Raw genomic sequence first — 112246 nt, forward strand, 5'->3', positions numbered from 1 at the left:
AGCGCGGTGCGATGCGGGAACAGGTTGAAGCGCTGGAACACCATCGAGACCTGGGTGCGGATCGCCACGATCGAGGGCGAGTTGCGATCGACCCGCGCACCCTCGACGCTGATCTCGCCACGGTCATAGCTCTCGAGCCCGTTAATGCAGCGCAGGATGGTCGACTTGCCGGAGCCGGAGGGGCCGATGATGCAGACCACCTCGCTTTTCGCGACCGACGCCGAGATGCCCTTCAGCACCTCGACCTTGCCAAAGCTCTTGTGAACGTCTTTCAGCTCGATCATTTGCGGTTCGCCTTGGTCTCGAAGTGCCGAACCAAGAGGATGAGCGGAATGCTCATGGTCAGATACATCAGCGCAACAAGCGTGAATACGCTGGTGTTCTTGAAGGTGGAGGAGGCGATCAATTTACCCTGCAGCGCGAGCTCGGCGACCGTAATCGTCGAGGCCTGCGACGAATCCTTCAGCATCATGATCATGATGTTGCCGTAGGGCGGCAGCACGATCCTGACTGCCTGCGGCAGCACCACACGGCGCATGGTGAGCCACCAGCCCATCCCGATGGTCTGCGCCGCCTCGATCTGTCCCTTGTCGATCGCCTCGATGCCGGCGCGGAAGTTTTCGGCCTGGTAGGCCGAATAGGCAATGCCGAGCCCGAGGATCGCCGCCTGCAGCGCCGTCAGCGCGATACCGAAATCGGGCATCACAAAATAGAGGTAGAACAGCAGCACGATGATCGGGATGCCGCGGATCACGTTGATGAGCGAGGCGCTGAGGCCCACGAAGAAGCCGATGCCCGACACCCGCATCAGTGCCCACACCAGCCCGAGCACGGTCGACAGCGCCAGCGAGCCGACGGTGACGACGACTGTCAGCCAAACACCCTGCAGCAGGATCGGCACGAACTCGGCGGCGTCACTGACAAATTTCTGCATCGGCTCAAACGCGCGACTTCATAGGGATAGTTGACGAGCTCTTGGGTGAAAGGCTGCGAATGTATCCACGCCCGTCATTGCGAGGAGCGCCAGCGACGAAGCAATCCATCGCTCCGCGTGTGCGGGCCGATGGATTGCTTCGCGGAGCCTGTCATCGGGCGGCGCTGCGCGCCGACCCGTTGGCTCGCAATGACGTGGAGAATACGGTGAAGCACAATTTCAAATCCCGGGCACACGCTCTCAGGACGCGTTGGCCTTCTGGCCCCATTTCTCGAGGATCTTTGCAATGGTGCCGCTGGCCTTGAGCTTGGCAAGCGAGGCATTGATCTTCGCGAGCAGCGCGGTGTCGCTCTTGCGGACGCCGATCGCGACAGTGCCGACGGTGGCGGGCTTGTAGCCATCGACCAGGCGCACGTCGGCGAAATTGCCCTGCTGCAGGTTGTAGGCAAGGATCGGATAGTCGGCGAAGCCGGCCTTGAGGCGGCCTGCATTCACGTCGCGCAGGATGTCGGGAATGCTGTCGTAGACCTTCACCTCGCTGAACAGCCCGGTCTTCTTCAGCGCGTCGACAAAGGCGGTGCCGACCTGGGCGCCGACCACCGTGCCCTTCAAATCCTCCTGCGAGGTGTAGGCCTTGGTGTCGGTCTTCGGCACCACGAGGCCCTCGCCATAGGTGTAGACGGGATCGGAGAAGTCGATCACCTCCTTGCGCGCGGCGGTCGCGAACATCGCGGCGGCGATGATGTCGATCTTGTTCGAGGTCAGCGAGGGGATCAGCGCCGAGAACTGCATCGGCTCGATCTGAACGGAAAAGCCGGCGTCCTTGCCGATCTCGGTGGCGAGATCGACCATGATGCCCTGGATCGAGCTGGTCTTGGTGTCGAGGAAGGTGAAGGGGATTCCGGTCGGTGTCGAGCCGACCTTCAGGACTTGCTGCGCCTGCGACGGCGCGCTCAAGGCAATGGCAAGCGCCGCGATCGCGGCCTGGACGAGACGCTGAAAGGACATCGCAACACCTCCCGAAGCTGACACTGGCGCCGCGTCGCCCGATGGTTTCGAGCTTGTTGTTGCGGGCGACGCCGTTCCGGCCTATTTTCACCGATATGAAATTGTGGTCACGAAACCGCGGCCAATGCAAGCAGTTTTCATGCACATGAAGGAAGCGGCCTGACGTGAGCGGCGGCAAGCGAATGCGCAAGGGAGCGGCAGGCAAGCCTGCGACGGCGCACCGCGCGGCAAGGAAGCCGGCCGAGCCGCCGGTCGACCTCGCGGTCGGACGCCGCATCCGCGATCTGCGCCGCGCCAAGCAGATGTCGCTGGAGACGATCGCCGCCCGCACCAGGCTGTCGATCGGCTTCATCAGCCAGATCGAGCGCGGCCTTTCGTCGCCCTCGCTGCGGGTGCTGGCGACGCTCGCCGATGTGCTCGGCGTCGGCATCGCCGGGCTGTTCGGTGCCGCACCGAATGACGACGCTGCCTCAAACGGCGTGGTCACCCGCGAGGCGCAGCGCGCCGAGCTGAAGCTGTGGCGCACCGGAGTCTCGAAGCAATTGCTGAGCCCGGCCGGCAGCGAAAGCCGGCTCAATCTGTTCCTGGTGCATCTCGCGCCCGGCGGCAGCACGGGCGACGAGCTCTACACCCATGACGGCGAGGAAGCCGGCCTTGTGCTCGAAGGCGAGATGACGCTGACCGTGGACGCCGAGACCTGGACGCTGAAGCAGGGCGACAGCTTCCGCTTCGCCAGCCGCCGGCCGCACCGCTTCTCCAATCCGGCCGACGATGCGAAGGCCGTGGTGCTGTGGGTGAATTGCGTGACGGCGGCGGGCTGAGTCGCGTCTATCCATCGTCGTCCCGGCGAAGCAGGCCGTGCAAAAACCACGGTCTGATGTTGGATTTGGGAGGCAGAGACGGATTCGGGGGCAGGATGGCACACATCGTTGGCCAATCGCGCTATCAGGCGACGTTGTATCCCGAGACGTTGGACGAGGTGATCGCGGCAGACAGCGCGGTGCGCGTCATTGACGGTTTTGTGGACAGCCTGGACCTTGCCGGGCTGGGTTTCTCGAACGTTGAGGCGGAGGCGACGGGGCGGCCGCCTTACGATCCGCGCGATCTGTTGAAGCTTTATGTCTACGGGTATCTGAACCAGATGCGTTCGAGCCGGCGGCTTGAGCGTGAGGCTCGGCGCAATGTCGAAGTGTTCTGGCTGATCAACCGGGTGAGGCCGGTGTTCAAGACCATTGCGGACTTCCGCAAGGACTATCCTGAGGCGATTGCCGGGGTCTGCCGGGCCTTTATAAAGTTCTGCCGCGAGCAATCGGTGTTTGGAGGCGAAGTCCTGGCGATCGACGGGAGCAAGATTGCTGCGGCGGCGAGCCGCAAGCAGGTGATCACCAAGGCGAAGCTTGCGGAGCGGGATGCGGCGATCGAGCGCAAGATCGCCGACTACCTGACGGCGATGGATGAGGCCGACGCCGAGGAGACGCCGCTTGAGCCGACCAAGACCGACGTGGCTGCAGCCCTTGCCGCGTTGAGGGCTCAGCGGGCTGAATTGCAGCAGCAGGCCGAACAGCTGGTTCAGGAAGGGCTCAAGCAGAAGGTGCTGGGTGAGCCTGAGGCCAAGCTCATGCGCACGCCGCGCGGCCATCAGGTTGCCTACAATGCACAGATCGCGGTCGATGCCCAGCATGACATGATCGTTGCGTTCGATCTGACCAACGAGGGCAACGATCTGCAGCAACTCCACCCGATGGCCCGGCAGGGCAAGGCGGCCGTCGGCGCCGATCAGGTGAGCGTCGTTGCCGATACCGGCTATGCCAACGGCGCGCACGGCAAGCAATGTGAGCAGGACGGGATCACCGCGATCGTACCGCATGGCGAGCGGGTCAATCCGAAGGGCAAGCAATACTTCAGCCGCGATCAGTTCAGCTACGCCCGAGAGAGCGACAGCTGGGGTTGCCCTGCCGGTGAGGTCCTCCAACTCTTCAAGACCTCCCACACCAAACAGAAGAAGGAATATCGGACGCAAGCCTGCCCGGCCTGTCCGCTGAAATCGCAATGCACCGAGGCGGCGCAGCGGATCATCGTGCGCGGCTTCCATGACGATGACCGCGAGGCCATGCATCAGCGGGCGATCGCCGATCCAAGCTGGATGAGGCTCCGCCGCGAAGTCGCCGAGCATCCGTTCGCGACCATCAAATGGTTGATGGGAACCCCGCGCTTCCTCGTCCGCGGATTGCGCAAAGCCAAAGCCGAACTGGCGCTCAGCATCATCGCCTACAACCTCAAGAGACTGATTGCCATCAAGAGCGTACCCGCTCTGCTCAAGGCGCTCCGGCCCTGTCCAGCTTGAGGGTGCCCTCCTCGTTCTCAGCTCCAGGCACCGCGCCGACATTTTTGCACGGCCTGGAAGGCCGGGACGACGATGATGATTAACCCTTCGTCGTGTCGAACGACATCAACCCAACCCCATCACCACATCCTCGATCTTGATCGGGAAGCGGCGGACGCGGATGCCGGTGGCGTGCCAGACGGCATTGGCGACGGCACCGGCGCTGCCGGTGATGCCGATCTCGCCGACGCCCTTGATGCCGAGCGCATTCACATGCGGATCGTGCTCGTCGACGGTGATCACATCCATCGGCGGCACGTCGGCATTCACAGGCACGTGGTACTCGGCAAGGTTCGCATTCAGGATACGGCCCGATCTGCGGTCGATCACCGCCTCCTCATGCAGCGCGAAGGAGAGGCCCCAGATCATGCCGCCGTAAAGCTGGCTTTGGACCAGGCGCGGATTGATGATGCGGCCGGCGGCAAAGGCACCCACCAGCCGAGTCGCGCGGATCTGACCGAGCTCCGGATCGACCTTCACCTCGGCGAACACGGCGCCATGCGCGTGCATCGCGTATTGCGATTGCGCCGCCGGATTTGCCGCGCCGGTGCCGCTTGCATCGATCTCGGCGAGCCCGGCGCGGGCGAGGATGTCGGCATAGCTGTCGCTGCGCGTATCGTCGTCGCGCCGATGCAACCGCCCGGCCCGCGCAACCACGCCGGCATTGCCGGCGCCGAACAGCCGCGACCGCTCGTCCCTAGTCGCGAGGTCGGCGAGCTTTGCAATCACGGCCGCGCCGGCATTGTGGATCGCGGCACCGACGGTTGCGGTGTGCGCCGAGCCGCCGGCGATGCCGGCGTCCGGCAGATCCGACGTGCCCGAGCGGAACTCGATCTGCTCGAGATCGAGGCCGAGCGCATCAGCCGAGATCTGGGTCAGCGCGGTCCAGGCGCCCTGCCCCATGTCATGCGCGCCGCTCTCCATCACACCGCGCCCGTCGGCGCGGATCACGGCGCGGGCATTGCCCTGGAACATCAGCGCCGGGAAGGTCGCCGTGCCCATGCCCCAGCCGACCAGGAAGCCGTTCTCATCGCGCATCTCGCGCGGCTGCAGCGGACGGCGTGCCCAACCAAAGCGTTCGGCACCGCGGGCGTAGCACTGCCGCAGCGCCTTGGAGGAGAACGGCTTGCCGGTGGTCGGTTCGACCTCCGCGTAATTCTTCAGCCGGAAGTCCAGCGGATCGATGCCGCAGGCGAACGCCGCCTCGTCGATCGCGCTCTCCAGCGCGATCGAGCCGGTCGCCTCCCCCGGCGCGCGCATAAACAGCGGCGTGCCGGTATCGACGCGCACCGCCTCATGCGCGGTCCGGATCACAGGACTTGCGTAGAGCGTGTGCGAGGCATCGGCAGCGGGCTCGTAGAAATCGTCGAAGCTCGAGGTGGTAATGCGCGCGTGATGATCGATCGCGGTCAGCACGCCATCATCGTCAGCGCCGATGCGCAGCCGTTGCCGGGTCGCCGAACGATGCCCGACCGGGCCATACATCTGGCTGCGGCGCAGCGCGAGCTTGACCGGACGCCCCACCAGCTTTGCGGCCATGATGCCGAGCACCTGCGGTCCCGACACCAGGCCCTTGGAGCCGAAGCCGCCGCCGAGGAACGGGCTGTTGATATGGATATTGGCCGGCGGAATGCCGAACAATCCGCCGATCCGCAGCTGCGCCATCGCCATGCCCTGGCTCGGCGTGTCGATGAAGAGCTTGTCGCCGTCCCACACCGCGACGATCGCGTGCGGCTCCATCGCGTTGTGATACTGCGCCGGCGTCTCATAGGTCGCGTCCGTCAGCTTCGACGCCGCGGCAAAACCCGCATCGATATCGCCGTGCTGGACTTCGGCGGGATTGCCGATGCCGACCACCGGCGGCACGTAGGGCTCGCCGGCGTCGAGGCCGACGCGCGCGATCTCGACCTGGTAGCGCGGCGAGAGCAGCGCCGAGCCTTCGGTCGCGGCCTCCAGCGTCTCGGCGATCACCACCGCGATCGCCTGGTTGGCGTAGCGCACCTCGTTGGTCTGCAACAGCTCCATGCGGAAGGTGAACGGATTGCCCTTGGCGTCGGGATCTTCCGCAAGTTCGGGCTTGTGCGCCGGTGTCATCACGTCGACGACGCCGGGATGGCGCTTGGCGGCGGCGACATCGAGCGACTTGACGCGACCGCGCGCGATGCAGCTCGTCGCGATCACGGCATAGAGCATGCCGGGCGGATGATTGTCCGCGGCATAGCGCGCCTTGCCGGTCACCTTCAAAACGCCATCGGTGCGGGTCAGCGGCTGGCCGATGTTCGAGCCATGCCTGAGATGGGCGGGATCGCGGGTGAGATTGAGTTCGGGCGTCATGCATTACGCTCCTGCAACGGATGAGAAGGGAGAGGCGGGCAGCGCGGGAATGCGCGCCGGCGTGCCTGCGGCGGCAAGGGCAAGCGCGCGCACGACGATGCGCTGCGCAAGCTCGATCTTGAAGGCGTTGTCGCCGGATGGCCTTGCATCGGCGAGCGCGGTGCGCGCCGCCTCGCGATAGAGGGCTGCATCGGGCGCGCGACCCGCAAGCACCTGCTCGGCCTCGCGCGTCCGCCACGGCTTGGCCGCGACGCCACCAAGCGCAAGCCGCGCCTCGCGGATTGTGCCATCCGCGATCCGCAAGGCTGCCGCGGCGGACACCACGGCGAAGGCATAGGACGTGCGCTCGCGCACCTTGATGTAGCGCGCATGCGCGGCGAAATCCTTCGCCTCGGCCGGCAGGCGCAGCGCGACGATCAGATCGCCCGGCTCGAGCGCCGTCTCGCGCTCCGGCGTGTCGCCGGGCAACCGATGCAGCGCCTCGAGCGGCAGCTCGCGCCGGCCGCCCGCGCCCTCGATCTCGACGACGGCGTCGAGCGCAACCAGCGGCACGCAGAAATCGGAGGGATGGGTTGCGATGCAGCCCTCGCTCCAGCCGAGCACCGCGTGCAGCCGGTTCTCACCGCGTCGCGCATCGCAGCCGGCGCCCTGCCAGCGCCGGTTGCAGGCGCTGGCGGCGTCGTAGAAATAGGCGCAGCGCGTCCGCTGCATCAGATTGCCGCCGACGGTCGCGGCGTTGCGAAGCTGCGCCGACGCACCCGACAGCAGCGCCTCGGCGACCGCCGGATAGAAGCGCGCGAATTCCGCGTCATGCGCGAGATCGGCATTGCGCACCAGCGCGCCGATGCGCAAAGAGCCGTCGGCAAGATGCTCGATGCGGTCGAGCCCGGGCAGGCGCGTGACGTCGACCAGCCGGCTCGGCCGGCTGACGCCGCCCTTCATCAGGTCGAGCAGATTAGTACCCGACGCGAGATAGGTCGCTCCCTTCTCGGATGCCGCCGCGATCGCTTCAGTGACGCTGGCCGGCCTGACATAATCGAAGTTCATCATGCGGAGCGCCTCCGGTTGCCAGCATTGATCTCGGCCGTCGCCTCCAGCACGGCCTCGGTGATCCCGGCATAGGCGCCGCAGCGGCAGAGATTGCCGCTCATGCATTCGCGCACGCGCTCCGGATCGTCACCGGCCTGGCCTTCCTGGATCAGGCCGATGCCGCTCATGATCTGGCCCGGCGTGCAGAAGCCGCACTGGAAACCGTCATGCGCGATGAAGGCGGCCTGCACCGGGTGCAGCTGGTCGCCGTGCGCGACGCCCTCGATGGTTGTGATCTCGGCGCCGTCGTGGCTGACGGCGAGCGCGAGGCAGGAGTTGATGCGGCGTCCGTCGACCAGGATGGTGCACGCGCCGCACTGGCCGCGGTCGCATCCCTTCTTGGTTCCGGTGAGGTCGAGGCGCTCACGCAAGAGGTCGAGCAGGGTGACGCGGGGGTCGTCGAGCGTAATGTCCCGGCGGACCCCATTGATGGTGAGACTGAGAGGGAGATTCATGCAGGGCTCCGATCCGTGTATGGTCGGTTTGAATCGAGGCAACGCGATCCCGCCGCCGCCGACCGATGGTCGGCGCGCCTTGTCGGGCCGGATGCTGGTCGCCATATACGGAGGCATCCTCCGTTTACAAGGGAGGGTGAAAAGAAAAAAGGAATGGCCGGTCGTTCAACAGAAATTGTTCGCAAGCCCCGCGCGGATGCCGTGCGCAATCGCGAGCGCGTGCTGGAGGCGGCAAAAGCGGTGTTCTCGGCCGGCGGCAGCGAGGCGAGCCTGGAGGCCGTGGCGCGGCATGCCGGCGTCGGCATCGGCACGCTCTACCGCCACTTTCCGACCCGCGAGGCGCTGTATGAAGCCGTCTATCGCCGCGAGGTCGAGCAGCTCGGCGATCTCGCCGAGCAACTGGAGAATGCGCCCGATCCGGTCGAGGCGCTGCGGCGCTGGCTGCGCGCCAATGTCGAATTCGTCGCAACCAAGAAGGGCATGGTGGCGGCGCTGGCGCTGGTCGCGCACGGCTCGACCGAACTGCACGCTTATTCCTTCGACCGCCTGACCAAGGCGATCGGCACCCTGCTCGCGCGCGCGGTCGCGGCCGGCGAGATCCGCGCCGACATCAGCGCCGAGGACGTGCTGCGCGCTCTGATCGGCATGTGCTACATGCACGACCAGCCCGGCTGGCAGACCACCGCACTGCGGCTGCTGGATGTGTTCGTCGATGGTCTGCGCCTGCGGCCGGCGGGCAGGACGGAGCCGACCGCAAGATCCAAGCCGACTGGAAGGAGCCCAAGCCGGAAGCAAACGCGTTAGAGCATATACGCGCAAGAGACGTCGCGCCGATCAGGATGCGCGTGATGTTCACGATATCCCTGGCGACGCAAGAGCGGACATCGCGAGGTCCGAGCCGCCGGACATCGATCCGGCAAGCCGCAGATCTCACAGCTTGGTCCAGGCTTCGGCGATCGGATCGAAGACGGCCGGGTTCTTCCTTACAGTCACCGACCACACCGGCATCGTGAAGGTCGGATCAAGGGCGAGGACTTTGGACGCGGTCGCCCTTGCGTCCTTCATGCGGCCGAGCCTGACAAGCGCGACCGTCAACAGAATGAGCGGAACGCTGAACGACGGATTCGCCTCCACGGCGAGGCTGGCAGCCCACTGGGCCTTCTCAAATCTGTTCAGATGCAATTCCGCGACCGCGACCGCCATGTGAGCGATCAGTGTATCGAACGGACTCAATTCGAGAGCACGTTGCGCCCGCGCGATCGCGACCTCGGTCCGCCCCATCCAGGCCTGCGCAAAGGCACTGTTGCCGAGGGCGACGACGTTCGAGTTGCTGATCGACAGGGCGCGGTCGAAGACGTCGAAGGCCGCCTGAGCATCGGAATCCAGGAACCAGATCACCAGCCCGGCGGTCCCGAGCGCGGTCGCATCGTCGCTCCGCGTGGCGGCACGGGCATGGCGGATCGCAAACTCGCGGTCGGACTCGTGCAATCCCTGGCGGCTGAACCTGATTTGGAAGCAGCGCGACAGATGGGCATGCGCCGCCGAATAGTCGGGCTCAAGCTCCAGCGCCTGCTGCAGCAAGGGAATGGCCTCGCCCGCCCCGACCGGCATCGTGGTGCGCATCGAGGAGAGCGCTCTGAGAACCAGATCATAGGCGCCGAGGTTGTTGGGGCGCGCGCGCCTCACCCGGTTCACCTCGGCCTTGCGAAGGTTCGGCTCGATCGCGCCGATCAGGCTCATTGCAATCGAGTCCTGAACCTCGAACAGATCATCGAACCGGCGGTCGTAGCGCTCGGCCCACAGCGATCGGCCCGATTCCGCTTCCACCAGCCGGGCTGTGATCCTGATCCGATGATCCGCCTTGCGAACGCTCCCCTGCACCAGATAGCGGCATCCAAGGTCGCGGCCGACCTTGGCGAGGTCCGGAGCCTCGGCACCGTAGGTGAAGCTGGAATTGCTCGCGATCACTGAAATGCCGCCGATGCGCGAGAGCCCGGTAATGATGTCCTCGACAATCCCATCGGCAAAGTAGTCCTGGGCCGGATCTCCGCTCAGGTTTGCGAAACGAAGAACGGCGACCGATGTGCCCGGGTGGTTTCCACCCTGATCGACAGAGCCCGGCGATGTTGTGGATGTGTCCATGCCGACGAGTCGATATCCACGACCAGGCACCGTGACCACGTGGCTCTGCCCCTCGCCCGCTGCCTCGAGCGCCTTGCGCAGCGAGGAGACATGAACCTGGATTGCATTCTCTTCCACGATCCGGCCGGCCCAGACCCGCGCCATCAGCCGATCCTTGTCGACGACCTCGCCGTGCGCGAGGGCCAGTTCGCACAGGATGTCGAACGCGCGGCTGTTAAGCTTGACGGGGGCTCCGGAGCACGTGAGCGCACGGTTCATCACATCAAGCTGAAAGCGCCCAAATCTCACGGGAGTGTCAGTCACCGTCTCGCCTCACGCGCATTAACGTTCAGAACTCTTCAGGTTCTGAAACAAGGACCTTAGGCGCGCGCGGAGCTAGGTGTCCAGCATCGCAAGCCGGCTGACCGCCGCCCCTGAGGTAACGCGATGCGCACAACTCCTGCACTCACAGCCCTCTCCGCCATCGCCTTGATAGCCGGACTGTCGGCAGCGGCGCGCGCCCAGACCCACGCCGGCACCTGGCCCGCGCAGGCCGTCAGGATCATCACTCCGTTTCCGCCGGGCAGCGGTGGCGACATCACGGCCCGCCCCTTTGCTGATCGCCTCGCGAAGCTGTGGGGCAAGCCTGTGATCGTCGAGAACCGCCCTGGCGCCGATGGGATCATCGCGGTGACATCGGTCCTCAACTCGACCAACGGGCACACGATCCTTTACACGAATGGTGGACCGCTCACGAGCAACCAGATCTCACACGCCGGCAAACTGCCCTATGAGCCGATGAATGATCTATTGCCGATCTCCGGCGGCGCCGAGGTCTATGTCGGGATCGGAGTGCCGGCCTCGCTGCCGGTTGGAACCGTCGCCGACTTTCTCGCGCTCGCGAAATTGCGGCCCGGTCAATTCAACTGGGGCGGCACGCCCGGGAGCCTGGACTATCTGATACCGGGGTTCTTCAAGAACGTGGGCGTCGATTTGACGCATGTTCCGTATCGGGACGTCACTTCGGCCATGCAGGACCTGTCGCAGGCGCGACTCCAGCTCTACGCCGCGGCAGTCGCAACCCAGTTGCCGATGGCGCAGGCCGGCAAGGTCAAGATCATCGCGGTCACGAACAGGGATCGCGCACCCGGTCTGCCCGACGTGCCAACGGCCGACGAGGCGGGATTTCCCGACCTCCGCTATGAGGCATTCCTCGGATTTTTCGGACCACGCGGAATGTCGGCGGACGCTATCGAACGCATCAGCTCCGACCTTCGCGTGATCGCGACCGACCGGGATCTGGCGGCAAAGTTCAACGCCATCGGCATGAAGATGCGGATCACGACGCCCGCAGAGCTGAAGCAGATGGTGGTGAACGAGCGCGCAGCGCTGGCGAAGCTCGCGCCAGCAGCAGGCGCGCCGCCCGCGGAATAAGCGGTTGGCAGGAGACATCACATGAAGAAAGACAGCACGTTCGCGGAGCGGCTCTTCGAGATCGGAAGCAGCTATCGGCGCGCGAGAGTCCTGCTGAGCGCGGTGGAGCTGGATCTGTTCTCGACGCTGGCGGTCGCGCCGCTCGATGCGGCAGGCCTTGCAAGCCGGCTCGGCATCGCGCCGCGCGGCGCGCGAGACTTCTTCGACACGCTTGTGGCGCTTCACCTTCTGACGCGCGATGCAGAGGGCCGCTACCACAACGCGCCCGACTGCGATCGATATCTGGACCGGGCGAAATCAACCTATCTTGGCGGGAGCTTCGAACAATACAGCCGCCGGGAATATGACATGTGGGGCGCGCTCACCGAGGCGTTGAAGACCGGAAAGCCGAAGGCGGAGATCCACGGCCAGGATCATTTCAAATCGCTCTATGACGACGCCGCGGGGTCTGAGACTTTCGTCAATGCAATGACGGCTGGCAGCTTGGTGGCGGCTCAGGCCATCGCCGAGCGCTTCCCCTGGCGGGATTACACCACGCTCTGCGACATCGGCACGTCACAGGGTTGTCTGCCGGCGCAAGTGGCGCGAGCCCATCCGCATCTCAGCGCAATTGGCTTCGACCTTCCACCGCTACGACAGGCTTTCGAGAGCTACGTTCGCGACGCCGGCCTCGACAAGCGATTGCGTTTCGTGGCCGGCGACTTCTTCAGGGATCGCCTGCCGGCAGCCGATGTGATCGTGTTCGGCCGCATCCTGCACAATTGGGATTTGGCCACCAAGACAATGTTGCTCCAGAAGGCCTACGATGCTCTGCCGCCCGGCGGCGCTGCCCTCGTCTATGACCTGCTGATCGACGATGATCGGTTCGCCGAAGTGAGCGCACTCCTCTCATCCCTGAACATGCTGCTATGGACCGCGACAGGCTTCGGCTATAGCGGCGCGGATTGTGTCGGCTGGATGCGCAAGTTGGGCTTCGTCCGCATCCGCGTCGAAAAACTACCAGGTGGACACTCAATGATTGTCGGCCATCGGGCGTGAGCGCAGCAACGAAGCATCCCATCGCTTGCCCCACGGCCGTCCTCTGGAAGCCCCAATGGCCTGTGAAAAACAAGGCTGAACAGCGTCCTGCACGGCACGAGGAACCTACGGCCGGCTCTCCTGTTCAGCCCGATAACGAAGACCGAGGAGGACCACCAGTATGAAGATACTTCAAATGCAGCATGAACTCACCGCCGAACTCGAAAGGCGATCGGGCGTCAAGGGACTGAAGCTGATCCGCCTCAAGGGCTACGACCCGAGCTGGGACCTTGGAGGCACGCGCGAGACCGCGCTGGACGAGGCGAAGGAAAAGCAGCTGCGCGAGGAAGTCACCCGGATGCAGCAGGAGTTCGACATCGCCTAGCGCGCACACCGTGATTGGCGCGCGCCGAACGCACGGCCTCAGCCGAAGCGGTGATCGTAGCGGGTGATCGACAGCTCCTTGGTGTCGATCTCGGGCGTCTTGCCCGAGAGCATATCCGCCAGCACCCTCCCCGAGCCGCAGGCCATGGTCCAGCCGAGCGTGCCGTGACCGGTGTTGAGATGCAGATTGGCGTAGCGCGTCGCGCCGATCACCGGCGGGCCGTCCGGCGTCATCGGGCGCAGGCCGCACCAGAACGTCGCCCTGGAAAGATCGCCGCCGCGCGGAAACAGATCGGTCAGCGAATGATCCAGCGTCGCGCGCCGCGCGGCGTAGAGCTTGGTCGAATAGCCCGAGATCTCGGCGGTGCCGCCGACGCGGATACGATCGCCGAGCCGCGTGATCGCGACCTTGTAGCTCTCGTCCATCACGGTCGATTCCGGTGCGCCGGCCGCATCCCTGATCGGCACGGTGATCGAATAGCCCTTCACCGGATGGACCGGCAGCGAGATGCCGAGCGGCCGCACCAGATGCGGCGAATAGCTGCCGAGCGCGAGGATATAAGCATCGGCCTGCATCACACCGGCACTGGTCGCTACTCCCGTGATGCGGGTCGCATCCGCGTTCAGCCCGTCGATGCCGACATTGAAATTGAAGCGCACACCGAGCTTACCGGCCTCCAGCGCCAACGTCTGCGTGAACATGTGGCAATCGCCGGTCTCGTCGTGCGGCAATCGTAGCCCGCCTGCGAACTTCTTCTTCACCTGCGCCAGCGCCGGCTCCACGGCGATGCAGCCGTCGCGGTCGAGCACCTCGAAAGGCACGCCGTATTGCTTGAGCACGGCGATGTCCTCGCCGGTGCCATCGAGCTGCGCCTGGTAGCGGAACAGCTGCAGCGTGCCGCGCGCACGCTCGTCGTAGCGGATGCCGATCTCGTCGCGCAGGCCGCGCAGGCAATCGCGGCTGTACTCCGCGATCGGAATCATCCGGCTCTTGTTCACGGCGTAACGCGCGCTGGTGCAGTTGCGCAGCATCTTGAGCAGCCACAGCCACATCACCGGATCGAGCTTCGGGCGGATCACCAGCGGACCATGCTTCATCAACAGCCACTTCACCGCCTTCACGGGCACGCCGGGGCCGGCCCAGGGCGAGGAATAGCCGGGCGACACCTCGCCGGCATTGGCGAACGAAGTTTCGAGCGCGGGCTTGGGCTGACGGTCGATCACCGTCACCTCGTGGCCGGCGCGGGCGAGATAATAGGCCGAGGTGACGCCGATCACGCCACTGCCGAGAACAAGGACCTTCACTGTTCCTCACATCCTGCAGCGGAAATGCATTCGCCGCTGCGAAACCCGTCTGCTTCGCAACGGCGACAGCATTTTGTAGGGCTAGCGACTATCGAGCCAAAGCTCGTTCCGATCGAGTCGGAACGAGCTCTGGATTCTTTTTGCCACGTTTTCCTTAAGCGAACCGGTGTCCACTTCGCTGGAAAACGCTTTGCAATGATCAGGCCACGCGCTTGATGGCATCCCCGAGGATCGAGACCATGTCGTCGATGTGCTTCTTCTCGACGATCAAAGGCGGCGACATCGCCATGGAATCGCCGCCCAGGCGCAGATAGAGGCCGTTGTTGAAGCAATCGACCATGATGTCGTAGCCGCGCGCACCGGGGGCATCCTTGCGCGGCGCGACTTCGACCGCGCCCATCAGGCCGACATTGCGGACGTCGATGACGTTCGGCAGACCCTTCAGCGAATGCAGGGCATCGCGCCAGTAATCGGCGAGCGATGCGCCACGGGTCAGCAGGCCCTCGTCCTTGTAGATGTCGAGCGTGGCAAGGCCGGCGGCGCAGGCCACCGGATGCGCCGAATAGGTGTAGCCGTGGAACAGCTCGATCGTGCCCTCCGGGCCGGTCATCAGCCCGTCATAGATCTTGCGGTCGGCGAACACAGCGCCGCAGGGCACGGCACCGTTGGTGATGCCCTTCGCGGTCGTCATCAGGTCGGGCGTGACACCGAAGAAGTTGGCGGCGAACGGCGTGCCGAGACGGCCGAAGCCGGTGATGACCTCGTCGAAGATCAGGAGGATGCCATGCTTGGTGCAGAGTTCGCGCAGCCGCTGCAGATAACCCTTCGGCGGTGGCAGCACTGCGGTCGAGCCGGGCACCGGCTCGACGATCACGGCGGCGATGGTGTCGGCGCCATGCAGCGCCACCATCCGCTCGACGTCGTCGGCGAGCTCGGCGCCGTGATCCGGCAGATCCTTGGCGAAGGCGTTGCGGGCGAGATCGTGGGTGTGGCGGATGTGGTCCACACCCGGGAGATGGGTCGCGAAGGCGCGGCGGTTGGCGACCATGCCGCCGACCGACATGCCGCCGAAGCCGACGCCGTGATAGCCGCGCTCGCGGCCGATCAAGCGGGTGCGGGTCGGCTGGCCGGTGGCGCGGTGATAGGCCAGCGCGATCTTCAGCGCGGTATCGACCGATTCAGAGCCCGAATTGGTGAAGAAGATGCGGTCCAGCCCCTTCGGCGCGATCTCGGCGAGCCGCTCGGCGAAATCGAACGCCAGCGGATGGCCCATGTTGAAAGAGGGCGCAAAATCCAGCGTGCTGAGCTGCCGCTCGACGGCGGACGCGATCTGGGGGCGGCCATGGCCCGCATTGACGCACCAGAGGCCAGCCGAGCCGTCGATCACCTGCCGCCCGTCGACGGAGGTGTAATACATGCCCTTGGCGGAGGAGAACAGCCGCGGCGTTTTCTTGAACTGCCGGTTGGCCGTGAACGGCATCCAGAACGAATCGGTCTTGATGGTGTTCGGAATCTGATGAACGGTCACGGCGGCGCTCCATTGCTGACTGCCTAATAGTCGGACCACGCTTCGCACTACTCAACAAGTCCTTTTCTGTCGCACCGCAAGCCATTGATCTCATTGAGGCGGTCTGCGAAGATTTGTTCGATCCGCAACACCTGCAACAGGACCTTGCCATGAGCGTCGATATCGGCGGACGGCTGCGATTCATCCGCGCGCGCCACAAGCTGTCGCAGCGGGAACTCGCCAAGCGGTCCGGCGTGACCAATTCGACGATCTCGCTGATCGAATCCAACCAGATGAATCCCTCGGTCGGTGCGCTGAAGCGCATCCTCGACGGCATCCCGATGGGGCTTGCGGAGTTCTTCGCGATCGAGCCGGAGCGCCCGCGCAAGGCATTCTACCGCGCCGAGGAGCTGACCGAGATCGGCAAGAACCCGATCTCCTATCGCCAGGTCGGCGACAATCTGTTCGGTCGCGCGTTGCAGATCCTGAAAGAGCGCTACGAGCCCGGCAGCGACACCGGCCGGGTGCCGCTGTCCCATGAGGGCGAGGAAGGCGGTATCGTGGTGAGCGGACGGCTCGAGGTCACTGTCGACGACGAGCGGCGGGTGCTGAACGCCGGCGACGCCTATTATTTCGAGAGCCGTCGCCCGCATCGCTTCCGCTGCATCGGCGCCAAGCCCTGCGAGGTGATCTCGGCCTGCACGCCGCCCTCGTTTTGAACCCGGCGCGCGCAATTCTTGTTTCGACGCGTTTTCTTCACGCGAACCGGTGTCCATCACGGATCAAGTCCGGGACAGGCTTCGCTTGAAAACGCTCTCTATGCCAGCGCCAGCCGCTGCCGTGCGCGCATCAGCAACAGCAGCATGATGGTGACGTTGAGCAGGTTCCAGGCCAGGCCATTGGCGAAGGCCGCGGCGTAGGAGCCGGTGGCGTCGAAGATCACGCCCGAGATCCAGCCGCCGAGGGACATGCCGAACACCGAGGCGAAGATCACGATGCCGATGCGGGTCGCCGCCTCCGCCGCCGGCATCGCCTCGCGCACGATGATCGCATAGCTCGGCACGATGCCGCCCTGGAACAGACCGAACATCGCCGAGATAATGTAGAGCGAGGTCAGGCTGTCGAAGAACAGATAGAACAGCAGCGCCGACCCTTGCGCGATCGAGCCGATCAGGAGCGTGCGGATGCCGCCGATCTTGTCGGCGAGGAAGCCGGAGCCGATCCGGCTGATGATGCCGAAGCCGAGCATCAGGGACAGCATCTCGGCGCCGCGCGCCACGCCGTAGCCGAGATCGCCGCAATAGGCGACGATGTGGACTTGCGGCATCGACATCGCCACGCAGCAGGAGATCGAGGCCACCGACAGGATCGCGGTCAAGGCACTGGTGGAGAGCTTCAAGTCGACCCGCGGCGGCGGCGCGCTGACATGGCTGCGCCTGACAGCCGCCCCCATCAACAGGCGCAGCACGACGAGCGCGACCGCCATGGCGATCGCGGTGAAGACGCCGATCGCGATATGGGTGGTGCGCCAGCCGAACGTCTGGATTCCGAAATTCACGGCCGGCGGCCACAGCGTGCCGCCGATATAGTTGCCGCTCGCGGCGATCGCGACCGCGAGCCCGCGATAGCGGTCGAACCAGTGCGAGGCCTCGGCCATCAGCGGACCGAAGGTCGCCGCCGAGGACAGGCCGATGGCGAAATGGAGCAGGATGAACGCCCAGACCGACGGCGCATAGCCCGCACCGATATAGCCGAGTCCGAGGATGCCGATCCCGACGCCGATCGCGGCGACAATGCCATAGCGGTCGCTGATCTTGCCGGTCACCACCTGGCCGAGGCCGAAGCCCAGCATCACCATGGTGAAGGCGAGCGATGCGGTCCCGCGCGTTGCCGCGAAGTCGGACTGCACCACCGGCAGCGCCACAACGACCGACCACATGCCGACGCTGCCGAGCGAGCCGATGACCACAGCGACGGCAAGCCTCAGCCACGCCCGGCGGGAGTCGGGAATGAACTGGTCGGTTTCGAGGGAATATTGAGAATAAGTTTCCACGGCAGGCGCAACTTCGTCGGCAATCGCCTCCGGGTCAAGCCACGATGCCGAGAGGTTAGGCATGCAAGACCGAGGGAGCGTTGCCGCCTGACAGCCCCCCGATGCGACAGCTTACTTGGCGAATTACTTGGCGAAATCCGGGTCCTGCGACTGGAAGGCACCGCACTTCGCCCGCTTGCCGAACCGCTGGTCGAAGTCGACGGTGCCGCCACCGACCGGAATGCGGGTCGGCGGCAGTCCGCGCGTATATTGATCGACCGTCACGGTTGTCTTGTCAGCGCTCAGGGTGACGCGCACCGGCTCGAGCGGCTTGCCCTTGTTCGCCTCCGTCAGATCGAGTGCGTAGTAGCCGATCACGGATTGTCCGCCTCTCATGTGACGATCGACCGATAGCGGCAGATAGACCTCCATCCTGACACCCTCGCCCTCGCAAGCCAGCATGCGGATCATCGCGGCTTCGAAGCCCGGCGGTTTTGCGGCAGCGGCCGGCGCGAGGCAAAGGGTGATGGCCGCGACGAAGCTGATGCTCGCGAGGCCCGGCCTGCCGGCCACGGCAACAGTGCGGTGCATTTGACTTGGCATTGAGCAACCCTGCCTCATGGACGATGATCTCGCACTTCGTCGGGCGCAGGGATCAGCAGGTTCAATCCCTGCCGCGGCGCGCCGGCCCGTTCGGGAATATCGCTCGCCGGATGGTGATCGTGCTGGCCAGGAAGCCTGCTACAATGTGTGCCCGTTCATACAGGCGGTTCGCCATCCCCGTTACGATGGCGGCGCGTGCTCGGAAGACCGGTTGCACGCCCGTAGCCAACAAAGCGCGAAGGAGTTGCCTGCGTGCCGGCACCATGCCGGACGCCTCGCAAGACAAGGATCAAAGCCTGCATCGCCGGAGGGTCATCATGCATTTGTCGTCAGCGGAATGGCTGCCCGTCTCAACCGCGCCATCAGACCGGGAGCTCGAAGTCTGCGTCCTCGACTATGATGGAATTGTCCACGCGCTTGTATTCCCATGTCACAGGGAAGGTGCCGAATGGATCGACGATGCCAACAGGAAGCACCTCGGCATCCAGCCCACGCATTGGCGCAACTGGATGCATTCAGCGAACTAGGCGACAGGCCCGAGCATCCTGAAACGCCGCCGCGTTCCGCGCCGCTTGTGCGGCGCACGACGCGCCCGGAGGACGCATTTCGGACCAACGCACAGCGCGAGCGGCCCGAAGCCACTTGTCCCGGTCCTCTCGCGCCGGCCTGCAAGATTGGCTAGACTTGCGGCGTGGGTTCAGGGTGAGCCGGAGGCTCGTCATGAAATCGCACGTGATCCCTTTTGAAAATCGCTGGACGAACGGCAAGCATGCCTGGGAGTGGCATTGCGAGCTCGAGCGGCTGGGCATCCCAACCGTCAGGACGATGTACCGCGAGCACGAAACGCATCACCTCGAAGAGCCGGCAGTGGTGTTCGACATCCCCGCCGGCTTTGTGCGCGACTGGCTCGCCTTCCACGACCGGCGCACCGCGCGCCAGCAGTTGCTCTGGCGCGCGAGCGTCATCCTGCTGGGCCTCATTGTCGCATCGGGCGTCGTGCTTAGCGCCCTCAGGTAGCCGCCCGGCCGTACCGGCAGCCGAGGTGACCGCGCGGCCCCGCCGCTCACGGGTACAGCAGGCCTGCGTACCCGCCCCCTCCGACCGACAAACGACCCAGTCGAATGCCGAATTAACCCTTTGCTAACCATACACCGGGCAAAAATTGCCGAGTGAAGTCGAGTGTCGTCGATCGCGTATGACGGGCGGAGATCCCCGTGGACGCAAGTGCGGTGCCTCACTTTCGAAACGGCGGCCCTGCGGCCGTCGCGCAGACGCTTGGCGGCCGCAGCCGCCAATCGCGGGGGAGAGCGGCTACCATGGTCGACGTCACGGCGGGTCAGGGCACGGCGGGCAAAGGCGGCGGCTTCCCGAGCCTCAGTGAGATCAGCGATATCCTAAAGCGCGGCGATCTCGCGCTGGCGCTCGGCGTCCTCACCATCCTGGTGGTGCTGATCCTGCCACTGCCCTCGCTCGTGCTCGACCTCTTCCTGGCGGTCTCGATCACGGTCTCGATCCTGATCCTGATGACCTCGCTGTTCATCCAGGCGGCGCTGGAATTTTCGTCGTTCCCGACCATCCTCTTGATCTCGACCATGCTGCGGCTGTCGCTGAACATGGCCTCGACCCGGCTGATCCTGAGCCACGGCCATGAGGGCACCGCGGCCGCCGGCCATGTCATCGAGGCGTTCGGCAACTTCGTCATGGGCGGCAACTTCGTGATCGGGATCATCGTGTTCGCGATCCTGGTGATCGTGAACTTCGTGGTCATCACCAAGGGTTCGGGCCGCATCGCCGAGGTCGCGGCGCGCTTCCAATTGGACTCGATGCCCGGCAAGCAGATGGCGATCGACGCCGACCTCTCCGCCGGTCTGATTGACGAGAAGGCCGCCAAGGAGCGCCGCAAGGCGCTGGAGGACGAGAGCGGCTTCTTCGGCGCGATGGACGGTGCCTCGAAATTCGTTCGCGGCGATGCCATCGCGGGCCTCCTGATCGTCGGCATCAACATCGTCGGCGGCATCATCATCGGCGTCGCGCAGCAGGGCCTCTCGTTCAGCGAAGCCGCCCGCACCTACACGGTGCTGACCGTCGGCGACGGTCTCGTCACCCAGGTGCCCGCCCTGATCGTCTCGACCGCGGCGGGCCTGCTCGTCTCCAAGGCCGGCATCACCGGCGCCGCCGACAAGGCGCTGATGGGGCAGCTCTCCGGCTATCCGCAGGCGCTCGGCATGTCCGCCGGCGTCATGCTGGTGCTGTCATTCTTGCCCGGCATTCCGATGATCCCCTTCATGGCGCTGGGCTCCGGCGCCGCGGCGCTGGCCTGGACCGCGCGCAAGCAGAAGCGAGCGGTGAAGGCCGCGGAAGCCGCCGCAGCAGCCCCGGCTGCCTCCGCGGCAGCCGCCGCTGCCGCCGCGGAGGAGCCGATCTCCGCCGCGCTGAAGATCGACGACCTCAAGATCGAGCTCGGCTACGCGCTGCTGCCCCTTGTCAACGGCCCCGACGGCACCGACCGCCTCACCGAGCAGATCAAGGCGCTGCGCCGCTCGCTCGCGATCGAGATGGGTTTCGTGATGCCGGCGGTGCGCATCCTCGACAATGTGCAGCTCGAGGCCAACAGCTACGCCATCAAGATCAAGGAAGTGGACGCCGGCACCGGCAAGATCTGGCCGAACCAGTTCATGGTCATGGACCCCGCCGGCAACCAGGTCCAGCTGCCCGGCATCCACACCCTGGAGCCGACCTTCGGCCTGCCGGCCACCTGGGTCGATGCCGGCCTGAAGGAAGAGGCTGCGCTGAAGGGCTACACCGTGGTCGACGCCGCCACCGTGATGTCGACGCACCTGACCGAATTGCTCAAGACCAACATGGCGGACTTGCTGTCCTATGGCGAGGTGCAGAAGCTGCTCAAGGACCTGCCGAAGGAACAGGGCGAGCTGATCAAGGACATCGTGCCGAGCCAGGTCACGGTGTCGGGCATCCAGCGTGTGCTGCAGCTCCTGCTCGCCGAGCGCATCTCGATCCGCGACCTCTCGACCATCCTCGAGGGCATCGCCGATGCGCTGGCGTTCTCGCGCAATCCGGCCACCATGGTCGAGCACGTCCGCGCCCGGCTGGCGCGGCAGATCTGCGCCCAGAACACCTCGCCGAACGGCTATTTGCCGCTGATCGCGCTGTCGGCACGATGGGAGCAGGCCTTCGCCGAGTCGATCGTCGGTCAGGGCGACGACCGCAGCCTGGCGATGCAACCGTCCAAGCTCTCCGAGTTCATGACTGCCGTGCGCAACGCTTTCGAGCAGGCAGCGCGCGAAGGCGAGGCGCCGGTGCTGGTGACGTCGGCTGCGATCCGGCCGTTCGTACGCTCGCTGGTCGAGCGGTTCCGCTCGCAAACCACCGTGCTGTCGCAAGCCGAGATCCATCCGCGGGCACGCTTGAAGACGGTCGGCAGCGTCTAAACGCGAGGCAAATCAGTTGCTTTAGCGCAGTGCTTTTGCGTCACAGGCAACTGATTTGTGCGGAACCGGCCGGAACGGCCCTATCTCGGCCGCCACAATGCGGCAGCGATCCAAGCCACTGACGTTACTATCTTTTAATTCGTAATCGCCTTTCGACCGCCATTTTTGATCGCGCGCGATCACGTCTTATCACCGCCTTGTGATCGCCTCTAGGGAACGGAATCGACAAATCCTACGTTAGCGGGGGCGAGACATTGAACCCAGCAGAGAACGTAACCGACATATCTACAAGACCAGGAAGGCGGCAGGAGACTTCCATGAACCACTCGATCTACAGCGCAGATCGCATGACGCATCTGAAGATCGTCGTGGTTGCCCTGATCGCGGGTATCCTGGTGGCCGGTTTCGGAATCTCGGCGCGCAACTGGTCGGACGAGGGCTACGCGCAGACGGCGCGTGTCATAAAGGCCGACAAGCCGGTTGCAGTCACAAGCTCGAGCAACTCGCTCGTCCGCTAACAGGAGAGTTTCACGGAATTCACGTAGCTCTTTACAGCCCCCCAAAGTCGCTACGTGGATATTAAGACCCCCAACTACCCCCAAGTTGACTGTTGAAAACGCCCGCTCCCCACGGGCGTTTTCTTTTTTGTGCGCCCGGTGGCCGCAACGATTCTAGCTCTCGCGCAGAGCGGCTTACCGCGGCGCCGAACCCGACGCAGGCGGCACCGTCTCGATCAGCTTGCCGGCGAACACCGGCGCCGAGGTCGGCTGGCCGCTCGGCGATCCGCCCTCCTGCTCCACGGTCACGGCATAGGTGGCGTCGTTGATGACATCGGAGTCGTAGGACGACAGCATGGGACGCTCGGTGAAGTCCTCTGCGCCGATCACACCGAGGGAACGCGGCTGCGGCAGCTTGTCGGAGATCAGCCAGAGCTCGAAGCTCTTGCCTTGCTCCGCCGTGGCACTGACCTTGCGGACCGTGAAGTTCTTGGTCGCGCCGTCGATGGTCAGGATGAAGGCCGGACCGCCGCCCTGGCCCTGCAGCAGTGCGACATATTGCGCGGATGGTGTGAGCACCGGCGCCGGCGTCTTCACCTCGACGGTTCGGATGCGCGGCTTCGGACGCAGGCCGTCCGGCAGGGTATCGGGCTGGAAGATCTGCAGCCCGACCATCACGAGCAGGGCCGCCGCGATCGCGCTCGCAATCGACGCGATGCCGCGCCAGCGCTTCACGCGGCCCGCGAGGTCGACGACATTGCTCTCGTCGGCGACCAGCGCCGGCCGGATCTCGGCCGGCTCGGCCTGCGGCTCCGCTGTCGGCTCCGGTGGCCGCGGCTCGGGCAGCACGAGCGGCGCCTGTGCTTCGCCGGAATGACCGATCGCCGCCTTGATGTTCTCCCAGACGATCGGCCGCGGCTCGACCAGGCCGACCATCTGGTTCAGCGGTCCGAGCCTGAACTCCCATGCCTGCACGACCGCGGCGAACTCCGTGTCGACGGCCATCATGGTCTCGACCTGCGTGCGCTCCTCCGCATCGAGCGTGCCGAGCGCATATTCCGCGGCGAGCACGATATGGTCTTCGCTATAGGCCATCACTCTCGCTCGCCATCACCTCTCCCCATCGGGGAGAGATCGAATTGCGAAGCAATTCGGGTGAGGGGCATCGGGTCCCACGAGAGAGCACCCCCCCTCACCCGGATGGCATCTGGCGATGCCATCCGACCTCTCCCACAGGGGGAGAGGTGGACCGGCGATGCGGCAAGGGCTGAGGCTGATCTCGTCATGGCTAAAGTCCAAGACACTCCCTGATTTCCAGCATGCTCCGGCGCAGCCAGGTCTTCACCGTGTTCACCGGCGTCTCGAATTTCGCGGCCAGCTGCTCGCGGCTCCAACCGTTGTAATAGGCGAGCAGCACGAGCTTCTGACGATCCGGCTCCAGACGACCGACGCACTCCAGCAGCCGCTTCAACTCCTCCGCCATCTCCCGTCGCGCCAGCGGATCGGGCGATTCCGCGGCCACTTCCATCGCCGCCGGTTCTTCCTCGAGCGAGACCTCGCCGCGCTTGCGCACGACATCGATGGCGCGGTTGCGCGCGATCGACGCCATCCAAGTGATCGGGGAAGAGAGGGCTGGATTGAACTGTCCGGCGCTGTTCCAGATCTTGACGTAGGCCTCCTGGATGACCTCCTCGGCAAGGTCTTGCCGCCGCAAGATACGGAGCACGACGCCGAAGAGTTTCGCGCGCGTAGCGGCGTAGAGTCGCTCAAAAGCGGCCTCATCCCCCTTGGCGACGGCGGCGATCAGCCAGACCAGCTCAGCCGGCGTCAGCATTCAGCGTCCCCCAAAGCCCGCTTTCCCCATCGCGTCGTCGCCAACCGCTCGATGCCAACTGCCGTGTTGCCAATGGTCTTGCCGCCAATTGTCTTTGCCGCCATCTCCTGAACGGTCGTAGCATATTTTCTTGCCACCCGATCCACCGATCGGCCGGCTTGTGGAAGTTCAAACAAAAACCCGGGCCAAAGGCCCGGGTTTTCTCATCGTATTCCGGGTTGGACGAGATGCGTCAGGCGATGACGCCGAGACGGGCGCGCATCAGGCCGATCGAGTCCATATCGGCCTGCTCGCGGGCGGTCTCTTCAGCGCGCTCGCGCGCCTGGTCGCGCTCGTCGAGTAGCTCGACCTTCTTGAGCTCCTCAAATGCGTCCGACAGCAGCGCCTTGGCGTCCTCGAGCTGGCCGCGCAATTCTTCAGCCGAGCGGGTCAGGTTTTCCCGGCGCTGGATCGCCGCCTTGGCGTAGGTCGGATAGGCGAAATGGGAGGGATCGTTGATCCCGGCGCGCTCCTGCTCGACCTGGATCTCGCGCTCAAGCTCGACCGACATGCGCTGGAAGTCGGCGATCATGCCTTCGATCTGGGTGACCCGGCGGCGCTTTTCGTCGACCTGAAACTTCTTCAGCCGGATCAGCGTTTCACGTGACTTCATCGACTCTTACTCCCCAGAAGTCCCGATTTTGGACGCGGGACAGAGCCGGCTTCCCGCTGGGCCCCGCCGGCATCGCTAATGGTGTGCCGCGGATGATGGCCTGACAAAGTTAGCGTTCCGTTTCCAAACCCGACAGGATTTGGGCGAGTTGCCGGTAGCCATCGCCGAGACTGGTCGCCTCGTCCTTGGCCTGGCGCAGGAACGCCTCCAGCGGTTCGTGCAGCCGGATCGCCTCGTCGACCTCAGCACTGGAACCCGGCCGGTAGGCGCCGAGCCGGATCAGCTCTTCCATGTCGGCATAGATCGCCATCACCTGCCGCGCCTTGGTGATGAAGGGCAGGAAGGCCGGGTCGGCGGAGCGCGGCATGGTGCGCGACACCGACTTGAGGATGTTGACAGCCGGATAGCGGCCGCGCTCGGCGATCGCGCGCTGCATCACGATGTGGCCGTCGAGGATGCCGCGCACCGCGTCCGCAATCGGCTCGTTGTGATCGTCGCCGTCGACCAGCACCGTGAAGATCGCGGTGATGGTGCCGGCCCCGGTGCCCGGCCCTGCCCGCTCCAAGAGCTTCGGCAGTTCGGTGAACACGGTCGGCGTGTAGCCCTTGGCGGTCGGCGGCTCGCCCGCCGAGAGGCCGATCTCGCGCTGCGCCATGGCGAAGCGCGTGACCGAGTCCATCAGACACAGCACGTCCTTGTCCTCGTCGCGGAAATACTCCGCGATCGCGAGCGTGAGATACGCCGCCTGGCGCCGCATCAGCGCCGGTTCGTCCGATGTCGCGACCACCACGACCGAGCGCGCCAGGCCCTCCTCGCCGAGGTCCTCCTGCAGGAATTCCTGCACCTCGCGGCCGCGCTCGCCGATCAGGCCGATGACGGAGATGTCGGCATCGACATTGCGCGCCAGCATCGACAACAGCACCGACTTGCCGACGCCGGAGCCCGCGAAGATGCCGAGCCGCTGGCCGCGGCAGCAGGTCAGGAATGTATTGAGGCCGCGCACGCCGAGATCGAGCGGGGCACCGACCCGCTTGCGCGAATGCGCCGGCGGCGGCGGATTGCGGTAGGGCATCGGCGATGCACCCTGCGACAGCGGGCCCTTGCCGTCGATCGCCTCGCCCATCGCGTTGATGACGCGGCCGAGCCAGGCCGGCGACGGCCGCACCTGGCTTGCGGCATTGGCGATGACGGCACGGCAGCCGCGCCGTACGCCGTCGAGGCCGCCGAACGGCATCACGACCGCGTTGCTGCCGGAGAAGCCGATGACTTCGGCGGGGATGACGCGGCCGGCGCCGACGTCGATCACGATGCGGGCGCCGACCGACATCGCGTGGATCGGGCCTGCGATCTCGACCATGAGGCCGCGCACCCCGACGACGCGGCCATAAATATTGACGCCGTCGATGTCGCCGATCTGCTCCGCGAGCGCCTTCATTGCGAAAACCTTAAGTTTCCGCGCTTTTGGTTTTGCCGCTTAACTTCGTGTTTACCCGCATCGTTAATCATTGCGTCACTGTCTTTGGTGACTGAGGTCGCTTGCCCGACAGAAGAAGGGCGAGTCGCGAGAGTCGGTTAGCGCCGTCTCTTAATCTGGAACTTGAACGAGAACGGGTAGGAAAAGCTTCTTCTACGCAATATCTTAGGGCGATTCGACTGAAATTGCACGGTTAGAGCTTGCGCGGAGGAATCAGTTTTTGTTAACCATAGCTCGTCAGGATCCGAATCAGTTGTTCAAAGGCGTTCTGTGAGTGCCGCAAGTGCGGCCGACCTGACGCCCGGAGCGGCGACTAAAGGGGACTGGCATGCGCGTTTTGCTGATTGAAGATGACAGCGCCGTCGCGCAGTCGATCGAATTGATGCTCAAGTCCGAGAGTTTCAACGTCTACACGACGGACCTCGGTGAAGAAGGCGTCGATCTCGGCAAACTTTACGACTACGACATCATCCTTCTCGACCTCAACCTGCCCGACATGTCCGGCTACGACGTGCTCAAGCAGCTCCGGGTGTCGAAGATCAAAACCCCAATTCTGATCCTCTCGGGCCTCGCCGGCATCGAGGACAAGGTTAAGGGTCTCGGCGTCGGCGCCGACGACTACATGACCAAGCCCTTCCACAAGGACGAACTGGTCGCCCGCATCCACGCGATCGTGCGCCGCTCCAAGGGCCACGCCCAGTCCGTCATCCAGACCGGCGATCTCGTGGTCAATCTCGACACCAAGACGGTCGAGGTCGGCGGGCAGCGCGTGCACCTGACCGGCAAGGAATACCAGATGCTGGAGCTGCTCTCGCTCCGCAAAGGCACCACGCTCACCAAGGAAATGTTCCTCAACCACCTCTACGGCGGCATGGACGAGCCGGAGCTGAAGATCATCGACGTCTTCATCTGCAAGCTGCGCAAGAAGCTCGCTAACGCCTCCGAGGGCCGCAACTTCATCGAAACCGTGTGGGGCCGCGGCTACGTGCTGCGCGAGCCGCACGAGGCCGACGAGCGCATCCCCGCCTGATCTTCGCAAGGGTGTCAGTAGCGAACCATCCGGTTCGCTCCTCCCGACTGGACCCCGCCGCAATCGGCGGGGTTTTTGTTTGGGATTGAACCCGGCTCCCGTATGCGCCGACGAACGGAACGTGCAATTCTGCGCTGCGCGATTCCTGCCGAATTTCCGGGCGCCACGACATGATCCTGCAATCCCTCGCCGGCCTGCCGGCGTTCCTGGTCTATTTCTGCACGGCGCTGATTGCCGTGGTCGCCTATCTGTTCGTCTACACCCGCGTCACGCCGCACGACGAATTCCAGCTGATCCGCGACAATGATCCCGCGGCCGCGATCGCGCTCGGCTTGAGCCTGCTCGGCTTTGTACTGCCGGTGGTCAGCGCGATCGCACATTCCGCCAATGTGGTGGACTGCCTGATCTGGAGCATCATCGCACTGATCGTGCAGATCATCGTCTATTACATCGTGAAGATCCCGGTGCCGAACCTGTCGGGGCGGATCGCCTCCGGCGAACTGGCGCCGGCGATCTGGCTCGGGCTGTCCTCGCTGGCGGCAGGCGCGCTCAATGCAGCCTGCATGATCTACTGACCATGGCGGCCAAACCCAATCCGGAATTCGGCAAGCGCCGGCCGGCAAGGCCGCCGCGGCCGGGGCCGCCGGTGAAGCGCTCCAACCACGTGGCGCTGCTGGTGATGGGCACGCTCGCGGTCGGTGGCGGAGCCTATGCGTTGATGCCGCGCGAGAACTGCCAGCTTCCCCAGCCAGCGCCACCCGGCATGGCCGCGCCGGCGATCCCGCAGCCGGGCGCCGACTGCCCGCCGCGCAACTCGTCGTCATCGTCCGGCGGCCATGGCGGCGGCGGAAGCTCGTCGCGCAGCAGCTTCTTCAGCAGCGATTCCTCGTCGGGCCGCTCGTCGTCATCGACCTCCAGCTCGAGCTCGGTGAGCCGCGGCGGCTTCGGCTCGTTCGCCCACGCGTTCGGCTTCGGCGGCGGCTGAGGCACTTTTGTCTGACGCGTTTTCTTCACACGAACCGGACACCACCTCGCTCGAAAACGCTATGGCCCATGCGACGCATTGAATGCCCCGAACGCGACGACTGGCGCGCGACCGCGGAGGCCGCCGGGTTCGATTTTCATACCATCGACGGCGAGCGTTATTGGGATGAGCGCGCCTATTACGCATTCACGTTGGACGAGATCGAGCGCGGCATCGAGGAGCCGACCGGCGAGATCGATACGATGTGCCTCGAACTGGTCGGCCGTACGATCGACGATGAGAGCTATCTGCGCCGGCTGAAAATCCCGGAAGCGTTTTGGGGGCTGATCTCCGAGAGCTGGCACCGCGACGACGCCAGCCTCTACGGCCGTGTTGACCTCAAATATGACGGCAACGGCCCGGCCAAGCTGCTCGAATACAATGCCGACACCCCGACCTCGATCTTCGAGGCCGCGGTGTTTCAATGGACCTGGCTAGAGCAGGCGATCGAGCGCAACATCATCCCGAAGCGCGCCGACCAGTTCAATTCGATCCATGAACGGCTGATCGAGGCCTGGAAGAAGCTCGGCGGCGGGCGTCCGCTGCATCTCGCCGGCATGACCGGAAACGCCGAAGACGCGGGCACGCTCGCCTATCTCGAGGACGCCGCGGCGCAGGCCGGGCTGACCACCACACTGCTCGACATCGAGGCGATCGGGCTGCGCGACGACGGCCAATTCGTCGACCTCGACGACCGTCCGATCGAGCTCGCGTTCAAGCTCTATCCCTGGGAGTGGATGTTCCACGACACGTTCGGCAAGAATCTCGCCACCGCGCCGACACGCTGGATCGAGCCGCCATGGAAGGCGATCCTGTCGAACAAGGGCATCCTGCCGCTGCTGTGGGAGATGTTTCCAAACCACCCCAATCTGCTGCCGGCCTATTTCGAGGACGACCCGCAGGCAGCTCAGCTCGGCAGCTCCTTCGTGCGCAAGCCGATCTATTCGCGCGAGGGCGCCAATGTCGCCCTGATCAGCGCGGGCACGACGCTGGTTGCGCAGGAAGGCCCCTACGGCGCCGAGGGCTACATCCGCCAGGCGCTTGCGCCGCTGCCGGATTTCTCCGGGCAGTATCCGGTGCTCGGCAGCTGGCTGGTCGATCACACGCCGTGCGGGCTTTCGATCCGCGAGGACGAGAACCCGATCACCGGCAACACCTCGCGCTTCCTGCCGCACGCGATTTTGTAGATGAGGATTCTGAAGCAAGCGCCGCTCTATCCCCGTCATCCCCGCGCAACGGCGTCGCCGCTGTCGCTGGAGGAGCGCGTAGCGCCTCTCGAAGGATGCTCGGCCCGGCCGGCGGCCGTCGATCCTTCGAGACGCGCGCAAGAGCGCGCTCCTCAGGATCACGCGGAGGCAGCAATGCGATCTTCCGAATTCGGAAGACCTGCTAGCGCGAGGCGGATGCCACCGCTTTCAGCACATGCGCTGCGCCGGCACGCGCGACGGTGTTCGGCTGATAGAGCCCACGCCGATCCGGATAGGGCCTGAAGAGATTGGTGATGCCGACCACGGATTCGGCGGCGCCCAGCGCCAGCACGCCGTCGGGTTCGAGCATCCGCGACAGCTTGGCGAAGATCGACGCCTTGGTGTCCTGGTCGAAATAGATCAGCACGTTGCGGCAGAAGATCACGTCGAAGGTGCCGAGATGGGAGACGTCCTGCAGCAGATTGAGCTGGCGGTGCTGGACCATGCCGCGGATGTCGGCATTGAGCTGCCAGAGTTCGCCGTGCTGGGTGAAGTACTTCACCAAGAGATGGATCGGCAGGCCGCGCTGCACCTCGAACTGGCTGAACAGGCCGGCCTTGGCTTTTTCCAGCACCGCCTGCGACAAATCGGTGGCGACAATGTCGATGCGCCAACCGGCGAACAGCGCGCTTGCCTCCTTCAGGCACATTGCGATCGAATAGGGCTCCTGCCCGGTCGACGAGGCCGCGCACCAGATGCGAAGCGAGCGGCGCGCGGCGCGCGCCTGGGCGAGCGCAGGCAGCACCACTTCCTTCAGATTGTCGAACGGGATCTTGTCGCGGAAGAAGAAGGTCTCGTTGGTGGTCATCGCTTCGACCACCTCTGAGGTCAGCGCCTCGGCGCTGCCCTTCATCCTCTGTACAAGCTCGGTGATCCCAGCGAGATTCCACCGGCGCGCCAGCGGCATCAGGCGGCTCTCGACCAGATATTGCTTGTCGGCCGAAAGGTCGAGCCCGGAGCGCTCCTTCAACAGCTTACGCAGATACTCATAGTCCAGCGGCGTCACGAACGGTCTCCCGAAAACACACGAACAAGTTTCGGTGCGATCTGATTGAGCGGCAGCACGGCGGCGCAGATGCCGGCATTGGCCGCCGCGCCCGGCATGCCCCACACCACGCTGGTCTCCTCGTCCTGGGCGATCACGCTGCCGCCGGCCGCGACGATCTCCTTGCCGCCGCGCATGCCGTCGGAGCCCATGCCGGTCAGGATCACCGACATGATGCTGCCCTGCCAGACCTCGATCGCGGAGGTGAACATCGGATCGACCGCGGGCTTGCAGAAATTGACCGGCGGCCCGTCGTCGAGCGCGATCACCGCATTGATGCCCTGGCGGGCGACGCGCATGTGACGCCCGCCCGGCGCGAGGTAGATCTGGCCCGCCTTGACGACCTCGCCGTCAACGGCCTCATGCGCCGGCCGCTTGCTGGTGCGTGCCAGGTGCTCGGCGAGAATGGTGGTGAAGGTCGGCGGCATATGCTGCGTGATCAGCACCGGGAAGCGGTCGATCACCACTCCGATCTCGGCGACCAGCGTCATCAGCGCCTGCGGGCCGCCGGTCGATGAGCCGATCAGCAGCACCTTCGGCGACAGCGGGCCAAGCGGGCGGCGGGCGAATTGCACCGGCGCAGCAGCAGGCGCAGGCACGGTGCCTGCAGCCGCCGCACGCGGCCTGTCGTGCCCCGGCGCCGGCGACGGGCTCGCCGCGGTATGAGCCGCGCTGCGGCGCGCCTTGGCGCCGAGATGGCGGATTTTCTGGATCAGGTCGTGGCGGAAGGTTTCGGCTGCGGTTGCTTCGCGCGTGCTTTCCGGCTTCGGAATGTAGTCGGAGGCGCCGAGCGACAGCGCTTTCAGGCTGATCTCCGCGTTGCGGAGGGTCAGCGTGGACGCCATGATGACGACGAGGTCGCGCTTCTTTGCCAGCAGTTGCGGCAGCGCCGAGATGCCATCGAGATCGGGCATTTCGATGTCAAGCACGGCAACGTCGGGATTGATCCGCTCGAGCTGATTGACGGCGTCGAGGCCGGTGCGCAGCGACGCCACGACTTCCATGTCGGGCTCGGCACCGATCCAGCGCGAGATCATCCCGCGGATCACGACGGAGTCGTCGACCACCATCACCCGCACCTTCTCGGTAGGGGGCGATGGCGGGGTCGCAGCACTTGTCAACGCAACACTCCTGAACTCACCAGCGACGCAACGGCACGCATGACAACGGTTGAGGCGAGGGCTTCCGCCGCCGGATCGAAAGCAACCTTAGATGAGTCCGACTTCCTGGAACTTCGCGGTGACGATGTCCTTGTCGAACGGCTTCATGATGTACTCGTTGGCGCCGGCATGCAGCGCGCGCGCAATATGCGCGACGTCGTTCTCTGTGGTGCAGAACACGACCTTGGGCTGATCGCCGCCGGGCATGCGACGCAGATTGCCAAGGAACTCGTAGCCGTCCATCACGGGCATGTTCCAGTCGAGCAGCACTGCGTCCGGCATTCCGCGTTTGCAAATCTCGAGCGCCTTCTCGCCGTCCTCGGCCTCGACAATCTGGAAATCGAGACCTTCGAGGATGCGGCGGGCGACCTTGCGAATGACGCTTGAGTCATCGACAATAAGACACGTTCTCATCTGCGACCTCTGCTTCCTCATCCCCTCAAGGATGTTTCGTTCTTCAGTTCCGTCGCCCTGGTCACGCTGCTTTCAGGCAGCCTTGGCGTCTGGCATCAATTCGAGCACGCGATCGACGTCGAGGACGACCATGAGCTGGCCGTCGAGACGGTGGACGCCGCCGGCGAGCTTGGCCATGCGGGGATCGAGGTTGACCGGGTTGTCCTCGCGGCCCGCCTCGGGCAGCCGCAGGACCTCGCCGATCTGGTCGATCAGCAGCCCGTAGGATTCGCCGCGCAGGTCGACGCCGACCGCCATCATCGCCTTGCCGTCGCCGGCCCGGGGCAGGCCGAGCCGGGCGCGCATGTCGACCACGGTGACGATGCGGCCGCGCAGGTTGAGCACGCCGGCGATCTCCGCCGACGACAGCGGCACCCGCGTCAGCCGCTCCGGCATGAACACGTCCTGCACCCGCGAGATCGGCAGCCCGAACAGCTGCCCGCCGATCACGGCGGTGATGTATTCGGCCATGATGCCTTCGCTCGCTTCGCTCTTGCTGGTCATCGCTCCTGTTTCCCTGGGTCCCGTCAGGCCGCTTTCCGGATCTCGGCGGTCTGCTCCTTCAGCGCCGCGATCAGCCCGGGACGGTCGAACTTGGCGACGTAATCGTGGAAGCCGGCCTGCCGGCCGCGCTCGATCGCCGCCGGCGACACCATCGCCGACAGCGCGATGATCGGCAGCCCGGTCAGATTGTGGTCAGAGCGGATGCTCTCGGCGAACTCGAAGCCGTTCATCTCGGGCATCTCGATGTCGGTCAGCACGACGTCGAAGGCCTGCCCCGAGCGCAGCGCGGCGAGCCCCTCCTGCGCATTTGGCGCGGTCCGCACCTTGTAGCCGGCGGCCTTCAGGACCGGCGCCAGCATGTTGCGGAAGAACGCGGAGTCGTCGACCAGCAGCACCGACTGCGCGCTGGCCGACGGCCGCATCTCCTTGCGCGAGAACCAGTCGGCAAACGCCATCGGCAGGAAGTGGCCGACGTCGATCACCTCGGTGGCCTGGCCCTTGATCACCGCCGAGCCCAAAATGCCGTCCTGCGCGCCCGCGACCTCGATGTTGAGCCGCTCCTCGACGATGTCGATGATCTCGTCGACCACGAGCCCCATCGAGCGGCCGTCGTCGGCGAACACCAGGATCGGCTGCGCGCCCTGCGTCTGCACCTGGACGCCTTTCATCTGCACCAGCGGCATCAGCTGCTCGCGGTACTGCACCATGTGGCGGCCGTTACTGAGCTCGATCTTGTCGGTGGCGATCTCCTCGAGCCGGGTGACGAGGCCGAGCGGCACCGCCTTGGGCTGGCTGGTGCCGGCGCGGAACACCAAGAGCGAGGTCAGCTGCTCGCCGCTTAAGGCATGCGAAGCGGCACTGTCGTCGGCCACGGCATGGGCCGCCGAGCCGGAGGCGCCGAGCGCTTTGGCAATGCCGTTGGGGTCGATGATCATGATCACCGCGCCATCGCCCAAAATGGTGTTGCCGGAGAACATGTCGATGTGGCGCAGCTTGGTCGACATCGGCTTGACCACGATCTCCTCGGTGTGGAACACGCCGTCGACCACGATGCCGAAGGTCTGGCTGCCGACCTGGGTCACCACGATGAAGCCGTGCTCGGCCTCGGTGGTCGCGCCGTCGTCGATGTTGAGCAGCTTCTTGAGATGGATCAGCGGCAGCAGCTTGTTGCGCAGCCGCAAGACCGCGGTGTCCTTGATGCGCTCGATGCGGTGCTCGGAGTTGGCGCGGGCCCGCACCAGCTCGACCACCGAGAGCTGCGGGATCGCGAAGCGGTCGCCGCCGGCCTCCACGATCAAAGCGGAGACGATCGCCAAAGTCAGCGGGATCTTGATGGTGACGGAGGCGCCCTCGCCGGCCACGCTCTTGATGTCGATGGTGCCGCCGATCTGGTCGATATTGGTGCGCACCACGTCCATGCCGACGCCGCGGCCGGACACCGAGGTGACCTGCGCGGCGGTGGAGAAGCCCGGCGCGAAGATGAACTTGTGGATCTGCGCTTCCGTCATCTTCTCGAGTTCGGCCTCGGTGACGAGGCCGTTCGAGAGCGCCTTGGCCTTGATCCGCTCGGTGTGGAGGCCGCGCCCATTGTCGGCGATGCAGATGATGATGTGGCCGCCCTCGTGATAGGCAGAGAGGCGAATCGTGCCCTGCTCGCCCTTGCCGGCCGCTGCCCGCTCGGCCGGGGTCTCCAGGCCGTGGTCGGCGGAGTTGCGCACCATGTGCGTCAACGGGTCCTTGATCAGGTCGAGCACCTGGCGGTCGAGCTCGGTGTCGGCGCCGTGCATCTCGAGTTCGATCTGCTTGCCGAGTTCGCCGGAGAGGTCGCGGACGATGCGCGGCAGCTTCTGCCAGGCGTTGCCGATCGGCTGCATCCGCGTCTTCATGACGCCCTCCTGCAGCTCGGCGGTGACGTTGGAGAGCCGCTGCAGCGGCACCTTGAACTCGGTGTCCTCGTTGCGGCGCGAGATCTCCAAGAGCTGGTTGCGGGTCAACACCAGCTCGGAGACCATGGTCATCAGGTGCTCGAGGGTGTCGACATTGACCCGGATCGACTGGTGGGCGATCTTGTCGCCGCCCTCGACCTCGGCCTCGGCGGCCGCGGTCCTGCGCGCCGGCTTCTTCGCGGCCTCGGCGGCTTCAACCGCAGGCGCCGCGGCGGGCCTGGCCACGGGCGCCGGCACCGCCACCTCGGTTGCGGTCTCGCGGAAGGCGCGCTCGAGCTCGTCGAGCGAGACCTCGCCCGGACGCAGCGGCCGCTCCAGCGTCTGCGCCACCAGCGTGCCCGCGGTCACCGCCGGCTGCATCGGCGGCGCCTCGACCACCGGCACCGCCGCCTCATCTGCCATCGCCGCCATGCCGCGCTCGACCATGGCTTCCAGCTGATCGATCAGGTCGCGGTCGGTGCCGGCGGGCTCGGCCTCGGTGGCCTCGAGCCCGGCCAAAATCTCCTTGATGCGGTCGATCGAGGACAGGATCAGCGTCACCGCCTCGGCGGTCACCGGCATGCCGTCGCGGAACTTGCCCATCAAGGTCTCGCCGGCATGCGCCAGCGCTTCCAGCCGCGGCAGCCCGAGGAAGCCGCAGGTCCCCTTGATCGTGTGCACCAGGCGGAAGATGTTATCCAGGATCTTGGCGTTGTTCGGATCCTGCTCGAACTGCACCAGCTGGTTGTCGACCGTGTCCAGGCTCTCGCTGCTCTCCGTCAGGAACTCGCGCAACAAATCGTCCATGAAAACCAGCCTTTAGAAACGCAGCGGCGCACGACAACGCCGCGCCTTACGGAACCGGGCCAGCTTCCCTGCAAAGCGTTTAAGTTTGGTTGAGTAATTGCAAAAGAACGGGATCAACAAAGACATAAGGCCGCGCGATCAAATCGCGCGGCCGGTGGTAACCGTTGATTAACAGTGTGGCCGTGGCCGCGTTCAGGACGCGGCGACAATCACCTTGTCGCCGTCGAGCGTGAGCGTCACCTTGAGCCGGCAGGCTTCCGCAAGGAGCCGCGTGTAATGCGGCTGCACGGCATGCGCATCGACCGTATTCGCCGCCGTTCCGTTGAGGAGGTCGACGATGTTCTGCGGCACGCGGGCATTGAGGCCGGCGGACGTGACGCGGAAGCTGATGGCCTCGCCCTCGCCGACCACCGGATCGACGGTGAGCGTGCCACCGCGCGGAATCGTCTGCTGCGCGATCACGAGCATGTTCAACAACAGCTTAACCCGGTTCTTGGGTAGCAGCAGCCGCGGCAAATTCCAGTTCAGCGTGATCTTGCCGTCCTCGATATGCCCCTTCGCCATGTTCTGGGCATCACCGAGGTCGATCTGCGCGCCGGAGGAACCGGCTGCGCCGAACGCCAGCCGGCAGAACTGCAACCGGGCCGAGGCGGTTTTGGCGCTCTTGCGGATCAGATCAAGTGCGAAGTCGCGATCCTCGGGCTTGGGATTGTCATCGAGCACCTCAAGTCCATTGACGATCGCGCCAACCGGACTGATGAGATCGTGACAGACCCGCGAGCACAACAGCGCGGCGAGTTCGAGTGCATCGGGAGCGGGACCGGGAGACGAAGTGCCAGACATAGATTGTTCCTGGAAAGCCGCACGCCGCGGGAGGAGTGCGAATCACGCATGCCTGTTGGCTTGATACACTGCGAAGACGCATGCTGCCAGCTGGCGGCGGGACTGATAAGGGGGGAGACGAACAGGATATGAGATCCGCTCATGAATGAGGCACAGCCCCCCGCCATTGGCTGCGAGACTGCCGCCACACTGCTGGAATCGCTGACCGAGCTGGTGATCCAGGCCGGCGAGGCGATTCTCGCGGTCAATCGTTCCACGATGACGGTTGCCGGCAAGGGTGACGGTTCGCCGGTGACGGAGGCGGATCTTGCCGCCGACCAGATCATCGTCGAGGGTCTGGGGCGGCTGGCCCCGCGGGTATCGCTGCTGTCGGAAGAGCGCGTTCATCTGGCGAGCCCGCCCTACAAGGACAGCTTTTTCCTGATCGATCCGCTCGACGGCACCAAGGAGTTCGTCGCCGGCCGCAACGAGTTCACGGTCAATGTGGCGCTGGTCACGCACGGCGCCCCGCTACTTGGCATCGTCGGCGCACCTGCACTGGGATTGATCTGGCGCGGCATCGTCGGCAAGGGCGCGGAACGGCTGACGCTCCGCGATGGCAAGGTTTCGCACGCGGTGCCGATCAAGACCCGTCACTGTCCGCCCCTCGGCGCGCCATGGACCGTCGCGGTCAGCCGGTCGCATGGCGATGCGCGCACCGAAGCCTTCATCGACGCGCGCGGCGGCGCCGTGCGCGCCGTGCTCGGCTCTGCAGTCAAATTCGGCCGTGTCGCCGAAGGAGAGGTTGATATCTATCCTCGCCTCTCGCCGACGTCGGAATGGGATGTCGCAGCCGGGGCTGCGGTCGTCGTCGCGGCCGGCGGCAAGGTGACCGATTCGCACGGACGACCGCTGCATTTCGGACTGGGCCGCAAGGACTTCCTGGTGCCGGAATTCATCGCCTGGGGCGACCCGGCCGCGGTGGCCTGATCTATTGCGCGAGATTCGCTTCCAACTCCGGCCAGCGCGCTTTGGCCTCCTTGAGGAAGCGCGCCGGATCGGCGGCAAAGGCGTCGCGGCTCTTTTCCCGATTGAAGAGATACAGCCTGTTCCCGGCCACCACCCAGAACCGCGGATTGCCCGCGCAGGTCACCCCGCGCACCAGGTCGGTCGGATCGTAGCCGCCGAACTGCGGGCCGTAGATTTCGGGATGCGCCACGAAGGAGGCGCGGTTGCCTTCGTTGCGAAAGCGCCAGACCGCACCACCTTCGGCAGCCTCGAATTCGGGCCGGCCTAGGGACGCGGCGGCGTCGGTGAAATAGGCGACGGGATCGAATCCCTCGATCGCGAGACCGGAATAGCGGTTCGTCACCACCCGCTCGGTAGTCGAGGCTTGGGCAGGCAAGTCGGGCCAAGTGGCCGCCAAAATGCCCGCCAACAGGCCGAAAATCGCCACTCCACGGCACCAACCATATCTTTCCTGCCGTTGTGCCGTCATAGTTGATACCGATAACATCCGAGTCGAGGGGACACTGGGCGCAACCTAGAGCCGTGCCTGTTGGCATAGGGTTAAGGGCGACGCCCGGATTTCGATAGCAGGGGTTCTTAATGACTTTCGCATCACGCCTTGCCGCGGTCGCGTTCGCCGCGCTGATGTGCTGGACCGGACAAGCGTCCGCACAGCAGCCCCCGCCACCGCAATATCCGCCGCCGCAGCGCGAACCGACCCCGTATACTTACGGGCCAGAGGAACTGGTCAACGCAGGGCACAAATTCTTCGGCAATGTTTCTCGCGGACTCGCCTCGATCATCGAGCGCGCGGTCAGCCAATGGGGGCTGCCCAACGGCTATGTGCTCGGCGAGGAAGGCTCAGGCGCCTTCGTGGCGGGGCTGCGCTACGGCGAAGGCACGCTCTACACCAAGAATGCCGGCGACCTCAGGGTCTACTGGCAGGGGCCGTCGGTCGGTTTCGACTGGGGCGGCGACGGCGCGCGCACCATGACGCTGGTCTATAATCTGCCATCCACCAGCGCGATCTATCAGCGCTTCGTCGGCATCGACGGTTCGGCCTACATTATCGGCGGCTTCGGCATGACCGCATTGACCGCCAACAACATCGTGCTGGTGCCTATCCGCTCGGGCATCGGCTTGCGGCTCGGCGCCAATGTCGGCTATCTCAAATACACCCCGCGCGCGACCTGGAACCCGTTCTAGTCGCTGTCTGCACGGGTGGTCCGGCCGACCCTGGCCGCGAATCAGCGATTCACGTTAACGCCGCAATGGGCTGGCCTTTGGCCGGCCCACCATGGCATTGTGATTAACGAATTCTTTGTTGTGGAGTGACCCTTCATGATCGAACCGATCATGTACGGCGCGATCGGTTTCCTGATTTCGATGCTGTGCGGCCTGATGATCGTGCCGCTGGTGCATAACCGCGCGGTCCGGCTGACGACGCGCCGCATGGAAGCCGCCACCCCGCTCTCGATGGCCGAGATCCAGGCCGACAAGGACCAGCTTCGCGCCGAATTCGCGATGTCGGCGCGCCGGCTTGAGATCAGCGTCGACCAGCTCAAGAGCAAGACCACGAGCCAGCTCGCCGAACTCGGCAAGAAGACCGATGCCATCAACCGCATGAAAATCGAGCTTGGCGAGAAGAACGCCGCGATCTTCGCGCTGGAGGCGCGCGAGAAGGCGATGAAGGAGCAGCTTCACGCCACCGAGCAGGAATTCACCGCCAAGACCGAGCGGTTGCGGACGGCCGAGCAGGCGCTGACCGACAAGCAGACCGAGCTTGGCAAGATCAAAGCCGCGCTCAGCGACCGCTCCATGACGGCGGACAGCCGTCAGGTCGAGTTGGTCACGGCGCGGACCCAGGTCGAGGAGCTGAGGGACCGCATCAGCGACGCCGAGAAGGAGTTCGCAGCAACCCAGGCCCGCCTCGCCCAGGAGCGCAGCCAGTCGGAGATCGTCACGCGCGACCTGGCGGAAGCGCGCGGCCGGGTCGAGAATCTGAGCCAGCGCGTCACCGAGCTTGACCGGCAGCTCGTCGTCCAGGTCAGGGAAGCCGAAACGCTTGGCAACCGCATCAACGACCTCGAGACGCGGCTCGCCACCCAGGGCAAGCTGCTCGCCGAGCGCGAATACGAGAACAGCCAGCTCAAGCAGGCCAACGCCGCCGCCGAGCGCACCGTGCAGGAGCTGCGCGAGGAGATTGCCGCGACGAGCGGCGGCAAGTCATCGCTCCTCGAGAGGTTGCGCCAGGAGAAGGCCGCGGCCGAGGAGCAGCTGGGCATCGCGCGCGATGAGCGCGCTAGGCTGCAGCGCGACATCAACGCGATCCAGCACCAGGCCGAAAATTCCTGGGCAACCGAGCGCATGGAGAACGCGCTGCTGCGCGAGCGCATCAACGATATCGCCGCCGAAGTGGCGAAGCTTGCCATCCAGCTCGAGGGGCCGAATTCGGCGATCGAGGCCATGCTGGCGGCCGAACCGGCCGTGCCGGCCAAGACGGCCGCCAAACCCGCCAATGGGGCTGCCCCCGGCAGCGGCCTGCCCGAGGGCGGCGGTACGCTGGCCGAGCGCATCCGGGCGCTGCAGTCGCACGCCTCCCGTGCCCGCCAACAAGGGGCCTGATCTCGAAGGTCTTGGCTTGACACCCCTACCCGGCACTTCGTAAATCGCAGCCTCTGACGAAGCGCGTTTCGACCGGCCGCCGAACAGCGGCCTTTCGCACGTCACATCCCGGACGCATAGCTCAGCGGGAGAGCGTTCCCTTCACACGGGAGAGGTCCAAGGTTCGATCCCTTGTGCGTCCACCATCCCCCTACCGATAACCGAGGTGGGCGGAGACATGCCCACATCACCGATCTGACCGCCGGGCCTCCCGGCCTTCGACTACTGCCGCGCAGGCTGCGGAGACGGCGCGGGCGTACGCCGGTTGAGTTCGCCGAGCAAATCGCGCACCGCCCCGTCGAATTCATCGGGCTGGCGACGGGGGTCGACCTGCTGCGCGCTGCGTGATGCCCGGCGGCGGCCCGAGAAAGCGTTGGCCGCAACCAGAAGCCCCTCGAGATTGATGAGGTCTTCTCGTCCCGCACCGATAAGCGGCGGCGTGTGCTGCTGCGGTTGGACCGCCGGAACGTCACCGCGCGCCGCCCGGCGGCGACGGCGAGACTTCATCTCGCGCAGGCCATATCCCGAACCGAAGCCGATGCCCATGGCGATAAGAATGATCAGAAGTCCAAGCATTGTGTTGTCTCGCAACCACCCTGCCGCAGCGCAGTAAACGCGACAATGAGGCAGGGGCTTGACGATTACGGTTCCCTTTCATGGAGAACGCTCGGTGCCGGCGGCACTCTGGGATCCACGGAATCCTACGGGCTTTTATTTGATGTCCTCCTCCGCTACCTTCCGCGGAACTCGCGGGGGCGTGGGCAATTCGATGCGCAAGGGCAACGACTACATCTTGAAACTGCGCCCCTGGTCGCTGTCCACGTTCGCCGCCGCCCTGCTGGCCGTGGTGTTCGCCACCGCGATGCAGGAGGTCTTCGCGACCTTCGGCCTGCAACTCTACTTCGCGACCTTCGTCCCCGCGATCCTGATCGCGGGTCTCCTGGGCGGCGCGCCCGCCGGGGCCTTTGCCACCATCATCACCGTTCCAATCGTGTGGTGGGTGTTCATCCCCCCCTGCTTCGAGTTCGCGTGGCCCACGGCCGCCGACTACGACAGCATCTCGACCTTCCTGCTGTCGAGCGCGCTTCTGGTCTGCTTCTCGCAGCTCTATCGTGAAGCGCTCTTTATCTTGCGGAAGTGAAATTTTGCGGAAGTGAAATTCGATCGCGCCATGCGCGCTGCCCGCTTGCGCCCGCCGACGGGCAGGAAGCGGATCGGCGCAGCCTCGCTGCGGCACGCCGGCTGCGGTGAACTGCCGATGTCGCCGCCCTCAGATCCCGAACATCCAGACGGCGATGATGGTGGCGAGCGTCGCTACGCCGCTGATGGTCCAGCCGACCGCGTAAAAGGCGTTCTCGGGGGCGGTATCGAGCACCGCGTCGGTCGTTTCCGTCACTGATCGCCAGCGCATGGCGCCTCTCCTCGGAACTCCTGCCCATCCGCATAACGCGGAGCCAAGTTCCCGGTTCCCGCCGACGGACGCGGGCCGCACCGGCCACGCAAACTGATCTGTGTCGCGGAACCTGCGACAATCCGCCAAATCCGGCGGCGAAGCGACCAAGCAACAGTGAGAAACAATCGCGCCCGGCGCGCACAGGAAAGGCCGCCCGCGGGGCGGCCTTTCCCAGTCTCGGGCAGTGACGTCGCGATCGGTCCAGCCGTCACGGCCGGTGAATTCAGGTGCGGAAGGGGGAGCGAAAGAGAAGCGAAGCCGGTGATATGCAGCGCCATATGATCGTACTGAAAATTGACCACCAGCCCCTGTAATTGCTCCACCTGCCGCGCCTCACTTGTGGCGCGATGATGCGAGCGGCGCATGATCCAAACGGGCTATCACGGCAATCGCGGCCCACGATTCAGCGCCAGGCTTAACGCCGAACGTCATCGTCGCGCTTTCCCGCGAGCTCACTCACGCGCAGCCGCTCGGCAAACCAGATCGACGTCACCGGCTCGATCGCGCCGCCGACATAGACCTCCGACGACGTCACCCCATTCCGTCCGACGATCACCAGCACGCCGATCTCGTAGGCGAACCAGACATGCGGATCGGTCAGCGCCTGCAGCTTGTGCTGATCGTGCTCGATCGGCTGGTGATTGCTGTCCTTGCGCAGCTCGATGGCCAGCAGATTGTTGGGAATGTCGCGCTGATGCACGACGATGTCGGGATAGATCGATTTGCCGAGATGATCGTCGGACGAGACGGTCGAGCCGCGCGGCAGCCGCAGCGTGCGCTCGCCGAGCCGGTCGTAGTTGCAATCGGTCTGCCAGCCGGCGAACTGCCGCTCGACATAGACCGCCAGCCGGTGAGTGAGTGTCCGCTCGCCGAGATCGCGCTCCAGCAGGAAGCGTTCCTGTGCGTAGAAATCCTGCAGCGCGGCGATCACCTTGTTCAGCTGGGTCTGCATGAGGCCTCCGACTGACAGGGCCGCGCTGCGGCCGGTTGGGATATGCGCCCTACATCTGCACTTCGATCAGTCGCGGGCCAGGCTCCGCGACGGCTTCCGCCAAGGCCTTGTTGAACTCGTCCGCATTGGTCACCGCGCGACCCGGTACGCCCATGCCCTTCGCGAGCGCGACGAAATCGAGCGTCGGCCGGTCGATCTTCAGCATATCCTGCGCGCGCTGGCCCGGCTCGCCGGCGCCGACGCCGTCGAACTCGCCGCGCAGGATCTGGTAGATCCGGTTGGCGAACACGACGGTGACGACGTTGAGCCCTTCGCGCGCCTGCGTCCAGAGCGACTGGATCGTGTACATCGCGCTGCCGTCGCCGACCATGCAGATCACCTTGCGGTCGGGGCATGCGATCGCCGCACCGGTTGCGACCGGCGTCGAGAAGCCGATCGAGCCGCCCATGTTCTGCAGCCAGTCATGCGGCGCCGCGGCGGCCGTCGGCGGAAAGAAGCCGCGGCCGGTGGTGACGGACTCGTCGACCATGATCGCGTTCTCGGGGATCGCGTAGGCGATCGCCTGCGCGATCGTCGTGTAATTGAGCGCGCCGGTCGGCTTGACCAGCTCCTGCCGCTGCTGCGGCTTGACATCCTGGGCCGTGGCATGGAGCACGTTGGCGAGCGCCTCAAGCGCCGCTACCGAGTTCTCGCCCCAGGCGGTCATGCGATGCACATCGCAGCCTTCCGCCTTGAGCAGGCTCGGCTTGTTCGGATAGGCGAAGAACGCCACGGGATCGTTGGCCTCGACCAGCACGATGTGCCGGAAGTCTCTAAGGATCGGCAGCGCCTGCTCGATCACATAGGGAATGCGGTTGATCGAGAACCGGCCACGGCCGCGCGCCATGCGCGGGTGGAAAGTCTGGCCCATCACGGTGCAGCCGGTCTTGCCGGCGATCCGCTCCGCCAGCACCAGCCCCTGCTCGGAGAGCGCGCTGCCGGTGATCAGCAGCAGCGTATGCGCCGCATCGCCGTGCAGGATCCTCGCCGCGGTGTCCACCGCCTGCGGCGAATAGCTCGGGCGCTGCTTCTCCGCCGGCACCTCGGCAATTCCGTCGGCCTCGTTCCAAGCGGTGTCGGCGGGCAGGATCAGCGTTGCGATCTGCGGCGGCGCACTCTTGGCTGCCGCGATCGCGGCCGCGCCGTCTGAAGCGACCGACTTCGCATCCGGCGAGGTGCGCACCCAGGCCGACATCGGCCGCGCCAATCCCTCGATGTCAGACGTCAGCGGCGCGTTGTAGCCGATGTGATAGGTCGCATGTTGGCCGACGATGTTGACGATGCCGGAATGGGCCTTCTTGGCGTTGTGCAGATTGGCGAGCCCGTTGGCGAGGCCGGGCCCGAGATGCAGCAGCGTCGAGGCCGGCGTGCCCTTCATGCGGAAATAGCCGTCGGCGGCGCCGGTCACGATGCCCTCGAACAGGCCGAGCACGCAGCGCATGCCCGGGACCCTGTCCAGCGCGGCGACGAAATGCATCTCGGACGTGCCCGGGTTGGTGAAGCAGACATCCACGCCGCCCGCGACCAATGTCCGCACCAGGCTTTCCGCACCATTCATGGTCTCGCTCCCGTCAGAGATGTTCTTGTAGTCGGGTCCAGATCAACCATTGTTCGCCCGTTTCGTCAAAGGTTTAGCCGATCAATGCAGGTATCGCGTCCGATGTGTTGCCTTTTTAAACCGTGTTGTTCGAAAGTCGTGATCTCACGGCATCGTCGGTTGCGAAACACCTCCGATTGTGGCGTGTCTCGACACATACTTGGTGCTTCCTGGGGGTCACGACGATGCGCCCGATTGCCTTGATCTTTGCTGCGCTCACGATACTCGCAGGCGCCAGCCAGGCGCAGGCGGAATTCTTCGACACCCACGACTTCATGGACAGTGGACCGAGCTTCTTCGGCCACGGCGCGAGCCCGATCCCGCGCACCGCCGTCAACTATCCGACCAATTATGCGCCCGGCACCATCGTCGTGAATACCGCCGAGCGGCGGCTCTATCTGGTGCTGCCGGGCGGCCAGGCGCTGCGCTACGGCATCGGCGTCGGCCGTGACGGCTTCCGCTGGAGCGGAACCCACCGCGTCAGCGCGAAGAAGGAATGGCCGTCGTGGACGCCGCCTTCGCAGATGCTGCGCCGCCGTCCCGATCTGCCGCGCCACATGGCCGGCGGCATCGAGAATCCGCTCGGGGCGCGTGCGATATATCTCGGCTCGACACTGTACCGCATCCACGGCTCGAACGAGCCCGAGACGATCGGCCAGGCGATCTCGTCCGGCTGCTTCCGCATGACCAATGATGACGTCGTCGACCTCTACAACCGTGTCTCGGTCGGCACCACCGTCGTGGTGAAGAACTGATCGCGCCGGCCTCGGGCGGCGCTGACACAGCGATCCGGCATGACGGCTGATCTTGCCTTGCGCTGCCGCGCCTCTTGCGGCAGCGTCCTCGGAATGCGGCACCGCCTCTCGACCCTGCTCCTCCTCGCCGCGGCAATTGCTGCCGTCGACACCGCGATCACGTCCGCCGTCGCCGCCGAGATTCCGGCGGTCACGTCGCGCCAGCGTACCGAGAAGAAGGCGTTCAGCGACACCGAGATCGTCGAGGGCTTCCTGAAGACCGCGTTCGGCGCCGAATATCATCTCGCCGGCCGGGTCGATCGCATCAGGAAATACGACAGCCCGGTGCGCGTGTTCGCCGACGGCACCCGCGCCGACCGCAAGACCCAGCTCGCGAAAGTCGTCGCCGACATCCGCGCCAAGGTCCAGCATCTCGACATCGCGATGACCGAGGACACCAGCGCGGCCAATGTGCGCGTCAAGCTCGTGCGTGACCACGACCTCTACCGCACTATCGCGACCTTCTACGGCCGCGAACGCGCCAAGGAGATCCGCAGCTCGCTCGACCCGCAATGCCTGTCCGGCTTCCGCAAGAACGACAACTACGAGATCGAGCATTCCGACGTGATCCTCACCGTCGACAATGGCGACTTCGTCTTCTTCGATTGCGCCTATGAGGAGCTGCTGCAGTCGCTCGGGCCGATCAACGACACCGCAACCGTGCCGTGGACCATGTTCAACGACAATGTCTCCATGGGCTATTTTGACGTCTACGACCAATACCTGCTGAACCTGCTCTACGATCCCCGCATCAAGGCCGGCATGACAGTGCAGGAGGTCAAGGCCGTGCTGCCCGATGTGCTTGCCGACGTGCGCGCCTGGGTGAAGAAGGTGAATCACCTGGAGTGAAGCGTCGTAGGCGCTTCGCTCGCAGCACACACCAGTGTCGTCCTGGCGAAAGCCGGGAGCTGATGTCGTGCCACATCCGCCACCGTCGTCCCGGCCTGGTGCGCAATTGCGCACGGGAGGCCGCGACCCATACCCCGCGGCTTGTGTTGTGAACGGGACTCGTCGTTCGTCGTCCTGGCGAAAGCCAGGACCCATAAGCACCGCATTTGGTGATGAACGCGATCTTGGCCCCAGCATCGCGCGACAACCGACATTTGGGGTAATGGGTCCTGGCTGTCCAGGCCGTGCAAAAATGTCGGCGCGGTGCCTGGAGCTGAGAACGAGGAGGGCACCCTCAAGCTGGACAAGGCCGGAGCGCCTTGAGCAGAGCGGGTACGCTCTTGATGGCAATCAGTCTCTTGAGGTTGTAGGCGATGATGCTGAGCGCCAGTTCGGCTTTGGCTTTGCGCAATCCGCGGACGAGGAAGCGCGGGGTTCCCATCAACCATTTGATGGTCGCGAACGGATGCTCGGCGACTTCGCGGCGGAGCCTCATCCAGCTTGGATCGGCGATCGCCCGCTGATGCATGGCCTCGCGGTCATCGTCATGGAAGCCGCGCACGATGATCCGCTGCGCCGCCTCGGTGCATTGCGATTTCAGCGGACAGGCCGGGCAGGCTTGCGTCCGATATTCCTTCTTCTGTTTGGTGTGGGAGGTCTTGAAGAGTTGGAGGACCTCACCGGCAGGGCAACCCCAGCTGTCGCTCTCTCGGGCGTAGCTGAACTGATCGCGGCTGAAGTATTGCTTGCCCTTCGGATTGACCCGCTCGCCATGCGGTACGATCGCGGTGATCCCGTCCTGCTCACATTGCTTGCCGTGCGCGCCGTTGGCATAGCCGGTATCGGCAACGACGCTCACCTGATCGGCGCCGACGGCCGCCTTGCCCTGCCGGGCCATCGGGTGGAGTTGCTGCAGATCGTTGCCCTCGTTGGTCAGATCGAACGCAACGATCATGTCATGCTGGGCATCGACCGCGATCTGTGCATTGTAGGCAACCTGATGGCCGCGCGGCGTGCGCATGAGCTTGGCCTCAGGCTCACCCAGCACCTTCTGCTTGAGCCCTTCCTGAACCAGCTGTTCGGCCTGCTGCTGCAATTCAGCCCGCTGAGCCCTCAACGCGGCAAGGGCTGCAGCCACGTCGGTCTTGGTCGGCTCAAGCGGCGTCTCCTCGGCGTCGGCCTCATCCATCGCCGTCAGGTAGTCGGCGATCTTGCGCTCGATCGCCGCATCCCGCTCCGCAAGCTTCGCCTTGGTGATCACCTGCTTGCGGCTCGCCGCCGCAGCAATCTTGCTCCCGTCGATCGCCAGGACTTCGCCTCCAAACACCGATTGCTCGCGGCAGAACTTTATAAAGGCCCGGCAGACCCCGGCAATCGCCTCAGGATAGTCCTTGCGGAAGTCCGCAATGGTCTTGAACACCGGCCTCACCCGGTTGATCAGCCAGAACACTTCGACATTGCGCCGAGCCTCACGCTCAAGCCGCCGGCTCGAACGCATCTGGTTCAGATACCCGTAGACATAAAGCTTCAACAGATCGCGCGGATCGTAAGGCGGCCGCCCCGTCGCCTCCGCCTCAACGTTCGAGAAACCCAGCCCGGCAAGGTCCAGGCTGTCCACAAAACCGTCAATGACGCGCACCGCGCTGTCTGCCGCGATCACCTCGTCCAACGTCTCGGGATACAACGTCGCCTGATAGCGCGATTGGCCAACGATGTGTGCCATCCTGCCCCCGAATCCGTCTCTGCCTCCCAAATCCAACATCAGACCGTGGTTTTTGCACGGCCTGGAAAGCCAGGACGACAGTGAGTTTGTTGCGCGGCTTGTGAGTCATACGCTCGCATTCTCGCGGCGCGATGCGTCCGAGGTTTGGTGCCATCTTCGCCGCTCTGGAAGCAGAGGGCGCAGGGAAAGCCGGGTGCCGATCGCACCCATGGGTCCGGTGCAACAAAAAGCACCGGAGGTAGGACCACAGGTGAAACCGGAAAACACTCCGGCTTTCCCTGCGCGATGGTTTACGGCTTATACGTGCTCTCCCCGGCGAGACTGGGCTTTGTTGTCACCGTCATCAGTGCGAGGTCTTGCCCCTTACTGATGAGACACCTGCCACTGGGGCGTCAGGTCTGCACGATTTCGCCGTCCGCCCCATGCGCACTCGTCAGTTGCACGTGAGGCGTCCACCGCATCTCGACCCAACACTCGTGACGATCGCGAAGCGCCCCTCAAGCGGGTGAGACGGGCTATTCATACACTGAGTTGCGATTCTGAAAAACAGAAATATTTTGCGCGAGAGGTCTTGACAGGTCTTTGACCGAGTTGCCTCGTCGGGCAAAACAGTTCCGGCAGATCACACGATTTTGCGCGCCTCCGGCGCCGGAACCGGCGCGTCGTCTTCAGAGTTAGGGTCGCGGCGGGGGCAGCTGCATGTCAACGCGACGGCCTCAGTAATGAAGAATTTTCCCGATGCTGCATTTTCTCCTGAAGTGATCGAGCTGATGTCCCGGGCGCTGGAATCCTCGGTCGCGACGCTACCCGATCCCGTCAGCACCTCGCAGATCACCCTGATCGCGGAATCGATCCTGCGCACCGCGCATGACGGCGAACGCGAAGTCGACGCGCTGCAACGGATTGCATTGCTGGAGCTTGCGCTGACGTCAGGCAGCTAGAGCAGTTGTCGGCGCAGATCTGCATATTCGCGCCGCACCACCGGATCGAACAAATGGATTGCGCGCAGGCACAGCGGCTGCAGGGGTGCGCGTAACGGGAACTCGAAAAATGCCGGATGGCCCAACCCGACCACCCCTTTCTGGTCCGGACGCCCGCGTTGCGACGTATCGCCAATGCCTGCGCGACTGCGCAGGTGGATGGACCAACCCGCGGAAATAGACAGGCGTCGTCCCCGGGGCAGGACGTTCGTGCAAGCCGATTAGAACATCTCGATTCACATGGGCTAATGCGTGCTCGTTTGGGTTGGGCACGATCGGTCCGTGTCTGCACCACCTTCGATCCGGGCAAGACCGATGGTCCCAGTTTAGGGCCTCCTTGAGGAGTTAACCTGAAAGGCTGGGGCCATTCCGTGTGCGCACCCGCCCGGCCGATATCGGCGCCGAACCACGGGTGTGCTGTCTTGCGGGGCCATTTGCGCTCGGCGCGCGCACAGCGACTTACTGCTATCGTGGAGGTTCGCCTAACATGTAGTATGATGCCTTGATCACCTGCATGGGTTGGGAGGGTGAGAAAAGATGTCTAGTTACCTGGACTTGCAGACCCGCAACATGGAGCCGAAGGAAATCACACGCATCCTCTCGGCTTACGAGCGCGCGCTGCATACGCTCTGCGTCAGGGACGGCGACGACCCGCTCACGGAGATCATCGCGAAGACGATCATCAAGGTCGCGGAAACCGGTATCGAAGACCCCGCAGAGATTTCGGCACGGGCGATCAGCGAGCTGGAAATGCGATAGCAATCATTTCCTCGACTTCGATCTCAGTGCGGCAATCAGGCGCTCTCGGACATTCGCTGCAAGTGATCCAGCCCAGCGACAAGGCAGTTGCGCGCGGCATCTCGTGAAACGTGCGTCCGCGATCGTGCCGCCTGCTCTTCTGACGCGCGCCGCCCCATGTTGCCCGTTTTTACCCATTGCAAACATTGTGATCTGCTGCCTTGGCGGAGAGTGATAAAATTACATGATTGGGGCGGAATGATCGGACGATGGTGACGCTTCCGAGGAGGTTTCCATGTACAGGCAGATCTTGGGATTGACGACATCTGCTCTCATACTGGCCTACGGCACTGCCGGTGTCTCGGCACAGGATCAGATGCCGCGCCAATCGGATCACCAACAAATGCAATCGCATCCCACGGGTCAGGACGGCGGGGGCATGATGGGGCATGGAGGCATGATGGGTGAGGCCATGATGGGACATATGATGGGTCGCGGCATGATGGGGCCGCCCTTCATGATGCGCATGATGTTTGCCTTGATGGACGCCGACGGCGACGGGACCATCTCGTTGCAGGAGTTTCAGGCAGCTCACGAACGAATATTCAGGGCAATGGACACCAATAAAGACGGCAAGCTTACGCTGGAGGAGATGCAAGCGTTCATCCACGGGACGAGGTGATCGGCTTCCCGCGGCAGCCTGAGGTGCAATCAGAACAGCTGCCTCGCCTTTCGAAGGCAAACTGCCCCGCGTTTCGGATGCAATCTTGAGATAGATCAATCTGTCGGTCCGCGTGCCGCGACCCGGATGTCCGCAATTGACCCCCAAAGCAGACCTCACGGTCACCTTTGGCTTAAGTCCGCCTTTTGACCGTAGTCGGGTGTCGCCTTGCGGTTCTCTCACTAACATATGTTAGGAACTAACCTCGGTGCGACCCGCTTGTCGCGACATGGAACGCAAACGCGCCCATGAGGTTCATCTGGTTCGCGTTACAACTGATGACGGCGAACGGCAGATTTGGCTTGCGGCAACGTCGCGGGAAGACGCCGTAGACCGAGTGCTCGACGCCATACCGGAAGGGTGGGCGGCAAGTTTGATCGAGCGTCAGTTTAGCGCCGAAGACGCGGCTGCCTTGAACCTGATGTCCGGAGAGGTCCGCAAGGCATCGGGAGACTAATCATGGTCGATGAGCGGCCTGATGTCCGGAACTTCGCGCCTTGCCAACAAGGCCAATCTGCCCCAGTGTCCTGGGCCTCCGATCAAGAACAAGCGAAAGAAAACTCATGAAGCATCGCCCGCTCGGCCGCTCCGGCCTCACCGTTCCTCCCCTGTGCTTCGGCTGCAATGTCTTCGGCTGGACGGTGGACGAGACTTCATCCTTTCGATTGCTCGACACGGTGCTCGAACACGGGCTGACGTTTCTGGATACGGCAGACGTCTATTCGCGCTGGGTGCCGGGCCATAGCGGCGGCGAGTCCGAGACGATCATCGGCAAATGGATGAAGGCGCGCGGCAACCGCGATCGCGTCATCCTCGCCACCAAGGTCGGCATGGACATGGGCAACGGCAATGTCGGGCTGAAGCCGGACTATATCGCGCGCGCCGTCGAGGACTCGCTGCGACGGCTGCAGACCGATACCATCGACCTGTACCAATCCCACAAGGATGATGAGGCGACCCCGCAGGAAGAGACGCTCGCGGCCTACGACAAGCTGATCAAGGCCGGCAAGGTCCGGGCGATCGGAGCATCGAACTTCTCCGCGGAGCGGCTGAAGAGCGCGCTTGAGATTTCCAGGGCGAACGGGCTGCCCCGCTACGAAACCATGCAGCCCGAATACAGCCTGGTGGAGCGGTCGAGCTACGAAGGCGCGCTGCAACGTGTCTGCGAGGACAACGAGGTCGGCGTGATCACGTTCTTCTCTCTCGCCGCGGGATTTCTGACCGGCAAGTATCGCTCGGAGAGCGACTTTGCCAAGAGCCCGCGTGGGGCGCGCAGCATTCCAAAATACATGAATCCGGGCGGCAAGCGCATCTTGGCCTGCCTCGACGAGATCTCCGCTGAAACCCGCGCCGAGCCTGCCGCGATCGCGCTCGCCTGGCTGATGGCCAAGCCGTCCGTCACCGCGCCGATTGCCAGTGCGACCAAGCCCGAGCACGTCGCGACGCTTGTCGCGGCAACCAGGCTCGAGCTGACGAAAAATCAGATCGAACGCCTGGACGCAGCGAGCGCGTAGAACGAACCGGCGCTCGCGCGCCAAGGCTGAATGAGTTGTGATTGAAGCGGCTCGCCGCGGTTTCGGTTCACCTCTCCCCGCCGGGGAGAGGTCGGATTGCGCTCGGCGATGCGAAGCATCGTCCGGTGCAATCCGGGTGAGGGCCTGCGCTCTCGATAGACCGTAACCCCTCACCCGATTTGCTGCGCAAATCGACCTCTCCCAAGGGAGAGGTGAACCTAGCCCCACGGACCACGAGGAGTGGACGAGCCGCCCCACGGACCGCGCGGCGGATAGCCCGTCGGCGCGGAGCGCGGCGCGACCTGCGCGCCGAGCTCGGCGGCGAGCTGCTGCAGCGCCGCAATGCGGTTCGCGGTCGAGGGATGGGTGGCAAACAGATTGTCGACGCCGTGGCCCGACAGCGGGTTGATGATGAACATGTGCGCGGTCGCGGGATTGCGCTCGGCCTCCATGTTCGGCACCTGATCAGCGGCGTTCTCGATCTTGGTGAGTGCGGACGCCAGCCACATCGGCTGTCCGACGATGCGCGCGCCATAATTGTCTGCGGCGTATTCACGAGTGCGGCTGATCGCCATCTGCACCAGCATGGCGCCGAGCGGCGCCAGGATCATCATCGCGATCGAGCCGATGATGCCCGGGCCGTTGTTGCTGCTGCGGTTGCCGAAGAACATGCCGAATTGCGCCAGCATCGAGATCGCGCCGGCGATCGTCGCGGTGATCGTCATCGTCAGCGTGTCGTGATGCTTGATATGCGCGAGCTCGTGCGCGATCACGCCGGCGAGCTCCTCGCGGCTGAGCTGGCGGATCAGGCCGGTCGTGACGGCGACCGCCGCATTCTCCGGGTTGCGGCCGGTCGCGAACGCGTTGGGCTGCGCCTCGTCCATCAGGAACACGCGCGGCATCGGCAAGCTTGCGCGCCGGGCGAGCTCGGCGACGAGATCGGTGAGCTCCGGCGCGGACTGCCGGTCGACCTGATGGGCGCCGTACATCGACAGCACCATGCGGTCGGAATTCCAGTAGGTGAACAGATTGGTCGCAGCCGCGACCAGAAGCGCGATGATAGCGCCGGCACCGCCGCCGATCAGATAGCCGACGCCCATGAACAAAGCGGTGAGGCCGGCAAGCAGGAGCGCGGTGCGGACATGGTTCATCGTGGTCCCCTGAAGGCAGCGGGAATGCTGCCACAACTGACGCCATTCAGGTAGGGATTCGGCGGCTCGCGCCGCAAGCGGAACCGCTGCGTCGCGGCGACGCGGGCAAGCTTAACAATCGGTCATCCGTCCCGTCCTGGGACCGCCGGGCCGCTATCCGTCCACCACGCCGGCAGCCGTCTCACGTACGGCCTTCGGCTCGGTTTCGCGCAACGCGACGCGCAGCATCCGTGCGAGCTCGGCGCGGCTGTAGGGCTTTGCCAGGAACAGGATGCCCTCGTCGAGCCTGCCGTCCTGGTCAAGGGTATTCTCGGTGTAACCCGACGTGAACAACACACGCAAACCGGGCCGCCGCTTCTGCGCCTCGGTCGCGAGGTCGCGCCCGTTCATCGCACCGGGCATGATGACGTCGGTGAACAGCAGATCGACCGGCGCGCCGCTGTCCAGCACGGCCAGCGCCTCGGGGCAATTGTTGGCCGACAGCGGCGTGTAACCGAGGCTTTCGATCTGCGTGAGCACGTAGGAGCGCACCAGCTTGTCGTCGTCGACGACGAGCACGATCTCCTGCGCGCCGCGCAGATCCGGCTGCCGCTTGTCGGCCAAGGCCGGCTGCGACGTTGCGGCGGCGCGCGGCAGATAGAGCACGACGCGCGTGCCGCGGCCGACCGTGCTGTCGAGGGTGATGTGGCCGTTGGACTGCTTGACGAAGCCGTAGACCATGCTCAAGCCGAGCCCGGTGCCCTTGCCGACATCCTTGGTGGTGAAGAACGGCTCAAAGACCTTCGGCAGATCGGCTTCCGCGATGCCGTGGCCGGTGTCGGTCAGCGCGATCGCGACATAGTCGCCGGCGGCGAGCCCGTCATGGCCATGCACGTCGGCCGGCTTGAGCTCGGCGGCGCGGGTCTCGATCAGGAGCGTGCCGCCCTTGGGCATCGCGTCGCGTGAGTTCAGCGCCAGATTGATGATCGCGGTGACGAGCTGGTTGGAATCGACCAGCGCGCGCGGCAGGTCGGGCGCGGCGCGCAGATCGATGTCGACACGATCGCCGATGGTCGGCCGCAACAGCTCGATCGTGTCGGCGATCAGCGCATTGACGTCGACGTCGGTCGGCTGCAACGGCTGCCGCCGCGCGAACGCTAGCAGATGCCGCGTCAGCGACGCACCGCGCTCGGCGGCGTCGCGGATCAGGCCGGTGATCTCGGCGAGCTGCCGGTTGTGCGTCACCGCCTCGGCGAGGATGTCGATCGTGCCGGTGATCACGGTGAGGATGTTGTTGAAGTCGTGCGCGATGCCGCCGGTGAGCTGGCCGACCGCCTCCATCTTCTGCGCCTGGCGGATCTTGTTCTCGTTGGCCTCGGCCTCGCGGAAGCGCTGCAGCAGCACCTCCGAGCGCTGGCGCTGCCGTCCCTCCTCCGCGAGCGCGATATGCGCCTCGCGCAACTGCGCTGCGGTCGGGATCGCCAGCACCCTCGGGATCAGCGGCCACAGCAGCACCGCGGTGAAGATCGAGGCGATGGCGGTGAGCGCCTTGATCAGGCCCTCGAGACCGTAGACCGGGACCCACAGCGTGTAGATCGCGAACACGTGCGTCAGTCCGCAGGCGAGGATGAAGGTGGCGAACGGCCAGGCCATCCAGCCGAACTGGAAATCGCGGCGCTTGTAAACGACGATCGCGAGCGCAAACGGAATCGAGAAATACGACGCCGCAATGATCGCGTCGGAAATGACATGAAGCCAGATCAGCTCCGGCTCCCACAGCAGGCAGATGCCATGAGGCGAAAGCGTCGACGAGTCCAAGAGACGCTCGAGAAAACTCCACATGGGTCCCTCCGGGCGTGACGGATCCGCCGACCCCTGCCCGCGAATCACCTGCCGATCATAGCGGCGGCGGATGGCCGCGCCGACGCCCAAATAGTCTACCCCGTTGTTGCGCCGCGTCGAGCTGGTGTATGCAGGACGAGCCTTTTCGCCTCCCCCAGCCCGGTGACATCGATGCCAGCATGCTCCCCCCGCGTCCCGATGACGATCGCTGCGATGACGGCTGCGCTGGCCCTTTCATCCGTCGCGTCGGCGCAACAGCCGTTTCCGCCACCCGTAAAACCCCTGCCTGCGAAGCCGCGGCCGGCCGTGGCCTCGCCGCGGGCCGCGTCATGCCACAACGGGCAGAGCTTCGACCGCTTTCTCGCCGAGCTGAAGCAAAGGGCCGTCGCGGCCGGCGTTTCGCAGCAGACCATCGCGGAGGCCTCGCCCTACCTCGTCTACGACCAGGGCATCGTCAATCGCGACCGCGGCCAGCGCGTGTTCGGCCAGCTATTCACCCAGTTCGCCGGCCGCATGGCCGCGACCTATCGCATGCAGCAGGGCCAGCAGTACATCAGGACCTACGCTGCAGCCTTTGCGCGCGCCGAGAAGGAGTATGGTGTGCCGCCCGCGGTGATCGCCGCGTTCTGGGGACTGGAGAGCGATTTCGGCGCCCAAATGGGCAATCTGCCGACGCTGAAATCGCTGGTGTCGCTCGCCTATGATTGCCGCCGCTCCGAGATGTTCCAGGGCGAAACCATCGCGGCGCTGAAGATCATCGATCGCGGCGACCTCACCCCCGACGAGATGATCGGCTCCTGGGCCGGCGAGCTCGGCCAGACGCAATTCCTGCCGACGCATTACGTCAACTACGCCGTCGATTACGACGGCGACGGCCATCGCAATCTGCTCAGTAGCGGACCCGACGTGATCGGCTCGACTGCGAACTACATCGCCAACGGATTGAAGTGGCGGCGCGGCGAACCGTGGCTGCAGGAGGTGCGCGTGCCGCAGGCGGCGAACTTCGCAAGTTTCCCTTGGGACCAGGCCGACCTGACCATCAAGCTGCCGCGCGCGAAATGGGCTTCGCTCGGCGTCACCATGAGCGATGGCAAGCCGCTGCCGAACGACGACATGCCGGCGTCGCTGCTGCTGCCGATGGGCCGGATGGGGCCGGCGTTTCTCGCCTACGCGAATTTCGCCGCCTACACCGAGTGGAATAACTCGCTGATCTATTCGACCACCGCCGGCTATCTCGCCAGCCGCATCGCAGGCAGCCCGCCGATGCAGCGCCCCCACGGGCCGGTCGCGCAACTGCCGTTCCACGAGATCAAGGAGCTGCAAGGGCTTCTGGTGCGCGCCGGCTTCGATGTCGGCAAGGTCGACGGCGTGCTGGGACAGGCGAGCCGCAGCGCGGTGAAGGCGATGCAGCTCAAATACGGCCTGCCAGCGGATTCCTGGCCGACCGCCGACCTCTTGGCGCGGATGCGCGGGACGCGCACGCCGTCGCCCACGGAAGCCGCGTTCCCGGGGATGCGGTAAGACCTCGTCGGGCCCTCACGAGGTAGCGCACGCTGCACCTGCCCCGTCGTCCTGAGGAGCGCGCCCTCGCGCGCGTCTCGAAGGATCGACGGCCACCGGCCGGGCCGTTCATCCTTCGAGACGCCGCTGCGCGGGGATGACGGGATTGGGAAGGCGACCTGGAATATTTGACCAACTATTACAGCCCTTCGCAGTTGTATTCTTCCACCTGCCGCCCCATGTGCAGCATCGCCGTTCGGCACATCCGATTTCCGCAGCGAGAGAGCATCACATGTCCTTTTATGACGCCGTCGTCCCCGCTTACCTGCAAATGCTCAACAGCCTCACCGGCGTGCTCACCAAGGCGGAGGCGCATTGCGAGGCCAGGAAGATCCAGCCCGAGGTGCTCTTGGGATCGCGGCTCTATCCCGACATGCTGCCGCTCGCGAAGCAGGTGCAGCTGGTCTGCGATTTCGCCTCCAAGGGCTGCGCGCGGCTGACGCACAGCGAGGTGCCCTCGACGCCCGACACCGAAAAGACCTTCGGCGAATTGAAGCAGCGGCTGGCCAAGACCGTCGACTATGTGAAGTCGTTCAAGCCGGCGCAGTTCGAAGGCTGTGATGCGAAGGAGGTCACCTTCCCGGCCGGCCCCGACCGCAGCATCACGCTGACGGGTCAGCAATTCGCCAGCGCGTTCTCCTTCCCGAACTTCTATTTCCACGCCGCGACCGCCTACGGCATCCTGCGCCACAACGGTGTCGAGATCGGCAAGCGCGATTTCCTCGGCGTGAGCTGACTTGCGCCCCCTCATGGTGAGGAGCGCGTCTTCGCGCGTCTCGAACCATGAGGCCCCGCTCGGGCCGCATCCTTCGAGACGCCGCTTTGCGGCTACTCCAGCGACAATGGCGAAGCCATTGCGCAGGGATGAGGATCGCAGGTTGAGGCGCCGCATATTCCCCGACGCGGGATTTTCGCCTCACGCACTCAGCCGTGCTAGTGCTTCCCGACAACAACAAGACGTCAGGGAGCACGCCATGTCCGCCACCACCCACGCGCCGAAATCCATCGATCCCTCCGCTTCGCTGCACGCGGAGTCACTCGGGCAGGCGAAGAGCCACGGCCGCCTCGCCGGCCGCCGCATCATCGTGGTCGGCGCGGGACAGCGCAACACCGTCGATGAGGAACCGCCGATCGGCAACGGCCGCGCGATGAGCGTGCTGTTCGCGCGCGAGGGCGCGTCTGTCGCGTGCCTCGACATCAACAAGGAAGCCGCCGACGACACCGTCGCGCAGATCACACGCGAAGGCGGCAAGGCGTTCACCGACGTGGTCGACGTCTCCGACGTTGCGCAGATCGCGCCTGCGGTCGAGCGCTGCACCGAGAGGCTCGGCGGGCTCGACGGGCTGGCGCTGAATGTCGGCATCTCCTGCGGCTTGTCGCTGCCCAACATGACGGCAGAGGCGTGGGACCGCGACTATGCCGTCAACGTTCGCAGCCACATGCTGTTCGCGCAGAAGGCGCTGGAGGTGATGGCGCCCGGCGGCGCGATCATCCTGATCTCCTCGATGGCGAGCCAGCGCGCGGGCGGCCGCAATCCGGCCTATGAATCCTCCAAGGCCGCGCAGATCGCGCTGGGCCGGGCGATCGCGCGCGCGGGCGAGGACAGGGGCATTCGCTGCAATGTGATCGCGCCCGGCTTCATGGACACGCCGATGGGCCGCGACGCCAGCCGAAGGCGGGCGGATCGGGCATTGACAGTGCCTTTCGGCCGCCAGGGCACTGGATGGGAGGTCGCCTATACCGCGTTGTTCCTGATTTCGAACGAATCTTCCTACGTGAACGCGCACACGCTGTTCCTTGACGCAGGTCATATGGGCGGGATCGTGCGTGGCTAACCTGCAGCATACGAATGGCGCGGCCATTGCGCTTGTCGCCGCAATGCACAACTGTCCGCTATCCGTCATTTCCTGGAATACTTCCCGATGAGCCAATCGACCAAACTCTTCGAGCCCTTCAAGCTTGGCCCGCTGACGCTGCCGAACCGCCTGGTGATGGCGCCGCTGACGCGCAACCGCGCGGTGCCGCCCGGCATGGTGCCGAGCCCGCTCGCCGTGGACTATTACGCCCAGCGCGCCTCCGCCGGCCTCCTGATATCGGAGGCGAGCCAGGTCTCGCAGCAGGGCCAGGGCTACCAGGACACGCCCGGCATCTATTCGAAGGAGCAGGTCGAAGCCTGGAAGAAGGTCACCGACCGCGTGCATGAGCGCAGCGGCCGCATCTTTATCCAGATCTGGCATGTCGGCCGTATCTCTCATGTCGCGCTGCAGCCGAACGGCGGCGCGCCAGTGGCCCCCAGCGCGATCAAGGCCAAGACCAAGACCTTCGTCAACGGCACCTTCGCCGATGTCTCCGAACCGCGCGCGCTGGAGTTGTCTGAAATTCCCGGGATCGTCGACGACTTCAAGCGCGGCACCGCGAACGCGTTGGCCGCCGGCTTCGACGGCGTCGAGATCCACGGCGCCAACGGCTATCTGCTCGACCAGTTCGCCAAGGACGGTACCAACAAGCGCACCGATGCTTACGGCGGATCGATCGAGAACCGCGCGAAGCTGATGCTCGAGGTCTCGAAGGCTGTCGCGGCGGAAGCCGGCGCCGACCGCACCGGCATCCGCATCTCGCCGGTGACGCCGTCCAACGACGTCTCGGACTCCAACCCGCAGCCGCTGTTCGACTACATCGTCGACCACCTCAATGCGCTGAAGCTGGCTTACATCCACGTCATCGAGGGCGCGACCGGTGGGCCTCGCGACATCGCGCCGTTCGACTACGGCTCGCTGCGCAAGCGCTTCAAGCAGGCCTACATCGCCAACAACGGCTACGACCTCGCGCTGGCGACCAAGGTGCTGGATGCCGGCGCCGCCGACCTGATCGCCTTCGGCAAGCCGTTCATCTCCAACCCCGATTTAGTCGAGCGATTGAAGAAGGGCGCGCCCCTCAACGATTGGGACAAGGCCACCTTCTACGGCGGCGGCGCCAAGGGCTACACGGACTACCCAACGCTAAAAGCGACCGAAGCGGCGGAATAATCCCGGGCGTCCGAAACATCATGCGATCCGGGGCGCACCCGCGTCCTGGATTTTTTTATGCGTCGATGGCCGGTTGAGAGACTTAGCCAGCCACGCCGCCGCGCGGTGAGCGCTGGCCATGACCTCCGGCGCCGCGTAGCATGAACCGTATGGATGAGGCCTCAATACGATCGCGCAAGGGATGAGCAGGGATAACGCCGAGGATATCGTTCGCCGCGCGACCGCTGCCTTCAACGCCGGCCGGCATGACGAAGCGATCGGGCTCTGCGAACGCGGTCTCGCGCGCGAGCCCGGCGAGCCGATGCTCAGCCATCTGCTGGCCGCGGTGCGGTTCGCCAAAGGCGAGATCGCGCCGGCACGCACGCACATCGAGACGAGCCTGGCGCGGCGCCCCAACAACGTCGCGGCCCGGCTGCTCGCCGCCCGCATCGCGCGCGCCGGCGGCGAATTCGATGCGGCGCTGACGCATCTCGACCGCGCGATCGCACTCAAGCCGCAGCGCGATGTCTTTGTCGAGAAGGCGCGCACGCTCGAGCTGGCCGGCCGGAAAACGCAAGCGCGCGAGGCCTGGGAGGCGATCCTCACGGTCATCCCGCAGCATCAGGAAGCAACCGCAAGGCTCGGCCGGTTGGCGTGGGAGGATGGCGACCTCGCGCACGCCGTGAACCTGCTCGAGCTCGCCACCGCGAGCGACGCGCCGGCCTCGGTGTGGTTCGATCTCGGCGTGGCGCGGCAGGACCTGCGCGATCATGATGGAGCCGCGCGCGCCTACAGCAAGGCGCTCGAGCTCAAGCCCGATTACGCCGAGGCTGCGCTCAATCTGGGAATCGCGCTGCAGGACGGCGGCGCCCCCGATGCAGCGATCGGCGCGTTCGCGCGCGCCTACGGCCTGCGTCCGCAACTGTTCGGATCGATCGCGATGGCGCTGACCTCGGCCTCGCATGGCCGCCTGTGGCTCGACGAGGACGCGCTGCGCAAGGCGCTGGAGCATGATGAAATTGGATTAAGCTGAAATGGTGTCAGGAGTCACCTCTCCCTTTGGGAGAGGTCGATTTGCGCAGCAAATCGGGTGAGGGGTTACGGTCTATCGAGAGCGCAAAGCCCCTCACCCGGATTGCACGGACGATGCTCCGCATCGCCGAGCGCAATCCGACCTCTCCCCGACGGGGAGAGGTGAACCGCGGCGTGTCGATTCGACCAAGACTGATCGCGCGTTAGGTGGTTAGGCGCCCGCGCCTGGCGCGGAAATGCTTGCGATAGACATTGGGCGCGGCCAGCACGTCGGAGACGACCTTGGAGTAGGCCTGCTGGTGCGCCGCGTCGAACGGCTCGAACACCAGCTCGGGCGCCTCGCGCGGCACCGCAAAGCATTGCGCGACCGGCGTGCCCTTCGGCAGCACGCCGGCAAAATCCGGCTGCGTCCAGACCGCCGGGAAATTGATGCCGCCATCGTGAAACCGGTCGGCATCGACCAGCCCGGAGATCAGGCGGAACGGCAAATCGTCGCGATTGACCGGATGGGTCGCAAACAGCGACCAGCCCGGCTGGACCTCGATGGTCCAGAAGCTGTTGAACTTGAGCGCGGGCTGGCCTTTTGCGAACGGCGCACCGGCGAACTGCGCCACAGGATGGAAGCTGAGCGGCGCGCGCGGATGGCCCTCGGTCGCGGGCTCCGGAATGTCCCAGTCCCAGGCGAATGCCCCGCGCTCGACCCTGACGTCGCAGGGCAGCGGAATCATCATCCCATAGGCCATTGCATCGACGAAGGGCGGGCATTGCTTGACCGTGCGGATCTCGCGGCCGTGGATCTCGGAATGTGCCTTCGCCGGCATCGCACGCAGCCAGTCGGGCAACGCGCTGCGCGCCGGAAACGGCCGCACCAAATGATCGGCGAGCCTCGGATCGCAACGGAACGTCATGCGCATGGCGAACTCCTGAATCCTGATGCGATTAGGTAAATAGTGGCTGCGAGGAAGGTGTGCTCCCTCTCCCGCTTGCGGGGGAGGGGCGGGGTGGGGGTATCTCCACAGTCGACGTCCTTCGTGGGGAAAGAACCCCCACCCGGATCGCATCTCACGATGCGATCCGACCTCCCCCGCAAGCGGGAGAGGTGCAGCGAGTCTGCGTCGCCGGACCGATTCACCCCAACGTCATCCCGTTCTCAGCTGGCAGCCAACCGTGAAGTCCGCTCCCCTACCGTCGATACGGCAATCTCGCGCGCAAAGCAAAAGGCCGGGATCGCTCCCGGCCTCGTTGTCGCGTGGTGGCCGGGACGCGCCCGGCCCCGGTGTTGCGGCTTAGTTCGCCGAGGCGCGCTTCGGCGGCGAAGCCGGCCACGACTTGATCAGCGTGTCGTAGTCGACGGTCTCGCCCTTCGGCTTCTCGTTGGCGAGCTTGCGCTGCGGCGCGATGTTGCCATCCTTCTCCGACTTGGCGAACCAGTACTCCCTGGACTCCTTCTTGTTGAGCTTCGGACCGCAGGCGCCCTGCACGCCCGACTTCTCCAGACGCTCCATCACCGAGTCCTGAGCGGCTGCGAGCGCGTCCATCGCCTGCTGCGGCGTCTTCGCACCGGACGACGCATCGCCGATGTTCTGCCACCAGAGCTGTGCGAGCTTCGGATAGTCAGGCACGTTGTTGCCGGTCGGGGTCCACTGCACGCGCGCGGGCGAGCGGTAGAACTCGATCAGGCCGCCGAGCTTCGGCGCACGTTCGGTGAACGACTTGTCCCAGATGTCGGATTCACGAATGAAGGTGAGACCCACATGGCTCTTCTTCAAGCTGACCGTCTTGGAGACGATGAACTGCAGATAGAGCCAGGCCGCCTTGCGGCGATCGACCGGGGTCGACTTCAGAAGCGTGGCCGAGCCGACGTCCTGGTAGCCGAGCTTCATGCCGTCCTTCCAGTACGCGCCGTGCGGCGACGGGGCCATACGCCACTTCGGCGTACCGTCCGCGTTCATCACCGCCAGGCCCGGCTTCACCATGTCGGCGGTGAAGGCGGTGTACCAGAAGATCTGCTGCGCGATGTTGCCCTGCGAGGGCACCGGGCCCGACTCGGAGAAGGTCATGCCCTGCGCCTGCGGCGGAGCATACTTCTTCATCCAGTCGAGATACTTGACGATCGAATAGACCGCCGCCGGGCCGTTGACGTCGCCGCCGCGCTCGACCGACGAGCCGACCGGACGGCAGCCTTCCATGCGGATGCCCCATTCGTCGACCGGCAGGCCGTTCGGGAGCCCCTTGTCGCCGTTGCCGGCCATCGACAGCCAGGCGTCGGTGAAGCGCCAGCCGAGCGACGGGTCCTTCTTGCCATAGTCCATATGGCCGTAGACCTTGACGCCGTTGATCTCCTTGACGTCGTTGGTGAAGAAGTCGGCGATATCCTCATAGGCCGACCAGTTCACGGGCACGCCGAGCTCGTAGCCGTACTTGGCCTTAAATTTGGCCTTGTATTCCGGATTGCTGAACCAGTCATAGCGGAACCAGTAAAGGTTCGCGAACTGCTGGTCTGGCAGCTGGTAGAGGTGGCCGTTCGGCGCCGTCGTGAACGACTTGCCGATGAAGTCGTTGACGTCGAGCATCGGATCGGTGACGTCCTTGCCGTCCTTCGCCATCCAGTCCGTCAGGTCGACCGCCTGGCCGTAGCGGAAGTGGGTACCGATGAAGTCGGAGTCGTTGATCCAGCCGTCATAGACGTTCTTGCCGGACTGCATCTGGGTCTGGATCTTCTCGACGACGTCGCCTTCCTGGATGATGTCGTGCTTGACCTTGATGCCGGTGATCTCCTCGAACGCCTTAGCAAGCTTCTCGGATTCATATTGGTGCACGGTTAGGGTTTCGGAGACAACGTGGATCTCCATGCCCTTGAAGGGTGCAGCGGCCTTGATGAACCACTCCATCTCCTTCATCTGGTCTTCCTTCGAGAGGGTCGACGGCTGGAATTCGCTGTCGATCCACTTCTTCGCGGCGGCCTCGTCCGCGCGCGCCGGCGCGGCGATAGCCACCGATGCCGCGACCAGCGCGAGCGCGCTCGTCATGGCCAGAAGACTACCCTTGGTCCTTCTCACGTGTCGCATGTTGATTCCTCCGGTTGCAGCGACAAACTAAGTACCCCAGGCCCGGGTAGACCCCGGATCTGCTCTTTTTCGCCTGCATCAGACGGTGCGAAAGATCACCACCGCCGAAAGAAGCGAAATCAGTGTAGCGAGCCACAGGCTCGTAATATCCACGCCCTCCCCGATCGGGAGCGTCGCAATCGGGTCGATGCCGACGAGGCCGATCCACACGAGGTGGATCACCGCGGCGAGCACCATTGAAATGAACAAACGATCGCCGCGCGTGGTTGGAATGCGCAGCACCCCGACGCGCTCGGCTTCGGGATAGGCAATAGCAAGCCAGGTCATCACCCCCAGCGTGCAGGCAAGCAGCACGAAGAAGATCGCGGTGGGCCACGTCCATGCCATCCATGCGATGCTGTCCATGCCTCACCTCCCTTCACACGACGCGTTGTGCTCCCTCTCCCATGGGGAGAGGGCTGGGGTGAGGGGGTACGGTCTCTCGGACGAACAAGACCCCTCACCCGGATTTGCCGCTCCGCGCCAAATCCGACCTCTCCCCTTGGGAGAGGTAAGATCGACATCGATGCTGCATCCTAATGTTCTCACGATGATCCTCATACCCGGCCGAGCGCGAAGCCGCGCGCGATGTAGTTGCGGACGAACCAGATCACGAGTGCGCCCGGGATGATGGTGAGGACGCCGGCCGCCGCGAGCAGGCCCCAGTCCATGCCGGCGGCCGACACCGTGCGCGTCATCACGGCAGAAATCGGCTTTGCATCGACCGAGGTCAGCGTGCGCGCGAGCAGAAGTTCGACCCAGGAGAACATAAAGCAGAAGAAGGCCGCGACGCCGATGCCGCTCGCGATCAGCGGCACCAGGATCTTGATGAAGAAGCGCGGGAACGAATAGCCGTCGAGGAACGCGGTCTCGTCGATCTCGCGCGGCACGCCGGAGACGAAGCCCTCGAGGATCCACACCGCCAGCGGAACGTTGAAGATGCAGTGCGCGAGCGCAACCGCCCACGGCGTATCGAACAGGCCGATCGCCGAATAGAGGTTGAAGAACGGCAGCGCGTAGACCGCCGCCGGCGCCATGCGGTTGGACAGCAGCCAGAAGAACAGGTGCTTGTCGCCGAGGAAGCGGTAGCGCGAGAACGCATAGGCCGCCGGCAGCGCCACCGCGATCGAGATGATTGTATTGATGATGACGTATTTCAGCGAGTTGATGTAGCCGGAATACCAGCTCTCCTCGGTGAAGATGCGCTTGTAGTGCTGCAAGGTCGGCGCATGCGGCCACAGCGTCATCGTCGAGACGATCTCTGTGTTGGTCTTGAAGCTCATGTTGACGAGCCAGTAGATCGGCAACAGCAGGAAGACCAGGAACAGCGCCATGATGAGGCGACGGCCGGGGATCGAGTGCATCACGCCACTCCTTCCTTGGCCGGGCGCTCGGCGCCGGCATTGGTCATCACGGTGTAGAACACCCAGCACACGATCAGGATGATCAGGTTGTAGACCAGCGACAGCGCCGCGGCCTTGCCGAGGTCGAACTGGCCGAGCGCGATCTTCACGAGCTCGATCGAGATGAAGGTCGTGGAGTTGCCCGGACCGCCGCCGGTGACGACGAACGGCTCGGTGTAGATCATGAAGCTGTCCATGAAGCGCAGCAGCACGGCGATCAGAAGCACGCGGTGCATCTTCGGCAGCTGGATCGCCTTGAACACCGCCCAGCGCGAGGCGCCGTCGATCTGCGCCGCCTGGTAATAGGCGTCGGGGATCGACTTCAGGCCGGCATAGCACAAGAGCGCAACGAGGCTGGTCCAGTGCCAGACGTCCATCACGATCACCGTGACCCAGGCGTCGACCTCATTGGAGACGTAGTTGTAGTTGATCCCCAGGCTGTTCAGCACATAGCCGAGCAGGCCGATGTCGGGACGGCCGAAGATCTGCCAGATCGTGCCGACCACGTTCCACGGAATCAGAAGCGGCAGCGCCAGGATGACGAGGCAGGCTGCGACGCTCCAGCCCTCGCGCGGCATCGACAGCGCGACCAAGATGCCGAGCGGTACCTCGATCGCAAGAATAACGGCCGAGAAGAACAGATTGCGCCCGAGCGAGGCCAGGAAGCGGCCGCCGAGGTCGGTCGACGGATCGAGCAGCTCCTTGAACCAGCCGACGCCGTTCCAGAAGAACTGGTTGTTGCCGAACGTGTCCTGCATCGAATAGTTCACGACGGTCATCAGCGGGATGATCGCGGAGAACGCGACCACCAGGAACACTGGCAGCACCAGGAACCAGGCTTTCTGGTTGACGGTCTTGTCCATCAGGCGACCCCCTCGACCAAATGGCTGTCGGCATAGACGTGGATATGCGCCGGATCGAAGATCAAACCGGCGGTGCTGCCGGAAACCGAGAACCCCGGCGGCACGCGCGCGGCGAACTTGGTGTCGCCGACGCGGACGCGCGCGAACCGGATACGGCCGAGGTCGTCGATCCGCTCGATCGTCGCCGACAGCAGGCCCGACGCTGGTGCGCCGATATCGACGAATTCAGGCCGCACGCCGACCTCGATCTTCTTGCCGGCCGGCAGGACGCCGTAATTGCGGTGCAGGCCGATGATGTGGCCGTCGATCCGCGCCTCGTGCCCGCTCACTTCCGCCGGCACGATGTTCATGCCGGGCGAACCGATGAAGTAACCGACGAAGGTGTGCGCCGGCTTGTCGAACAGCTCGGCCGGCGTGCCGCTCTGCACCACGCGGCCGTCATGCATCACGACGACGGTGTCGGCGAAGGTCAGCGCCTCGGTCTGATCGTGGGTGACGTAGATCATCGTGAGATCGAGCTCGCGATGCAGCGCCTTCAGCTTGGAGCGCAGCTGCCATTTCAGCTCGGGATCGATCACCGTCAACGGCTCGTCGAACAGCACGGCGGCGACGTCGGAGCGCACCAGGCCGCGGCCGAGCGAGATCTTCTGCTTGGCGTCGGCGGTCAGCCGCGTCGCCTTGCGCTTGAGGTAAGGGCTGAGGTCGAGCAGGTCGGCGATCTGCTTGACGCGCGCATCGACGTCGGCCTTCGCCACTCCGCGGTTCTTCAGCGGGAAGGCCAGGTTCTGGCCGACCGTCATGGTGTCGTAGATCACCGGGAACTGGAACACCTGTGCGATGTTGCGCTTCTGCGTCGACAGCGGCGTGATGTCCTTGCCGTCGAACAGGATCTGTCCGCGCGACGGCGTCACGATGCCGGAGATCAGGTTGAGCAGCGTGGTCTTGCCGCAGCCGGAGGGCCCGAGCAGCGCATAGGCACCGCCCTGCCGCCAGGTCATGGTCACCGGCTTCAGCGCAAAGGATTCCTGCGGCGCGTCGTTGCCACCGTAGGAGTGCGCGAGGTCGACGAGGTCAATGCGGGCCATCGGGCATCTCCCTCACTTGGTCTTGTTTGTTGACGCGTTTTCTTCACGCGAACCGCCAGGCAGTTCGCTTGAAAACGCTGTCGCAGGTGACGCGACGAGGCGGTCGGCCGCGTCGAACACGAAGATGTTGTCGGGGTCGAGCGCGGCGTCGATCACCTGCCCGGGTTCATATTCGTGCACGCCATGCAGCACCGCGACCCAGTTCGAACTGTGGACGTGGAGATGCACGAAGCTCTCCGAGCCGGTGATCTCGGTCACCGTCACGGCGGCGGAGAATTTGTGGCGACCGGCGGCGGCGCTGCCGACCTCGAGCTGGTGCGCCCGGAAGCCGATCCGATAGCGACCGTCAGGCACATTGGCGTAGAGGCCGGCCGCCGGCGCCTGCTCGCCGCCGGCATAGATCACCTGCCCGCCCTTCTTCTCGATTGCGATGATGTTGAGCGGCGGATCGGAGAACACCTGGGCGACACGCAGCGTGTCGGGATGGCGGTAGACCTTCGGCGTCGCGCCGGCCTGCAGCGCCTGGCCTTCCCACATGCACACGGTGTCGCCGCCGAGCAGCAGTGCCTCCGATGGTTCGGTCGTCGCATAGACGAAGATCGCGCCCGAGGCCTCGAAGATGCGCGGCAGCTCGGCGCGCAGCTCTTCGCGCAGCTTGTAGTCGAGATTGGCGAGCGGCTCGTCGAGCAGCACGAGGTCGGCGCCCTTGACCAGCGCCCGCGCGATCGCGGTGCGCTGCTGCTGGCCGCCGGAAAGCTGCAGCGGCGTGCGCTTCAGATAGGGCTCGAGCCGCAGCAGCTGTGCGGCCTCGGCGACCCGCTTCTCGATCTCGGCGCGCGGCTTGCCCTGCACCCGCAGCGGCGAAGCGATGTTCTCGTACACCGTGAGCGAGGGGTAATTGATGAACTGCTGGTAGACCATCGCGACCGAACGCTGGCGCACGTCGGCGCCGGTAACGTCCTTGCCGTCGACCAGCACGCGGCCCGTGGTCGGCTTGTCGAGGCCGGCGAGCAGCCGCATGATCGAGGTCTTGCCCGACAGGGTCGGCCCGAGCAGCACGCTGAGCGTGCTGCGCTCCAGCGTCAGCGAGACATCGCGGATGGTCGGAATGCCGTCCACGGTCCGCGTGACGTTCTGCAGTGTGACGCTCATGAACGTCCTCCCGCTTCACGGAGAGGACGTTCACCTGAGAAGCGGTTGGCGGCCATCCACTCGTCGAGCGCGACGATTTCACCCGCCGTCATCCGCAAGCCCAGCTTGGATCGCCGCCAGACGACGTCTTCCGCAGTCTGAGCCCATTCGTTCGCCATCAGGTACCTGACTTCGCTTTCCGTCAAGGTGGCGCCGAACGAACGGCCGAGATCATCAGCAGATTTCGCGTTGCCCAGCAGCTTGGCCGCGCGCGTGCCGTAGGCATGCGCAAGCCGGCTGGCGTGCGGCTGGGCGAGGAAGGGATGGTTGCGGATCAGTTCGGCCGTCAGCGCCGCGACCGCGGAGACATCCATGTCACCGCCGGGCAGCGGCGCCTTGCCGGTCCAGCCCTCGCGCGCCTTGCTGCCGCGCAGATAGGGCGCCAGCCGCTCCAGCGCCTCCTCGGACAGGCGGCGATAGGTTGTGATCTTGCCACCATAGATCGACAGCAACGGCGCGCCGCCGGGCGTGTCGAGCTCGAACACATAGTCGCGGGTTGCGGCCTTGGCCTCGCTCGCGCCGTCGTCATAGAGCGGACGCACGCCGGAATAATCCCAGACGACGTCCTCGGGCTTGACCGGCTTGGCGAGATATTCGCTGGCGGAGGCGCAGAGATACTCGATCTCTTCCCGTGTCGCCTTCACCTTGGCCGGATCGCCGTCATAGTCGCGATCAGTGGTGCCGATCAGCGTGAAGTCGCCCTGATAGGGGATGACGAAGATGATGCGGCCGTCGGCGTTCTGGAAGATGTAGGCGCGGTCGTGGTCGTATAGCTTCCTCACCACGATGTGCGAGCCCTGCACCAGCCGCACCTTGGCGCGCGCATTGCCGCCGGCGCCCGATGCCAGCACCTGCTCGACCCAGGGACCGCCGGCGTTGACCACGACGCGGGCCTTGATCGTCTCGCGCCCGCCGCTCGCGCGGTCCTCGACCGTGACGTGCCAGATGCCGTCGACCTGCCTGATCTCGACCGCGCGGGTCCGGGTGCGGATGTCGGCGCCGCGATCGGCGGCATCGCGCGCGGTCAGCGCAACCAGCCGCGCGTCGTCGACGAAGCAGTCGGAATATTCAAAGCCCTTGGTGTAGCGACCGGCGATCAACGGCTTGCCGACTACGTTGGTCGTGAGATCGAGCGAGCGCGTTGCCGGCAGCAGGTGCCGGCCGCCGATGTGGTCGTAGAGGAAGAGGCCGAGCCGCAGCAGCCAGGCCGGGCGCAGGCCGGCATGGTGGGGCAACACGAAACGCAAGGGGCGGATGATATGGGGCGCGATCTGCCAGAGGATCTCGCGCTCGATCAGCGCCTCGCGCACCAAACGAAACTCGTAATACTCGAGATAGCGCAGTCCGCCGTGGATCAGCTTGGTCGACCAGGACGACGTCCCGCTCGCCAAGTCATTCATTTCACAAAGGAAAACAGAGTTGCCCCGGCCCGCCGCATCGCGCGCGATGCCGCAGCCATTAACGCCGCCTCCGATGATGGCGAGGTCGTAAATTCGATCCAACGAACGCTTCCCCCAGAAACCGTCTTCGCTTTGACGGTTTTACTTTCGGATTGGATTAAATCACAAGCAAAAACGAAAGCAAACTGAAAATGGGGAACTTTGGCTGGGGATTTTTCGCGGGACGGGATCGAGACGTTTTCAGGTGGTTGGGCTGAGAACCCGCGGCGCGCCTGCTTGGCCGACATCCTGGGAGGCTGCGAACGGATACCCCGCGAGGTGACATGGTGGACGGTGTGCGCAACTCCATCCCCGTCATTGCAGGTGCTGCGCGAAGCAATCCATCGCGCAGTGCATGCGGAAACATGGATTGCCTCCACCTTCGCCGAGGCTTCGGCGGACAAGTCGTCGCTTCAGCGCAAAATTGCTTTGCAATTTTGTCGCGAGCGCCTCGCAATGACGTGGATAGGGAAATACGAGGGGCTACGCGCTGCGCAGCGTGACCGGCGCGGTCTCGGAGCCGTTGTCGTCGAGATCGACGGCCGGCTTGTCCATCGCCACGACAACCTCGATGCCGCGCGAATGGCAGATGTTGGCGAGGCCGGCGGGCAGCGGCGAATCGGTGACGAAGGTCTGGATCTGGCTGATATGGGCAATGCGCACCGGCGCGCTGCGGCGGAGCTTGGTCGCGTCCGACACCAGCATGACGTTGCGCGCATTGGCGATGATCGCCTGCGCGACCTGCACCTCGCGATAGTCGAAGTCGAGCAGCGCGCCCTCCTCGTCGATCGCGGATGCGCCGATGATGGCGTAGTCGACCTTGAACTGGCCGATCAGTTGCGTCGCCGTCGAGCCGACCACGGCGCCGTCGGCACGGCGCACGGTGCCGCCCGCCACCACCACCTCGATCCGCGGATGGCGGTAGAGCAGCATCGCGACGTTGAGGTTGTTGGTGATGACCAGGAGATCCTCGTGCGAGGTCAGCGCGCTCGCGACCTCCTCCGTCGTGGTGCCGATATTGATGAACAGCGAGCAGCCGTTCGGGATCCGCGCGGCCGCGGCGGCGCCGATCGCCTTCTTCTCCTCGGCGGCGACGAAGCGGCGGGCCTCATAGGCCAGATTTTCCACGCCGGAGGCGATGATCGCGCCGCCATGGATGCGGGTCAGCGAGCGCTGGTCGCAGAGATCGTTGAGGTCCTTGCGGATGGTCTGCGCCGACACCTCGAACCGCTTGGCAAGGTCCTCCACCATCACCCGGCCGAAGGCGCGTGCGATGTTGAGGATTTCAGTCTGACGATGGGAGAGTCCGGCCACGGCGGCACCCTTGAAATGGCAAGTTCCCCATGGTGCGACCGTTCTGCACGGAGGTCAACGAGCAAGCGCCGCCAAACGTCAAACGCCGCGACGACGGCGCGCCGGCGCTTTCGGCGCGAGAATGCCTCACCACGCCATGGCCGACGCGACCAGCCTGATCAGTTCGGGATCGTCGAAGGCCCGGGCGCTGGCGATTGCGCCGGCTGCGACCAGATCGGCGTGGCTAAGTCCGGTGCGCATCCCGATCGTCGCGATCCCCGCGGCGGTGGCGGATTGAATGCCGGAGCGGGAATCCTCGAACGCCAGCGCGGCCTGCGCCGCTGCGCCGGCGAGGCGCAACCCTTCCAGATAGGGCAATGGGTGGGGCTTGCCATGGGCCAGTTCGTCGCCGATCACGACGGCCTTGAAGCGATGCGCGATGCCCAGCCCCGACAGCAGCAATTCGGCATTCGGGCGCGGCGCGTTGGTCACCGCGACCATGGGAACGCCGGCGCGATCCGCCTGGTCGAGCAGCGCCATCAATCCCGGCACCGGTGCGATCTGGCCGCCGATCTTCTCGCGGAAGATCCGTTCTTTCTCACCCAGGATGACGGCGCGGCGCTCCGGCGCCTCGTGCGCCAGGAAACGTTCGCCGATCGACGCGTTGGAAAAACCCTGCAGCTCCTTGCCGAAGCGTGCGTGATCGAACTCATGTCCGTGAGGGCCGAGCACTTCGTTGAAGGCGGCCAGGTGAAGCGGATCCGTATCGGCCAGCGTGCCGTCAATGTCGAACAGCAGCGCCTTGCGTTGTTCCTGCAGCATCCGAGCAATGGTTCCGTCAACCCGGATGCATCAATACAGGCTATTGCAGCGCGCGCAAATGACGCGCCGCCAGCGGCCTCTTCACGAGGCCATCTGCAGATCCTGGCCGGTGACGAGGCGGCGCGCCGCACGCTCGGCCTCGCGTGCGTTGCGGAAGATGCGGCCTTCAAGGGCCTCGAAGCGGGGCGACGCTGCAAAGAACTGGAATCCGCGCGCATCGCGCACCACGATACCCGCGGTCTGTGAACTTACTTCGATAACGTAGCTGTCGGACATTGTAGGCCTCGGTTGGACTCCGAGGCCTACAACGGCATCGATGCCCGTTTGTTCCTCAGGCATTTCGCAGGCGGCGATGCGCCGCGGCATGGGGCTCGACTCTGAATTGATCAGAATCGGGCTTGGTTTTGACACGGTTTCTTGAGGCGCGCCGGCATCTGATTCGCGCGATGACGCCCTACGTCTTGATCGTCGCGCCAGCGCGCTGGATCGGCTGCGGATGGCCCTGGTCATCGATCGAGACGTAGGTGAAGTTGCCGTCGGTCACCAGGATCGACTGCTGATCGCGGCGGCGCAGCACCCAGGCTTCCAGATGCACGGTGACCGAGGTGCGGCCGACCCGCACCAGATTGGCGTGGACCGAGACGAGGTCGCCGACATAGACGGGCTTGCGGAAATTCATCGCCTCGATCGCGACGGTCACGGTGCGGGACTTCGCCACCTTGGAGGCGAACACGCCGCCGCCGAGGTCCATCTGGCTGAGCAGCCAGCCGCCGAAGATGTCGCCATTGGCGTTGGTGTCGGCCGGCATCGCCAGCGCGCGGATGCAGAGATCGCCCTGCGGCTCGTTCCCGGAAATCGGCGGCGCGTGGATATGGGTGTCGGTCACTTGAAGTTCTCCCAGCCGGCATCGGGCGTGAAACGGTCGCCGAATTTCTGCGTGAGCGCGCGCAGCGCGGACACCACATTGTCGACGCCGCGGGTGCGCGCATAGTTGAGCGGGCCGCCGCGGAACGGCGCATAGCCGGTGCCGAAGATCATCGCGCCGTCGACCATGTCGGCATCGTCGACAATGCCTTCGCGCAAGGCCGCGACGCACACGTTCGAGGTCGGCAGCACCAGGCGGTCGATCATCTCGTCGGTCACCCGGGGTCCGGTCTCCGGCAGCGGCGTCTTCTCCGCCTTGCCGTCTTTCCAGGTGTAGAAGCCCTTGCCGGTCTTGCGGCCGAGCTCGCCGCGCGTGACCTTCTCGCGCAGCCAGGCCGGCGTCGGCGGCAGATGGTCACCGAATTTCGAGCGCAGCATATCGCCGACGTCGAGACAGATGTCGAGGCCGACCTGGTCGGCGAGCTCGATCGGTCCCATCGGCATGCCGAACTCCACCGCGGCCGCATCGATCAGGCGCTGGTCGGTCTTCTCGTCCAGCATCACCATCGCCTCCAGCATGTAGGGCGTCAGCGCGCGGTTGACCAGGAAGCCGGGCGAACTCTTCACCGGCAGCGGCAGGCGATCGATGGCGCCGACGAAGGCGAGCGCCTCCTTGAGCATCGTGGCATCGGTGCCGTCATGGCTGACGACCTCGACGAGTTGCAGCCGCGACACCGGATTGAAGAAATGCAGACCGAGCAGCCGCTCCGGCCTTGCCAGCGTGGTGCGCAGATCCTGCAGCGGGATGCTGGAGGTGTTGGTGGCGAGGATCGCGCCTTGCTTCATCCTCGGCTCGAGGCCGGCATAGACCTTCTGCTTCAGCTCGAGCTTTTCCGGCACCGCCTCGATGATCAGGTCGGCGTTGCGGACACCCTCGCCGTCCATGTCGGGAATCAGGCGATCCAGCGCGTCGCGCTGGTCGATCCGCTTGCGCATGATCTTGCCGAACAGATCGGCGGCGCGCTTGATCGCGCCCGCGATCGGCTCGGCCTTCATGTCGGCCAGCGTCGTCAGCATGTCCTGGTTGGCACACCAGGCGGCGATATCACCGCCCATCGCGCCGGCGCCGATAATGTGGACGTGCCGAACCTTGTTGCCGCTGCCCGCCGCCTTCTTCATCTGCTCGCGCAGGAAGAAGACCCGGATCAGGTTCTGCGCGGTGGGCGTCACCATCAGCTTGGCGAACGACGTCTTTTCCGCGTTCAGCATCGCCGCGCGGTTGCCGGCATGTTTCTCCCAGAGATCGATCAGCGCATAGGGCGCGGGATAGTGTGCGCGCGGCGCGGCCTTCCCGGCCTCACTGCGCATGCGGCTCGCGAGGAAGCCACGCACGGGCGCGAGGTTGAGCAGCAAATTCAACATCCCCGGCCTAGCGCGCTTCAGGCGGCCGAACACCGCGTCCTTCACGGCGTTGCGGACGTGACGCTCCTGCGTGACGGCGTCGACCAGGCCGAGCGTTTTGGCGCGCCGCGCGTCGATCGTCTTGCCGGTCAGCATCAGCGTCATCGCCTGCATCGGATTGATCAGCTCGGTGAAGCGCACGGTGCCGCCAAGACCGGGATGCAGGCCGAGCAGCACCTCGGGAAAGCCGAAGCGCGCGTCGTCGATCGCGATCCGCATCTGGCAGGCCAGCGCGACCTCGAGCCCGCCGCCGAGGCAGAAGCCGTGGATCACCGCAACCGACGGCACGCGCAACGCTTCCAGCCGGTCGATCACCGCATGCGCCCGGCTGATCTCGGTTTCGACCGCGCGCGGATCGCTGACGCCGCGGAATTCGTTGACATCGGCGCCGGCGATGAAGCCACTCCGCTTCGCCGAACGGATCACGAGGCCGGCCGGCCGCTGGGTCTCCAGCGCCGACACGATCGCGTTGAGCTCGTCGATCATGTCGGCGGAGATCGTGTTGGCGCTGGCGCCTGTGCGATCGAACAGCAACCAGGCGATGCCGTCCTCGTCGCGCGTCAGCTTGAAATTCCGGTAGGGGCCGTCGGCCGCAGGCGTCGGCCCGAGTTCGAGCACGCGATCGGCGAGGACGTCCATGATCTCAGAATCCATGATCACACCGTCTCTATCAACATCGCGCCGCCCTGCCCGCCGCCGATGCATTCGGTGGCGACGCCACGCCTGGTGCCGAGCCGCTTCATCGCATTGACGAGATGCAGCACGATACGGTTGCCGCTGGTGCCGACGGGATGGCCGAGGCTGATCGCGCCGCCATCGACATTGAGCCTGGCACGGTCGATCTCGCCGGCCGCGCCGTCGAAGCCAAGGATCTCGCGGCAGAACCTATCGTCGTTCCAGGCGGCGAGGCAGCCGAGCACCTGCGTGGCAAAGGCCTCGTTCAATTCCCAGGTCTCGACATCCTGCAGCGTCAACCCGTTGCGCTTCAAAAGCGCGCTCGCCGACAGCACCGGACCCAGCCCCATGATCGAGGGATCGAGCGCCGACCATTGGCTGTCGAGGATGACGGCCTTCGGCGTCAGCCCGTGTTTTGCAACGGCAGTTTCCGAGGCGAGGATCATCCACGAGGCGCCATCGGTGATCTGCGAGGAATTGCCGGCGGTGACCTGGCCCCAGGGACGCTCAAACACCGGCTTCAGCTTTGCCAGCGTCTCCGGCGTCGAGTCCGGGCGAACACCGTCGTCATGATCGTAGAACTTGCCCTCGCGGGAGAACGCGGTCTCGACCTCGCCCTTGAGAAAACCCTGCTTCTGTGCGTTCGCGAGCCGCTGGTGGCTTTCGGCGGCATAGGCGTCGGATTGCGCGCGGGTAATGCCGAAGAGATGGCCGACCTTCTCGGCGGTCTGCCCCATGTTGAGCTCGGTGATCGGATCGGTGAGCCCGCGCTCCAGCCCGATGATCGGCTTGAAATAGCTCGGCTTCACCTTCAGCGCGGCAGCGATCTTGGCGCCCATGCCCTTGGCGCCGGCAAGCCCTGCGAACCAGCGCACGCCGGCATTGGGCCAGACCAGCGGCGCGTGGCTCAGCGCCTCGGCGCCGCCCGCAAGGATCAGGTCGGAAATCCCCTCGCGGATGTAGCGGTAGCCGGTATCGATCGACTGCATGCCGGAGCCGCAATTGATCTGCATCGTGAAGGCGACCATCTTCTCGCCCATGCCAAGCCGGAGCGCGGCGACACGCGCCGGGTTCATCTCGTCCGCGATCACGTTGACGCAGCCGAGGATCACCTGGTCGAAGGCAGTGGGTGCGAAGGGCTGACGCGCCAGCAACGGCCGCCCGCATTGCACGGCGAGATCGACCGGGGTGAACGGGCCGGGACCCGAGCGCGCCTTCAGGAACGGCGTCCGGCTGCCGTCGACGATAAAGACTGGTCGCGCCATCAGCCCGCCGCCCTCTGCTCACCCAGTTCCTGGAAGAACTGATGCACATTGGCGGATTTCTTGTAAATCGGGGACAGTGCCTCCGGCGCAAAATCATCGACCTCGATGACCTTGGCAACGGCCTCGTGGGCGGCGGCGAGCTTTTCGCCGTCGCTTTGGGTGATGACGCCCTTGGCGACCGCGTCCTTCCAGTCATGCAGGCGCGCCGCGCGCAACTGCCTGGCCGCGTCCTCGGCCTCGGCCACCAGGCGGAAGGCCTTCTCCAGCCGCGCGACGCCGCGATCGTCCTCGACAAAGGCGAGATCCGGCGTCAGGCGGTCGCGCGCCGCCGACGGCGACAGCACGAGCTGCGCGCATTGCTGCACGACGCGGTCCGACGGACCTGTGACGCGCGCGCCGAAGGGCTGGATCAGGAATTTCAAGACCCAGCCGACGACACGGTTCGGCAGGTTGGCGAAGATTTCCGCAAAGCGGTTCTCGATGGTCTTGAAGCCGGTCGCCATGCACCATTCGAGCGCGGGAAGATCCTCCTTCTGCCGGCCCTCGTCCTGCCAGCGCTTCAGCGCGGCAGAGAGCAAGTACAGCTCGGACAGGATGTCGCCGAAGCGGGCGGAGAGCATCTCCTTGCGCTTCAGCGCGCCGCCGAGCGTGAGCAGCGCCATATCGGCGCACAATGCGAACGCCGACGAATAGCGCGAGAGCTGGCGATAGAACTCGGTCGCCTCCCCGGCATCCGGGGCCGGTGCGAACAGGCCGCCGGTCCAGCTCCGGCCCCAGGCGCGGAACATGGTCGCAAAGCTGTGACCGATATGCTCCCAGAGCGCAGCGTCGAAGGCGGTCAGACCCTTGTCGCGATCGGGCTCGCCGAGCGCGTTCATCTCCTGCAGCAGATAGGGATGCGCGCGGATCGCGCCCTGCCCGAACACGATCAGGTTGCGGGTCAGGATATTGGCGCCCTCGACCGTGATGCCAACCGGCACCGAGCGGTAGAGCTGGCCGAGATAGTTCTGCGGTCCGTCGATCACGGCCTTGCCGCCATGGATGTCCATCGCGTCGTCGATCGCGACCCGCATCCGCTCGGAGGCATGCAACTTCATGATGCCGGAGATGACGGCCGGATGATGCCCCTCGTTCAGCGCGGCGCAGGTCAGCCGCCGCGCAGCGTCGAGCAGATAGGCTGTCGCCGCGATGCGGGCGAGCGGCTCCTCGATGCCCTCGAATTTCGAGATCGAGATGCCGAACTGCTCACGGATGCGGGCATAGGCGCCGCTGGTGCGCGCGGCATAGGCGGCGCCGGCCGCCGACAGCGACGGCAGCGAGATGCCGCGGCCGGCGGCAAGCGCCGTCATCAGCATCTTCCAGCCCTGGCCGAGCCGTGCCTCGCCGCCGATGATGTAATCGAGCGGGATGAAGACATCGCGTCCCCAGTTCGGGCCGTTCTGGAACACCTGCATCGCCGGCAGATGGCGGTGGCCGATCGAGACACCCGGCAGATGCGTCGGGATCAATGCAACGGTGATGCCGAGCTCTTCCTCACTTCCGACCAGATGATCGGGGTCATAGGCCTTGAAGGCGAGCCCGAGCAGCGTGGCGACGGGCCCGAGCGTGATGTAGCGCTTGTGCCAGTTGAGCTTCAGCCCGAGCACTTCGCGGCCCTCGAAATTGCCCTTGCAGATGATGCCGGTGTCCATCATCGAGGCGGCGTCCGAGCCCGCTTCGGGGCTGGTCAGGCCGAAGCAGGGAATGTCGTGGCCGGAGGCCAGCCGCGGCAGCCATTTTTCCTGTTGCTCCCTGGTGCCGAAGCGCATCAAAAGTTCGCCGGGCCCGAGCGAGTTCGGCACCATCACGGTGACGGCTGCGGTCAGCGAGCGCGAGGAGACTTTGCGCACCACCTCGGAATGCGCGTAAGGCGAGAAGCCGAGGCCGCCGAATTCCTTCGGGATGATCATGCCGAAGAATTTGTTGCGCTTGATGAAGTCCCAGACCTCGGGCGGCAGATCGCGCCATTCCCAGTTGATCTTCCACTCGTCGAGCATCGCGCAGAGCTCGTCGACCGGACCGTGAAGGAAGGCCTTCTCCTCGTCGGTCAGTTGGGCCGGCGCGAAGGCAAGCAGCTTCGACCAGTCGGGATTGCCCGTGAACAGATCGGCGTCCCACCAGACGTCGCCGGCTTCCAGCGCCTCGCGCTCGGTATCCGACATCGTCGGCAGCACGCCACGCGCCCAGGAGAAAATCGGCTTGGTGATGGTGTCGCGGCGGAAGCTCATGGCGGAATCCTCATGAATCGGCGGCGCGGGTGCGATGATCCTAGCGGAAAGTGCCGGTCACGGGTGAATACTTCCCCCTTCAAATAAAGCGAAATTGACGCGGCAAACGCGCCGATTGTTAACGGCAAGCCGTGCCGTCGGTTCCGAAAGCTGAGGTGCGACAATCAGGTAGCCGGGGATGGCGCCGGAGGATCACGCCGGCGCCTTTAACGGGACGAAAGGAATTCTGCGGCGCCATAAGCTGCTTTATCACCTCATCCCGAGGAGCCGCGCAGCGGCGTCTCCAAGGATGAGGGCACCACAGACGCCTCATGGTTCGAGACGGCGTTCAAGCGCCTCCTCACCATGAGGATTACCTTTAGGCGGGACCCGCTCCCTGGGTAGCCGTATAAACCGCATAGAGCGACTGGCTTGCGGCCATGAACAGGCGGTTGCGTTTGGGGCCACCGAAGGTGATGTTGCCGCAGACCTCCGGCAGGCGGATGCGGCCGAGCAGCTTGCCCTCCGGCGACCAGACCGTCGCGCCGTTGTAGCCGACGGCGCGGCCGGCGTTGCTCGAGCACCAGACATTGCCGTTGACGTCGCAGCGGATGCCGTCCGGTCCGCATTTCACCCCGTCGATCATGAAGTCGCTGAAGCGCTTGCCGTTGGAGAGCTTGTTGTCGGCGCCGACATCGAACACGAACACGTCGCCCTTGCCGCCCGGACCGGTGTCGCCGGGTCCCTTGCCGGTCGAGACGACATAGAGCTTCTTGTAGTCCGGCGAGAAGCAGAGGCCGTTCGGATCGGGCACCTGGTCCTCAGTCAGCACGAGATCGATGCGTCCCGAAGGATCGATGCGATAGCAGTTGGTCGGCAATTCGCGCTTGAACGGGACGAAACCCGGCGGCTGGCCGATCCGCGGATTGAGCTTGCCGGCCGGATTGACCGGGCCGCCCGCAGCGTCGGGCTCGCCTTCGTAGAGCTGGCTACCATAGGGCGGATCGGTGAACCAGTAGCTTCCGTCGGGATGCGCGACGATGTCGTTCGGCGAGTTCAGCTTCTTGCCGTCATAGGTCTCGGCGAGCACGGTTGCGGTGCCGTCGTTCTCATAACGCACCACGCGGCGGGTGAGATGTTCGCAGGAGAGCTGGCGGCCCTGGAAGTCGAACGAGTTGCCGTTGCTGTAGTTGGATGGCATGCGGAAGACGCTGACATGGCCGTCATCCTCCGACCAGCGCATCTGCCGGTTGTTGGGAATATCGCTCCAGACGAGGTAGCGGCCCTGCGAGCTCCAGGCCGGGCCTTCGGCCCACAGCGCGCCGGTGTAGAGACGCTTGATCGAGGTGTTGGGCTGCGCGAGGCTGTTGAAGGACGGATCGACCGCGATGACGTCAGGGTCCCAGAAATAGGTGGTCGGCGCGCCCCGTGGGCTGAAGTCGCGCGGCGGGGTCGTGATCGTCGTCGGCGGCCCGACCGGCGCAGGCGCATTCTGGGCCAGCGCACTGCTGATGCCCGTTGTCGTAGCCGCCGCAGCGACCACCAGCCCCTGGACCAGAGTTCGTCGTGAAACCGCGGCTGTTGGATCGCGCCGCTCGTGGCGTGTCATCGCATCCTCCCACTGTGTAGGCCGGCCGTTGATCCGGCCTGGCAACCAGAGGTTAGTCTGCTCCTTTCCCGGTTGCGAGTGACGGTTTCATTGCGATGGGGAGACGAACTTGCAATGCTGCGGTGCCCGCTTCCGTCATTGCGAGGAGCGAAGCGACGAAGCAATCCATCTATCCCACGCGTGGAGGGATGGATTGCTTCGCGAGCCTGTCATTGGGCGCGCATTCGCGCGACCCATTGGCTCACAATGACGGCTCTGCCGGCAACGTCCGCGGACAGAATCAATCCGGGCGGATCATCTCGAACATGTTTTCGGGCTTGATCTCGAAATAATCGCCGCGCCGTCCGGCGCGAACGATCGGATGCGCGAGCCCGGTCTGGTAGACGCCGTCCTTGATGAAGGCCTTGTCAATATAAACGGCGACGACCTCGCCGAGCGTCAGCCAGGCTTCGGCCTTCTTGCCGTCGGCGCCCTGGAGCTGGACGATCTGGCTCACCTTGCATTCGAACGAGACCGGGCTTTCGGCGACGCGCGGCACGTTGACGAGCTTGCCCGGCACGGGGGTGAGCCCCGCGAGCTTGAATTCGTCGACATCGCGCGCGACATGCGCCGCGGTCGCGTTCATGTGCTTGGCGAGATCCATGGTGGCCAGATTCCAGACGAACTCGCCGGTGTCCTGGATGTTGGCGACGCTGTCCTTCCAGTTGGTGGAGGGCGCCCCTCACGTTCGGTAGCCCGGATGGAGCGCAGCGCAATCCGGGACAGTCTCGCAAGCGGATCGAATACCCGGATTACGCTGCGCTCCATCCGGGCTACAACGTCGCTTTGCCTGCAATGACAGAAGAGTCAACTGACGGAAACGTCAGTGCTGACAGCTCAATTCGCCCGGGCGCGCGGCGACAGGCCGGCGATGACGAAATCGATCATCTGGTCGATGGTCGGCCCGGGCTTGGTCGCGCATTGGGCGATCATCTGCGGGTGAAAGAAGCGCATCATCGCGGTGCAGGCGCACAGCGAGGCAAGCTGCAGGTCCTTGACCTCGAACTCGCCGGAAGCCGCGCCCTGCGCGATCACCTCGCCGATGATGCGGGCAATCAGCTCCATATGGGCGACGCAAACCTCCCAGTCCTCCTGCATCGCGATTTCAACCATCTCGTGCAGCTTGGAATCGCCGACATAGCGCTCGGTGTTCATGCGATTGATGGTCGTCATCATCTCGCGCAAACGCGCCGCAGCCGGACCTTCCGTCCGCGCGATGCGCTGGGCCTCGACCTCGACCTCGCCCATCAGGCCGCGGGCCACGCCCTCGTGGATCGCCTTCTTCGAGTCGAAGAAGCGGTACACGTTGGCGGGGCTCATCCGCAGCTCTTTGGCGATGTCGGCCACTGTGGTCTTCTGGTAGCCGAGCTGCCGGAACAAACGCTCCGCCACCACGAGAATCCGCTCGCGGGTGTCCGTTTCGTTGTGTTCCGAGATCAGCGTCATGTTCGTCTTCTCAATGTTCAATTATTCAGCCGCCTCAGCAAGCGGAAATGCGCGTTGCGCATCGCCGGCATGCTGCGGCGCAGTATCGGTTTGCGCGCTGGGGCCGCACTCATCCAGAGTCTTGCGGAACCAGAGGGCGTAAAGGCCCGGCAGATACAGCAAGGTCAGGAAAGTCGCAACAAACAATCCGCCCATGATCGTGATCGCCATCGGCCCCCAGAACGCCGAGCGGGACAGAGGGATCATGGCCAGGATGGCCGCAAGCGCGGTCAGCACCACCGGCCGGGCGCGCCGGACGGTGGCCTCCACGATCGCCTCCCGCCGTGTCAGGCCAGAGGTCACGTCACTCTCGATCTGATCGACCAGGATCACCGCGTTGCGCATGATCATGCCCGCCAGCGCGATCAGTCCGAGCAGCGCCACGAAGCCGAACGGCTGGTTGGCGACGTTCAGCCCGAGCGAGGCACCGACAATGCCGAGCGGCGCGGTCAGGAACACCAGGAACAGGCGCGAGAAGCTCTGCAGCTGGATCATCAGCAGCGTCAGCATCACCATCACCATGACGGGGAAGAGCACGAAGATCGAGGCATTGCCCTTGGCCGACTCCTCGAACGCCCCGCCCGGCTCGATCCGGTAGGCCGGCTCGAGGTGGTCCCGGATGTCCTTCAGCTTCGGCGAGATCTGGTTGGTCACGTCGGGCGCCTGCACGCCGTCGACGACGTCGGAGCGCACGGTGATCGCCATGTCGCGGTTGCGCCGCCACAGGATCGGCTCCTCATGTGCATATTCGATCTTGGCAATCTGCTGTAGCGGCACCGCGACGCCGTTGCGCGAGGTGATCGTGAGATCGCCGACATGGCCGAGATCGAGCCGCTCCGACGGCACCGCGCGGGCGACCACGCCGACCTTCTCGATGCCGTCGCGGATCGTGGTGACCGGCGCGCCCGAGATCAGCATCGACAGCGCCTGCGAGACGTCCTGCGGGGTGAGACCAAGCGCGCGGGCGCGATCCTGGTCGACGACCAGCTTCAGGTAGGGCGACTGCTCGTTCCAGTCGAGCTGGACGTCCTTGACGTTCGGGTTCTGGCGCATGACGTCGCGTACTTGGTAGGCGATGTCGCGCACCTTGGCGGCGTCGGGCCCGATCACGCGGAACTGGACCGGGAAGCCGACCGGCGGGCCGAAATTGAAGCGGTCGACCCGGACCCGCGCCTCGTTCAGCGTGCCGTCGGCCACCGCCTGCTCGATCTTCGCCTTGATGCGCTCACGCGCCTCGACGTTCTTGGAGAGGATGACGATCTCGGCAAAGGCCTCGTTCGGCAGTTGCGGGTTGAGGCCGAGCCAGAAGCGCGGCGAGCCCTGGCCGACATAGGCCGTATAGGTCTGGATGTCCTTGTCGTCCTTCAGGAGCTTTTCGGCCTCCTTGACCGCCTTCTCGGTGACGTTGAAGGCCGTGCCCTCGGGCAGGCGAAGCTGCAGGAACAGCTCGGGCCGCTCCGACAGCGGGAAAAACTGCTGCTGGACGTGGCCGAACGCGACGATCGAGGCGGCGAAGATGCCGACGGTCGCCGCCACCACCTTGATGCGGTGATCGACGCACCACTGCACCACGCTGCGCAGGCTGCGATAGATCCGCGTCTCGTAGATCGCATGCGGATCGTGGTTCTGATGGACCTTGATGTTCGGCAACAGCTTGACGCCGATATAGGGCGTAAAGATCACCGCGACGAACCAGGAGGCGACCAGCGAGATCGCCACGATCCAGAAGATGCCGCCGGCATATTCGCCGACCGCCGAATTGGCGAAGCCGATCGGCAGGAAGCCTGCGGCCGTGACCAGCGTGCCGGTCAGCATCGGGAACGCGGTGGATTCCCAGGCAAAGGAGGCGGCCTTCATGCGATCCCAGCCCTGCTCCATCTTCACCACCATCATCTCGACGGCGATGATGGCGTCGTCGACCAGGAGGCCGAGCGCGATGATCAACGCGCCGAGCGTGATGCGGTGCAGGTCGAGCGACATTGCGTTCATCACGATGAAGACGATGCCGAGCACCAGCGGCACCGACAGCGCCACCACGATGCCGGTGCGCCAGCCGAGTGCGACGAAGGAGACGAACAGCACGATCGCGAGCGCCTCGACGAAGGAATGCACGAACTCGCCGACGGCGTGCTCGACCACCTTGGGCTGATCGGCGATCTGCTCGACGTTGATGCCCTGCGGCACCGCCTTCATGAATTCGGCGGTCGCCTGCTCGACGTCCTTGCCGAGCTCGAGGATGTTGGCGCCCTTGGCGGTGACAACGCCGATGCCGAGCGCGGGCTTGCCTTCCTGGCGCACGACGAAGCTCGGCGGATCGACATAGCCGTGGGTGACGGTGGCGATATCGCCGAGCCGAAACACGCGGCCATTGCTCTCGACTGGGGTTTCGGCGACCGCCTTGACGCCGTCGAGCGCGCCGGTGACGCGGAGCGGCACGCGCTGCGATGAGGTCTCGACGGTGCCGGCGGGCGTCACGTTGTTCTGCTTGGCGAGCGAGTCGAACAGCGCCTGCGGCGTGATGCCCAGCGTGGCGAGCTTGGCATGCGAGAACTCGACATAGATGCGCTCGTCCTGGGTGCCGTAGAGATCGACCTTGGTGACGCCAGGCACCTTGAGCAGGCGCTGGCGGAAACCCTCGGCGACCTTCTTGAGCTGCGCGTAGTCGGCGCCGTCACCGGTCATCATGTAGAGGATGGAATCGACGTCGGAGAATTCGTCGTTGACGACGGGGCCGAGAATGCCTGACGGCAGCTGGCCCTGCACGTCGACCAGCTTCTTGCGCAGGAGATAGAAGAGATAGGGCACGTCCTTCGGCGGGGTGGAATCGCGGAAGGTGACCTGCATCGCCGTGAAGCCCGGCTTGGAATAGGTCTGGACCTTCTCGAAGAACGGCAGCTCCTGCAGCTTCTTCTCGATGGGGTCGGCGACCTGCATCTGCATTTCCTGCGAGGTCGCGCCCGGCCACATCACCGAGACGTTCACCACCTTCACGGTGAAGAACGGATCCTCGGCGCGGCCGAGCTTCTCGTAGGAGAAGTAGCCGGCGGCGGCGAGCACGATCATCAGGAACAGCACCAGCGTCGGATGGCTGACCGCCCACGCCGAAAGATTGAAGCGCTTCATCGAACTCTCCAAAATCCGAGAACCGTTTGCCGTGATTGCGAGGGTTAGAACGACAGCGACGACACGACCCGGACCTTCTGGCTCGGATCGAGCTTCTGCACGCCGAGCGCCACCACCTTGGCGCCTTCGTCCGCGCCGCCGGAGATGACAACGCTGTCGCTCTCGTAGGACTTTACCTTGACTGGCTTCAGCGCGACCTTGCCCTTGTCATCGACGATGAAGAGCGAGGGATCGCCGCCCTGGCTGTACAGCGCCGAGAGCGGCAGCTTGGCGACGCGCTCGCTCGCCTTGTCGGCCAAGGTCAGCGTCGCGGTCATGCCGAGCGAGACGGAGTCGTCAGCATCGGGCAGCGAGAATTTTGCGAGATAGGTGCGCGTTGCGGGATCGGCCGACGGTGCGACCTCACGCAGCTTCGCGGCATAGGTCTTCTTGGCGTCCGACCACAGCGTCACCGTGGCTACGCCCGACCTGGCACGAGCGAGAAGCGTCTCTGGGATAGCGACGACGGCTTCCTTCTCGCCAAGTCGGGCGACACGGATCGCAGCCTGGCCCGCGGCAACCACCTGGCCGGGCTCGATCATGGTCGCGGTGACGACACCCCGGGTGTCGGCCACCAGCGTTGCGTAAGAGAGGGAATTCCTGGTCAGCTCGACCGAGCGCTCGGCGCGGTTCAGCCGCGCGCGCGCCTCGTCGGCGGCGGCCTTGGCGGAATCGAGCTGCGCGTCTGTGGTCCAGCCCTTGGCCTTCAAATCCTTGGCGCGCTGCTCGGCGGCGGCCGCTTGCGCCAGCACGCCGGTGGCGGCGCTGAATTCGGCCTCGGCCTGCTCGGCCTGCAGCTTCAGATCGACCTCGTCGAGGGTGGCCAAGGGTTGGTCGACGTCGACTGTCTGTCCGACCTCCACCAGCCGCTTGGCCACCTTGCCGGCAACCCGAAAGCCCATATCGGCTTCGATCCGGGGCTTGATCGTGCCGACAAAACTGCGCTCAGGGGTCTCGGCTTCGTAATGCACGGTCGCCACCAGGACGGGGCGTCCGGGATCGGCCTTTTCGGCCGTCTTCTCGTTGCACCCGGTCAACGCGAACACCGCGAAAGCCAGCATCGCTCCCATTAAGAGCCTGTAATAGCTGGACAAAATGGAACGGGCGAACATCGGATATCTCCATCGGCTGGCGACCGATGAAGAGTATCGAGTTATCACTGATAAATGTCAATATTCGTCAGGAAACACCAATTCGTGAGCGACGGCGAGAGGGGCGGCCAGTTGAGCGAGGGGTTTGGGGTGGGTAGCCCGGACGGAGCGAAGCGAAATCCGGGGGATGACTGTGCTGGCGGGAAGAGCGGCCCCGGATTGCGCTGCGCTCCATCCGGCCTATCGAGTGACGTCCTGGGTAGGATGGGGAGAGCGAAGCGAAACCCATCACCTATCCGCAAGCTTTGATGGGTTTCGCTTCGCTCTCCCCATCCTACGACGGCCGGCAGCTACTTCGCCCCGGCGAACTCGGTCTTGGTCTCGTGGCCGCCGAGGAAGACGAGCAGGCCCGCGATCAACGGCAGCAGCGACAGCACGAGCAGACCCGTGGACGTGCTGCCGGTCGCCTCCTTGACCCAGCCGATCAGATAGGGGCCGCCGAACCCGGCGAGATTGCCGATCGAGTTGATCAGCGCGATCGCGCCGGCGGCCGCGGTGCCGGATAGCCAGGCGGTCGGCAGCGTCCAGAACACCGCGAAGGTGCAGAACACGCCAATCGCCGCGATCGTCAGCACGATCATGGTCAGGGTGGGATCGGTGATGTAGCTGGAGACGCCGAGCGCCAGCGCGGTGAGCAGCAGCGGACCGCCGACATGGAAGACGCGCTCGCGCGTGGCATCCGAATGGCGAGCCCACCAGATCATCGCGATGGTGCCGAACACATAGGGGATCGCGGTGACGAAGCCGGTCTGCGCGTTGGTGAGGCCGAATGCCTTGACGATCTGCGGCAGCCAGAACTGCATGCCGTAGAGCGCGGCGACGAAGCCGAAATAGATCGCGCTGAGCGCGAGCACCTTCGGCGAGGTGAGCGCCTCAGCCAGCGAGACGTGCTTGACCGCCTGCTTGGCCGCGACCTCGGCATCGAGCTTCGACTTCAGCCAGGCCTTCTGCTCCGACGTCAGCCAGTCCGCCTTCTGCGGCCTGTCGGTGAGGTAGAACCAGGTGACGAGGCCGAGCAGCACCGAGGGGACGCCCTCGATGATGAACAGCCACTGCCAGCCCTTGAACCCCATCACGCCGTCGAGCCCGAGCAGCAGGCCCGAGATCGGCGCGCCGATCACCGTCGAGATCGGGACGGCGAGTGCGAAGGCCGCGAGGAAGCGGGCGCGATACTCGGCCGGATACCAATAGGTGAGATAGAGGATGATGCCGGGGAAGAAGCCGGCTTCGGCCACGCCGAGCAGGAAACGGAGCGCGTAGAAGCTCCGCTCGTCATAGACCGCCGCCATCAGCGCCGAGAGGATGCCCCAGCTCACCATGATGCGGGCGATCCAGCGGCTGGCGCCGAACTTCTCCAGCGCCAGATTGCTCGGTACCTCGAAGATGAAATAGCCGATGAAGAAGATGCCGGCTCCGAAGGAGAACACCACCGGCGAGAACTTCAGCTCCGCATTCATGGTGAGCGCCGCGAAGCCGAGATTGACGCGGTCGAGATAGGAGAAGAAGTAGGCCAGGATCAGGAACGGGATCAGCCGCCAGGAAATCGCGCGGATGGTGGACGTCTCGATCTCGCTGCGGACGCCGCTGCTGGGCGCGATGGTCGCTGTCTGGCTCATCTGTTTCCCCCAAGGTATCTACTTGCCTCGACGATTATTGACTGGCGGCACGTCTAGCAATGGCAAAAACTCATAGCACACAGCATCAAACGGGAAGCCCGGCGGCGCCAGGCGCGATCGGCCGCGTAGGCCTTTGCCTTGCGGTGATCGCCTGCGGGCTCGCGCTGCGCGGCTTCGGCTTTCAACTCGGCCTGCCCGCCTTCGTCGTCAAATATGGCGGCTCGCTGTTGTGGGGAACGATGGTGTTCTTCCTCGTCGCCCTGACCCTGCCGCACCGGCCGAGACGACAGGTGGCACTGATCGCGCTCGCGATCGCAAACTGTGTGGAGCTGTTCCGCCTGGTTCACACGCCGTGGCTCGACGCCTTCCGCCTGACGACATCAGGCGCGCTGCTGCTGGGGCGGATCTTCTCGGTGTGGAATATGGTGGCGTATGCGGCGGGGATCCTGTTGGGAGTGGCAATCGACCGCCTGACTGCGTCATCGCGCTGAGTGCGCAGAGCCCCTTACCTCACTCCGCGAGCTGAAAGCGCTCGAAGCGGTCGAGCTCTTCCTCGATTCGGCGCTTCAGCTCCTTGCGCGCGGCCTGCTTCGGGCCGTTGCCGACCCAGCTCCATTTCTGCATCAGGAGCGTCTTGTTCTGCCGGTCGGTCTTCAGGTCGAGCGCGGCGACGATGTCGTCGCCGACCAGGACCGGCAGCGCGAAATAGCCGAACACGCGCTTTTCCTTCGGCACATAGGCCTCGAAGCGATGGCCGTAGCCGAAGAACAGCTCGGTGCGCTTGCGCTGGATGATCAGGGGATCGAACGGCGAGAGGATGTGGACCAGCCCGGGATCGCCCTCGCCGACCGGCTCCAGCACGTCCGGTCGTGCCCAGTGCTCCTGCTTGCCGGCGCCTTCCAGCGCCACAGGCACGAGCTCCTTGCGGCGGACGCGGGTCTCGATCAGACCGCGCACCGCTTTCTTGCTGGGCGCGTCGAGGTGACAGATCGAGTCCAGGCTGACGATACCCTGCGCGCGCAGCGCGCGGTCGAGCAGATAGGCGGTGATCCCGGATGCAGAGGCCGGCTTCGGCGACCTGTCCCAGCCGAAATGCCGGGCCGTCAGCTCGTAGGTCTTCAGCATGCCGTTGCGCTCGCTGATGGTGACCACGCCGCCATAGAAGGCAAGCTGCAGCGCGCGCTTCGAGGGCTTCCGGCTCGCCCAGAGATGTTCCTTCTCGGTCAGCACGTCGTCATCGATGTCGCGGATGGTGAGCGGACCGGCGCGCATCAGCCGCATCACCTTGCGGGTATCGGCCGGCGTCACCGACGAGAACCATTTGTGGCCGTCACGCTTGTGCGCCTTCATCGCCGGCAGGAAGAAGCTGATGTCCTTGGACGGGATGTAGGACAGCGCATGCGTCCAGTATTCGAACACGCTCTTCTCCACGCTCTGCGCCTGCTTGAGGTCGGCGCGGCGATAATCCGGAATGCGGGAGAACAGGATGTGGTGATGGCAGCGCTCGATCACGTTGATGGTGTCGATCTGCACATAGCCGAGATGGTCGACGGCCGCGGCCACGGCCGAAGCCCCCTCGCCGAACGGCGCCCTGGTGTCGAGCCGCTGCGCGCGCAGCCAGATGCGGCGGGCATCAGCATTGCTCAACGGAAGGGGTACGGTCGCGCGGGGCATTTCGCTGCAATGTAACGAGATTCGCACATCCGTGGAGGGCGGTCCGGCGGATAGCTGGTCGAACCGGGTCGAATGACGATGACGCGGGCAGACGCGGCACAGCTTCCGGCGACGGGATTCTAAAACGTCCGCCTTCGCCTCTCATTCCCGGTGCAGCGACGCATGAGTGCCGGCAACCCCAACGTGATCTAGATCACATTCGTGACTTTGAACCGGTCCTACCGTCGCAGCATCAAAATGACAGCAAGCCGGATTGGTTCGCTTCAAAGTCGAGGATCATCCCATGACCCGCTCTCATGTCCTTTCCCTTCTGATCGGCGCCTCGCTGTCGATGACGGCGGGCCTCGCAGTGGCTGGTGACAACATCGTTCCTGCCGACCAGATCCTGACCGCGCTGAAGCCCAAGCCGGTGACCCGGAACCTGGCGGCCGTCGTGCAAGTCGATCCGACCGTCTCGGCCAAGGAGACGACCTTCCTCAACAGCGTCCGCAACCGGCAGACCCGATCCCTGTCGCGCATCGAACGCGAGGAGATCGCCGAGATCGCTGCCAACAAGCCGAAGATCGATCTGGAAATTCACTTCGACTACAACTCGGCCGAGATCAACAGAGGCTCGACCCAGGCCGTGCAGGAGCTCGGCAAAGCGCTGTCCGACCCGAGCTTGCTGGGTTCGACCTTCCTCATCGCCGGCCATACCGATGCCATCGGCGGCGAGGGCTACAACCAGGATCTGTCGGAACGCCGTGCCGACACGATCAAGACATACCTGGTCGAGCACTACGGCCTGAACGGATCCAACCTCGTGACCGTCGGTTACGGCAAGACCAGACCGAAGGACCCCAACGCGCCGTTCGACCCAACCAACCGCCGCGTGCAAGTCGTGAATATGGAAGTCAAAACCGCGTCGCAGTAACGTCAACACCATCGATCCGCCTGCCGCATCGGCAGGCCGAACGCCGGAACCAAATTTGCTGAAGCCGGGACTCCGGTGCGGATTCCGGGATCAGATCCAGTTCTGGAACAGCATCAGCCGATTGAAGGTCGCCATCGAGGTTTCGATGAAGGCGGCCGTGATCGGCAGCATTGCGACGAACCCCGCGCATCCGACGGCCACGAACGCCCAGAGCAGCCAGCGCGGCGCGGGCTTACGCGTCAAGGCATAGACCAGCACGAAGCTCGCCGTGGTCGCGGCGGGCAGATAGTAATAGATGAAGCCGAGCGTCCGCGGCAGCAGCGCCCAAGCGAGATACGGGCCCAGATAAAACGCCAGCACCAGGAACGCATCGCGCCTGCGCGCGATGATCCAGTCGCGCAGCGCGACGACAAGCGCGATCGGTGCCGGCCAGAGGATCAGAGGATTGCCGAGAAAGACGATCGCCTCGATGCGGCCATCGTCCATCTTGTCGAACAGATACCAGACCGGCCGCACCAGGAACGGCCAGGACGGCCAGGAACTCATGTAGGTATGGCCCGCGATTGCGCTGGTCGTGTTGTCGGCAAAGATGCGGCGCTGCGCCGACACGAGGTCGGAGAACGAGAGGCCATACAGCGGCACGAAGGTCGCGAAATAGACGGCCGAGGGGATCAGCACGAAGCAGGCGATGAAGTGATGGAGGCGGAAATCCGGCCACAGATCCGGCCGGTACCAGTCCTCGGCATTGCCGTCGGCAAAGCGCGTGCGCCAACCCCGCATCAGGCGGATTGCCGCCACCGTCGCGATACAGGTCGCGAGCACGAACAGCCCGCTCCATTTGCAGGCAGTCGAGAGACCGGCGGCAAGCCCCGCCAGCGCGAAAGCAATCTGCGGCCGCTGCTGCCTGAAACCACGGATGAAGGCCGCGATCGCGAACAGGCTGAAGGCCAGCGCGAAAATATCCAGCATCGCGATCCGCGACTGCACGACCAGCATCTGGTTGAAGAAAGCGAGCAGCACGGCGGCGAGCGCGCGCCCCTGCGATACGAACAGCGCGAGCGCCCCGAGATAGACACCGACCAGCGCAAGCGCGCCGAACAGCGTCGCGGGATAGCGCCACCCCAACGGCCCGTCGCCCAGCACCTTGATCGAGAGTGCTATGATCTCCTTGGCGAGCGGCGGATGCATCGGGTTGAGGATCGGCTCCTGGATATCAGGCAAGAGCATCTGCCGCGCCGCCGGCACGTAGTGCACCTCGTCGAAATAGAGCTTGTCCGGCGTGGTGATCCCGAGCAGCAGCACGGCCTGGGCGACGGCGAAGATCGCGGCCGCGATGATCGCCGTGCGCGCAGCCGAACGCCGCGGAACGGAATGTGACTCGGATACGATGTTCACGGATCGACTGTGCCGCAACGGATGCGTGTGTGATCGAAGTGTGAGCTACGCCGATGCCGTCGCCTGTGGCGTGTGCGATCTGTGTGATGGAAGCTCACTCTCATGCCCATCTCGTTGAACGAATTCGAATCCACCGGCACTAACCATCCAATGAGCTCAGCGCTGCTTGTGACAAATATACAATATCTGATGCAGGCGCGATCCGGTACGATGATGGGACAGATCGATCGGTTTTGAAATGCATTGGCGTCACGGTTTTTTCTCAATTCTTGCGCTCGGTTTTGCTGTCGCGCTGACGGCACGCCCCGTCCAGGCGCAGACCCGTGTCGGCGAGGCGGCCGTCGTCAAGAACGAGGTCGTTCGCGTCGCCGCTTCATCGACGACGCAAATCAATGTCGGCGACGCCCTGCTCCGCGATGAAGTCGTTCGCACCGGTCTCGACAGCGCCACACGCCTGGTGATGGCCGACAGCACCAACCTCTCGCTCGGACCGAGCGCGACGATCAAGCTCGATCGCACCGTGTTCGACGACGAGCATCATTATCGCGACGTGGCGATCCGCCTGACATCGGGTGCATTCCGCTTCGTCACCGGCCATTCGGACAAGGCCGCCTACAGGATCACGACGCCGCTTGCGACCATCGGCGTTCGCGGCACCGTGCTCGACATCCTGTCGCAGCGCGGCAGGACCACCGTGGTGCTGCAGGAAGGCGCATCGACCGTTTGCACCACGAGCCGGCAGTGCCTCGACCTGACCCAGCCGGGCGATACCGCGATCATCACATCGACCGGCGGCCGCACGACGATTCAGAAGACCAACAATTCGCCCTGGACGTTTGCCGCGACCTGCAGCAAGGCGGCAGGCCTCTGCTCGGTCACGCAGTATGCGGATGCGACACCGGTGACCCCGCCGGTCGACGACGATCCCACCGGCATATTGTGCGGACGATGATCATGGCACGAGGCAAGCGCAACCGGATCCCGGCCGCGGCGCTGACCGCGGTGCTGGCGGTTGCGACGATGCAGGTGCTGGGCGCGTCGGTCCGGGCCCAGTCACCGACACCGACGCCCACGCCGACCTACACCCCGACACCGACGCCGACCCCGTCATATACCTCCACCCCTACGCCTACTCCGACGCCGACGATCACCCCCACACCGACACCAACGGTCACCCCTACACCGACGCCGAGCCCATCGCCGTCACCGACCCCGATCACCGGCGCGCCGTCGAGCGGCAGCTCGATCAATGGCCTGGCCGACCAGCGCTTCAACCAGATGATCACCAACCGCGTGCTCGGTTCGGTGCTGCTCGGCGTGAACGAGCAGGTCAATTGCGACGACTGTGTCAGCGCCTTCGGCTCGGCCGGCTCGTTCTCGGCCGGCATCCACGGCCGCAAGACCATCACGCCCAATCTGTCGCTGCTCGCCGGCATCGCCTACACGCAATACGGCGAAGGCGGCTACAATGTCACCAGCGCGCCGATCGGCGCCTTCGCGCTGCGCTACGATTTCGTCGACTGGGGCTCGTCGCGGCCGTTCTTCGATATCGGCGCCATCCTCTCGCCGTTCGAGAAGGCGCGCTACACCCGCACCTATGCGACGAGCCTGGGGGCGGTATCCGTAACCGGCGAAACGTCGAGCGAGAACTACGGTGTCTATGGACGCGCAGGCTGGATCACCCGGATTTCACCGCGCGACGAGGTCGCAGCCTCGGTCGAGGTTTGGCAGCTGTGGCAGCGGGTCAAGGGCTACAGCGATCCCCCCGTCGCATTCAACCCGTTCGACGCCTCGATCGCCGACGGCACCGATCGCACCAATCTGGTCAAGATCGGCGGCCAATGGACGCACCTGCTCGGATCGAGCGTCGAGGCCAACATCAATGGCGGCTGGGTGCAATCCTTCGTCACCCATTCCGGCATCGTCGCCACCGTCACCGGCGACGGCACGATCGTGCCGGCGCTCGGCAACCAGGGCTGGCTCGAATATGGCGGCCGGCTCGGCTTCCGTATCAGCAAGGGCTGGGTCGCCGACCTCTTCCTCAACGGCACCGCAGGCCCGCAGCCGGTCGGCAACACCATCCACGGCGGTGTCGGCTTGAGGATCAATTACTAGAGCGTTTTCGAGCGAAGTGAACACCGGTTCGCGTGAAGAAAACGCCTCAAAACAAGAATCTAGAGCTTCGGTTCTGATTCAACCGGACCGAAGCTCCAGGATGCGAGCCCTCACCTCGCCCCGCTTGCGGGGAGAGGTCGAAATTCGAGCGTCGCTCGAATTTCGGGTGAGGGGGAGCCTCCGCGAACACGCCTGTCACGATCTTCCTGGATAGACCCCTCACCCCGACGCTCGAGCGAGCTTCGCTCGTCTCGACCCCGCAAGAGCGGGGCGAGGGAGAAGGTCACGCCGCGTCCTTACCCTCATAAGCCCGGCGCAGGCCCTCGACGTCGAGCTTGATCATGCCGAGCATTGCCTGCATCGCACGCGCGGCGCCCGCAGCGTCGGGCCCGCCGATATAATTGCGAAGCGCTGATGGCACGATCTGCCAGGACACGCCAAAGCGGCCGCGCAGCCAGCCGCACTGCTCCTCCTTGCCGCCGCCGGCGAGCAGCGCGCCCCAGAGACGGTCGACCTCGGCCTGATCGACACAGTCGATCGAGAACGAGATCGCGTGGGTGTATTCCATCCTCATCCCACCGTTCAGCGCCATGAAACGCTGGCCAGCGAGCGTGAACTCGACCACCAGCACGGTGCCGGCCTTGCCGGCCGGGCCGTCGATCGTGTTCTTCTGAATCGCTTCGATGCGGGAGTCCGGCAGCAGCGAGACGTAGAAATTCGCGGCCTCCTCGGCCTCGCCGTCGAACCACAGGCAGGGGGACACTTTTGACATGAATGAACTCCTTGCGCCGGTGAATGCGATCAGGCCGTGGCCGCGGCGGACTGCGCCTTGGTCGCGGCTTCGACGTCCATCCACATTATTTCCCAGATGTGACCGTCGGGATCCTCGAAGCTGCGGCCGTACATGAAGCCGTAATCCTGCTTCGGCCCCGGATCGCCGGAGCCCCCGGCCGCCTTGGCCTTGGTCAGGATGTCGTCGACCGCATCGCGGCCGTCGGCGGAGAGGCAGATCAGCACTTCGCTCGTGGTCTTGGCGTCCGAGATCGTCTTCGGCGTGAACTGCCGGAACTTATCATGCGTCAACAGCATGACGTGGATGGTCTCGGAGATCATCATGCAGGAGGCGGTGTCGTCAGAGAATTGCAGATTCTTGGTCGCACCGATCGCCTCGTAGAAGGCGGTGGAATGGGCAAGATTGCTGACCGGCAGGTTGACAAAGATCATTTTGGCCATGAGGCACTCCTTTGGGCGAAACCGTGCCCCAAGGACGAAGCCGGCGAGAGGCTCCCGACATAGCTCCGGAAATCTTCTTTGCGACGTCCTGCCGCAGGCCGGCTTCAGGTGACGATCGGCTTCGGCATGGTCAGGAAGGCCCGTGTCACGTGCCAGAACAGCTCCCGATTGATCGCGAGCGCGACCGAATGCGCGGTGCCGGGCAGAATGATGAACTGCCGGTCGCCGTTCGGCAGCTTGTTGAAGAACTCCTCGAGATCGGGGACGGCGGCGATGCCGTCATATTCGCCGCGGACCAGCAGCACCGGCGCGAGCACCTTCTCCGGATGCACCACCGGCAGGTTGGCGGTCATGTCGAGATAGGTTCCGGTCGGGATCTGGTCGCCGAACTGCAGCTCGACGTCAGCCAGCGCCTCGATCACTGCGGGATCCGACGTGCCCGGCTTGTCGCGGGTGGCGATCGAGCGGATCATGTCGCGGTCGCGCTTGCGCATGTTGTGGGTGCGATAGTAGGCGAGCTGCTCGGCGCGTTTCGCCAGCGTCGGCGAGCCCTCGCCCTTGTAGGTGAAGGCGGCGAACACCAACCGGTCGATCCGCTCGGGCGCCGCCATCGCATAGGCGCCGGCACGGAGCGCGCCGGAAGATTCGCCGACGAAGTGACATCTCGTTTGCCCAGTCTCCCGGGCAACCACCTCCGCCGCAGCCTTCAGGTCTTCGACCCCACTCGCAATGTCCGCATTGCCGGACGTGCGGCCCGACTTGCCGTAGTTCTCGTGATCCATGGTCCAGCAATCGAAGCCGTAACGCGCAAATGTATTCAGCAGGGAATACTCTCCCTTGCCCGGTACAGTGAGGTCGAATGCGCGCCACGTCACTGAAGAGCCGTGAACGAAGAACACGACCGGCCGCGCGGGCTCGCCTGGTTTCGGTGCGCCGATCCGCTTGCGGAACATCCACAGCGGGATGTCGCCCTTCTTCGCCCAGTATTCGCTGCTCCAGATCTCGCCTTCGATGGGAACCGCGGTTGCGGCCTGCGCCGGCGCCCCGCCGAGCACTCCTGCTGCCGCGGCAGCGCCAATGCCCTTGATGACGGTGCGGCGCGATTGGTCGGACTGCGTCATGGCTCGCTTCTCCTTCCGGATTTCTTTGTCGGATCCGCTGCGATCGAGCATAGCAGCGCGCACGCGACGCTGCGAGCGCCCGCCTGATGCCGGCATCTCACGATGACAAATTCGGCGCACGATTTTGTGAACGCGGCTGCCGGCGTTCGGCGCGGACGACGGATGGAGTCGGGCCTAGTCTCCGCTTCGGTCCGACCGGAAACATCCGGCGCGAAGCGGGAGCGTAGTATGAGCAGCAATCTGACCGAAGAAGAACTTGCCGCCTTGATGCCCTCCGAGCTGTGTCAGTACCAGACGCCGATCCCGACGCAGATCGTCTCCAGCGACGAATTCTATCCCGATCCGCAGAATGAGCGGCAGCGCGAGGTCGAGGCCCGGCTGCTCGCGATGGCCGACGATCTCGGCGGCAAGCATGGCCTCGACCGCCGCAGGTTCTTCCAGACCGCGGCCGGCATGGCCGCCTCCTTCGTCGCAATGAACCAGGTCTACGGCCCGCTGTTCGACGTGACATCGGCGGAGGCCGCAACGCCCGCGATGGCGCAGGAACGCGCTAACGGGCTGAAAGACCAGTTCATCATGGACATGCACACGCATTTCCTGCGCGATGACACCCGCATCATGGGCTTCGTCGAAATGCGCAAGGCTGTCGGCAAGGCCGGCTGGAACAAGGAGCTCAGCGATCACGAGCAGACCATCGAGGATCTGAAGTTCAACAACTACAGGAAGGAGGTGTTTCTCGATTCCGACACCAAGATCGCGCTGATCTCATCGGCGCCGTCGGATATCGAGCAGGACTGGTTCCTGACCAATGAGCAGATGGCCGACGCCCGCAAGAAGATCAACGACGAGGCCGGCACGCGGCGCGTGTTTTGTCACGCGATCTTCACGCCCGGCCAGCCCGGCTGGCTCGACAAGCTCGACGCTGCGCTGGCGCTCAAACCGGAGTCCTGCAAGGGCTACACGATCGGCGATAATACGCACAAGGACATCAGCCGCTATCCCTGGCGGATGGACGACGAGAAGGTCGCCTACAAGGGCTATGAGAAGATGGTGAAGGCGGGCATCAGGAATGTCTGCATCCACAAGGGCCTGTTTCCGCCCGGGATCGAGAAGCAGTATCCGAACCTGCGGGGCTTTGCCGACGTCGCCGATGTCGGCCAGGCGGCCAAGGACTGGCCGCAGCTCAACTTCGTGATCTATCACTCGGCCTATCGCCATGTCGGCGGCGATCCCAGGGTGGCGCTCGCCGAGTTCGAACGCACTGGCCGCATCGCCTGGACCAGCGACCTCGCCGACATCCCCGAGCAATACGGCGTCAGCAATGTCTACGGCGACGTCGGGCAATTGTTCGCGACCACGCTGGTCGCCGAGCCCAATGTCTGCGCCGCGCTGATGGGCACGCTGATCAAGGGGCTCGGCGTCGAGCACGTCTGCTGGGGCACCGATGCGCTGTGGACCGGCGCGCCGCAATGGCAGATCGAGGGGCTGCGGCGGCTGGAAATCCCCGAAATGATGCAGAAGAAGTTCGGTTATGCGCCGCTCGGCCCCGCCGACGGCCCGGTGAAATCAGCGATCTTCGGCGACAACAATGCGCGGCTCTACGGTATCCAGCCGAAACGCGCGATGCTGGATCTGAACGGCGATCGCTTCGCCATGATGAAGGCGAGGTACGAAAAGGCCGGACCCGAGCCGTCCAACAGGCGCTACGGCTATGTCGTGCCGAACGGCCCGATCGATCACACCGTGTTTGCGTAGGGGCTGGCTCCGTCATTGCGAGCGCAGCGAAGCAATCCACATCTCCGCGTGGAGAAGGATGGATTGCTTCGTCGCTGCCGCTCCTCGCAATGACGGAGGATCAACCCTATCTCCCCGTAAAATTCGGCTTGCGCTTCTCGCCGAACGCTTTCGCGCCTTCCTTCAGGTCTTCGCTGTCCTTGATGGCATCGAGCATCCGGCGCACCTCGGCGACCGTCTCCAGCGGCCCCTTGGGCATCGCATCGCGGGCGAGCTTCTTCAGCGTCTGCACGACCAGCGGCGCGTTGCCGGCGATCTTGGCCGCCATCTCCTGCGCCATCGCGACGTGCTGCCCCTTCGGCGCGATCCGGTTGACGAAGCCGATCTGGTAGGCGCGCTCGACCGAGAGCTCCTCGCCGATCAGCAGGAACTCCATCGCGATCTTGTGCGGCATACGCGCCAGCACCGAGGAGACGCCGCCGCCTGTCGTGCCGATCTTCGCCTCCGGATAGATGAATCGCGTAGTCTCCGAGGCGACGCAGATGTCGGCCATCTGGACCAGCACGAAGCCACCACCGACGACCCAGCCTGAGGTCGCCGCGATCACCGGCTTGTCGAGCTCGACGCCGAGGCCGGGCACCGCCTGCCACATATTGGCGGGAAAGTCCCTGACATCGGCGCCGACGCAGAAGTATTTCTCCTCGGCCGAGGCCAGCACTGCGACGCGATCATCGCTGTCGCGGAAGCGCCGCCATGTCTCGCGCAGTTCGTCGCACAGCGCGTTGTTGAGCGCGTTCTGCGACGAGAGGCGGTCCATCGTGATGGTCGCGACGTGGTCGGCGCTCTCGTAGCGGACGAGCGTCATGCTGGCCTCCCTAGCTGTTGTTATTCAGTCGCGGCCCAGGCCGCGCCGTTATTTCTTTTCGTCGGGATGCCGGTGCACGGGATCGACCCACAGCACCGTCTCCGGCTTTTCAACCGGCTCGATATCGAGATTGATCGCGACCGCCTCGCCGTCGGATCGCACCAGCACGCACTCCAGCACCTCGTCGCGGCTGGCGTTGATCTCCTGGTGCGGCACGTAGGGCGGAACGAAGATGAAATCGCCGGGACCGGCTTCCGCGGTGAACTGCAGCTTCTCGCCCCAGCGCATCCGCGCCTTGCCCTTCACGACATAGATGATGCTCTCGAGATGGCCGTGATGATGCGCGCCGGTCTTGGCGTCCGGCTTGATGCTGACGGTGCCCGCCCACAGTTTTTGCGCGCCGACTCGAGCAAAATTGATCGCGGCCTTGCGGTCCATGCCCGCGGTCGACGGCACGTTCGGATCAAGCTGATTGCCGGGAATCACGCGCACGCCATCGTGCTTCCAGCGCTCGTCGTCGTGATGGTGATGGTCGTGGGAATGGGTGTGATCGTGGGAACCGCTCATCGTTCTTACTTTCGAAAGTTAGGTTTCGTGCGCGGAACGCTAGCGAAAAAGGGCGCGATCAACAAGGTCGCCGCCGCGAACAGGAAGCATTGATCGCCCGGTTGCGAGCCACGAAAGACCGGTCCGGCGGATCGGTCTCTTTCAGGCCGGCGCCGCGGTCAGGCTCGCGGGCGCGGCTTTACGAGCACATCCGGATTGACCACGTTGGTCGGCGTGCCCGCGGCATAGGCCACGATCTGATCGAAGATATCGGTGAACTGGATCTCGTACTCGTCGCGCGAGACGTAGCCGAGATGCGGCGTGCAGACCACGTTGTCCATGTTCAACAGCGGATCGGAGGTGTCGCGCAGCGGCTCCTTCTCGTAGACATCGATCGCGGCCATGCCGGGCCGCCCCGCGCGCAGCGCATCGACCAGCGCCCCCGGCTCGATCAGCGGCGCGCGGCTGGTGTTGACGATCAGCGCCGTCGGCTTCATGCGCGCGAGATCCTCCGCCTTGACGATGCCGCGGGTGGCGTCGACCAGGCGCATATGCAGCGACAGCACGTCGCAGCGCGCGAAGAAGTCGGCCTTGCTGGCTGATGTCTCGTGGCCGTCGGCGCGCGCCTTCGCCAGCGCCGCCTCGCGCGCCCGGACCAGCACGTTCATGCCGAAAGCCTTGCCATAGCCCGCCACCACGGCGCCGATGCGACCGTAGCCGTAGATGCCGAGCGTCTTGCCGCGCAGGGTGTGGCCGACGCCGACCTGCCATTTGCCGGCTTTCAGCGCGGCCATCTGCTGCGGGATCGCGCGCATCGCCGCAAGGATCAGGCCCCAGGTGAACTCGGCGGTGGCGTAGGACGGCGTATCGGCGTGCTGGCTCGACGAGACGATGATGCCGAGCCGCGTGCAGGTCTCGATGTCGATATGCGGGTAGACGCTGCGCTGGCTGATCAGCTTCAGCTTCGGCAGGCGTTCGAGCAAGGGCGTGCGGATCTGCGTTCGCTCGCGGATCAACACCAGCACGTCGGTGTCGCGCAGCCGCTCGACGAGCGCGTCGACGTCCTGGACGTGGTCGTTCCAGATCTTGACGTCGTAACCGTCGAGCTTGCGGAAGCAATCGAGGGTGCGCAGCGTGTCGAAATAATCATCGAGGATCGTGATCTTCACGGCTGCGCCTCCTGTCGTTTTGTGCCGGCTATTTCACGCCCAGCAGTTCGACGTCGAACATCAGCGTCGCGTTCGGCGGGATCACGCCGCCGGCACCGCGCGCGCCGTAGCCGAGATTGGGCGGGATGATCAACGTGCGCTTGCCGCCCACCTTCATGGTGGCGACACCCTCGTCCCAGCCCTTGATCACACGACCCTGCCCGATCGGAAACTCGAACGGCTCGTTGCGGTCGACGGAGGAGTCGAATTTCTTCCCTTTCTGGCCGTTCTCATAAAGCCAGCCGGTGTAGTGCATGACGCAGATCTGGCCGGGCTTCGGCGAGGCGCCGGTGCCGACCTTGCTGTCGATGATCTGGAGGCCTGAGGGCGTGGTCATGGGCTTTCCTGCGGTTTGGGCCGTTGCCGTGCTGATGACAACGGGCGAGGAGATCGCCGCCGCCGCGGCAGCGAATGCGGTCCTGATGATGGTGCGTCGTGACGATCGCATCGAAAAAGTCCCTCTCTTGCTTGATGGTGGCCGGTCAGTAGCCGAGCGCGCAACCGTCCTTGCGCGGATCGGAGCCGCCGGTCAGCGTGCCTTTGTCCCAATCGATCCAGATCGCCTGGCCGCCGCCAAGCGGCGGAACCACGCTGGTGGTCTTGTGGCCGATCTTCTTCAATCCTTCGACAATCTCCGCCGGCACGCTGTCCTCGAGTTGATAGACGCCCTCGTAGTGCAGGCCGCGCGGCATGTCGATCGCCTCCTGCACGTCGCAGCCATAGTCGAGGATGTTGGTCAAAACGTGGGTCTGGCCAACCGGCTGATACTGCCCGCCCATCACGCCGAACGGCATCACGGCCCGGCCGTTCTTCGTCGCAAGCGACGGGATGATGGTGTGTAGCGGACGCTTGCCCGGCGCGATGCAGTTCGGGTGGCCGGGCTGGATCCGGAAACCGCCGGCGCGGTTCTGCAACAGGATGCCGGTCTTGTCGGAGACGATCGCCGAACCGAAGGAATGTGCGATCGAGTTGATGAACGAACACACGTTGCGGTCCTTGTCGACCACCGTGATGTAGACCGTCGACGGATTCATCGGCGGCGCGACGTTGGGCAGGTCGAGCAGCCGGTCCATCCGGATGTTCTTGATGTGCTCGTCGGCGAATTCCCTGGCCAGGATTCCGGCGACGTCGACATGCACATGCTGGGGATCGGCGATATGCTGCTCGCGCATCATGTAGGCGATGCGCGCGGCTTCCGCCTCGAGATGGAAGCGCTCGACGCTGAGCGGCTTGAACTTCGTCAGGTCGAAGCGCGAGAGAATGTTCAGCATCACCAGCATGGTGATGCCCGGACCGTTCGGCGGGCATTGCCAGACGTCGTAGCCCTTGTACATCGTGCCGATCGGCGAGGTCGTCTCGGTCGCGTGCGCGGCGAAATCCTCCAGCGTATGCAGGCCGCCGATTCTGCGCAGCGTATCGACCATGTCGGCGGCGATCTCGCCGCTATAGAAGGCGTCGCGACCCTTTTGCGCGATCGCGCGCAGCGTCTTGCCGAGCTCGGGCTGGCGGATCACGTCGCCGGCCACCGCGGGCTTGCCGTACGGCAACAGGTAGCGCTCGGTATTGATGCCGTTCTTCAGCTTCTCGAACCCGTTCTTCCAGTCGAAGGCGACGCGCGGCGCGACGACGTAGCCCTCTTCGGCGGCCTTGATGGCCGGCTGCAGCAGCCGGTCGAAGCCGAACTTGCCATGGTCCCTCAAGATTACGTCCCAGGCATCGACCGCGCCGGGAATGCTGACGGCATGGGCCGAGGTCAACGGCACCGAGCGAATGTTGCGCTCGAGATACCAATCGACGGTCGCCGCCATCGGCGCGCGGCCGGAGCCGTTATAGGCAACGATCCTGCCCTCGCCCCTCGGTTGAAACAGCGCGAAGCAATCGCCGCCGATGCCGGTCGATTGCGGTTCGATGACGCCGAGTAGCGCACAGGCCGCAACCGCCGCGTCGGCAGCCGTGCCGCCCTCGCGCATGACCTCGATGGCCGCGATCGCCGCTTCCGGGTGCGACGTCGCCACCATCGCGTTCTGGGCATGGACCGTGGAACGGCCGGCGAAATGGAAATTCCTCATAACGGGGGAGCTCGCTTGATCGTGATCTTCTGACGCCGCTGCGGCGGACGCGGAGTACATGACACATTCATCCCCGGCAGGGCAATGGCTGGTATGCCAGAGGAATTATCACGATAACGCATGGCTTTGCGGGGTTTCGCCGGCCTGGCCGGCCTGATAAACCCCCGCTATGCCCCTCAAGGTCGCCGCCTTCTACCAGTTCGCTGCGCTGCCCGATTTCCGCGCGCTGCGCGAACCCCTGCGCGCACTCTGCGCCGGCCTCGATCTCAAGGGCAGCGTGCTGCTGGCGCATGAGGGCATCAATGGCACCATCGCCGGCGCCGCCGACGGCATCGATGGCTTTGTCGCGGAGCTGCGGCATGGTCCGCTGTTCGGCGGCCTCCTCGACAATCTCGAACTGAAATTTTCGGACGCCGCACAGATGCCGTTCCAGCGGCTGAAGGTCCGGCTCAAGAAGGAGATCGTGACACTCGGCGACGCCACGGTCGACCCGACGCGGCAGGCCGGCACCTATGTCGACGCCGCCGACTGGAATGCACTGATCGCTTGTCCCGACATACTGCTGCTCGACACCCGCAACGCCTTCGAGGTCGCGATGGGCACCTTCGAGGGTGCGGTGGATCCCAAGATCGCAAGCTTCGGAGAGTTCAAGGACTTTGCGGCGTGCCAGCTCGATCCCGCGAAGCACCGCAAGATCGCGATGTTCTGCACCGGCGGCATCCGCTGCGAGAAGGCGAGCGCGTATCTGCTCGCGCAAGGCTTTGCCGAGGTCTATCACCTCAAGGGCGGAATTCTAAAATATCTCGAGGCAATGCCGGAGCAGCATAGCCGCTGGCGCGGCGAATGCTTCGTGTTCGACGAACGCGTCACGCTCGGCCACGGCTTGCGCGAGCGCAGATCCGAAGGCGCGCCCCATGAATGATGCCACGAAGCTCGGCGACCGGATCGATGCACTGGAGGTCCGGCTGACCTACCAGGACGAGACGATCGAGATACTAAATCAGACCATCACGGCACAGTGGAAGCAAATCGATGCGCTGACGCGCCAGATCGCCGAGCTGCGCGACCGGCTGCAGGAAGCCGAGCGTCACGCGCCGGGACCCGCCAACGAGCGGCCGCCGCACTATTGACCAGCGTCGCTTCGACATGGCGACAGCGGCCGAGCTATATGTTGCTCACCTGGCGGGCTTCCTTCGAGGCCCGGCGCACACAGAGCAAGCGCTTGTGAACCGCCGTGCAACCGCGCTGGTGCAGCGGTTGTCCAGCCTGTTCTTCAGCGGCACGAAGTCGATACTAACAAGTGGTTGCACTCTTACATAACTCAATTTGTGGCAACATCCATTTATATGCATCATTGCGTGCATTTCTGTGCGTTGCCACCGGTATCAGACGACCAAAATTTCCCGACGTGTCCTCTATTCACCTGGATTTCTCCAAGCGGACCATCAATTTTATTGATCTCCTCATAAAGCAGCGCGCATCCCATCAAGAGCAGCACGCCCATTTGCGCGGATCTCCGGCACTGCTTCGCGAAAGTGTTCTCATAGTTTTCCTTAATCAACGCCTCGCCACGATGCGGAAGAGTTCCCGTGTCGAGGTGAGCCATGATCAGATTTTTCCACTGTCGAAGCGGCGCATCAGCCGTCGAATTTGCACTGATATTGCCGCTGTTCCTCGCCTTCATATACGGCATCGTCGTGTTCGGTTCGTATCTCGCGATGGTGCATGGCGTTCAGCAGCTCGCCGCCGAAGCAGCACGCTCGTCGGTTGCCGGGATGACCAACAGCGAACGGAGCAGCCTGGCAGCCAGTTACGTCGCCGCCAATGCTTCGACATATCCGTTACTCGTTCCCGGCAATCTCACGGTCAGCGCCGCACCGTCGCCGTCGAACGCAAACGTCTACGTCGTGACCATCAACTACAACGCCTCCGGCAACTTCATCTACAGCCTGCCGTTCGTCCCTGCTCCTCCGGCGAGGATCGTCCGCTCGGCCGCGATCCAGTACGGGCGCCTGGAGCGCCGGCTCGGCGTGACATTTGACTGCAACCGGTTGCAGCGCCCTGAGGGAGGGCCGGCCTAGCATTACAGTTGTAATTTTTGCTTGAGATGCGCTTTGCGCGCGTTGGCTTGATGAGCCCTGCGCCAGGATGACCATGCGAGGATGTGGGCATGCGGGATGCGCCGCTGGGCGAGCTTCATGGCGATGCGGCGGATTTCCTGGATCGACCAGCGGATCAAGAACGATGCTTCGGTCGGGGCCGCGGTCGCGTTTTTTTAAGCAATGCTCCGGTGTTGGCCCGATGACGGATGACGGCCATCGTGGCGAAGGCAAGCATGACCAGTGAGACATGGCGATGCCAGCCATGCCAGGAGCGGGTTTCGTTGTGATCAAGACCGAGCTCGTTCTTGGCGGTTTCGAAGCTGTCTTCGATGGCCCAGCGATGGCCTTCCACGGATACCAGCTTCTGCATGGACGTGCCCTTGGGGCACCATGTGGAGAAGAAGGCTAAGCTGTTGTCGGCAATATTGCGGCGGATCAGAAGACCTCGGGTCCATTCCCCGGCAAGGTCGTCGTTGTATTCGCCGGCGTCGAGATCGGCCAGCTCAAGATAGGCCCAGTCGTGCCAGCGCGGACCTTTGGTTCCTTCGCCGGACGGCAGGCGGCGCCAGGCCTTCTTGGGAAGGCTCTGCGCGATCGTAGAGGCAGTGCCGGCGACAGGCTGCTGCTTGCCCCAGGAATAGAACACGTGATTGGAAGCAACCCCCAGAACATAGCCTTTGCCCGCCTTGCGCAGCAGGGTTTCGATCGCTCCCGTGCCATACACGCTGTCCGCTGCTATGAACGAGAACGGCACCTTTGCGGCGATCGCGCGAGCGATCATTTGATGCGCGATCCGGGGCTTCGTCGCAAAGCTCACATCGCTCGGGACATGTGCGGCCTTCAGGCGAGCGGGTTCGTCCGTCCATTCCTTTGGCAGGTAGAGCGCCCGATCGATGAAGGCATGGCCATGCCGCGACACATAGGAGGCAAACACTCCGATCTGGCAATTGGTGATCTTGCCCGCCGAGCCAGTGTACTGGCGCGCGACCCCACACGAGGCCTTGCCCTGTTTCAAAAAGCCGGTCTCATCGATGACCAGAACCGCGTCCTCGTCACCCAGCGTTTCCAGCGCGTACTCACGTACAATATCGCGCAGCGCGTCGGCATCCCACTGCCCCCGACCCAGAATCGCCTGCTGGCGCCACGGGCCTGGATCGCCAGCCGCTTCCGCCCGCATCCAACCCGTCTTGCGCGGCTCGTTGCCCAACAGTCCGTCGAGAAATTGCCCCGCCGAGGCCGCGACCCGCTCTTGCGTAAACAGCGGACGGATGCGTTGCTTGGCATCTCGCAACGACGAAGCCCACAGCGTCAGCGTATCCTCAACCGACGCGCCACCAATCATCAGATCCCGAATCATGGTCGCCCATAGATTCAGAACCTTCAGGAAGATGCAACTGTAATGCTAGGCCCGCGATAGGGCGCGAGCATCTTCCGGAAAGCCGCCCCGGAATTGGGCGTCATGCGTGCGGCGTCAGCCACAACAGCATGGCCACAGCCGCCGCGACGATGACGGCCTAGGCGTCACCGTCTTCGAGGCGCCACTGCGCGGCGAGCCGGTTCGCGACATGATTGAATTCGGTTTGCATCTGCCGGAGCGTTGCCATCACTTGGCATCGTCGAGACTAGCCGTCCCGGTCGCTGTCATGCCGCGATGGCGCAGGCTGCGTCGCGCTGACCGGATCGGATGCCAGAAAGATGCCCTCCAGGCCGGCCTGCAACCGGGTATGTGTCTCGCGGTCGGCCGCCTCCGCCTTGCGCGGACTGTCTGCGTGCTTGTCATGCGCGGCAGGATCGAATTTCTCGGCCATGTGGTCCTCCTTTACGAGGGTTCCAGATCCGCCTTGGCCCACAGCGACGCACCGTGTATCAGGGGCTTGCAAATTTCTTTCATGCTCAGGAACTTTCGCGTGCCCCAGGATTCCGCGACGAAGCCGCTCATCGACGTCCTGTCGGGCCGCCGCCAGAACATGCCGCCGCTCTGGATGATGCGGCAGGCCGGCCGCTATTTGCCGGAATATCGCGAGCTGCGCGCGAAGGCAGGCAGCTTCCTCGATCTTTGCTTCACGCCGGACTATGCCGCCGAAGTCACGCTGCAGCCGATCCGCCGGTTCGGCTTCGACGCCGCGATCATCTTCTCCGACATCCTGGTGATCCCCCACGCGCTCGGTCGCTCGGTACGCTTCGAGGCCGGCGAAGGTCCGCGGCTCGACCCACTGGCAACACCCGAGCAGATCACGACGCTCGCCACGGAAGCGGACTTCGGCAAGCTCGAACCGGTCTATGAAGCGCTGCGTCGCGTCCGGCGCGAGCTTGCACCGCAGACCGCGCTGATCGGCTTCTGCGGCGCCCCCTGGACCGTGGCGACCTACATGGTGGCCGGACAGGGCACGCCGGACCAGGCGCCGGCGCGCATGCTTGCCTATCGTCATCCGGACGCGTTCGCAAAGATCATCGACGTGCTGGTGGAGAACTCGATCCAGTATCTGGTCGGGCAGTCGAAGGCCGGCGCCGACTGCCTGCAGATTTTCGACACCTGGGCCGGCGTGCTGCCGCCGCGCGAGTTCGCGCGCTGGTCGATCGAGCCGGCCAGGCGCATCGTCGCGGGCGTGCGCAGGCAGGTCCCGAACGCCCGGATCATCGGCTTTCCGCGCGGCGCCGGCGGCATGCTGCCGACCTACGTCGAGCAAACCGGCGTCGACGCCGTATCCGTCGATTGGGCCGCCGAACCATCGATGATCCGCGAGCGCGTGCAGTCGCACGTCGCGGTGCAGGGTAATCTCGATCCGCTGGCACTGATTACCGGCGGCGCTGCGCTTGATCGTGCGGTGGACGATGTCCTCGAGAATTTCGGCAAGGGGCGGCTGATCTTCAATCTCGGCCACGGCATCCTGCCGGAGACGCCGATCGCCCACGTCGAGCAGATGATCGCGCGAGTACGCGCGTATAAGGGGTGAGACCTGTAGCCCGGATGGAGCATAGCGAAATCCGGGAACCATCCACTCGCACGAGGGATACCCGGATTTCGCTTCGATGCATCCCGGCTACGTCGCCTACCGTGCGTCCTCCAGGATCATGTCCGAGGCCTTTTCCGCGATCATGATCGTCGGCGCATTGGTGTTGCCCGACATCAAGTCCGGCATGATCGACGCATCGACCACGCGCAGGCCCTCGATGCCGCGCACTTTGAGCCGCTGATCGACGACCGCGAGCGGATCGTTGCCCATCCGGCAGGTCGAAGTCGGATGATAGACCGTGCTGCCGGTGCTGCGGCAGAACTCGAGCAGATCGTCGTCGCTGACGGTCTTGGAACCCGGATAGACCTCCTCCGCGCAATACTCCTTCAGCGCCGGTGCGGCCAGGATCTTGCGCAGGATGCGGATGCCGTCGATGAAGGCGCGCCGGTCGGTCTCGGTCGCGAGGTAGTTGATCCGGATCTCCGGCGGCACGCCCGGATCGGCACTCTTGATCCGCAGCGTGCCGCGGCTTTCCGGCCGCAGCTGACAGACCGATGCGGTGAAGCCCGAAAACGAATGCAGGTTCTCGCCCATCTTGTCCGTCGAGAACGGAATGAAATGGATCTGGATGTCCGGCGTGGCTAGGCGCGGATTAGTCTTGAAGAACGCGCCTGAGGTGCCGGCCGCGATGGTCAGCGGCCCGCGACGCAAGGCGGCATAATGCGCACCGGCCCAGATGCGCCGCAGCGGATGGTTGACGACGTCGTTGAGCGTCACCCGCTGCAGACATCGCGTCACGATCCGAACCTGCAGATGATCCTGAAGGTCGTTGCCGACACCGGGCGCATCGAGCACGACATCGACGCCGTGCTGCTTCAGCAGATCGGCGGGGCCGACGCCGGAGAGCTGCAGCAATTGCGGCGAATTATACGCGCCGCTTGACACCAGGACTTCCTTGCGCGCCTTTGCTTTGCGCAACTGCCCGTTCTGCTTGTACTCCACCGCGCTGGCGCGGCGACCCTCGAACAGGATGCGCTGCGCCAGTGCTGACGTCTCGACGCGCAGATTGCCGCGCGTCAGCGCCGGACGCAGATAGGACTGCGCCGTGCTGGCGCGCCGGCCGCGCCGCGTCGTGGTCTGGAAGAAGCCGGCGCCCTCCTGGGTCGCGCCGTTGAAATCCGGATTGGTGGGAATGCCGGCTTCGGCCGCGGCGAGAGCGAAGGCCTCCGACAACGGATCATGATGTCGCCAGTCCGACACCGGCAGCGGCCCGCCCTTGCCGTGATATTTGTCGGACCCGCGCTGCTGATCTTCGGCCCGCTTGAAATACGGCAATACATCGTCATAGCCCCAGCCGGCGTTGCCGCGCTGGCGCCAGCGGTCATAGTCCTCGTGCTGACCACGCACATAGAGCAGGCCGTTGATCGAGCTGGACCCGCCCAGCACCTTGCCGCGCGGCTGGAACACCTGACGGCCGTTCAAGCCCGGCTCCGGCTCGGTCTGGTACATCCAGTTGACAGATTTTTCCTTGAACAGCTTGCCGTAGCCGAGCGGGACGTGGATCCAGATATTGGTATCCTTCGGTCCGGCCTCGAGCAGCAGCACCGAGTGCTTGCCGTCGGCACTCAGGCGATTGGCGAGCACGCAACCGGCCGAGCCGGCACCGACGATGATGTAGTCGAATTCGGCCGCGTCGTTCGACGATGCGCCATGATTGTTGTTGTTCATTCGTTTCCCCCGGCCATACGGCACGTCCGGCGCTCCGCGACGGCGATCGCTTGAGAACCTCAGCGAGGTGCTCGCACGCGTCGCCATGCGTCAGGCCAGCCCGAGAAGACGTAGCGAGCGCGACAGATGCGGTCAAGAAAGATAGAGCGCAGATTCCGAGAGGTGCTACAGGAGGCCGACGGGTGGTACGGTTGCCGGCGCCCGCGTTGAGGCTCTGGAGCAGTTGCCCGACGGGCAGATTGAGCTCGTCGGCACTTTCGGCGGCGGCGAAGATGTAGCGGTCGGGCCGCACGATCGCGCTGCAGGAACACGCCGCGCAGATCGAACGTGCCTGCCGGCGCGATATATTCACTGAGACGAAAGCCCGCGGCCATGTAGAACTCGCAAGCCTTGCGTACCTCCGGCGTCAGCACCTGATAGTGGTCGAGCCGCAACGCCGAACCGCCGGCGTGGCGACTGAATTTGGTGATCATGCGCGGCACGACCGGCATGGTCGCGCAGAATTCCAACGGCGTGCCGACGGGATCGACCGCGTGCAGGGTGCGGCCCTGATGCGGCGCATCGGCCCAGGTCGCCTGGCAGCCATGCGCCTCTGATGCGAAACCCGGGGTCGTGGTTCGTGGTCGGGAGGCTCATGCGCGCACCTTCTGGTTTGCCGTCGCGATCGCAGTCATTGCGAAAAACCGACGAGGGATCAAGCAGCGCGGCCGTAGGCAATGTTTACCGAATGCTGCGCCGACGCTCGCCTCCCGTCGCGCATTTGTATCGATTTGTCAGCAATGCCGCCGCTTGGGAACCAAAGTGGCGCCGCATGTTTCGGTTCATTTCAAAAATTCATATTTTGTCAAAGGTTTGCAGCGAACTTTTCGGCACGGCCGCCGGGCCCAATCGCGCGGTATCTGCAATGCGTATGTACCTGAGTTCATATCTCGCGAAGCTGCTCGCAGGCGACCTGTCCGCCTTCGGCGCGCCGCCGACCGATGATGCGCTCGCAGGTCACATCCGGGCCGAGCAGGTTTCGCTGATCCTCGGCTATTCGGCCGGCATCATGTTGGCCAATGCCTGCAACGCGCTGGTGCTCGCTGTCGCGCTGTGGCAATCGCCCGACTGGTCCTTCGCCATGATGTGGGCGGTGGGAGTGAGCAGCGCAGCCCTGTTCTTCGGCCTGCAGGCGCGCGCGTCGCGACGCATCGCCAAGCCGCAGTTCGTATCGCGCCGGACCATGTACCGTCTGGTGCGCAATGCTTTGGCGCTGGGCACCGCCTGGGGCATCGTCCCGGTCGCCTTCTTCGCGGACGCTTCGAGCGGCGCGCAGTTGGTCATTACCTGCCTGTGCGCGGGAATGCTGGCCGGCGGCGCCTTCGCCTTCTCCACCATTCCGATCGCGGCGATTGCATTCACCGCACCGATCTTCGTCGGCACGGCGATCTGTCTCGGCCGGGAGGGCGATTTCATCTACCTGCTGGTGGCGGTGCTGGTCGTGGTCTACGGGCTCGTACTGCTGCGTGGCGTCTTCGTCCACGCCTTCGAGTTCCAGCGACGGATTATTGCCCAGCATGAAGCCGAGCGAACCGTGCGGCAGGATCTGCTGACGCATCTGCCAAACCGCGTTGCCTTCAACGAAACGCTCGCCGGCGCCCTCAATCGGCTGACCCGGTCCGGTGAGGAATTCGCGGTGCTATTGCTCGATCTCGATCGCCTCAAGGAGGTGAACGACAGGTTCGGCCACCCTGCCGGCGATGAATTTCTGGTACAGGTCGCAGCCCGGCTGCAGCGATGCACACGCGCGGCCGAGCATGTCGCGCGCATCGGCAGCGACGAATTTGCGCTGATCATGTCCAACCTGTCCAGGGCGGAAGACGCGCTCGCGCTGGCCGAGCGGTTCGTGGCGGCGTTTGCCGACCCCTTCGTGATTGAGGGATACGAGGTCACGAGCGCGATCAGCATCGGCATCGTGCTGGCGCCGCGGGACGGCAACACGTCGCACGACCTCCTCAAGCATGTCGACATCGCGCTCTATCGGGCGAAGAAGTCGGGACCCGGCACCATCTGCTTCTTCGAAGCGAGTGACGACCAATCGGCGCGCGACCGCAGGGCGCTGCAGCGCGACCTCGAACGCGCCATCGAGGCGGACGAGCTGTTCCTCGTCTACCAACCCTTCCTCGATATCCGCAAAGGCCACATCACCGGCTTCGAGGCGCTGTTGCGCTGGCAGCATCCGGTGCGCGGTCTGATCCCACCGACTGTATTTATTCCGATCGCCGAGGAGAGCGGATTGATCCACCCGCTCGGCGAATGGGTCATTCGCCACGCCTGCGCGACGCTGTCACTCTGGCCGGACGATCTCAGGATCGCGGTCAACTTCTCCGCCGTGCAGTTCCAGAACGCGAGTATCCTGGAGACGATCGTGCAGGCCCTGACCGAGGCGAACGTGTCGCCACGCCGGCTTGAGATCGAAATCACCGAATCGATGCTGATCTCGAAATATGGATCGGCGCCCGCGATCCTGAACTCGTTGCTCGAGCTCGGTCTGACCGTCGCGCTCGACGATTTCGGCACGGGATTCTCGTCACTGACCTATTTGCGCAAGCTGCCGTTCAGCCGCATAAAGATCGACCAGTCCTTCATCCGCGACATGTTGACCCAACCGGACTGCGCCGCAATCGTGAAATCAGTGATCGCGCTTGCGCAGGACCTGGAAATTGGCGTCGTGGCCGAAGGGGTCGAAACCGCCGACCAGCTCGAATATCTGCGTCAGACCAGCTGCGACGAGGTCCAGGGTTACCTGATCGGCCGGCCGATGTCGGCGAGCGAGATCTCCGCCGCACTCGATCGCGCTTCCCAGCAGTCCGTACACGCCGCCTAGTCGCCGCGCGAGGCCACGGGTCGCCTCAGGCCGAGTCCGCGCGGTGCAAGGTGTCCACCGTGATGATGCCGCGGGCGCGCGACACGCAGGCGCAGATCTTGCGGCCTTCCCGCCGCTCGCGCTCGCTGAAGAAGACGTCGCGATGATCGATCTCGCCGTCGACGTCGATCACATCAAGCGCACAGACGCCGCATTCGCCGCGGCGGCAGTCGCTCATCACCTCGTCGCCGGCGTCGTTGAGCACATCAAGCATCGTCCGGTCGTGCGGAATCACGACCTCGACGCCCTCCTGCTTGAGCCGCACACGGAATGCTTCGGTCGGCAGCAGCCCGCTCGATCCGAACGTCTCATAGCGCAGGTCGGCCATCGGCCGGCCGGCGGCCTCCCAGGCGTGCCGCGCCGCATCCAGCATCCGCATCGGGCCGCAGAGCAACGTCATCGCATCCTGCGGCAGCGCCGCGAACACCGCACCGAGATCGAGCCGACGGCCCTCGTCGCCGGCGTAGACGATCAGGCGCCGGCCGAGCAGAGCTTCGAGCACGTCGAGATAGGCAGCATCATCGCGCGAGCGCACCGCATAATGCAGCGCAACTTCCGCGTTGCGACGGGCGAGCGCCTGCGCCGCGCCGACGATCGGCGTGATGCCGATGCCGCCGGCCACAAGGCAGACATGCTGTCGCGTCCAGTCGAGTTGCACAAGCGATGTCGGCAGCGTGATGTTGATGCGGGCTCCCGGTTCGAGCGACCACATATAGCGCGAGCCGCCGCGGGACTCCGG

The 112246-nt window shown here is 64.7% G+C and carries 106 protein-coding genes, 1 tRNA gene and 1 pseudogene (2 of these 108 only partly in view); 41 read left to right on the plus strand and 67 right to left on the minus strand.

From position 1 onward, the window contains the following. The 3 genes from MTX19_RS32525 to MTX19_RS32535 all read right to left on the minus strand — a co-directional run. On the minus strand, positions 1–284 hold the 5' end (the start) of the coding sequence (locus tag MTX19_RS32525; RefSeq protein ID WP_280980872.1) for an amino acid ABC transporter ATP-binding protein. Its footprint begins 448 nt before the window's first position; 284 of the gene's 732 nt are visible here — the first part of the coding sequence; the start codon lies at positions 282–284; its stop codon lies off the left edge, out of view. Continuing rightward, positions 281–934: an amino acid ABC transporter permease gene (locus MTX19_RS32530; protein ID WP_280980873.1), complete on the minus strand. Its 654-nt coding sequence runs from the start codon at positions 932–934 to the stop codon at positions 281–283. The genes MTX19_RS32525 and MTX19_RS32530 overlap by 4 nt, the downstream gene beginning before the upstream one ends. A 240-nt stretch (positions 935–1174) precedes the next feature. Beyond that, positions 1175–1942, minus strand: coding sequence for an ABC transporter substrate-binding protein (locus tag MTX19_RS32535; protein WP_280980874.1), 768 nt, complete (start codon positions 1940–1942; stop codon positions 1175–1177). 164 nt (positions 1943–2106) lie between these two features. Between MTX19_RS32535 and MTX19_RS32540 the strand changes: the two genes are divergently transcribed. Together MTX19_RS32540 and MTX19_RS32545 are read left to right on the plus strand one after the other, a co-directional pair. Beyond that, positions 2107–2763 carry a cupin domain-containing protein gene (locus MTX19_RS32540; RefSeq protein ID WP_280980875.1) on the plus strand — a complete coding sequence of 219 codons (657 nt, stop codon included), beginning with the start codon at positions 2107–2109 and terminating at the stop codon, positions 2761–2763. 95 nt (positions 2764–2858) lie between these two features. After that, positions 2859–4286, plus strand: a complete 1428-nt coding sequence (locus MTX19_RS32545) for an IS1182 family transposase (protein ID WP_280983057.1) — start codon at positions 2859–2861, stop codon at positions 4284–4286. A gap of 105 nt (positions 4287–4391) precedes the next feature. Here the strand turns inward: MTX19_RS32545 and MTX19_RS32550 are convergent, their stop codons facing one another. From MTX19_RS32550 to MTX19_RS32560, 3 genes are read right to left on the minus strand one after another with little or no spacing between them, the layout of a single operon-like run. Next, entirely contained in the window at positions 4392–6659 is a 2268-nt protein-coding gene (locus MTX19_RS32550) for a xanthine dehydrogenase family protein molybdopterin-binding subunit (RefSeq protein WP_280980878.1), read from the minus strand. Positions 6660–6662: 3 nt separating this feature from the next. After that, complete coding sequence (locus tag MTX19_RS32555) at positions 6663–7709, minus strand: xanthine dehydrogenase family protein subunit M (RefSeq protein ID WP_280985651.1); 1047 nt, start codon at positions 7707–7709, stop codon at positions 6663–6665. Beyond that, on the minus strand, positions 7706–8203 hold the full coding sequence (locus MTX19_RS32560; protein WP_280980879.1) for a (2Fe-2S)-binding protein: 498 nt from the start codon (positions 8201–8203) through the stop codon (positions 7706–7708). Before MTX19_RS32560 ends, MTX19_RS32555 begins: the two co-directional genes overlap by 4 nt. Positions 8204–8356: 153 nt before the next feature. On the opposite strand from MTX19_RS32560, the gene MTX19_RS32565 reads away from it, so the two are divergent. Further along, positions 8357–9007, plus strand: a complete 651-nt coding sequence (locus MTX19_RS32565) for a TetR/AcrR family transcriptional regulator (protein ID WP_280985652.1) — start codon at positions 8357–8359, stop codon at positions 9005–9007. A gap of 126 nt (positions 9008–9133) precedes the next feature. Here the strand turns inward: MTX19_RS32565 and MTX19_RS32570 are convergent, their stop codons facing one another. Next, on the minus strand, positions 9134–10603 hold the full coding sequence (locus MTX19_RS32570; protein WP_280980881.1) for a winged helix-turn-helix domain-containing protein: 1470 nt from the start codon (positions 10601–10603) through the stop codon (positions 9134–9136). 168 nt (positions 10604–10771) lie between these two features. On the opposite strand from MTX19_RS32570, the gene MTX19_RS32575 reads away from it, so the two are divergent. The 3 genes from MTX19_RS32575 to MTX19_RS32585 all read left to right on the plus strand — a co-directional run bounded on the left by MTX19_RS32575 (position 10772) and on the right by MTX19_RS32585 (position 13160). Then, the gene (locus MTX19_RS32575) at positions 10772–11758 is read left to right on the plus strand and encodes a tripartite tricarboxylate transporter substrate binding protein (RefSeq protein WP_280980882.1); all 987 of its coding nucleotides are present in this window, start codon (positions 10772–10774) and stop codon (positions 11756–11758) included. A 21-nt stretch (positions 11759–11779) separates the two neighbouring features. Continuing rightward, positions 11780–12796 carry a methyltransferase gene (locus MTX19_RS32580; protein ID WP_280980883.1) on the plus strand — a complete coding sequence of 339 codons (1017 nt, stop codon included), beginning with the start codon at positions 11780–11782 and terminating at the stop codon, positions 12794–12796. 160 nt (positions 12797–12956) lie between these two features. Then, positions 12957–13160 carry a hypothetical protein gene (locus MTX19_RS32585; protein WP_280980884.1) on the plus strand — a complete coding sequence of 68 codons (204 nt, stop codon included), beginning with the start codon at positions 12957–12959 and terminating at the stop codon, positions 13158–13160. Between the two features lie 38 nt (positions 13161–13198). Here the strand turns inward: MTX19_RS32585 and MTX19_RS32590 are convergent, their stop codons facing one another. Further along, positions 13199–14464 (minus strand): D-amino acid dehydrogenase, encoded by a 1266-nt coding sequence (locus MTX19_RS32590; RefSeq protein ID WP_280985653.1) that lies wholly within the window; start codon positions 14462–14464, stop codon positions 13199–13201. A 199-nt stretch (positions 14465–14663) separates the two neighbouring features. Next, complete coding sequence (locus MTX19_RS32595) at positions 14664–15992, minus strand: aspartate aminotransferase family protein (RefSeq protein ID WP_280980886.1); 1329 nt, start codon at positions 15990–15992, stop codon at positions 14664–14666. Positions 15993–16141: 149 nt separating this feature from the next. Here MTX19_RS32595 and MTX19_RS32600 point away from each other — a divergent pair, with 149 nt between their 5' ends. Continuing rightward, on the plus strand, positions 16142–16690 hold the full coding sequence (locus MTX19_RS32600) for a cupin domain-containing protein (RefSeq protein WP_280973630.1): 549 nt from the start codon (positions 16142–16144) through the stop codon (positions 16688–16690). 98 nt (positions 16691–16788) lie between these two features. Here the strand turns inward: MTX19_RS32600 and MTX19_RS32605 are convergent, their stop codons facing one another. Continuing rightward, positions 16789–18024: an MFS transporter gene (locus MTX19_RS32605; RefSeq protein WP_280980887.1), complete on the minus strand. Its 1236-nt coding sequence runs from the start codon at positions 18022–18024 to the stop codon at positions 16789–16791. A gap of 123 nt (positions 18025–18147) precedes the next feature. Next, positions 18148–18606, minus strand: a complete 459-nt coding sequence (locus MTX19_RS32610; protein ID WP_280985654.1) for a hypothetical protein — start codon at positions 18604–18606, stop codon at positions 18148–18150. Here MTX19_RS32610 and MTX19_RS32615 point away from each other — a divergent pair. From MTX19_RS32615 to MTX19_RS32630, 4 genes are all read left to right on the plus strand, one after another. Beyond that, on the plus strand, positions 18606–19133 hold the full coding sequence (locus MTX19_RS32615) for a hypothetical protein (RefSeq protein WP_280980889.1): 528 nt from the start codon (positions 18606–18608) through the stop codon (positions 19131–19133). The two genes, MTX19_RS32610 and MTX19_RS32615, sit on opposite strands and share 1 nt — an antisense overlap. 193 nt (positions 19134–19326) lie before the next feature. Next, a complete protein-coding gene (locus MTX19_RS32620; RefSeq protein WP_280980890.1) occupies positions 19327–19623 on the plus strand; it encodes a hypothetical protein in 297 nt (98 codons plus the stop codon). A gap of 299 nt (positions 19624–19922) precedes the next feature. Continuing rightward, positions 19923–22055, plus strand: a complete 2133-nt coding sequence (flhA, locus tag MTX19_RS32625) for a flagellar biosynthesis protein FlhA (protein WP_280980891.1) — start codon at positions 19923–19925, stop codon at positions 22053–22055. A 317-nt stretch (positions 22056–22372) separates the two neighbouring features. Further along, positions 22373–22573 carry a hypothetical protein gene (locus tag MTX19_RS32630; RefSeq protein WP_280980892.1) on the plus strand — a complete coding sequence of 67 codons (201 nt, stop codon included), beginning with the start codon at positions 22373–22375 and terminating at the stop codon, positions 22571–22573. A gap of 174 nt (positions 22574–22747) precedes the next feature. On the opposite strand, the gene MTX19_RS32635 is transcribed toward MTX19_RS32630, so the two are convergent. The 4 genes from MTX19_RS32635 to fliI all read right to left on the minus strand — a co-directional run bounded on the left by MTX19_RS32635 (position 22748) and on the right by fliI (position 26473). After that, positions 22748–23647 carry an anti-sigma factor gene (locus tag MTX19_RS32635; RefSeq protein ID WP_280980893.1) on the minus strand — a complete coding sequence of 300 codons (900 nt, stop codon included), beginning with the start codon at positions 23645–23647 and terminating at the stop codon, positions 22748–22750. 193 nt (positions 23648–23840) lie between these two features. Next, a complete protein-coding gene (locus MTX19_RS32640) occupies positions 23841–24386 on the minus strand; it encodes a sigma-70 family RNA polymerase sigma factor (protein WP_280980894.1) in 546 nt (181 codons plus the stop codon). A 232-nt stretch (positions 24387–24618) separates the two neighbouring features. After that, positions 24619–25038 carry a flagellar export protein FliJ gene (gene fliJ, locus MTX19_RS32645; RefSeq protein ID WP_280980895.1) on the minus strand — a complete coding sequence of 140 codons (420 nt, stop codon included), beginning with the start codon at positions 25036–25038 and terminating at the stop codon, positions 24619–24621. A 109-nt stretch (positions 25039–25147) separates the two neighbouring features. Further along, positions 25148–26473, minus strand: coding sequence for a flagellar protein export ATPase FliI (gene fliI / locus MTX19_RS32650; RefSeq protein WP_280980896.1), 1326 nt, complete (start codon positions 26471–26473; stop codon positions 25148–25150). Between the two features lie 367 nt (positions 26474–26840). On the opposite strand from fliI, the gene MTX19_RS32655 reads away from it, so the two are divergent. The 4 genes from MTX19_RS32655 (at position 26841) to MTX19_RS32670 (ending at position 29753) form a co-directional block, all read left to right on the plus strand. Continuing rightward, the gene (locus MTX19_RS32655) at positions 26841–27542 is read left to right on the plus strand and encodes a response regulator transcription factor CtrA (RefSeq protein ID WP_016848562.1); all 702 of its coding nucleotides are present in this window, start codon (positions 26841–26843) and stop codon (positions 27540–27542) included. Positions 27543–27712: 170 nt separating this feature from the next. Continuing rightward, positions 27713–28117, plus strand: coding sequence for a DUF350 domain-containing protein (locus MTX19_RS32660; RefSeq protein ID WP_280980898.1), 405 nt, complete (start codon positions 27713–27715; stop codon positions 28115–28117). Positions 28118–28119: 2 nt separating this feature from the next. Then, entirely contained in the window at positions 28120–28527 is a 408-nt protein-coding gene (locus tag MTX19_RS32665; protein ID WP_280980899.1) for a hypothetical protein, read from the plus strand. Between the two features lie 68 nt (positions 28528–28595). Continuing rightward, positions 28596–29753 carry a glutathionylspermidine synthase family protein gene (locus MTX19_RS32670; RefSeq protein WP_280980900.1) on the plus strand — a complete coding sequence of 386 codons (1158 nt, stop codon included), beginning with the start codon at positions 28596–28598 and terminating at the stop codon, positions 29751–29753. 202 nt (positions 29754–29955) lie between these two features. Here the strand turns inward: MTX19_RS32670 and MTX19_RS32675 are convergent, their stop codons facing one another. The 6 genes from MTX19_RS32675 to MTX19_RS32700 form a co-directional block, all read right to left on the minus strand. Next, positions 29956–30819, minus strand: a complete 864-nt coding sequence (locus MTX19_RS32675; RefSeq protein ID WP_280980901.1) for a protein-glutamate O-methyltransferase CheR — start codon at positions 30817–30819, stop codon at positions 29956–29958. Continuing rightward, positions 30816–31979, minus strand: coding sequence for a chemotaxis response regulator protein-glutamate methylesterase (locus MTX19_RS32680; RefSeq protein WP_280980902.1), 1164 nt, complete (start codon positions 31977–31979; stop codon positions 30816–30818). Before MTX19_RS32680 ends, MTX19_RS32675 begins: the two co-directional genes overlap by 4 nt. A gap of 87 nt (positions 31980–32066) precedes the next feature. Beyond that, positions 32067–32432 carry a response regulator gene (locus tag MTX19_RS32685; RefSeq protein ID WP_280980903.1) on the minus strand — a complete coding sequence of 122 codons (366 nt, stop codon included), beginning with the start codon at positions 32430–32432 and terminating at the stop codon, positions 32067–32069. A 72-nt stretch (positions 32433–32504) separates the two neighbouring features. Continuing rightward, positions 32505–32975, minus strand: a complete 471-nt coding sequence (locus MTX19_RS32690; RefSeq protein WP_280985655.1) for a chemotaxis protein CheW — start codon at positions 32973–32975, stop codon at positions 32505–32507. Between the two features lie 23 nt (positions 32976–32998). Further along, entirely contained in the window at positions 32999–35707 is a 2709-nt protein-coding gene (locus MTX19_RS32695; protein WP_280980905.1) for a hybrid sensor histidine kinase/response regulator, read from the minus strand. Positions 35708–35899: 192 nt separating this feature from the next. Continuing rightward, on the minus strand, positions 35900–36550 hold the full coding sequence (locus MTX19_RS32700) for a histidine phosphotransferase family protein (protein WP_280980906.1): 651 nt from the start codon (positions 36548–36550) through the stop codon (positions 35900–35902). A gap of 141 nt (positions 36551–36691) precedes the next feature. Between MTX19_RS32700 and cysQ the strand changes: the two genes are divergently transcribed. After that, a complete protein-coding gene (gene cysQ, locus MTX19_RS32705) occupies positions 36692–37519 on the plus strand; it encodes a 3'(2'),5'-bisphosphate nucleotidase CysQ (protein WP_280980907.1) in 828 nt (275 codons plus the stop codon). A gap of 1 nt (position 37520) precedes the next feature. On the opposite strand, the gene MTX19_RS32710 is transcribed toward cysQ, so the two are convergent. Further along, complete coding sequence (locus MTX19_RS32710) at positions 37521–38045, minus strand: YHS domain-containing (seleno)protein (protein WP_280980908.1); 525 nt, start codon at positions 38043–38045, stop codon at positions 37521–37523. Positions 38046–38137: 92 nt separating this feature from the next. On the opposite strand from MTX19_RS32710, the gene MTX19_RS32715 reads away from it, so the two are divergent. The 3 genes from MTX19_RS32715 to MTX19_RS32725 all read left to right on the plus strand — a co-directional run bounded on the left by MTX19_RS32715 (position 38138) and on the right by MTX19_RS32725 (position 40347). Next, positions 38138–38743, plus strand: a complete 606-nt coding sequence (locus MTX19_RS32715; protein ID WP_280973652.1) for a DUF1134 domain-containing protein — start codon at positions 38138–38140, stop codon at positions 38741–38743. A gap of 135 nt (positions 38744–38878) precedes the next feature. Then, positions 38879–40162, plus strand: a complete 1284-nt coding sequence (locus tag MTX19_RS32720) for a hypothetical protein (RefSeq protein WP_280980909.1) — start codon at positions 38879–38881, stop codon at positions 40160–40162. A gap of 110 nt (positions 40163–40272) precedes the next feature. Continuing rightward, positions 40273–40347 (plus strand) — tRNA-Val (locus MTX19_RS32725). Positions 40348–40423: 76 nt separating this feature from the next. Here the strand turns inward: MTX19_RS32725 and MTX19_RS32730 are convergent. Next, positions 40424–40777 (minus strand): hypothetical protein, encoded by a 354-nt coding sequence (locus MTX19_RS32730; protein WP_280980910.1) that lies wholly within the window; start codon positions 40775–40777, stop codon positions 40424–40426. Positions 40778–40970: 193 nt separating this feature from the next. On the opposite strand from MTX19_RS32730, the gene MTX19_RS32735 reads away from it, so the two are divergent. Continuing rightward, a complete protein-coding gene (locus MTX19_RS32735; RefSeq protein WP_280980911.1) occupies positions 40971–41342 on the plus strand; it encodes a DUF4118 domain-containing protein in 372 nt (123 codons plus the stop codon). A 129-nt stretch (positions 41343–41471) separates the two neighbouring features. Here the strand turns inward: MTX19_RS32735 and MTX19_RS32740 are convergent, their stop codons facing one another. From MTX19_RS32740 to MTX19_RS32750, 3 genes are all read right to left on the minus strand, one after another. Beyond that, on the minus strand, positions 41472–41612 hold the full coding sequence (locus tag MTX19_RS32740) for a hypothetical protein (RefSeq protein WP_280980912.1): 141 nt from the start codon (positions 41610–41612) through the stop codon (positions 41472–41474). 457 nt (positions 41613–42069) lie between these two features. Beyond that, positions 42070–42606: a hypothetical protein gene (locus MTX19_RS32745; protein ID WP_280973656.1), complete on the minus strand. Its 537-nt coding sequence runs from the start codon at positions 42604–42606 to the stop codon at positions 42070–42072. A gap of 49 nt (positions 42607–42655) precedes the next feature. After that, positions 42656–44203 carry an acetolactate synthase large subunit gene (locus tag MTX19_RS32750; protein WP_280980913.1) on the minus strand — a complete coding sequence of 516 codons (1548 nt, stop codon included), beginning with the start codon at positions 44201–44203 and terminating at the stop codon, positions 42656–42658. Between the two features lie 224 nt (positions 44204–44427). Between MTX19_RS32750 and MTX19_RS32755 the strand changes: the two genes are divergently transcribed. Both MTX19_RS32755 and MTX19_RS32760 read left to right on the plus strand, forming a co-directional pair. After that, positions 44428–44997, plus strand: a complete 570-nt coding sequence (locus MTX19_RS32755; RefSeq protein ID WP_280980914.1) for a L,D-transpeptidase — start codon at positions 44428–44430, stop codon at positions 44995–44997. Positions 44998–45090: 93 nt separating this feature from the next. Then, complete coding sequence (locus tag MTX19_RS32760) at positions 45091–45885, plus strand: DUF2927 domain-containing protein (protein WP_280984949.1); 795 nt, start codon at positions 45091–45093, stop codon at positions 45883–45885. 334 nt (positions 45886–46219) lie between these two features. On the opposite strand, the gene MTX19_RS32765 is transcribed toward MTX19_RS32760, so the two are convergent. Continuing rightward, on the minus strand, positions 46220–47647 hold the full coding sequence (locus MTX19_RS32765; protein WP_280983057.1) for an IS1182 family transposase: 1428 nt from the start codon (positions 47645–47647) through the stop codon (positions 46220–46222). A 632-nt stretch (positions 47648–48279) separates the two neighbouring features. Between MTX19_RS32765 and MTX19_RS32770 the strand changes: the two genes are divergently transcribed. The 4 genes from MTX19_RS32770 to MTX19_RS32785 all read left to right on the plus strand — a co-directional run bounded on the left by MTX19_RS32770 (position 48280) and on the right by MTX19_RS32785 (position 51600). Then, positions 48280–48588: a hypothetical protein gene (locus MTX19_RS32770; RefSeq protein ID WP_348638237.1), complete on the plus strand. Its 309-nt coding sequence runs from the start codon at positions 48280–48282 to the stop codon at positions 48586–48588. Between the two features lie 576 nt (positions 48589–49164). Beyond that, positions 49165–49386 carry a hypothetical protein gene (locus MTX19_RS32775; RefSeq protein ID WP_280980916.1) on the plus strand — a complete coding sequence of 74 codons (222 nt, stop codon included), beginning with the start codon at positions 49165–49167 and terminating at the stop codon, positions 49384–49386. 274 nt (positions 49387–49660) lie between these two features. Further along, positions 49661–50047 (plus strand): EF-hand domain-containing protein, encoded by a 387-nt coding sequence (locus MTX19_RS32780; RefSeq protein WP_280980917.1) that lies wholly within the window; start codon positions 49661–49663, stop codon positions 50045–50047. Positions 50048–50649: 602 nt separating this feature from the next. Then, positions 50650–51600, plus strand: coding sequence for an aldo/keto reductase (locus MTX19_RS32785; protein ID WP_280980918.1), 951 nt, complete (start codon positions 50650–50652; stop codon positions 51598–51600). A gap of 218 nt (positions 51601–51818) precedes the next feature. Here MTX19_RS32785 and htpX read toward each other — a convergent pair whose 3' ends face one another. Together htpX and MTX19_RS32795 are read right to left on the minus strand one after the other, a co-directional pair. Then, positions 51819–52751, minus strand: coding sequence for a zinc metalloprotease HtpX (htpX, locus tag MTX19_RS32790; protein WP_280980919.1), 933 nt, complete (start codon positions 52749–52751; stop codon positions 51819–51821). Positions 52752–52904: 153 nt separating this feature from the next. Then, on the minus strand, positions 52905–54572 hold the full coding sequence (locus MTX19_RS32795) for an ATP-binding protein (RefSeq protein WP_280980920.1): 1668 nt from the start codon (positions 54570–54572) through the stop codon (positions 52905–52907). A gap of 213 nt (positions 54573–54785) precedes the next feature. Between MTX19_RS32795 and MTX19_RS32800 the strand changes: the two genes are divergently transcribed. From MTX19_RS32800 to MTX19_RS32820, 5 genes are all read left to right on the plus strand, one after another. Further along, positions 54786–56093 carry a lytic murein transglycosylase gene (locus tag MTX19_RS32800; protein WP_280985656.1) on the plus strand — a complete coding sequence of 436 codons (1308 nt, stop codon included), beginning with the start codon at positions 54786–54788 and terminating at the stop codon, positions 56091–56093. A gap of 271 nt (positions 56094–56364) precedes the next feature. Continuing rightward, the gene (locus MTX19_RS32805; RefSeq protein ID WP_280980922.1) at positions 56365–56868 is read left to right on the plus strand and encodes a DUF1993 domain-containing protein; all 504 of its coding nucleotides are present in this window, start codon (positions 56365–56367) and stop codon (positions 56866–56868) included. Positions 56869–57106: 238 nt separating this feature from the next. Next, on the plus strand, positions 57107–57967 hold the full coding sequence (locus MTX19_RS32810; protein ID WP_280980923.1) for an SDR family oxidoreductase: 861 nt from the start codon (positions 57107–57109) through the stop codon (positions 57965–57967). An 87-nt stretch (positions 57968–58054) separates the two neighbouring features. Continuing rightward, positions 58055–59158, plus strand: a complete 1104-nt coding sequence (locus tag MTX19_RS32815) for an alkene reductase (protein WP_280980924.1) — start codon at positions 58055–58057, stop codon at positions 59156–59158. Positions 59159–59339: 181 nt separating this feature from the next. Continuing rightward, positions 59340–60170: a tetratricopeptide repeat protein gene (locus MTX19_RS32820; protein WP_280985657.1), complete on the plus strand. Its 831-nt coding sequence runs from the start codon at positions 59340–59342 to the stop codon at positions 60168–60170. 202 nt (positions 60171–60372) lie between these two features. Here MTX19_RS32820 and MTX19_RS32825 read toward each other — a convergent pair whose 3' ends face one another. The 22 genes and pseudogenes from MTX19_RS32825 to MTX19_RS32930 form a co-directional block, all read right to left on the minus strand. Then, the gene (locus MTX19_RS32825) at positions 60373–61083 is read right to left on the minus strand and encodes a hypothetical protein (protein WP_280980926.1); all 711 of its coding nucleotides are present in this window, start codon (positions 61081–61083) and stop codon (positions 60373–60375) included. A 372-nt stretch (positions 61084–61455) separates the two neighbouring features. Then, complete coding sequence (locus MTX19_RS32830) at positions 61456–63198, minus strand: ABC transporter substrate-binding protein (protein ID WP_280984951.1); 1743 nt, start codon at positions 63196–63198, stop codon at positions 61456–61458. 117 nt (positions 63199–63315) lie between these two features. Continuing rightward, complete coding sequence (locus MTX19_RS32835; protein WP_280980927.1) at positions 63316–63642, minus strand: DUF2160 domain-containing protein; 327 nt, start codon at positions 63640–63642, stop codon at positions 63316–63318. Between the two features lie 191 nt (positions 63643–63833). After that, positions 63834–64640 carry a carbohydrate ABC transporter permease gene (locus MTX19_RS32840; RefSeq protein WP_280980928.1) on the minus strand — a complete coding sequence of 269 codons (807 nt, stop codon included), beginning with the start codon at positions 64638–64640 and terminating at the stop codon, positions 63834–63836. Further along, positions 64640–65542 carry a sugar ABC transporter permease gene (locus MTX19_RS32845; protein WP_280980929.1) on the minus strand — a complete coding sequence of 301 codons (903 nt, stop codon included), beginning with the start codon at positions 65540–65542 and terminating at the stop codon, positions 64640–64642. The genes MTX19_RS32840 and MTX19_RS32845 overlap by 1 nt, the downstream gene beginning before the upstream one ends. Beyond that, positions 65542–66627, minus strand: coding sequence for an ABC transporter ATP-binding protein (locus MTX19_RS32850; protein WP_280980930.1), 1086 nt, complete (start codon positions 66625–66627; stop codon positions 65542–65544). The genes MTX19_RS32845 and MTX19_RS32850 overlap by 1 nt, the downstream gene beginning before the upstream one ends. A 12-nt stretch (positions 66628–66639) precedes the next feature. Then, positions 66640–67779 (minus strand): ABC transporter ATP-binding protein, encoded by a 1140-nt coding sequence (locus tag MTX19_RS32855; protein ID WP_280980931.1) that lies wholly within the window; start codon positions 67777–67779, stop codon positions 66640–66642. Continuing rightward, complete coding sequence (gene glpD, locus MTX19_RS32860) at positions 67776–69320, minus strand: glycerol-3-phosphate dehydrogenase (RefSeq protein WP_280980932.1); 1545 nt, start codon at positions 69318–69320, stop codon at positions 67776–67778. The genes MTX19_RS32855 and glpD overlap by 4 nt, the downstream gene beginning before the upstream one ends. Beyond that, positions 69215–69661 (minus strand): hypothetical protein, encoded by a 447-nt coding sequence (locus tag MTX19_RS32865; protein ID WP_280985015.1) that lies wholly within the window; start codon positions 69659–69661, stop codon positions 69215–69217. The genes glpD and MTX19_RS32865 overlap by 106 nt, the downstream gene beginning before the upstream one ends. Positions 69662–69740: 79 nt before the next feature. Continuing rightward, positions 69741–70571, minus strand: coding sequence for a DeoR/GlpR family DNA-binding transcription regulator (locus tag MTX19_RS32870; protein ID WP_280973677.1), 831 nt, complete (start codon positions 70569–70571; stop codon positions 69741–69743). A 126-nt stretch (positions 70572–70697) separates the two neighbouring features. Continuing rightward, positions 70698–71372: an HAD-IA family hydrolase gene (locus tag MTX19_RS32875; protein ID WP_280980933.1), complete on the minus strand. Its 675-nt coding sequence runs from the start codon at positions 71370–71372 to the stop codon at positions 70698–70700. Positions 71373–71453: 81 nt separating this feature from the next. Further along, positions 71454–71648, minus strand: a complete 195-nt coding sequence (locus MTX19_RS32880) for a hypothetical protein (protein WP_280973678.1) — start codon at positions 71646–71648, stop codon at positions 71454–71456. A gap of 178 nt (positions 71649–71826) precedes the next feature. Further along, on the minus strand, positions 71827–72258 hold the full coding sequence (locus MTX19_RS32885) for an acyl-CoA thioesterase (RefSeq protein ID WP_280980934.1): 432 nt from the start codon (positions 72256–72258) through the stop codon (positions 71827–71829). Further along, entirely contained in the window at positions 72255–74351 is a 2097-nt protein-coding gene (locus MTX19_RS32890) for a 3-hydroxyacyl-CoA dehydrogenase NAD-binding domain-containing protein (RefSeq protein ID WP_280980935.1), read from the minus strand. The genes MTX19_RS32885 and MTX19_RS32890 overlap by 4 nt, the downstream gene beginning before the upstream one ends. Before the next feature lie 2 nt (positions 74352–74353). Beyond that, a complete protein-coding gene (locus MTX19_RS32895) occupies positions 74354–75637 on the minus strand; it encodes an acetyl-CoA C-acetyltransferase (protein ID WP_280980936.1) in 1284 nt (427 codons plus the stop codon). Then, positions 75637–77904: an acyl-CoA dehydrogenase gene (locus MTX19_RS32900; protein WP_280980937.1), complete on the minus strand. Its 2268-nt coding sequence runs from the start codon at positions 77902–77904 to the stop codon at positions 75637–75639. The genes MTX19_RS32895 and MTX19_RS32900 overlap by 1 nt, the downstream gene beginning before the upstream one ends. Before the next feature lie 358 nt (positions 77905–78262). Next, positions 78263–79492, minus strand: coding sequence for an SMP-30/gluconolactonase/LRE family protein (locus tag MTX19_RS32905; RefSeq protein WP_280980938.1), 1230 nt, complete (start codon positions 79490–79492; stop codon positions 78263–78265). A gap of 280 nt (positions 79493–79772) precedes the next feature. Continuing rightward, positions 79773–80204: pseudogene (locus tag MTX19_RS32910) on the minus strand (flavin reductase family protein); the annotation flags it as partial. A gap of 164 nt (positions 80205–80368) precedes the next feature. Beyond that, positions 80369–80977, minus strand: a complete 609-nt coding sequence (locus tag MTX19_RS32915) for a TetR/AcrR family transcriptional regulator (protein WP_280980939.1) — start codon at positions 80975–80977, stop codon at positions 80369–80371. A gap of 21 nt (positions 80978–80998) precedes the next feature. Next, positions 80999–84139, minus strand: a complete 3141-nt coding sequence (locus tag MTX19_RS32920; protein ID WP_280980940.1) for an efflux RND transporter permease subunit — start codon at positions 84137–84139, stop codon at positions 80999–81001. A 44-nt stretch (positions 84140–84183) separates the two neighbouring features. Beyond that, a complete protein-coding gene (locus tag MTX19_RS32925) occupies positions 84184–85290 on the minus strand; it encodes an efflux RND transporter periplasmic adaptor subunit (protein ID WP_280980941.1) in 1107 nt (368 codons plus the stop codon). Between the two features lie 329 nt (positions 85291–85619). Then, positions 85620–86945 (minus strand): MFS transporter, encoded by a 1326-nt coding sequence (locus MTX19_RS32930; protein ID WP_280980942.1) that lies wholly within the window; start codon positions 86943–86945, stop codon positions 85620–85622. 59 nt (positions 86946–87004) lie between these two features. Here MTX19_RS32930 and MTX19_RS32935 point away from each other — a divergent pair, with 59 nt between their 5' ends. Next, positions 87005–87436, plus strand: coding sequence for a DUF2809 domain-containing protein (locus MTX19_RS32935; RefSeq protein WP_280980943.1), 432 nt, complete (start codon positions 87005–87007; stop codon positions 87434–87436). A 19-nt stretch (positions 87437–87455) separates the two neighbouring features. Here the strand turns inward: MTX19_RS32935 and MTX19_RS32940 are convergent, their stop codons facing one another. Beyond that, positions 87456–88619, minus strand: coding sequence for a crosslink repair DNA glycosylase YcaQ family protein (locus MTX19_RS32940; protein WP_280980944.1), 1164 nt, complete (start codon positions 88617–88619; stop codon positions 87456–87458). A 283-nt stretch (positions 88620–88902) separates the two neighbouring features. Here MTX19_RS32940 and MTX19_RS32945 point away from each other — a divergent pair, with 283 nt between their 5' ends. Continuing rightward, positions 88903–89532, plus strand: a complete 630-nt coding sequence (locus MTX19_RS32945; protein ID WP_280980945.1) for an OmpA family protein — start codon at positions 88903–88905, stop codon at positions 89530–89532. A gap of 90 nt (positions 89533–89622) precedes the next feature. Here MTX19_RS32945 and MTX19_RS32950 read toward each other — a convergent pair whose 3' ends face one another. Continuing rightward, positions 89623–90927, minus strand: a complete 1305-nt coding sequence (locus tag MTX19_RS32950; RefSeq protein ID WP_280980946.1) for a phospholipid carrier-dependent glycosyltransferase — start codon at positions 90925–90927, stop codon at positions 89623–89625. Positions 90928–91165: 238 nt separating this feature from the next. Here MTX19_RS32950 and MTX19_RS32955 point away from each other — a divergent pair, with 238 nt between their 5' ends. Both MTX19_RS32955 and MTX19_RS32960 read left to right on the plus strand, forming a co-directional pair. Next, positions 91166–91879 (plus strand): FecR family protein, encoded by a 714-nt coding sequence (locus tag MTX19_RS32955; RefSeq protein ID WP_280980947.1) that lies wholly within the window; start codon positions 91166–91168, stop codon positions 91877–91879. Between the two features lie 2 nt (positions 91880–91881). Beyond that, positions 91882–93042, plus strand: coding sequence for a hypothetical protein (locus MTX19_RS32960; protein ID WP_280980948.1), 1161 nt, complete (start codon positions 91882–91884; stop codon positions 93040–93042). A gap of 283 nt (positions 93043–93325) precedes the next feature. On the opposite strand, the gene MTX19_RS32965 is transcribed toward MTX19_RS32960, so the two are convergent. The 3 genes from MTX19_RS32965 to MTX19_RS32975 all read right to left on the minus strand — a co-directional run bounded on the left by MTX19_RS32965 (position 93326) and on the right by MTX19_RS32975 (position 95396). Beyond that, positions 93326–93814 carry a VOC family protein gene (locus tag MTX19_RS32965; protein ID WP_280980949.1) on the minus strand — a complete coding sequence of 163 codons (489 nt, stop codon included), beginning with the start codon at positions 93812–93814 and terminating at the stop codon, positions 93326–93328. Positions 93815–93843: 29 nt separating this feature from the next. Then, complete coding sequence (locus MTX19_RS32970; protein WP_280980950.1) at positions 93844–94275, minus strand: VOC family protein; 432 nt, start codon at positions 94273–94275, stop codon at positions 93844–93846. 104 nt (positions 94276–94379) lie between these two features. After that, positions 94380–95396 (minus strand): alpha/beta fold hydrolase, encoded by a 1017-nt coding sequence (locus tag MTX19_RS32975; protein ID WP_280980951.1) that lies wholly within the window; start codon positions 95394–95396, stop codon positions 94380–94382. 228 nt (positions 95397–95624) lie between these two features. Here MTX19_RS32975 and MTX19_RS32980 point away from each other — a divergent pair, with 228 nt between their 5' ends. After that, positions 95625–97151, plus strand: a complete 1527-nt coding sequence (locus MTX19_RS32980) for an amidohydrolase family protein (RefSeq protein ID WP_280980952.1) — start codon at positions 95625–95627, stop codon at positions 97149–97151. Between the two features lie 106 nt (positions 97152–97257). Here MTX19_RS32980 and MTX19_RS32985 read toward each other — a convergent pair whose 3' ends face one another. The 5 genes from MTX19_RS32985 to ggt form a co-directional block, all read right to left on the minus strand. Next, the gene (locus MTX19_RS32985; RefSeq protein WP_280980953.1) at positions 97258–97995 is read right to left on the minus strand and encodes an enoyl-CoA hydratase-related protein; all 738 of its coding nucleotides are present in this window, start codon (positions 97993–97995) and stop codon (positions 97258–97260) included. A 48-nt stretch (positions 97996–98043) separates the two neighbouring features. Further along, positions 98044–98562 carry a cupin domain-containing protein gene (locus MTX19_RS32990; protein ID WP_280980954.1) on the minus strand — a complete coding sequence of 173 codons (519 nt, stop codon included), beginning with the start codon at positions 98560–98562 and terminating at the stop codon, positions 98044–98046. Between the two features lie 158 nt (positions 98563–98720). Further along, entirely contained in the window at positions 98721–99710 is a 990-nt protein-coding gene (locus MTX19_RS32995) for a D-2-hydroxyacid dehydrogenase family protein (protein WP_280980955.1), read from the minus strand. 28 nt (positions 99711–99738) lie between these two features. Next, positions 99739–100197 carry an FKBP-type peptidyl-prolyl cis-trans isomerase gene (locus tag MTX19_RS33000; RefSeq protein ID WP_280985660.1) on the minus strand — a complete coding sequence of 153 codons (459 nt, stop codon included), beginning with the start codon at positions 100195–100197 and terminating at the stop codon, positions 99739–99741. Between the two features lie 34 nt (positions 100198–100231). Next, positions 100232–101818 carry a gamma-glutamyltransferase gene (ggt, locus tag MTX19_RS33005; RefSeq protein ID WP_280980956.1) on the minus strand — a complete coding sequence of 529 codons (1587 nt, stop codon included), beginning with the start codon at positions 101816–101818 and terminating at the stop codon, positions 100232–100234. 169 nt (positions 101819–101987) lie between these two features. On the opposite strand from ggt, the gene MTX19_RS33010 reads away from it, so the two are divergent. Together MTX19_RS33010 and MTX19_RS33015 are read left to right on the plus strand one after the other, a co-directional pair. Continuing rightward, positions 101988–102740, plus strand: coding sequence for a rhodanese-related sulfurtransferase (locus MTX19_RS33010; protein WP_280980957.1), 753 nt, complete (start codon positions 101988–101990; stop codon positions 102738–102740). After that, positions 102733–102948: a SlyX family protein gene (locus MTX19_RS33015; protein ID WP_280980958.1), complete on the plus strand. Its 216-nt coding sequence runs from the start codon at positions 102733–102735 to the stop codon at positions 102946–102948. Before MTX19_RS33010 ends, MTX19_RS33015 begins: the two co-directional genes overlap by 8 nt. A 221-nt stretch (positions 102949–103169) precedes the next feature. Here MTX19_RS33015 and MTX19_RS33020 read toward each other — a convergent pair whose 3' ends face one another. Then, on the minus strand, positions 103170–103424 hold the full coding sequence (locus MTX19_RS33020) for a hypothetical protein (protein ID WP_280985661.1): 255 nt from the start codon (positions 103422–103424) through the stop codon (positions 103170–103172). Here MTX19_RS33020 and MTX19_RS33025 point away from each other — a divergent pair. Further along, positions 103423–103899, plus strand: a complete 477-nt coding sequence (locus MTX19_RS33025) for a TadE/TadG family type IV pilus assembly protein (RefSeq protein ID WP_280985662.1) — start codon at positions 103423–103425, stop codon at positions 103897–103899. The genes MTX19_RS33020 and MTX19_RS33025 overlap by 2 nt on opposite strands. A gap of 2 nt (positions 103900–103901) precedes the next feature. Here MTX19_RS33025 and MTX19_RS33030 read toward each other — a convergent pair whose 3' ends face one another. From MTX19_RS33030 to MTX19_RS33040, 3 genes are all read right to left on the minus strand, one after another. Next, on the minus strand, positions 103902–104057 hold the full coding sequence (locus MTX19_RS33030; RefSeq protein ID WP_280978692.1) for a hypothetical protein: 156 nt from the start codon (positions 104055–104057) through the stop codon (positions 103902–103904). Next, complete coding sequence (locus tag MTX19_RS33035; RefSeq protein WP_280984181.1) at positions 104054–105277, minus strand: IS701 family transposase; 1224 nt, start codon at positions 105275–105277, stop codon at positions 104054–104056. Before MTX19_RS33035 ends, MTX19_RS33030 begins: the two co-directional genes overlap by 4 nt. A 265-nt stretch (positions 105278–105542) precedes the next feature. Then, positions 105543–105728 carry a hypothetical protein gene (locus tag MTX19_RS33040; protein ID WP_280980959.1) on the minus strand — a complete coding sequence of 62 codons (186 nt, stop codon included), beginning with the start codon at positions 105726–105728 and terminating at the stop codon, positions 105543–105545. 81 nt (positions 105729–105809) lie between these two features. Here MTX19_RS33040 and hemE point away from each other — a divergent pair, with 81 nt between their 5' ends. Further along, complete coding sequence (hemE, locus tag MTX19_RS33045; RefSeq protein WP_280980960.1) at positions 105810–106874, plus strand: uroporphyrinogen decarboxylase; 1065 nt, start codon at positions 105810–105812, stop codon at positions 106872–106874. Between the two features lie 96 nt (positions 106875–106970). On the opposite strand, the gene MTX19_RS33050 is transcribed toward hemE, so the two are convergent. After that, positions 106971–108602 carry a choline dehydrogenase gene (locus MTX19_RS33050; protein WP_280980961.1) on the minus strand — a complete coding sequence of 544 codons (1632 nt, stop codon included), beginning with the start codon at positions 108600–108602 and terminating at the stop codon, positions 106971–106973. A 904-nt stretch (positions 108603–109506) separates the two neighbouring features. Between MTX19_RS33050 and MTX19_RS33055 the strand changes: the two genes are divergently transcribed. After that, the gene (locus MTX19_RS33055) at positions 109507–111468 is read left to right on the plus strand and encodes an EAL domain-containing protein (RefSeq protein ID WP_280980962.1); all 1962 of its coding nucleotides are present in this window, start codon (positions 109507–109509) and stop codon (positions 111466–111468) included. Between the two features lie 25 nt (positions 111469–111493). Here the strand turns inward: MTX19_RS33055 and MTX19_RS33060 are convergent, their stop codons facing one another. Continuing rightward, positions 111494–112246, minus strand: the 3' portion of a protein-coding gene (locus MTX19_RS33060; RefSeq protein WP_280980963.1) for a PDR/VanB family oxidoreductase. Its footprint extends 228 nt past the window's final position; only the last 753 of its 981 coding nucleotides appear in the window; the start codon falls outside the window, past its right edge; the stop codon is at positions 111494–111496.

This window comes from Bradyrhizobium sp. ISRA464 (assembly GCF_029910095.1).
Taxonomy (GTDB): domain Bacteria; phylum Pseudomonadota; class Alphaproteobacteria; order Rhizobiales; family Xanthobacteraceae; genus Bradyrhizobium.

What these genes read in the sequence shown, in the direction of transcription:
- MTX19_RS32530 (WP_280980873.1), bottom strand. Translation starts at nt 934, where the DNA reads ATGCAGAAATTTGTCAGTGACGCCGCCGAGTTCGTGCCGATCCTGCTG.
- MTX19_RS32535 (WP_280980874.1), bottom strand. Translation starts at nt 1,942, where the DNA reads ATGTCCTTTCAGCGTCTCGTCCAGGCCGCGATCGCGGCGCTTGCCATT.
- MTX19_RS32545 (WP_280983057.1), top strand. Translation starts at nt 2,859, where the DNA reads ATGGCACACATCGTTGGCCAATCGCGCTATCAGGCGACGTTGTATCCC.
- MTX19_RS32550 (WP_280980878.1), bottom strand. Translation starts at nt 6,659, where the DNA reads ATGACGCCCGAACTCAATCTCACCCGCGATCCCGCCCATCTCAGGCAT.
- MTX19_RS32555 (WP_280985651.1), bottom strand. Translation starts at nt 7,709, where the DNA reads ATGATGAACTTCGATTATGTCAGGCCGGCCAGCGTCACTGAAGCGATC.
- MTX19_RS32560 (WP_280980879.1), bottom strand. Translation starts at nt 8,203, where the DNA reads ATGAATCTCCCTCTCAGTCTCACCATCAATGGGGTCCGCCGGGACATT.
- MTX19_RS32565 (WP_280985652.1), top strand. Translation starts at nt 8,357, where the DNA reads ATGGCCGGTCGTTCAACAGAAATTGTTCGCAAGCCCCGCGCGGATGCC.
- MTX19_RS32570 (WP_280980881.1), bottom strand. Translation starts at nt 10,603, where the DNA reads ATGAACCGTGCGCTCACGTGCTCCGGAGCCCCCGTCAAGCTTAACAGC.
- MTX19_RS32575 (WP_280980882.1), top strand. Translation starts at nt 10,772, where the DNA reads ATGCGCACAACTCCTGCACTCACAGCCCTCTCCGCCATCGCCTTGATA.
- MTX19_RS32580 (WP_280980883.1), top strand. Translation starts at nt 11,780, where the DNA reads ATGAAGAAAGACAGCACGTTCGCGGAGCGGCTCTTCGAGATCGGAAGC.
- MTX19_RS32585 (WP_280980884.1), top strand. Translation starts at nt 12,957, where the DNA reads ATGAAGATACTTCAAATGCAGCATGAACTCACCGCCGAACTCGAAAGG.
- MTX19_RS32600 (WP_280973630.1), top strand. Translation starts at nt 16,142, where the DNA reads ATGAGCGTCGATATCGGCGGACGGCTGCGATTCATCCGCGCGCGCCAC.
- MTX19_RS32610 (WP_280985654.1), bottom strand. Translation starts at nt 18,606, where the DNA reads ATGCCAAGTCAAATGCACCGCACTGTTGCCGTGGCCGGCAGGCCGGGC.
- MTX19_RS32620 (WP_280980890.1), top strand. Translation starts at nt 19,327, where the DNA reads ATGAAATCGCACGTGATCCCTTTTGAAAATCGCTGGACGAACGGCAAG.
- flhA (WP_280980891.1), top strand. Translation starts at nt 19,923, where the DNA reads ATGGTCGACGTCACGGCGGGTCAGGGCACGGCGGGCAAAGGCGGCGGC.
- MTX19_RS32630 (WP_280980892.1), top strand. Translation starts at nt 22,373, where the DNA reads ATGAACCACTCGATCTACAGCGCAGATCGCATGACGCATCTGAAGATC.
- MTX19_RS32635 (WP_280980893.1), bottom strand. Translation starts at nt 23,647, where the DNA reads ATGGCCTATAGCGAAGACCATATCGTGCTCGCCGCGGAATATGCGCTC.
- MTX19_RS32640 (WP_280980894.1), bottom strand. Translation starts at nt 24,386, where the DNA reads ATGCTGACGCCGGCTGAGCTGGTCTGGCTGATCGCCGCCGTCGCCAAG.
- fliJ (WP_280980895.1), bottom strand. Translation starts at nt 25,038, where the DNA reads ATGAAGTCACGTGAAACGCTGATCCGGCTGAAGAAGTTTCAGGTCGAC.
- fliI (WP_280980896.1), bottom strand. Translation starts at nt 26,473, where the DNA reads ATGAAGGCGCTCGCGGAGCAGATCGGCGACATCGACGGCGTCAATATT.
- MTX19_RS32655 (WP_016848562.1), top strand. Translation starts at nt 26,841, where the DNA reads ATGCGCGTTTTGCTGATTGAAGATGACAGCGCCGTCGCGCAGTCGATC.
- MTX19_RS32660 (WP_280980898.1), top strand. Translation starts at nt 27,713, where the DNA reads ATGATCCTGCAATCCCTCGCCGGCCTGCCGGCGTTCCTGGTCTATTTC.
- MTX19_RS32665 (WP_280980899.1), top strand. Translation starts at nt 28,120, where the DNA reads ATGGCGGCCAAACCCAATCCGGAATTCGGCAAGCGCCGGCCGGCAAGG.
- MTX19_RS32670 (WP_280980900.1), top strand. Translation starts at nt 28,596, where the DNA reads ATGCGACGCATTGAATGCCCCGAACGCGACGACTGGCGCGCGACCGCG.
- MTX19_RS32685 (WP_280980903.1), bottom strand. Translation starts at nt 32,432, where the DNA reads ATGAGAACGTGTCTTATTGTCGATGACTCAAGCGTCATTCGCAAGGTC.
- MTX19_RS32690 (WP_280985655.1), bottom strand. Translation starts at nt 32,975, where the DNA reads ATGACCAGCAAGAGCGAAGCGAGCGAAGGCATCATGGCCGAATACATC.
- MTX19_RS32695 (WP_280980905.1), bottom strand. Translation starts at nt 35,707, where the DNA reads ATGGACGATTTGTTGCGCGAGTTCCTGACGGAGAGCAGCGAGAGCCTG.
- MTX19_RS32700 (WP_280980906.1), bottom strand. Translation starts at nt 36,550, where the DNA reads ATGTCTGGCACTTCGTCTCCCGGTCCCGCTCCCGATGCACTCGAACTC.
- cysQ (WP_280980907.1), top strand. Translation starts at nt 36,692, where the DNA reads ATGAATGAGGCACAGCCCCCCGCCATTGGCTGCGAGACTGCCGCCACA.
- MTX19_RS32710 (WP_280980908.1), bottom strand. Translation starts at nt 38,045, where the DNA reads ATGTTATCGGTATCAACTATGACGGCACAACGGCAGGAAAGATATGGT.
- MTX19_RS32715 (WP_280973652.1), top strand. Translation starts at nt 38,138, where the DNA reads ATGACTTTCGCATCACGCCTTGCCGCGGTCGCGTTCGCCGCGCTGATG.
- MTX19_RS32720 (WP_280980909.1), top strand. Translation starts at nt 38,879, where the DNA reads ATGATCGAACCGATCATGTACGGCGCGATCGGTTTCCTGATTTCGATG.
- MTX19_RS32730 (WP_280980910.1), bottom strand. Translation starts at nt 40,777, where the DNA reads ATGCTTGGACTTCTGATCATTCTTATCGCCATGGGCATCGGCTTCGGT.
- MTX19_RS32735 (WP_280980911.1), top strand. Translation starts at nt 40,971, where the DNA reads ATGCGCAAGGGCAACGACTACATCTTGAAACTGCGCCCCTGGTCGCTG.
- MTX19_RS32740 (WP_280980912.1), bottom strand. Translation starts at nt 41,612, where the DNA reads ATGCGCTGGCGATCAGTGACGGAAACGACCGACGCGGTGCTCGATACC.
- MTX19_RS32745 (WP_280973656.1), bottom strand. Translation starts at nt 42,606, where the DNA reads ATGCAGACCCAGCTGAACAAGGTGATCGCCGCGCTGCAGGATTTCTAC.
- MTX19_RS32750 (WP_280980913.1), bottom strand. Translation starts at nt 44,203, where the DNA reads ATGAATGGTGCGGAAAGCCTGGTGCGGACATTGGTCGCGGGCGGCGTG.
- MTX19_RS32755 (WP_280980914.1), top strand. Translation starts at nt 44,428, where the DNA reads ATGCGCCCGATTGCCTTGATCTTTGCTGCGCTCACGATACTCGCAGGC.
- MTX19_RS32760 (WP_280984949.1), top strand. Translation starts at nt 45,091, where the DNA reads ATGCGGCACCGCCTCTCGACCCTGCTCCTCCTCGCCGCGGCAATTGCT.
- MTX19_RS32765 (WP_280983057.1), bottom strand. Translation starts at nt 47,647, where the DNA reads ATGGCACACATCGTTGGCCAATCGCGCTATCAGGCGACGTTGTATCCC.
- MTX19_RS32775 (WP_280980916.1), top strand. Translation starts at nt 49,165, where the DNA reads ATGTCTAGTTACCTGGACTTGCAGACCCGCAACATGGAGCCGAAGGAA.
- MTX19_RS32780 (WP_280980917.1), top strand. Translation starts at nt 49,661, where the DNA reads ATGTACAGGCAGATCTTGGGATTGACGACATCTGCTCTCATACTGGCC.
- MTX19_RS32785 (WP_280980918.1), top strand. Translation starts at nt 50,650, where the DNA reads ATGAAGCATCGCCCGCTCGGCCGCTCCGGCCTCACCGTTCCTCCCCTG.
- htpX (WP_280980919.1), bottom strand. Translation starts at nt 52,751, where the DNA reads ATGAACCATGTCCGCACCGCGCTCCTGCTTGCCGGCCTCACCGCTTTG.
- MTX19_RS32795 (WP_280980920.1), bottom strand. Translation starts at nt 54,572, where the DNA reads ATGTGGAGTTTTCTCGAGCGTCTCTTGGACTCGTCGACGCTTTCGCCT.
- MTX19_RS32800 (WP_280985656.1), top strand. Translation starts at nt 54,786, where the DNA reads ATGACGGCTGCGCTGGCCCTTTCATCCGTCGCGTCGGCGCAACAGCCG.
- MTX19_RS32805 (WP_280980922.1), top strand. Translation starts at nt 56,365, where the DNA reads ATGTCCTTTTATGACGCCGTCGTCCCCGCTTACCTGCAAATGCTCAAC.
- MTX19_RS32810 (WP_280980923.1), top strand. Translation starts at nt 57,107, where the DNA reads ATGTCCGCCACCACCCACGCGCCGAAATCCATCGATCCCTCCGCTTCG.
- MTX19_RS32815 (WP_280980924.1), top strand. Translation starts at nt 58,055, where the DNA reads ATGAGCCAATCGACCAAACTCTTCGAGCCCTTCAAGCTTGGCCCGCTG.
- MTX19_RS32820 (WP_280985657.1), top strand. Translation starts at nt 59,340, where the DNA reads ATGAGCAGGGATAACGCCGAGGATATCGTTCGCCGCGCGACCGCTGCC.
- MTX19_RS32825 (WP_280980926.1), bottom strand. Translation starts at nt 61,083, where the DNA reads ATGCGCATGACGTTCCGTTGCGATCCGAGGCTCGCCGATCATTTGGTG.
- MTX19_RS32830 (WP_280984951.1), bottom strand. Translation starts at nt 63,198, where the DNA reads ATGACGAGCGCGCTCGCGCTGGTCGCGGCATCGGTGGCTATCGCCGCG.
- MTX19_RS32835 (WP_280980927.1), bottom strand. Translation starts at nt 63,642, where the DNA reads ATGGACAGCATCGCATGGATGGCATGGACGTGGCCCACCGCGATCTTC.
- MTX19_RS32840 (WP_280980928.1), bottom strand. Translation starts at nt 64,640, where the DNA reads ATGCACTCGATCCCCGGCCGTCGCCTCATCATGGCGCTGTTCCTGGTC.
- MTX19_RS32845 (WP_280980929.1), bottom strand. Translation starts at nt 65,542, where the DNA reads ATGGACAAGACCGTCAACCAGAAAGCCTGGTTCCTGGTGCTGCCAGTG.
- MTX19_RS32850 (WP_280980930.1), bottom strand. Translation starts at nt 66,627, where the DNA reads ATGGCCCGCATTGACCTCGTCGACCTCGCGCACTCCTACGGTGGCAAC.
- MTX19_RS32855 (WP_280980931.1), bottom strand. Translation starts at nt 67,779, where the DNA reads ATGAGCGTCACACTGCAGAACGTCACGCGGACCGTGGACGGCATTCCG.
- MTX19_RS32875 (WP_280980933.1), bottom strand. Translation starts at nt 71,372, where the DNA reads ATGCTGCAGGAACAACGCAAGGCGCTGCTGTTCGACATTGACGGCACG.
- MTX19_RS32880 (WP_280973678.1), bottom strand. Translation starts at nt 71,648, where the DNA reads ATGTCCGACAGCTACGTTATCGAAGTAAGTTCACAGACCGCGGGTATC.
- MTX19_RS32890 (WP_280980935.1), bottom strand. Translation starts at nt 74,351, where the DNA reads ATGGATTCTGAGATCATGGACGTCCTCGCCGATCGCGTGCTCGAACTC.
- MTX19_RS32895 (WP_280980936.1), bottom strand. Translation starts at nt 75,637, where the DNA reads ATGGCGCGACCAGTCTTTATCGTCGACGGCAGCCGGACGCCGTTCCTG.
- MTX19_RS32900 (WP_280980937.1), bottom strand. Translation starts at nt 77,904, where the DNA reads ATGAGCTTCCGCCGCGACACCATCACCAAGCCGATTTTCTCCTGGGCG.
- MTX19_RS32905 (WP_280980938.1), bottom strand. Translation starts at nt 79,492, where the DNA reads ATGACACGCCACGAGCGGCGCGATCCAACAGCCGCGGTTTCACGACGA.
- MTX19_RS32915 (WP_280980939.1), bottom strand. Translation starts at nt 80,977, where the DNA reads ATGACGCTGATCTCGGAACACAACGAAACGGACACCCGCGAGCGGATT.
- MTX19_RS32920 (WP_280980940.1), bottom strand. Translation starts at nt 84,139, where the DNA reads ATGAAGCGCTTCAATCTTTCGGCGTGGGCGGTCAGCCATCCGACGCTG.
- MTX19_RS32925 (WP_280980941.1), bottom strand. Translation starts at nt 85,290, where the DNA reads ATGTTCGCCCGTTCCATTTTGTCCAGCTATTACAGGCTCTTAATGGGA.
- MTX19_RS32930 (WP_280980942.1), bottom strand. Translation starts at nt 86,945, where the DNA reads ATGAGCCAGACAGCGACCATCGCGCCCAGCAGCGGCGTCCGCAGCGAG.
- MTX19_RS32935 (WP_280980943.1), top strand. Translation starts at nt 87,005, where the DNA reads ATGGCAAAAACTCATAGCACACAGCATCAAACGGGAAGCCCGGCGGCG.
- MTX19_RS32940 (WP_280980944.1), bottom strand. Translation starts at nt 88,619, where the DNA reads ATGCCCCGCGCGACCGTACCCCTTCCGTTGAGCAATGCTGATGCCCGC.
- MTX19_RS32945 (WP_280980945.1), top strand. Translation starts at nt 88,903, where the DNA reads ATGACCCGCTCTCATGTCCTTTCCCTTCTGATCGGCGCCTCGCTGTCG.
- MTX19_RS32955 (WP_280980947.1), top strand. Translation starts at nt 91,166, where the DNA reads ATGCATTGGCGTCACGGTTTTTTCTCAATTCTTGCGCTCGGTTTTGCT.
- MTX19_RS32960 (WP_280980948.1), top strand. Translation starts at nt 91,882, where the DNA reads ATGGCACGAGGCAAGCGCAACCGGATCCCGGCCGCGGCGCTGACCGCG.
- MTX19_RS32965 (WP_280980949.1), bottom strand. Translation starts at nt 93,814, where the DNA reads ATGTCAAAAGTGTCCCCCTGCCTGTGGTTCGACGGCGAGGCCGAGGAG.
- MTX19_RS32970 (WP_280980950.1), bottom strand. Translation starts at nt 94,275, where the DNA reads ATGGCCAAAATGATCTTTGTCAACCTGCCGGTCAGCAATCTTGCCCAT.
- MTX19_RS32975 (WP_280980951.1), bottom strand. Translation starts at nt 95,396, where the DNA reads ATGACGCAGTCCGACCAATCGCGCCGCACCGTCATCAAGGGCATTGGC.
- MTX19_RS32980 (WP_280980952.1), top strand. Translation starts at nt 95,625, where the DNA reads ATGAGCAGCAATCTGACCGAAGAAGAACTTGCCGCCTTGATGCCCTCC.
- MTX19_RS32985 (WP_280980953.1), bottom strand. Translation starts at nt 97,995, where the DNA reads ATGACGCTCGTCCGCTACGAGAGCGCCGACCACGTCGCGACCATCACG.
- MTX19_RS32990 (WP_280980954.1), bottom strand. Translation starts at nt 98,562, where the DNA reads ATGAGCGGTTCCCACGATCACACCCATTCCCACGACCATCACCATCAC.
- MTX19_RS33000 (WP_280985660.1), bottom strand. Translation starts at nt 100,197, where the DNA reads ATGCGATCGTCACGACGCACCATCATCAGGACCGCATTCGCTGCCGCG.
- ggt (WP_280980956.1), bottom strand. Translation starts at nt 101,818, where the DNA reads ATGAGGAATTTCCATTTCGCCGGCCGTTCCACGGTCCATGCCCAGAAC.
- MTX19_RS33010 (WP_280980957.1), top strand. Translation starts at nt 101,988, where the DNA reads ATGCCCCTCAAGGTCGCCGCCTTCTACCAGTTCGCTGCGCTGCCCGAT.
- MTX19_RS33015 (WP_280980958.1), top strand. Translation starts at nt 102,733, where the DNA reads ATGAATGATGCCACGAAGCTCGGCGACCGGATCGATGCACTGGAGGTC.
- MTX19_RS33025 (WP_280985662.1), top strand. Translation starts at nt 103,423, where the DNA reads ATGATCAGATTTTTCCACTGTCGAAGCGGCGCATCAGCCGTCGAATTT.
- MTX19_RS33020 (WP_280985661.1), bottom strand. Translation starts at nt 103,424, where the DNA reads ATGGCTCACCTCGACACGGGAACTCTTCCGCATCGTGGCGAGGCGTTG.
- MTX19_RS33035 (WP_280984181.1), bottom strand. Translation starts at nt 105,277, where the DNA reads ATGATTCGGGATCTGATGATTGGTGGCGCGTCGGTTGAGGATACGCTG.
- MTX19_RS33040 (WP_280980959.1), bottom strand. Translation starts at nt 105,728, where the DNA reads ATGGCCGAGAAATTCGATCCTGCCGCGCATGACAAGCACGCAGACAGT.
- hemE (WP_280980960.1), top strand. Translation starts at nt 105,810, where the DNA reads ATGCTCAGGAACTTTCGCGTGCCCCAGGATTCCGCGACGAAGCCGCTC.
- MTX19_RS33050 (WP_280980961.1), bottom strand. Translation starts at nt 108,602, where the DNA reads ATGAACAACAACAATCATGGCGCATCGTCGAACGACGCGGCCGAATTC.
- MTX19_RS33055 (WP_280980962.1), top strand. Translation starts at nt 109,507, where the DNA reads ATGCGTATGTACCTGAGTTCATATCTCGCGAAGCTGCTCGCAGGCGAC.